Below are 115,343 nucleotides of genomic sequence, written 5' to 3'. Positions count from 1 at the left end.
TATTTACGCGGTATTTTAAGGTTTAGTGCATTCTTTAGTTTGATGTTTTCTATGAACTTCAGCGGCCAGATTCTATTCAGTAATCCGATAACAGGAACAAATCCGAGCACGGCCAATCCCTACACCGCCGGACAGACTGTTGCGGCAAATATCACAGTTTCCGGAATTGGCCGGGGAAGTGGTATATCAGCAAGTAATGCGAATGACAGATATAACGCCTCAGGTTGGAACAGTACCTTGTTGGATGCCAATGATTATTTTGAGTTCACTCTGACGCCCAATCCTGGTTTTAAAATAAATTTCAGTGGTTTTGCTTATACTGCACAGTCTTCCGGCACTGGTCCTGTATCGTTTGCAATCCGCTCAAGCTTAGATAGTTTTACATCGGACTTAGGTACGCCCTCAGCGGCTGGTGGAACTATTAGTTTAAGCGCTCCCATATTTCAGAATATTACAGCGGCTCTTACCTTTAGGGTTTACGGATGGGGAGCTTCTGCTGGTGGTGGTACATTTAGTATTAATGATTTTGCATTTAACGGAACCGTTTTATCGACCGTAAAGAAGCCGGAGCCCAGTGGTTTTCCTTCATCCTTCAGCTGTTCAGCCAGCAACAGCAACTCTATTCAGCTATCATGGGCAGATGCAGCAGGTACCATACCGCCGGATGGATATCTGGTAAAATGGAGTAGTACGTCATATTCAGTCATCACAGATCCGGTTGACGGTAATCCTGTTGCTAATGGCGCGGGCGTCCAAAATGTAAGTCAGGGCATCCAAAATTTTTTATCGTCTTCTCTCGCACCAGCCACCACCTACTATTTTAAAATATGGTCTTACACAAATTCTGGAAGCGACATTGATTATAAACTTATTGGTGAACCGCAGGCGAGTTGTACAACACTGTCACCACCTTGTAATTATAGTGAAGATTTTGCAAGCATCCCCACTACACCAAACCCCGACCAATACCTTTCCCGGTCATGGACAGGAAGTGGAGGAACCTGGAGTGCGGTAAATGCCAGAACTGATCAGATGCTCAACGGCAAAGCGATTACTTATAACGGAAATGGCAGCCTAGCGGGTCCAACATCATCAAACGGTGTAGGAAATTTCAGTTTCAACTTCGTGAAAGCTTTTGCTAATTCAAATTCTCGAACTATACAAGTCTGGGTTAATGGAATGCAAGTAGGATCGGACATTACCGTAAATCCTTCGAGTGATAATGTTCAGAATTATGCTATCGATGTAAATCTGCCCGGAAATATTCAGTTTGAACTTAGAACAATTGGTGCTCAGATAAAAATTGATGATGTCACCTGGACTTGTTTCACCGGTACCCCGCAGCCTAATATCACCATACAGGGAAATTCAATCACCATCCCGAATGGTGACTCGACGCCCACGACAGCTGACGGCACTGATTTCGGAACAATGATAGGAGGAACCGATATTGAAAGAACTTTTGAAATCCGAAATGCAGGTTCCGCCACATTAAATCTGACCAATCCCGCCGTAACCGTGCTCAGCGGAGCTCAAGATTTTACTGTTTCCGCACAACCCGCGTCCGCCAGTGTGAACGCTTTTTCCAATACCTCCTTCAAAGTAAAATTCAACAGTACCGTGCCCGGAACCCACACGGAAACTGTGCAAATCGCCAGTGACGATCCGGATACACCACTTTATACATTTCAGGTAAAAGCAGTTGTGACCCAGCCGGTAATAAACATTGATAAAACTTCCCTGAGTGGATTTGCGTATGCTTTTGCACAGGGTCCATCTGCGCTGCAGAGTTTTAAGGTGAACGGAAACAATCTTGCGGCTGCCATCACCGTCTCTGCATCGGCTAACTGGGAAATTTCGACCAACCAAGCCTATGACAATAACAATGTGGCGCCGTGGACGACGGTGGTTCTGAGCAAAAACCAGAGCGGTGCCGTAACTGACAAAACTATATATGTCCGTCTAAAAGACGGTTTACCTGTAGGCACCTATACCGGAACGGTGACACTGAGCTCAACGTCCGCGGTGGACAAAACTGTTTCTCTCACGGGCTCCGTAACGCCAGGCCTGGCAAAGATAAAAGTGTTGGGCAACGGATCTTCAATCGCTAATGGCAGCAGCATGCCGAGCGGGCTGAATAATACGCTCTTCGCAACGCAGAATATCGGCAACAGCCAGACAAAATCCTTCGAAATATTAAATCTGGGCGGTGCGCCGCTTACTATAAATTCAGTTTCGATCTCGGGGGCGGACGCAACTGCGTTTTCTGTCGCAGGAGCACCGCCACCTAATACTGTTTTAAGTCAGAATCAGTCTGTATCGTTCAGTATTATTTTTAAACCCACCTCGATTGGGACAAAAGATGCCACTGTGACAATTACCAACAATGATCAGGCTTCGAACCCGTTTACTTTTGCCCTCCGCGGCGGCGCTGTGTATTGCAGTTCACCCGGTGAAATCATTATTGCGCAGCAGGATTTTGAAACGTTACCTTCTGACAATGAATTGATTTTCACTAAAGAAAACATTGGTGCCATTCCGCCCGGCACCTCTTCCGATTTTTCTTCCGGCAAAAGTGGAAGCAATGACGCGCCGAAAGTCAATAATCTGTTCTCGCATGGTTCACGCGGTTACCGGATCCAAGGGGCTGATCCCGTGGGTGAAACAGCTTCAGGGATCAGGTTTACTTTCGGTCCGGTGAATACTTCTGCGTACACTGACGTTTCGGTAAGTCTAAAAGTTGCAGGCTTTTCTCTTGGAAGTAAAAGCAACGGAATGGACAGCAAGAATCAGGATCCGGGGCCGGATATTTTAGATGCAGACAAAATCGATTTTGTCTTGGTTGAAATCAGTCCCGACGGGGGAGCTAACTGGTATCCTCAGGCAAAAATCGTCTCCAATGATATGAATGTAGCGTGGAGTTTTAACAGTGAGAGAACCGGTGACGCAATGCGTCTTTATCAAAGCAATCAGAACCTGACCTATTTTAAATCTTCCGAAGCCGGAACGAAATGCAGTGCGTTGGAAATCACGGGAATTCCTCAGGTAAATTCTTTGCTGGTACGGGTTACCGCACAGAATAATGCCGTCAATGAATCCTGGATTATTGATGACATCCGCATTACCAGTTCGGGATTAAAACCTAAAGTGTGGAATGGAGCATCATGGTTGCCTTCAGCTCCTCAGCCAACAGACAGGGCAGTAATCAATGGTATTTTTGAAACTGCAGCGAACGCCGATCTACAGGTTTGCCAGTGCGAAATAAACAGTAGCGGCAAACTGATTGTGAAAGAAAATACATCGTTTACTGTCACCGATTTCATTATAAATGACGGCGAAATCATCGTGGAAAGTGGTGCGGGTCTCGTGCAATTAAATGATGGCGGTGTAAACAGTGGTACAGGAACATTTACGGCGGAAAGAAAAATCAATCTTTCCGTGCCGATTCCGCCACAAACGGACCGAAACCAGTACAACTTCGTCATATCACCGGTCGAGGGCGTGAACCTAAAAAACGGGATTTACAGTGGTATCACTCCTCCTCACGTGCTCTATCATAACCAATCAAATAACCATTTCTATGAATCCACTGGAGCCTATATCCCCGGACGGGCACTGGCTGTGAAAGAGCCTGTTTATTCTCAGGTTGCCAATTCGGTTACAGAAGTGAAAGCAGTCTTTAAGGGTGTGCCGGTAAACGGGATTTCTGTGGGAGGAACGCCGTTAATTTTCAATGCGGTGAACAGTGCGCCCGGGGTTACTTTTCCGTCTGCTATGGTGCGAGGGTATAATCTGATAGGAAATCCGTACCCATCCAATATTGACTTGGTGGCATTCTACAATTTAAATGGTGGTGATTCCAGTGGTTTGAGTTCAACCTTTTATTTTTGGGACAGCACAGCCAATAACAGGTACGCTCAGGAAGGTTCGGGTTATGACGGATTGGCTTACGCACAATTTAATGCAGTAAGTCTTACGCCCACAAAAGCCCAGGGTGATCCGGGTACATCGACGCAGCTTTTTCCCACACGTTACGTACCGATGGCGCAGGGATTTATGGCACGGGTATACCCAGCGTCTAAAACACTGGTCTTCAGTAACAGTATCCGTACGGCAAATAGCGGAATAGGATTTTTCGGTAAGTCTGCCCCGGAAATGAACCGTTTCTGGCTCAATATGGTTTCACCGGGCGGACTTTCTTCAAACATAGCCGTGGTCTATTTTGAGGAGGGCAATAACGGCTTTGCTGCGGACGATTCACCCGTGATGGGCGGTTCAGAGGTTGTTTACACTTTCGCGGGGACCGAAAAAGTATCTATTAATGGACGACGTGAATTTTCGGATGCCGACGCGGTGCTGCTGGGTAGTACGCACTTTGCCGAGGGGCAGTATAAGCTTGTACTTGATAAAACGGAAGGCATCTTTGCAAACGGCCAGCACATCTTTTTAAAAGATACTGTGACCGGAAGCCTCACCAATCTTTCAGAAAATCCTTATGTATTTGATGCAGAAAAAGGTGAAACTGAAGGAAGATTCCAGATTGTTTACCGTGAAGAGCGGGTACTGACGGCAGAAAGTGAAGATTCAGGTTTATTGGTTTACCGTGATGGTGAATGTTATTGGTTAAAATCAATTAAGGAAGTTTCGGAAGTCTTTATCTACGACCTGAGCGGTAGACTCACAGGACATCTAAAGCCCAACTCCCGCAGTGTCAGAATAGATACGCAAGAACTTCTTAAAGGTATCTATATTCTTAAAATAGTTCGCAACGGCGAAATAATTTCACGAAAGATTGTAAAATAATTTAGGGCGATTATAATAAATTCAGACCAATTCTTTTCAGGGCAATATTTTATGCAGTAGTGCTTAAAGCGCAAGTCCTGGACTATCCTATATGTTTAATATTAACTGGAATTTGAGAAGCTTTAAATATCACAAAAAGCGGCCTTGAACAACAGGGTTGTTTTTATAATACCACATCCAAATGATGCCTTTGTTAACAATAATTTAATATTCAATCAAAAAATATGTCCTATAATATCAATTTGAGAAATTAATAACGATGAATAAAAATTGTTATCAAATATAAAACACATGTTATTTTTACGTAATTCTCAATAATTAGTTAAATTATTACACAAAAAGCTATATTATGCAATTCATAGGACGATTTATTTAATAATTTGGTTCGTGAAATAACATTTATTATCTTTGCACTCGCTTAGCGGATTAGGGGGCTTCTTTGCTAAGTAAACACAAAACATTAAAGAACTTTACGATTATGGCAGTTTTACCTGAGTGAAATACTCGGGCAGGAAAAGGCTTGTCGGGTTTTGAAAAAATGTTTTGTGTGTAAAGAAAACATTAAACCAAAACATGATGAGAAACATTTTTACTGTTTGTGCCCTTCCGCGTGCACACAAATTAGCGATTATGCTCATAATCCTAATTCTATCTTCAACTAATTTTTATGGACAGTACACCTTAGCAAAATGGTACAGTGCTGACTTTTCACCTGCTGTTTCCTACAGTCAGGTTCAGGCGGAATTAATCAAAGCTAATAATGTTACGATCAATGAAGTCTTTGAAAATCCAGACTCTCACTTTTACAAAACTGACAAATGGCCCACTCCGCAGCAGTCTTTCACTGCAGATAAATATGTCGAATTTAAGATTTCTGCAAAGGCTGGCTACAAAATTAATGTGGACAGTTTTAATTTTGAGGGCCGCGCAAATGGTGCGGATGGGCAAAAATTAAAAGTAAGGTACTCTAAAGAAAGTGATTTTTCTAATGCTAAGGATCTTACTGATGAAGCTACTTCCGGGACTTTTAAAAATTACAATTTAAGATTTCCCGTTAACACCGTAGTGAACCAGAACGAAACTTTATACGTTCGGCTTTATATTTATAATACGAATCAGTTCTTCTATATCCGTCATAATCAAAGTGGTAGCATAGGCCCGGAATTTAAAGGTACAATTTCATATCAGAATATTTTGAAGCCGTCAGCGCAGGATGACAGAACGGGAACCGTGAAAAATGTTTCCGTGAATGTAGATGTGCTGGCTAATGATGATTATTTTTTCTCAGGCCCACTTACAGCGATTACCGTTTCAGGCGCACCGAAGAATGGAACCGCGAGAGCAAACGGAACTTCAGACATCATCTATACCCCAAATACAGGCTTCACCGGTTACGACAGTTTCGCATACACCCTTACCAATTCCGAGGGTGTTTCAAACATCGCAAAAGTTTCAGTACAGGTAGTGGCGCCTGGCGTGGGAACAGCGACGCCTATTGTACGGTGGAATAAAAAAGATCTGTCTTCAAAAAATTATACAGCGGCAGTGCAGGGCAGTACAATACTTTTAATGGGCTCTAATGCCACCTTTACTTCTGAGAGCGATGATAGTAATGGCTTGAGATTTAATTACAACGGTACTCATACCAACCCTAGAGAATTCAACGGTTCATATAATACTTCAAAATATTTTCAATTGAGCTTAAGTGCAACTGATACTCAATCAATAGCCCATTTAAATGCTTTTGTGATGAAGTATAGAAGTACAGGAGATGGGAAAATAACTGTAAAGTATTCTAAAAATTCTGATTTTAGCGGAAAGGTCGGCACTTTAATAGATAACGGGGCTTACTCTAGTAACTGGACTGATAAAAAAGCTGATTTTCCATCCGGCTCAGTACTTTTTCCAGGTGAATCTCTGTACATAAGAGTATACGTATATAATACAGATCAGTCTACCTTCTTCATCAAGTTTGAGGAGAATGGTGAAGTAGGACCTGCGATTTTGGGAACCGTCGCCAAGATGGCACCGGAATCCTGCACTGTAGGTTCTGCATCAGATTCGCCTACAGTCTGTGTAAATTCTGCAATTACTCCTATAACACATTCCACAAGTGGAGCAACAGGTATTGGTAGCGCATCAGGTCTTCCAGCAGGTGTTACTGCTGTTTGGAAAGATAATAAAATCACGATCAGCGGTACACCAACAGTGTCAGGAACTTTCAATTACAGTATTCCTCTGCTGTCCTCTTGCGGTGACGTGCAAGCAACGGGAACTATCACTGTAGTTCCAGCAACGGTCGCAGGTACAGTATCTTCCAATATTCCGGAAATCTGTGTGGGTCCAAACGCTGCATTTAAATTTGCGATTCTTAAATTACAGGATAATGTAGGAAATGTCCTGCGGTGGGAATATTCATTTGATAATTTTGCCGGAGGGCCTGTTGTAAATGTTAATTCATACGCAACGGAAATTACAGCAGAATTTACTGAGATTAAATCCTATTATTACCGTGCAGTAGTACAGAATGGTTCATGTGCAGTTGAATATTCAAATGTTGTCAGAATAGACGTTGTCGGTGCAGTAGGCTTGCCTGGTACCATTGCCGGAAACGATACATTATGTGCGGGACAGACAGCTGTTTACAGCATTGCAGCAGTGCCCAATGCAACAAGCTATCAGTGGTTTGTAGACATTGCTAAAGGTTGGGAAATTATAAGCGGACAGGGTACTACTACTGTTACTGTAAAAGCAGGAAATGGCAGCGGTAATATTGCGGTAGATGCTAAAAACAGCTGCAGTACCGGTTTTGCATATGACGGACAGGGGTACAGGTACATCACCGTAAAAGAGATTCTTCAACCTTCAGTACTTATTTCCAGCCCAAATACCACCATCTGCCAGGGCACGAAAGTGACTTTCACTGCGTCTCCTGTTAACGGTGGCAGCACACCTGCGTACCAGTGGTTTGTGAACGGTGTGGCAGTTGCGGGCCAAACGGCAGCAACTTTCGAAACCAAAGAACTGAAAAACGGGGATAAGGTCAGCGTGAAACTTACTCCTTCCCCGCAGCAGTGCGTCTCGCTGGAACCTGTGGTTTCAAATGTTCTTACAATGGCTGAGGAAACAAGCGTTTACGAAAACGGTAAATGGAGCAAAGAGATCCCGACCGCTGAAAATCAACTTTCGGCTGAAATTCGCGAAGCTTATTCTACAGCAAACGGTGCGGTATCTGCGTGTTCGGTACACCTTGTAGGTTCCGCAATTGTTACTGTGGTACCAAAGAATCCTTTAATTGTTTATAATAATATTAATCTTGACGCGGGTACGAAACTAACCGTTGAAAGTGACGCCAATCTAATTCAGGTGAATGATAGTGCACCCGCAAATACCGGAAATATTACGGTTTTACGCGATTTGAAAATTAAGCCTAAAAGTGCCGAATACAATTACTTCGGTTCTCCGGTGACCTTTGCAGCGGGACAGAGCATGAAAACAATATATCCGGGCATCACTTATGTTCTTTATCACAACGAAGCCAATAACTACTTCTACAATTCTTCAGGTGCTAACGTGCCGGGTCGCGGTCTTGCCGTGAAAGAGCCGTTATTCACAGCTGAAACTCCGAATGGGGCGTACGATATTACTGCTACCTTTATCGGTGTACCACAAAACGGAATTATAAATTTCGGTTTGGCAAACAGCAATACTGCAACTAGCAGCCATCTGGGATACAACCTTGTGGGTAATCCATATCCTTCCAACATCGATCTGCAGGCTCTGTACGAGCTCAACAAAGGTGAAATCGCTGCAGAACCGGCGATCAGTACAAGCTTTTATTTTTGGGACAGCACAGCAAACAATGTGTATGTACAGCAAGGTTCAAGCTACGGTGGCCAGGCTTATGGTGTGTTCAATGCGAAATCGGGCAGTACAGGTATGGGTATTCCGGCTGCCGGACCTAAAGAAGGTCTTACGTCACGTAAAGTACCGAAAAGCGAAATAACGGTTGGCCAGGGCTTTATGGTAAAAGCACTGAAGAAGAATGCGACACTTCAATTCAATAACTCCATCCGTACCGACAAAAACAGTGGTGTGAAATTCATTGGTGCCCGGGCAGAAGAAGCTGTTGATGACCGTTATTGGCTGTCTGTTACTACGCCGGGCAATCTCAGCAGCACCCTGGCTGTTGTATATTTCGATGGCGGAACTGACGCAGTCGGTGCCGAAGATTCGGAAGCGAGAGGCGGATCTGACGAAGTTTTCAGTCATGTATCCGGTAAGAATATCGCTATTAACGGTAAAAGTACATTTGCTGACACTGATGTGGTGGCGATCGGAACAAGACATTTCGCCGCAGGCCTTCACACAATTGCCCTTGAAAAAGCAGAAGGTATCTTCGCCTCGGGCCAGCAGATTTACCTAAAAGATAAAATTACCGGTGCGGTGACGAATTTAAGCCAGGGCAACTATACTTTTGAAGCTCAGGCGGGTGAAAGTACCGGACGTTTCGAACTGGTATATAAACCGGGCGGCGTGCTCGCAACAGATGCTTCAGCAAAAGAGGAAGTGCAGGTATACCGTGCCGCCGACAACTTCGTAGTGAAAGCGCCGAAACGTATTACCTCACTTGAGATTTACGACATGTCGGGAAGGCTGGTTCGTGCATTTAAGCCCAATTCTGCAGAAGCTGTTGTGAATGGAAGCGAGCTTGCAAACGGTGTTTACCTGATGAACATCAAACAAGGTGAGGAGCAAACGGTGAAAAAAATCGTAAAATAATGGTGTAACTTATTAAAGTCCTGGTTTCATTTGAACCGGGACTTTTTTTTAGTCGTGAATATAATGTCAAATGGATTACCCACTCATATTTCTAGCGGACTGATTTATTAAATTCCCGGGGCGAAGCGCAACGATCTGAACTAGAAAAAAAATGTAATGGGTTTGTTTAATGTTTTATAGCCGTTTAAGGTTGGGAATTTCATTTAATATAGCACGTTAGCATAATGTCTATTTTACCACTCTCAGCTTCACTCGCAGCGTAGCTTTCTTTTAAAGCTGATGAACTGCAAAAACCTGATTTCCAGTACAAATTATCATGGTATATGTTTTATTACTTATATTTGCACCAACACACAAATGATGATTATCAATCGAACTTAAACACACGAAATGAATAATCATTTACTCTCCTGGTCCCGCATGATGAACCTGTGCATGTGCGCAGTTTGCGGTAAGTCTTCACTCAACGCCAATCACCTGATCGGTCGTGCTTAATTTTCATTACAAAACACAAATACCGTATAAGAAAGCCTCTGCTGCACCGATCCGTCGGTCAAAGCGGAATCTTCCTGTTCAACGATAATACACAATGAAAAATTTTTATTCGATAATATTCATATTTTCTTTTTTTATAATGCAGGCGCAAACGTACTGCACACCTGGAACAAGAAATGTCGATCCTATCACGATGGTGAAGTTAGTCGGCGAATTAGCGCCTGGACTTAATCACTCGACTGGAGGTGGAAATTTGTCTTATTATTTTCACAACGACGTTGTTGTTCCTACTGTATATCCTGGCGGGACCTATACGTTTGTCCTTGCAGCGAACGGTAATGGGAGACATTTCGCAGTAGTTTGGATTGATTTTAATAATGATGGGGACTTTACAGACACTGGAGAATTTGTAGGACGATGGGTAGGATCTGTAAGTAGCTCATCAGCTCCGAATACAGTTTCTTTTAATGTTTCAATTCCAAGTGCTTCTGCCCAGGGAACATATCGGATGCGTGTTTTGTGGCAGTATAATCTAAGCACGAATAACGATTATTATAATAATAGTCCCTGTACCGGTGATGCTTGGGGACAGACGCGTGATTATCGGGTTAAAGTTGCGGCGGCGTGTTCGGGCGCACCCGCGGGCGGAACAACAGTCTTAAGCTCTTCCACCGGAACACCCTCATCTACATTCACTGCAACCGTTACAGGTGACACGAACGCCACCGGTCTAAGTTACCAGTGGCAATATGCATCAAGTACAGGCGCGCCATGGATTGATATTGTGGGTGCAACGGGCGCCAGTGCAGTCATCACCGCCATATCTTCTCCAGGTGTTTCTTACTATCGCAGAAGGATTACTTGCTCAGGTCAAAATTCGTACTCGTCGGTTGTGACTTATACCACGCTATACTGTCGTCCTGATATAGGAACTGCAGAGGCTGGGACTAACTATATAAAAATGGTAAAGTTTCTCGGTACTATGCACGATACGGAACAAACTTCTACGTTTTCTACAAATCCTAAGGGTTACCAGGATTTCACAGGCAGCTCAAATAAAAGCATACAGGCCCAGGGTAACGGCGTCAATTTATATGTTGAAAATGCGTTTCGTGGAATGGTACGCGCGTGGGTTGACTGGAACCGGGATGGAAGCTTCGATGTCGCTACGGAGGAAGTATATACGTCAGCTGGTACGAGTATAATTTCCACAACATTTGGATTTATTATTCCGGCCGGCGCCAATCCGGGCAACTATGTTATTCGTTTACGGATGAACAGTAGTGACGGAAGTACTTCTATTGGTCCTTGTGGGAATATTAACTATTCGGGCGAGACCGAAGATTATTCATTTACTGTCGTTGCAAACTGCTTCGCTACCATAACTTCAGTTTCAAATCAGATAAGGACAGGACCCGGCACTGTAACATTTGAGGCAGTACCATCCGCATCTTCAACCAAGGTGCATTGGTACAGTTCCCTTACCGGTGGTACTCCACTGGCGGAAACAAATGTCGTAAGCGGTAAATCGGCATATACAACGACAGTGAATAGCACCACTGTGTTTTACGTTGCCGCCTGGAACGGTAGCTGCGAATCTTTGATACGCACTCCTGTCCGTGCTGTAGTGAGGCCGGTTCCTGAGATCACATTTACACCGGCTGCACCCACTTCATGCGGCAGTAATTCGACCGTAAAGATTTCTGCGAGCGGCCAGGATGAAACAGTGTACTTTGTCGAGGAATATTTTGAGAATGGCTTAGGAAAGTTTACTCAGGAAATATTAAGACCAAATACAACTACTATCGATAATAAAACAAAATGGCAAACCCGGCAAAGTATATTTAAGCCAAATGAGAAAGTGTGGTTTCCTGCGATTGCTTCCGGTACTGCCGGCAACAGCTTTGCAATGGCAACATCAGACGTGGGTGCTGATGCTAATAATAATAGTTATACGATTAGTAATGCACTCGTTTCGCCAACAGTAAATACGCTCGGTTATTCAAGTCTCACACTTTCATTCAGGATGTATTTTTCAAAATACTCAAATGACGACGTGGCGGATGCCTCCGATTACGTAGCCCTAGAAGTAAATACTGGCGGAAGTACATGGAACGAAGTTATAAGATATACAAAAGATGTGGGGTTCGGTACTCAGTTTGAGCTCAAAACAATTGATATGTCCTCCTATCAGAGCTCAAATTTAAAATTCAGATTTCGCTACTACGCTGCGTGGAAAGATGGCGTAGCAATCGATGACATTGAATTTTTTGGAGTGAAGCCACTTACAACCACCTTTGCATGGACAACGAGTGCCCCGATTGATGTTTATACAGATGCAGCAGCAACGATTCCATATAACAATGCTCCTACCACAACGGTATATATGAATCCTTCGATGAATCAGAAAGAAACTACTGCCAACTGGACAATCAATGCTACTGCATCACTTAGCAATGGAACCACCGCGACGGGCAGCGTCATAATAGAAAATAAGAACAAAGTCTGGAATGCTGCCACTGACAAGTGGAATTCAAACACATGGAAACCTGTCGGCGTGGTACCTACCAGCGCAGACTGTGTGTATATAAAGACGCCGGTTAGGATTGAACCTTTTACCCAGGCATTCGCAAAAGAGGTTTATGTTGAAAATACCGGCAAACTAAAGATTGAAGGTGAAGGTTCATTAAGCATTAAAGATGCATTGGTTAATAAGGGAATCGCCGAAAACGTTGTCATAGAATCCGATGCCAGCCTCATCCAGGTAAACGAGGGCAATACCGTCAATGTCGGAAACATTACCGCCAAACGTACGGTGAATGTTTCCGCCGGGCGGCAACAGTACAATTACCTCATTTCACCGCTCGAAGGGCAGTTCTTAAAAACTGTTTATCCCGGAATTGAATACGTGCTGTACCACAATGAAGCCAACAATTTCTTCTATAATTCCACCGGTGCGTATATCAAAGGTCGTGCACTGGCAGTGAAAGAACCAAAATTGAGTGCTTTACCGGACCAAAAGGCGACTTCGGTGACCGCTACTTTTACTGGCTATCCAACCAACGGTGCATTTACGTATAACCTTGTAAACTCCAATCCCTCGAATATAAACCGCGGCTATAATCTTGTGGGTAATCCATATCCGTCTAATATGGATTTAAGCCAGTTTTATCATATCAATAGCGCGAGTGGCAACATCAGCAATTCTTTTAACTTGTGGGACAACCGCGCGAACAGCCAGACCGTGCAGTTGGGAGACAAGTATGAAGGGCAGGCCTATGCCGTTTTTCACGCGACCACGCCGCCGGGTGAAGGAACCGGAACGCTGGCTACCGGCGATAAAGATATGGCTGGTACAGTACGTCCTACGCGCTATATAAAAATGGGCCAGGGCTTTATGGTAAAGACACGGGTAAATAATCAGGCACTTATATTTAACAATACCGTGCGGACAGATAAAGACGGTTCCGCGTACTTTGGACGTACTCCCGGGGATTCCGTAAACTTTGACAGATTCTGGCTTAATATGATCACGCCAACCAGTCTGCGTTCTGATATGGCTGTAGTGTATTTTGTAGGTGGAACCAATGGTTTCAGCAGTGATGACGCGGCCTCGCTGGGCGGATCAGACGAACTGTATTCACGGGTGGATGACAGGAAAGTAAATATCAACGGACGCAGTATATTTACCGATGAGGATGTGGTGCCTCTCGGTACACGCCATTTCACGACAGGCGAGTACCGCATCGAACTGGCGGGTACGGATGGTATTTTCAGCTCTGCGCAGCCTGTTTATCTCAAAGATAAATTGACAAGCGCTATCACCAACCTAAGCGAATCCGCCTACAGCTTTGCGGCTGAAGCAGGCGAAAGTACCGGCAGATTTGAAATTGTTTATAAACCGGGTGGCACGCTCGCAACGGATGCAGGCCTGAAAGAATCGGTTGTCGTATACCGCGACAAAAATGATTTCCATATCAGATCTGACAAAAGAAATATCACCGGACTTCAACTGTTCGACAGCAGCGGCAGGCTTGTATATTCGGCGAAGCCAAATGCTGCTGAAACTTTAATAGATGCAAACCCGTTGCCTAATGGGGTGTATTTTCTGAGGATTGAGCGCGGTTTTGACGTGGTGAGTAAGAAAATTATCCGATAAAAAAAACTTAACCGCGAAGTTCTATACCGTCCGGGTTTTTGCACCTGGATGGTTTTTTTTATGATTTAATTGCTTAGATTCATCTGCTTGTTGTATTGCGGTCACAAGCTTTGGAATTGCCTCCTAGACGATTTGGAATTTATCTTTTAACAGGTTGGAACGCGTCTAAAAATTCCGCGCGTTTGCAAGGTCTCCTTCATTTAAGTTTTTGAATCCATCTTCACGCAATTCGCCGCATCTACTGCTGTTCAACATATCGTAAATCTGAGTTGTAAGTTAATTTTTTCTCTTTCCCTACCCGTGCCGAAAGGAAAATTTTGCTAATTTTACTTAGTATTTATACATTTTCGCCTTAATTATTTTCTCAGGAAACTCTTTTATTCCTACATCCAGACAGGTTCGGCTTAAATCCATCATTAAGCCATTGTAACAGTATTGAAAGTCCATTAATTTATTAGACTTTTATTGGACTTATATTGGACCTATATTAGAGCTGGGTCGAGTATGCCCTGAGTTTGACCTGTCCATGGAATAACTATACAGATTAATATATAAATCCTGATTGTGCTATACTAACAGCACTGTCTTAACTATACAACTGTATTTACAGCGATAAGATTTTGGTTGTAGCTCTTCCATCTTTTGGTTAGTTGCCCTGATTTTAGATATCCCTTTTTACGTCCTTAAGTTTAACCGTATTTCGACGGGAAAGAAAACTGGCTTGGGTCTTACAGAATTTAATTTGAAGTTTCCCTCTGGCAGGGGTTCACTGAGCGTCCTTGCGTACAGTTGTTTTATTTATTCACCAGAGTTCCAGGCTGGCGAATGGGCTTCCGCTCTTACAACTTTATATATCTGTAGGCAAATAAGTCTCTTCCTCTTTCCTCAATTTTCAGTGCAAAGCGAGCACGAAAACTATCGCTAATTATTTATAAGTAGCGGAAACCAATTAGAACATTAATACGATAATAGGTGATTTAACATCTTTTAACCTCTTTTGCATCGCTATATTTGAGTGCGCACTTAGGGGCATCTTTCGGAGCGCGAAACACAAACACACAATGATGAAAAAATTTTATTTCCTGCTCGTGCAGATAGCTTTGCTGTTGTGCATTTTTCTGGGCGCCCCATTACTTTTATCGCAAACAACTACTAGCGTCGCAGGTCTCAGACAGGCACCAAATAAAATTGATGAGAAACGCTTCAGTAAATCCTCACCACAGAATGGCAGATCCGCAGAACTAAGAAAAAATCTTGCCACTTATAAAGGTAAGATACCGGCCGGAATACAAAAAAAGACAGCCGAAACTGCAACTATTTTAAGTGCTAAATCCTTTTCAGAAAACATTCATACCGTTGCTAATAGAAGTAGATTGAAAAGTATCGACAGCGGACGGAATATTACAGCACGAATTACAGCTATCGACATTCCAGACACCCCTCGGATAAAAACTGACCTGTTTAAAGATACGCTCAGTAACCAACCTTCCCCAATAGCATTAATGAAAGGGCAAGTGGAGGACTTACCTAGACGGGATGCCTCTTCTAAACATTTCAAAAACGCAGACGGCAGTTATACCGCACTTATCGGAGTGACGCCTCTACACTATAAAAAGGCGGGGAAATGGGAAGACATCGATACTAAAATTACTAAAACAACTTCCGGTGAATATTCTTATGCGAATACGACCAATTTAATGGAATCCTATTTTGGCAGTTCAGCCCACCAGGGAATATTGTCTAAGACAAAAGAAGGTGCCGTGAAAGAATTTCTGAATACCAAAATGTATTGGGAGGTGAACGGCAAAGAAGTGGGAACTGTTTACAGTGCAAACTCCCAAATTTCTGTAAAAGGTAATGGAGCGTATTACAACAATATGTACGGCGATATCTCCGCTGAATTTTTAATTGAAACCGGGAAGAGAAAACTGAATTATATTATTCCACACAAAGAAGCGTTGGGGAATGTTCCTTTGAATGCAAGCTTTTTAGTATTTTCAGAGGATTTGGTTTTACCAAATGGTTGGACACACAGCATTACAGCACGAGGAATTACAATTGCAGATGCAAGCGGAAAGGTGGTTTACCTTTATAGTAATCCCGTTTCTTTGGATATGACAAAAACTAACGAAGAAGAAAACACGATTTTTGAAACCTTCCTGAATAGCGGTATTTTAACAATAAAAACAAAAGTAAAAGCAACTTGGATACTAAATAATGAACGACAGTTTCCCGTTAGCATTGACCCAACGGTTATTGTAGAGCCAGACAATACTCCGTGGCATACCGGGGAAACGCGTTTTAATGGTACTGAAAATTCAGGTGACTTGTTTGTTGGAAAAGTCAATAATTTTAACAATAACATTGCGGGCTTCGCAAGATTCAACTTAAGTACAATCCCTATCGGAGCGACCGTAAATTCAGTTATTGGATATATAAATCGATTCGGGCAAACTGGTACAATTAACGCCGCTTCGACGTGGCAGTTCAGAAATTCTGGTGATCCGCTTACAACTTTTGGTATTTATGCTACTATGACCACTCCCCTGTCTACATCTGTGGGTAATCTCGGAACTAATGGTCTCAAAAGTAACAGCTTCAATGCAACAGGTATCGCATATGTTCAAAACGCTATTGCAAATGGTTTTGTGGCAGTTGGCGTTTATCCTACGGGAACCTGGAATACTACCTCATACGTTGGCTTTGACGGATACGCATATACGACTTGTCCTAGTCTATTAATTGACTATACACCTTCTTCATGTTCCGCTCCGACAAATTTAAACGTAGATACCATCACTTCGACTACAGCACGATTTACATGGAACGCGCCAAGTTCTGTACCGGAAAATGGATATGATTATTATTATAATACGACAGGAGTTGCCCCAATTGCATCAACAACACCAAGCGGATCTGTTGGAGCAGGTGTAACAACAGTGACACCAACTCCGCCTCTTAGTCCTAACACTGCTTATCACTTTTGGGTAAGATCAAATTGCAGTACTTCTTCGAAAAGCGTTTGGGCTCCCGGCGGCTATTTCAATACGAATCCGTCTCAAGCTTGTTTCCAGGGCGATGGGCAAATCAGAGGAACGGTGGAAAACGGTTTAGGTGTACGAACCTCAGCTACTCAACGAATCGCCGATGATTTCATCGTACCTGCAGGAGAAACTTTTAGTTTAAGCCATATTTCCTTAGAAGCTTTATCATCAACTGCAATAACAAATGTAACCATCAGAGTCAGAGCGAATAACAATGGCTCGCCGGGTGCGGTTTTAGACACGGTGTGGAATAATGCGGCACCCACGGCTTCGAACCAATATACCACTTTTTTCAGTACTTTAAATGTTTATCACCTTAATTTTACTTTACCAACAGTATTTACTTATCCCGCCGGAACTTACTGGTTAGAGGTGACAATGACAAACAGTGGTGATAATGCAAATATTTATTGGCGCGCAACTTCTACCGGAACAACGGGAGCAGTTGCTCAATTTAGTCCTAACAATGGTGTAACGTGGGCGCAAAATACTAACGGATATGATATGGTTTTCTTTGTTGCAGGAACATGTACGACGTGTACACCTGTAACCGTTTCTGCAAGTAAAACTTTGGTCTGCGCAAATGAAGCTATAACCCTTACTGCCAACAGCAGCGATCCAAGTTATTCTTACCATTGGTATCTGGGTTGGGATGAAACGACGCAAACCTATCAAACGGACTTAGGTACGGGTGCTACAAAAAATCAAACGGTAACTCAGTCAACAACGTATTGGGTTGTGGCAACCAGTCCAACCGGATGTAGAAAATACACTTATGTTACCGTCGCAGTCACACCTGCACCTACGTTGATAGTTATGGATCCGGTGAACGCCATCACTTGTTCGAATGAAGCGAGCCAGATCAGTGTGGTAAGTGGTGGTATTATCCCGGAAACAATCTTAAATGAAACTTTTGATCCGATAACAAATCCATGGATTACCAGCACAACTATAACAGGTACCGATACAGATGCCGCACAATGGCATATATACAATGATGGCGATACAGATTGGGGCGGTAATGAAGTATTTCACAGCAATGATAACAGTTCTTTTGTGATGGTGGATAGTAATCTCTCAGGATATTTCAATGATGAAATGGAAACCAGCCTTATTTCGCCACCGTTGAGTTTCTTAGATTATAACTCTGCGAGTACAAATATCACATTTACCTTTTATCATTATTTTAGACAGTTTACCAGTAGTGATGCATATGTTGAAATTACAACCGATGGTGTGAACTGGAAACAACTCAGACACTATACTACCTTGGTGGGAGCAAGGAATAACTTTGCATTGGAAACCATTAATTTGAATGCTTACAAAGGCTTACCTTATGTGCAGGTTCGGTTTAGATATCACGCATTTAATGATTGGTATTGGGCAGTTGACAACATCAATATTACCGGTACCAATCCTTTGCCAACTACTGTTACATGGTCACCTACAACCGGTTTGTGGAGAGATGCAGCGAAAACGGTTGCGTATAATGGCACTCAAGCAACGACGCTTTATGCATCTCCTGCTTCTACAACCACATACACCGTCTCTGCCAAAACCGCAGCCGGCTGTCCATCCACACAAACCGTAGTAGTGACAAAAGGTGATACCGACTGGAGCGGAACCACCACAAACTGGAATACGGCATCCAATTGGGAAGGAAACACCGTTCCCACTGCAGACCACTGCGTAAATATTCCGAGCAGTACTGTTAAGCCGGTAATTTCTGTCAGTACTGAGGCCCACGCCAAAAATCTTACCATACAGCCCGGCGGTTCTCTCGATATCGAAGGGAACCTTACGGTGCAGGATTTTGTTAAAAACCTTGGTGACAAGCGGGCGCTGATATTATCTTCCGATGCTAATCTACTGCAGCTAAATACAACCGCAGCCAATTCCGGAGAAATTACAGCACATCGGGAAATCACCATCAAAGACAACAACCAGTACAACTACCTTATTTCACCTTTGGTTGATTCAAACCTTAAAACAAACATCTACGAAAACAAGACGACCGGTGTTTTAAGTTCGTCTCAGTTCACGCTTTACCATAATGAAGTGAATAATAAATTCTATGCGTCCTCAGGTGCTTATATTAGAGGTCGGGGTCTCGCTGTGAAAGAGCCTTCAGCCTCGGTAGTTCCACCCGGCGGAAAGATTTATGCTCATTTCACAGGGGTTCCAATGAATGGGGACTTTACCTACACGCTGGCGAATTCTGGTACTCCTACTACAGGCTATAACCTGATTGGTAATCCCTATCCGTCAAATATTGATATTAAAAAACTATACGATGATTCTCCAGGCCAGATAAGCGAAAACTTTGAGTTCTGGGATAATCTTGCCAATGCAATTACCGTTCAGCAGGGTTCTGAATATAAAGGGGCAGCCTATGCAATTTTTAATGCCGCTACGGGTACGTACGGAGTGGGTAATCCGGCGCCTGGCAATAAGGACGTAGATCCGGATAATCCCGCGAGTCCGGCTGGCTCTAAAATTCCGAACCATATTGTAAAAGTAGGTCAGGGATTCATGGTGAGAGCGATAGGTGCCGGGGTTCTGAATTTTAAAAATACACAGCGAACCAAAGATCAGACAGATTCTAATTTTTACGGAAGAAAGCAGACCGTTATTACAGATGACAGGTACTGGTTGCAGCTAACGACACCATCAGATATGGTCATTAGCAATGCAATCGTATATTTTGATAGTGGTAATAATGAATTTTCAAAAGATGACAGTAAGGAAACCGGCACCTCTGATGCATTATTCACCTACGCGGGAACAGAGAAGGTAGTGATTAATGGTCGGAATAAATTTAACATTGATGATATTTTAGATATTGGAACTCGAAATTACACAGCGGGAATTAATAAAATTGCGCTCGGCAGAAAAGAAGGTATTTTTGCCACCAGCCAGCCCATTTACCTCAAAGACAACCAGACCGGCGCCATCACCAACCTAAGCGAGGGCGCCTACACCTTTATGGCGCAGGGGGGGGAGAGTACGGGAAGGTTCGAGATCGTTTACAAGCCTGGTGGCGTGCTGGCTACCGATGCAGCGGTGAAAGAAGATGTCGTGGTGTACCGTGACGGACAGGATTTTGTAGTAAAGGCGCAGAGAGATCCTGTCTCCTCAGTTGAGATTTTTGATGCCGCTGGGCGAATGGTTCGCCGTGTGGAACCCAACAGCACTGTTGAGCGCCTCGATTTTTCTGCGATAGTAAACGGCACCTACATTCTTAAGATTGACCAGAAAAGTAAAATTACCGTTAAGAAAGTCATTAAATAAAAATTGCCGTAAACTTTACAATATTAATATCTTTGCACAAACAATAATAATGATGAGGTTTATTTACCTGTACTTTATATTTTTCGCGATCCTAGTACCTGCCCAGCAGAGTACAAACCGGTTTGAACAGGAGGAGTATAATTCTGACGTAATGGAGGACGCGAAACCAGAAGAGGCACTGCCTGACGTTGCGGCGAGTAGTCCCGGTGATCCAGCTGATCCTACACCAATTGACGATTACCTCCCTTTGCTTGTCATCGCCGGCATCGGGCTTATTGCCTGGAAAGTCCGCAAACGTGGAGTAACACTTTGATTGATCTGAAAATATAATTTGTGTGACAGTCGCATTTGAGCTCATTTAGCCAAACGGGCAGTTTTTAAAACTTCACTTACGTTTAAATCAACTTTTGAATTCTCACACGACACAACAGGGTAACTAGTTTTCTGTATTCTGTGCGATATCTAATATTTTTAATGGATTACTATCAGCATTATCTACTAGCTTAGGTATATTACAAAGCTTTCGGAAAACTTGGCCTAAATATTTCCATATTTGCCGGAAAAAGTTAAATTAGCGGCTCGATAATGTGTAAATTTGCAGTAAGCGATTGGTCGCGCTGGTCGCCTGCTTTTCTTTCTCAAAAATAATATTCCAAACACACATGAGTTTTCGCAAGAATCTGAAGAAAAAAATATACAGCGGAGACAACTTTATGAATATCTCGGATGTGCGCTATCTGCCGCGTTGGGTAATTCTCGCAATCGACCTTTTTTTCATTTCATGCGCCATTTTTTTCTCCTGTTATCTTATTGAGAGACTGAGCTTCAATTCAACCAGGGTTTTTAATAACCGTTTATACGTATACGCTCTGATCATGGGCATCAGCGTGTTTTTCATGTATATTTTCCGTACGTATTCGGGGATTATCAGACATTCAACTTTTATTGACCTTTTTAAACTTTTCCTCGCTACTTTCTGCACGACGGTGGCGGTTGGGTTCATCAGTTTTACCTACTATTTTCTCACCGGCGAACGGATGATCTACATGTCGGTACCGTTTTTGGCCATATTTTTTGCGACATCGTTCATGCTGCTGTTTTTGCTGAGATTATTCGTAAAAGAATTTTTTCACCTGGTACGAGAAGTTCGCCGCAGCACGCTCAGAAAGCGCATTCTGGTCGTAGGGATCGATGAACAGTCAGTAGCAGTGGCACGCGCGATTCTGGACAATCCCTCGTTGCCCTATTACGTAGCCGGCTTTATCACACAGCGGCACGATTACCACAGCGCAAAACTTCTTGGGCGACCTATTTTAAACCGTGACAAATTGGAAAGAAACAGCAAGGATGATTTGCTGATTGACGGCGTGCTGCTCATCAAGGAAATGATGAGCAAGGAGGAGATGAACTCTTGGGTGAATCTTTTCCTGGAAAAAGACCTGCAGGTTCTGAAGGCGCCCTCTGTACAGAAATTGCGCACCAGTGACATGGAAGGATCGATACGGTCACTGCAGATCGAGGATTTGCTGAACCGCAAGCCGATACGCATTGAGAACGATGAACTAAGGACCCGTCATTTCGACAAAGCGGTTTTGATCACGGGTGGAGCCGGCTCTATCGGCAGTGAAATTGTACGTCAGGTCGCTGCGCTGGAACCAAAACTGATTGTTGTGCTTGATCAGGCCGAAACTCCGTTGTATGAAATCGAGATCGAGATGCGCAGCAAATTCCCGTTGATACAGTTTAAATTTGTGCTCGCTGATATTTCGAACCGTCACAGAATTGAGCCACTTTTCCAGAAGTATAATTTTTCGATGGTCTATCACGCCGCGGCCTACAAGCACGTGCCACTGATCGAAGAAAATCCGCACGAAGCCATACTTGTCAATATTCTCGGGACTAAAAATCTCGCAACGCTCGCTTGCCAGTACAAAGCAAACCATTTTGTAATGGTTTCTACCGATAAGGCCGTTAAACCAACAAACGTGATGGGCGCCTCAAAACGTGCGGCAGAACTCTTTGTGCAGGCGCTGCAAAACACCCCGGCTAACGAGACAAAGTTTATCACCACGCGTTTTGGAAATGTTTTGGGGTCAAACGGTTCCGTTATTCCACATTTCAAAAAGCAAATAGAAGCAGGTGGTCCTATTACCATCACGCACCCCGATATTGTGCGCTATTTCATGACGATTCCGGAGGCGTGCGATCTTGTGCTGCAGGCTGGAACCATGGGTCATGGAGGTGAAATATTTGTTTTCGATATGGGCGAACCGGTGAAAATTCTCGATCTTGCCACCCGCATGATCAAGCTTTCGGGCTATGAGCCTCACATTGATATCAAGATAATCTACACAGGCCTGAGACCTGGCGAAAAGCTTTATGAAGAACTTCTGAGCGATGACGCGACCACCTTGCCGACACACCACGAAAAAATCCTGATTTCCAAGGATCCCGACATGCTCTTTGACGAAATTGAGAGCCTTACAAACCAGATAATCCGTGCAGCGCTGCGCCGGGAGAAGGTGGAGGTAGTGCAATTGCTGAAAAGCATCGTGCCTGAATTCAAGAGCAACAATTCAATTTACGAGGTCTTGGATAAGTAAAGTAGAATCGTATATTTGTAAAATTCAAATTTTTAAATGTCTATAATGAATAAAAATCTGTTTATTCTTTTCATATCCGCAATATTCACGCTTAGCTCATGTAAGACGGCTGAAAAGCCAAACGAGCTGAAATATATGCAGAATGCAGAGGCAATCGCAGAAGCTGCGGCCAACAATAATCCGGTGACTATTCAGAAAGGCGATGAACTCTCGATATTTGTTTCCGCCAAAAACATGGAGGCAGTTCGGCCTTTCAATCAAAACTATTATAATATCCAAACACCCACTTCGGTAGCTACCAATAATTCTGAAAAGGAATATCTTGTTAATTCTGAAGGCGATATTGATTTCCCCGTAATCGGAAAAATTGCAGCAGGTGGAAAGACGCTCGAAGCTTTCAGGGAAGATATTACTACACACATAAAAACGTATGTAAAAGACCCCACGGTGACAGTGCGTCTGACGAATTTCCGTGTAACGGTTCTGGGTGAAGTAAACCGCCCGGGTCAGTTTAAAATATCAGATGCTGAAACCACGCTGCTGAATGCGCTGGGTTTAGCAGGAGACCTTACTGTTTACGGAAAACGCGATAACATATTGGTAGTACGAAATAACGACGGTAAACTTTCTAAGGAGTATATCAATCTTCTTGATGCGGGTTTTGTGAACTCCCCGTATTATAATTTAAAGCAGGGCGACGTGATTTATGTATCGCCGAACCAGACCAAGGAAAAGCTTTCGCGTCAGGACCCCAACACTAATTTATACCTCGCTATTGCAGGCACTGTAATCGGTTTAGCAGGTATTTTTATCACTATTTTTAAGAACTAATTTTTTAACCGGCGATTAATGAGTCAGAACGTAAATACTGAAGTTTCGACTTCAGGAGATGTGGATATAAATGAATTGGTTAAACCCTATGTACGCCGGTGGTGGTGGTTTGCACTTTCTGTGTTAGCTGTTTTGTGCCTTGCATTTTTTTACCTGAAGATCACCGCACCAAGTTATAAAATCAACTCGTCTGTTTTAATTAAAGATGCCAAAAAATCACCCGGAAGCCTTGGGATGCTTTCTGATATTTCGGGTTTTGGAAACATGGGTACCAGCAGTATCGAAAATGAGCTGGAGGTATTCAAGTCGAAAAAACTGATGACGGATGTTGTCGAAGCACTCGGCATCCAAACTACGCTTAAATCTGAAAAAAACTTCCGAAAAACTGAGCTGTATGGTGAAACCGCGCCAATCATTATACAGGTCGTGAATGAAAAGGAATATGAAGACCCTATTAAAGATGAAGTACATCTTAAAATTTCAGGCGATAAAATAGAACTTTCTTCTGAAGATTTCCCTGCGAACATAAGCACCACTTATAATAAAACGATCAGCCTTCCTTACGCCAATATTATTATCCGTAAAAACCCAAAAGTTAACCTTCAGAAAACGAAGGATCTTGGCGACCTATCATTTTCATATACAACACGTGACCAAAAAGTAACTGAGTTGCAGAAAGCACTTGAAGTTGACCTGGCCGACAAAGACGGGACGATCATTACGCTGGCCATGAAAAGCGAAAATCGGGAGAAAGGTAAAAATATCATTAACGGTCTTGTAGTGTCATACAATAATGATGCGATGGAAGACAAGAACTCCGAATCACGAAAGACAAAGGACTTTATTGATGAGCGTATCTCTCTGATAGCCGATGAGCTGGGCGAAGTAGAATCTCAGAAAGAGAATTTCAAAAGGGCCAATAACATAACTGATATCCCGATAGAAACGCAGATCAATCTTGGAAAATCTGCACAGCTGCGCCAGCAATCGCTGGAAACTGCGACACAGCTCAGCCTGACAAATGATTTATTGGCCTATATGCAGAAAGCAGGGGCAAACCAGACGTTGCCACAGGGCATTGGACTGACGAATCCGGCTGCTGCCGCGAGTATCAACGCCTATAATCAACTCGTACTTGAGCGAAACACCCTGCAGGAATCTGCAACACCACAAAACCCCGTGGTTGCTGACCTTACGAAACAAATAAATAATTTGCGCAGCTCTGTACTTGATAACTTATCGAAACACAGGGTAGCACTGCAGATTGCACTTTCAGACGTGCAGGGTGAAGAAAACCGCATTACTTCTAAAATTTCGAAAGTACCGGCACAGGAAAAAATGTTCCGCAGCATAGAGCGCCAGCAACAACTAAAGGAAAACCTTTATCTTCTATTGCTCGAAAAGCGTGAAGAAACCGCTATCAATCTGGCTATTACGGCGCCGAAGGCAAGAATTGTAGATTATGCTTATGCTTCAGACAAACCGGTTTCACCAAAGAAAATGTTTGTGATGCTGGCGGCCCTGGTATTTGGTTTGGCAATACCTTTCGCCTTTATTTATCTGCGCGAACTGTTTAATACCAAAATCCATTCAAAACACGATCTTGAAAAACTTACCACGGCGCCTGTCATCGGAGAAGTTCCGAGTGTGGAACGTGGCGGAAGCGACATCGTGAAAGTGAACGACCTTTCGCCAATGGCTGAGGCATTCCGTATTTTGCTGACCAATTTGAACTTTATGCTGCCAAAAACGGGTAATGGAAAAGTGATTTTCGTTTCATCAACGATAAAAGGTGAGGGTAAGACATTCATCTCAGTCAATTTGGCACTTACACTGGCTTCACCTAAGCATAAAGTTATCGTGATCGGTGCAGACATCAGAAACCCGCAGCTTCAGCGCTACGATACGAGCAAAAAAGGCTCTGACGGTCTTACGGAGTTTTTATACAATGAGCATGAAACTACGGCGGACATTGTACATACTTCGCCGTTCAATCAACATCTCGATATTATTTACTCAGGAAGTATACCGCCGAATCCTGCTGAGTTACTTTCAAACGGGCGTTATCAGCTTTTAATTTCACAGTTGCAGCAGGTGTACGATTTTATAATTGTAGATACCGCACCGCTGATGCTAGTGACAGATACGCTGCTGTCGGCTGATATGGCTGATGCCACCGTATATGTTACCAGATCCGGATATACTGAGAAAGCACTGATTGAATTTGCCAACAAGCAGATCACTTCGTCTAAGATCAAGAATGCTGCATTTGTAGTGAATGACGTATCGAAAGAACATTTCGGGTATGGCAACAAGTACGGATACGGCTATAGCAACGAGCAGAGAACTTTCTGGCAGAGACTGAAAGATAAGTTTTAACCGGCGTACGGCTCCCGCACATCACAGATCCCAGTTGGTCGCATGGTTTACAATAATAAAGTTTTACTGAAAGGTTTTTTCTGGAGCGGACTCGACAAAGGGGGTTTTGTTGTGCTCCAGCTTATTATGGAACTGGTGCTGGCGAGGCTTCTGTTACCAAAAGATTACGGTGTCATAGGAATCGTGCTGGTGTTCATTTCACTCGCAATCACACTGTCGGAAGGCGGTTTTTCCAATGCACTGATCCATAAACAGGATCGTACAGAAACCGATTTTTCCACGGTATTCTATATTAATATTGGGATAGCAGCATTTCTTTACCTCGTCATCTTTGTTACCGCACCTTATATCGAAGCCGTTTTTGGCATTGCAGACCTCGCACTTATCCTGCGTATTGTCTCCTTAAGTATAATTTTTAATGCTTCCATCCTGGTACATAAGGCAAAACTGAGTATTGCGATGGATTTTAAGCTTCAGGCAAAACTATCGGTTCTGGCTGTTGCAGTATCCGGATGTTTAGGGATTGTGCTGGCTTACCGCGGCTGGGGCGTCTGGGCACTCGTCTGGCAGAATCTCTCGATGGCTCTGCTGAACGCCTTGTTCTTTTGGGTGGGCTATCGTTGGTTACCCCAAAATGTGTTTTCTTTTGAAGCTTTGAAGAAATTGTTTTCGTTTGGCTCCAAAATAATGCTGTCCGCCGTGATTCAGGCCTTTTATTTCAATGCGTATCCGCTTTTTATCGGACGTGTCCTCGGTACGGGAAATCTTGGTTTATATTCGAAAAGTACTCAGTTCACCCAAATGCCATCAAATGTGATGACGACAATTGCGCAACGTGTATTATTTCCGTTTTTTGCAACGCATCAGAATGATGACCAGAAAATTTTTGAACTTAATCAGCTCTACACTACAATTTGCTGTATCATCTTTTTTCCATTCTTTTTCATCATGGCAACTGTAGCAGAACCTTTGGTATTGCTGCTTTTCTCCGAAACATGGATCAAGATGGCACCACTTTTCATTTTGCTGTGCCTGGCCTATAGTTTTTATCCGCTGATCGTCAATAATATGATGATGTTTCAGATCAAGAATAAAACCGGTTTGTTTTTGAAAATTGAAATCCTGACCAAGATTATCGGTGTAGCTATTTTAGTGTTGACCTTAAAGCACGGAATCATCGCAGTAGGATACGGGTTGCTGGTGCAGCAGCTCATACAGTTCCTCATTACCTCTTATTTTGTACAAACGGTCTTGCGCAAAGATATTTTGGCTCAACTTCGTGTAATCTTACCGTTCGCGGTATTTGCAGTTTTGCTCTTTTTAGGTGTTCGAAGTGCAGGTTTAATGCTTGAGTTAGGTTTTTTATCCAAGCTTTTTTCAGGCATAATAATCTCCGTTATCGCATACGGACTGTTTTATCTGATGTTTTACAGAAGCGTTTTTCATCAACTTATTTCAATGATTAAAAAATAACTACGTTGGCTTACCTGATACTTATTTTCTTTCTGCATTTCTTTATCGGACAGTTCATTGAATTGTCGCGGAATAAGTGGGTAGCCTATATCTTCAATACGATTCTTCTGGCGACCGTATTCTTCTTTGTACTGGGTGTGCGTGATACGGCGGATAAGATCTTTTTCGAATGGTTTTATGATAACGATTGGGAAAAGATCGATCCTATGTTTATATTCCTGAGCCGTGTGATGAATTCTTTCGGATATGATTATCATGCCTTCTATCAGTTACATCTGGTGATTTACACTTTAAGTTTTTATTTTTTTATTTCACGATATACCAAGAATATCTTTTACGTATTTCTGGTTTTCTTTGTTCTGTATTATGTGCCTTATGTAAACCAGATTCGCTACTATCTCGGCTTTCCTTTCTTCCTGTTGTCAATACATTACATCGTGGGTAACCGCAAACTGGTTTGGGGCATTGTATTCGGGGCACTGGCAATATTGTCACATTCCGCAATTACTTTACTGTATGGCTTTCTGTTGATGTATTATCTGGTTCCCGGCAAAAAGTTTTTCCGTGTTGCGCTGCTCAGTTCCGGCGTTGCATTTCTTTTGGTAATGGTGCTTTTCCAGATGGGTATTGTGCAGCAAATTGAACATTTTGGTGATTACTTCGACAAAGAAATGACCAGCTCCGTTTTGGGAGGCGTATTCAACTCCTTGCCGTATTTTATGTATATTTTTTATCTATATTTTCTTGATATCAAATACCGCAGGAAAAATCCGGACTTTGCAGAAGATAAGAAATACCTTCTTTTAAGCAAGTTTTCGTTTTTCACTATTGTGTTTATTCCTGCATCTTTTTTCGTGCAGGTGCTGGGACACCGGTATGTTTTTCCGTTCCTTATCGTTTGGATGATTTATTTTCTGTATATGATCCGAGATGAGGCGCCGCGCCGCAAGTTTGTTCATTTCTTCGTTGCCGGTCTTGTACATCTTTTTGTAGGGTATATGATGTATGTCCTACCACACAGTATCTTGGGAGAGTCTTTCTACGAACAGGAATTAATCAGGGCTTTAAAATCGGTTAAATACATTAAATCTTTATCATTCTGATGTCGCACCGCACTATTTCATTCATCATTGTAACTTACAAGTCACAGCGGGACCTTCCGGGTGCTTTTGATTCTATTTGTCAGTTTTTAGATATTGATAAAGAAAGTCTCGAAGTGATCGTGGTTGATAATAGTCCCGAACCGGAAGCTGCTGAAACCCGCACAATCACAGAGAATCATCCGCTTGCGGGGATAGTCAGCCTTAAATACATCAGAAACACTAAAAATCTTGGTTACGGACAAGGTAATAATGTCGGGATTGAGGCTTCGCGGGGAGATCTCATTTGCATTATGAATCCCGATGTCTGTTTTCGTGAACCTTTGCTGAAAGATGTGTTAAAACATTTCCAAGATAATAAACTGGGACTGTTAGGTTTTAAACAATTGGGCGGAATGAACTATTCTTTTTATATCAAACCCGAATACCGTAATTCCATATATGGTTTTACCACGAAAATCCTGAACAGATTAGACCTATTTTTTCCGAAATACTGCTACCTTTCAGGTGCATTCTTTTTTGTAGATAAGTCAAAATTCAAAGAAGTGGGGATGTTTGATGAGAATATCTTCATGTATTTTGAAGAACCAGATATCGCAAACCGGCTGCAAAATGGGGGCTATAAAATCAGATTTAACAGCGGAAAATCTTATTTACATTTAGTGGAAGACCGCGTTTCATGGCAGGGAACAAGCTTTCACCGTGAAATGGAGTCGCTGATCTACTACCGTGAAAAATATAAAATAAACACACACAAATATTATAATATGATGAAAAATGAGGTGAAAATAAAATCGCTTGTTGCAAGCCTTCTCGGAGATAAGGTCAGAAGTCATAAATTTGTGCAGGAACGGCAGATGATCGAAGACTTTGAAGGACCAAGCAAACAGGTTAGCAAATGATGAATAAAATTATAGCAGTTGGTACCACTACCCAAAATAACAAATGGGTAAACGGCCAGTCGATGATGTTTCAGCTGTTTGTTGATCATTTACCACAACACCGTATAAAGCCTGTTATTGTAGATTTCGGACTTTCAATTTCTAAAAATTCAAACCAAACCCGCGTGTCGGGCAAAGCAAGTTTGGTAAAAGTGCTCGATAACATCACGGTGGTAGCAAAGTTTGTGAAAGCGCTTGCACTTCATCCGAAAGCACCGGTTTATATTAACACCTCGCAGACCAGCGTAGGCTTCATGCGGGATTTTGTTCTTATTAATCTCGCATCACGTGCTGGTCGCAAGATAATTGCACACCAGTTTGGAGCTAACTATGAGCAGTATTACTCCGAACAAACCCCCGCGCGGCAAAAACTTATAAACAAAACATTGTTAAAGACAGCCAGAGTTATTGTAGAAGGCGATTTTACGAAAGAGCAGTTTTCATTTCTTCCCGGATATGAAGACAAGGTGGCTATAGTTCCGAATGGATTGCCTGAAAAGATAGATTCTTCTAGCATTTTACCGAAACAGATTTCAGCTAAAGAACCGGTCGAAATGTTTTATATAAGCAATATGATTGAATCCAAGGGGTTTTGGGATGTACTTAAAGCCTTTGAGATTTTGGTTGACGAAAGAAAACGCAATGTAAAAATTGCTTTTTCCGGTAAATTTTACGGCGCAACCGAAGATAAAACATACCAAACGCCTGAAGACGCTAAAAAAGCCTTTTTAGACAGGACGGAAAAATACCGAAAATCCGGACTTTTAACATATCATGCTAACGGTCTTTACGGATCAGACAAAGCTGAAGCCTTTATTAAAGCAAATTTTTTTCTGCTTCCGAGCTACTATATAAATGAGGGGCAACCTGCGTCGGTTCTGGAAGCTCTTGCTTACGGATGCGTCCCAATCACTACCAGATATCGTGTAATTCCGATGATGGTAAATGAACAGAATGGTGCATTTGTTAATCCCCAATCGCCCATAGAAATTGCAGATGCAGTGGAAATGTTCATGGATAACCCTCAAAAGTATCAGCAGCATTCTGAAGCTGCGATTCGCGATTACAAAGAAAAATTTACCGCTGAAAGATATATTGAGAAACTTTTAACCTATTTTTAAATATAAAATATGGAGATCAAAGATAAAACGCTGCTTATTACCGGCGGTACCGGCTCATTTGGGACCGCTGTCCTAAGAAAATTTATAGATACAGATCATTTCAGGGAAATCCGGATCTTTTCGAGAGACGAAAAAAAGCAGGATGATATGCGAAACCAGTTCAACAGTGACAAACTGAAATTCTATATTGGTGATGTGCGGGATTTTAGCAGTGTGGAGCCAGCGACCCGAAATGTTGATTATATTTTTCATGCGGCAGCGCTAAAACAGGTTCCAAGCTGTGAATTTTTCCCGATGCAGGCCGTAAAGACAAATGTAGAAGGAACACAGAACGTGATAGAAGCTGCGGTACGGAATAAGGTGAAGAAAGTGATCTGTCTAAGTACCGATAAAGCGGCTTATCCTATAAATGCTATGGGTATTTCCAAAGCGATGATGGAAAAGGTGGCTGTAGCTGCATCGCGCAGCGCAGGTGAAACGGTGGTTTGTCTTACCCGCTATGGAAATGTAATGGGTTCCAGGGGTTCCGTTATTCCTCTGTTCATCAAGCAGATAAAAAGTGGGCAGCCGATCACCATCACAGATCCCGGTATGACCCGGTTCCTGATGTCCCTCGAAGAAGCGGTAAACTTGGTTCTATTTGCATTTGAACATGGAAATCCCGGAGATTTGTTCGTCAATAAAGCGCCGGCCGGCCGAATTGGTGATCTTGCGAAAGCACTTCTTGAAATGTTTAAGGCAAACAATCAGATAAAAATCATAGGCACGCGGCACGGAGAAAAATTGTATGAAACGCTTTGCACCAGAGAAGAGATGCAGAAAGCCGAAGACATGGGAGATTTCTACAGGATACCTGCCGATAACCGTGATCTCAATTATGCAAAATATTTCTCTGAGGGAGAAAATGAAACAGCTTTCATCGAAGATTATCATTCTCACAATACCCAGCGTGAGGATGTAGAAGGTATGAAACAGCTTTTCCTTAAATTACCCATTATCCGCAAGGAAATTTTAGGTGAAAACGTAGAGCAATACCCGGACTAAGAAGCAGAAAAATATCCGCGAACTTTAAATATGATTATAGGAAGGGGTTTAATAGCCAGCATATTCGCACAGTACGACGAAGATGATTTATTGATCTTCGCCTCGGGTGTGTCAAACTCTCTTGAGGTGCGTGCTGCGGAGTTTGAGCGGGAGAAATCGCTACTTATAAATTCGCTGAATTCGTACTCGGATAAAAAAATTATTTACTTCTCCACCTGCAGCATCTGTGATCCGTCGAAACAGGAAAGTCCCTACGTTTTGCATAAGCTCGCCATGGAAAAACTTATTGACGGGCACGCGGAACGTTCTATCATTCTCCGTATCGGAAATGTGGTAGGGCATGGGGGAAATCCGAACACGCTGTTTAATTTTCTTTCAAACTGTATCCGAAATGACCTGCATTTTACTTTACATTCCAAAGCAGGCAGAATCCTGATAGACGCTGCGCATATCGCCTCTTTTTTTGATGAAGTCAACTCACAGAATAGCAAAGCGCTGATCAGTGTCTCGTATCCGTATCAGTTTTCGCTGTTTGAAATTGTGAACGCTTTAGAGCAGTTTTATGGGAAAAAGGCCAATTTTACTTCAAAAGAGGAGGGCGACAGATATGATATCGAGTTTTCTGACGAAGTGATTTCGTATTTTAAAGACATTTCTCCCGCAGATTATCTCCAGGGGTTGGTACAGAGATATGCGCCTGCACATTAAGGAATAATTGGGCTGGTACTCAATTTTTGGGAAGTAACTGATTTTTTCAGAATCTTATTCTTTTCTACACCAAAATCTATCAGGTTAGTTGAATTATCCTTTGATCCTTCCAGTACTATCCGCAGCGTATCAATACTCTCCGCGGCACCCATGGTTTTATTGCCGGTAATGCGGTTATTCGCAGAATTCCCCGAAATATTTATAATATTCTGCTTCCTGTTCTGCAGGTTGTTTACCGCGAAGAAATTTCCGGTCACTTCATTCCCCTCAGCATTATTCAATACAACATTGTTGAAGTGTTGCTCGAAATAATTGTTATGAATGAAATTATTTGTCGCGCCATTTATTACGATACCGTCGCCGATCTTGTAAGCAGAGGCATCATCCTCATTCCGGGCCGGCGGCAGCATATGGGTGATGTTGTTCTCAATCATATTATTATTGATGAAATTCGCATATGAATTACCTTCGATAATGATACCTGAGGAATTGTTGCGTATTTCACTGTTATTTACATAAGTGCTTGTAGAAGTTTTACCAATCTGTATGCCCACACGGTTGTTTTTAATGAAGCTATTGGTGATGAAGTTATAATAACTTGAAGAAACCTCTATTCCCGCCCACAGAAATCCATCGATCGTACAGTTGTCAATCCGGTTTCGAAGTCCTAGAATCTTAATACCCACACTTCGTGGATTGTTAAGCGTAAGATTTTTCCACTCAAATGGGTTTTTGCCGTAATCCGGGCCGTAGATTGTCAGATTACGGATTGAATTGTAATGATTGTAAATGTCAGTTTCGCTTTTATTATCTTCCAAAACAATCGCTTCATGCTGAGTTGATTTTACCTGAATTACCGTAGTTCCTGGTGCTTCGCCTTCCAGGCTTATGTATTTATTGAGATTGATAGGCTTAGTAATGCTGTATGTACCAGCCGGGATTTTCAAGGTGGCATGCTGCTTTCGGGCAGAATATTTATTTTTGATTTGGCTTAGGGCGGCTGCGAACTGCGCATCTGCACTTCCGCCTGGAAAATCCTTTAAATTAACAGCTTGTGCTGAGGTAAATCCATACCAAAACAACGCTATAACAGTAAGTATATATTTCATAAGAAAATCAATTTTTTATGTGAAATATACCTAAAAATTTATTATTAATCATACTTTTGTGAGAACTATGAAAAAACTGAAATTAGCGACAATATTAGGTACACGTCCGGAGATAATCAGGCTGGCAGAGTGCATCAAAAAATGTGATATCTATTTCGAACATATACTAGTTCACACAGGTCAGAATTATGATTATGAACTCAATGAACTTTTTTTCGAGGACTTGGGTCTCCGCAAACCGGATTATTTTCTGAATGTGGCGGGCGAGCATTTGGGTGAAACGATAGGAAATGTAATTGCGAAGTCTTACGAGATCTTATCGAAAGAGGTGCCGGATGCGCTTTTAGTCTTAGGTGATACCAACAGTGTTCTAAGTACCATTGCTGCAAAAAGGCTAAAGATCCCAATCTTTCATATGGAAGCCGGAAACAGGTGCTTTGACCAGAATGTTCCGGAAGAAATCAACAGAAAGATTTCTGACCATATTTCTGACATCAATCTCACTTATACTGAAAATTCGCGCAGATATTTGCTGAGCGAAGGATTTCGGAAAGATCACGTTTTCGTTACGGGTTCACCGCTGCGCGAAGTTTTGGATAAATATGCTTCAAATATTGAGTCGAGTTCTGTGATGGAAAAATTGGGCCTCAGCGAAAACCAATATATTGTAGTGAGTGCACACCGCGAAGAAAATATAGATTTGGCTGACCATTTTAAACTTTTGTCTCAGTCTCTGAATACGATCGCTGAAAAATATGGAATGCCTGTTATATTTTCAACACATCCGCGCACAAAGAAAAGAATTGAAAAAGACGCCATAAAGTTTCATCCGTTGATACAGAATGTTCCGCCACTTGGTTTTTTTGATTATGTTAAACTTCAGCAAAAGTCGTTTATTGTCCTTTCAGACAGCGGTACTATTAGCGAAGAATCTGCAATGATGGGCTTTCCTGCAGTAAGTATCCGTACCAGTACGGAAAGACCTGAGGCTGTAGATGCCGGAAGCATTGTTTTAGGCGGTATTTCAGCGGAGCAGATGATTAATGCAATTGAAGTTGCAAGAGGATTGTTTGATGATGATATTGTGCTTCCGTTCGAATATGAGGTGACAAATTCCTCAACCCGAGTGATCAAGGCGATCCAAAGTTATACAGCAATCATTAATAAGGTAACCTGGGACAAGAAATGAAAAAAGTGCTTGTAATTGGAATTAAAGGTATGGCCGGCCATATGCTTTTTACGCGTTTGCCAGCAATCGGTAATTATGACGTTCACGGAATTGCCCGGAATGTTTCACCGCAGCCAAAAATATATAATGTGGATGTAAGTGACACGGTTGCACTTGAAAAGATAGTTCGCGAAAATACCTTTGATTATATCATCAACTGTATCGGAATCTTAAATAAAGACGCAGAAGATTATCCGGATAAAGCAATCTGGTTCAATAGTTTTTTTCCGCACTTTTTGGAAAGACTTACCGCAGGAACAGCAACGAAAGTAATACATATCAGCACGGACTGTGTCTTTAATGGTAAGCGTGGCGGTTACACTGAAAATGATGTTAAGGATGGAATAGGTTTTTATGCGCAGTCAAAAGCGCTTGGTGAACTTGATAATCCGAAGGATCTCACAATCCGGACGTCCATAATCGGACCGGAGATCAATGATAAAGGTATCGGGCTATTCCATTGGTTCATGTCCCAACCCGCAAATGCAGAACTCAAAGGATTTTCAGCTGCGTACTGGTCTGGTCTCACAACATTGGAGCTATCCAATGCAATCCACGAAGCGATTACTCAAAATTTATCAGGGCTGATTGAAGTAGCACCACGCGAAAAGATAGACAAATACTCCCTGCTTCAGTTGTTTAATGAAATATTCAGAGGTGGCGAGATGAAAATCATTTCAGACAGTTCTTATTCTGTAGATAAAAGTCTTACTTCTATCAGGACCGATTTCCGTTACTCGGCACCTGATTACAGACAAATGCTTAATGATTTGCGCCGATGGATAGATGCTAACCCGATCTATAAATATTAATGAAGATATTGGTGATCAGTCAGTACTTCTGGCCGGAAAATTTTAAGATCAATGACCTTTGCTTAGGTCTGCGGGAGAAGGGGCATGATGTAGAAGTACTTACCGGTATCCCAAATTACCCCAGCGGACAGTTCGCTGAAGGATATGATTTTTTTAGGAATAATGATGAGGTCTGGAATGGAATAAAAATTCATCGCGCACGCTTGGTGGCGCGGGGAAGCGGTGCGCTTAAACTCATCCTGAATTACTTGTCATTCGCTTTTTTTGCCTCGGCCAAAGGCCGGAAACTCCCGAAAGAATTTGATTGCATCCTGGTATATGAGCCATCTCCCATCACCGTAGGTATACCCGCGGTCTTCATTGGCAGGAAGCAAAAAATACCCATCCTTTTTTGGGTTCAGGATCTTTGGCCTGAAAGTCTCTCGGCTGCAGGTAATATTCATAATAAAACTTTGCTCAAAACTTTTGATGTGATTACTAAATGGATTTACAAAAATTCAACAAAAGTGCTGGTTCAGTCAGAGGGGTTCAGAAGCTATATCCAGGCTCAAGGAGTAGCGAATGAGAAGATTATTTTCTATCCGAATTCCACCGAAAACTTTTATGTCCCTACGGCAGCGGACCCCGTACTTAAAAGTAAATTACCCGATGGATTTCTTATAACTTTCGCGGGAAATTTTGGTGAAAGCCAGTCTCTCCACACCATTCTTCACGCCGCGCTGGAGCTGAAAAACCAGGGTTTTGATGAGATCAAGTTCGTTTTTTTAGGCGATGGACGAATGAAAACTACAATGGTAGATTTCATAAATAATAATGGTCTGGAAGATACTGTACACTTACTGGGAGCTTATCCCGCCGAGGAGATGCCTAAATATTTTGGTTGTTCAGACGTTCTGATATCTTCTTTAAAGAAAGACCGGATCTTTTCACTAACTATACCTTCTAAAATCCAGTCTTATTTAGCCAGTGGAAAACCTATTTTGGCATCCATGGATGGGGAAGGTGCAAGGATAATCGAGGAAGCGCAGGCGGGACTTTCCTCGCCGGCAGAAGATGTGAAATCACTAACATCAAATATCATCGAACTATATAAACTGTCAGATATTGAGCGTCGACAAATGGCAAATAACGCACGCTGCTATTTTGAGCAGCATTTCGAACGAAATACGCTTCTTGATAAACTCATAGAAATCTTTCACCGGGAGGTGGCTAAATTTAATAAAAATTGAAAGTTATAATAATTACCCAGGAAGATTCTTTCGCGGTGCCCGAAAATATTCAGCGGATCATTTCGCTTGATTTTGTCATCGTACAGAAAATTGTGAATATTGACTCGTCATTTAGTCTGGTCAACCAGAAGAAGCTTTTTGTGGAGGGATTTGGCGTAGCGCAGGCCGCAAAAATGGGCTTTAAAGTGGTTAGCAACAAAGTTACCAATCTACTGGATTCTGCTTTGTCTTATAAATTGCCTGTCAAACCCAAAAGTCTGGAAAGTGTCGCCCGTAAAAACAGTATTGAATACGAGGTAATTACCAATCCGAATGATGAAAATTTCCTGGCTAATCTGGAAAATTTAAAACCGGACATCATTGTGTCTTACTCCGCTCCTGTGGTGTTCCGGAAGAAATTGCTCAACGTGGCGCCCCTTGGATGCATAAATCTGCATTGCTCCTTTTTACCTCATTTTGCAGGGGTTATGCCAAGCTTCTGGACTCTGTACAAAAAGCAGAAATCTACAGGTGTCACCGTGCATTATATGGATTCAAAAATAGATAACGGTAAGATTTTAGGTCAGAAAGAAGTTCCGATTTCGAAAGATGAAACCATATTTTCATTGATTTTAAAAACGAAAAAGATTGGTGGTGAGGTGATGTGCGAAGTCCTTGAAAAACTACATACGGGAACTATTATTGCGCAGGAAAACAATCCGGGGGAAGGTTCGTATTTTTCATGGCCGAAAGTGGAAGATTTCAAAGATTTTAAAAACCAGGGAGGCAGATTGATATGAAAAAGTACGCTGTTTTAGGGATGGATGTGGAAGAATGGTACCATCTCGATTATTTCCTTGATAAAGAATGTGATACCTCTCAAAGTACACTAGATGGACTTCAGATCTATCTGGATATTCTGGGAAAATATAATATTAAGACTACTTTTTTCGTAGTGGGCGAAATCGTAGAAAAACTCGCGCCTGCACTAAAGAAGATCGTCGCGGACGGACATGAAATCGCTTTGCACTCCTATCATCACCGCCGACCGCTGCTGATGACCGCTGAAGAGTTCGAAGAAGATACTATAAAATCTGTCGCAGCATTCAAGGAGCATTTAAACTATGATGTAAAAGGATTCCGTGCGCCCTGTTTCAGTTTAGACCGTGAAAGGCTCGAAATTTTGCGCAAACTTGGATTGACTTATGACGCGAGCAAGATCAACTTCAATAATCATGAGTTGTATGGCGATCTTGATGTAGCTGATTTTGAACAGCTTGCTGATGATATTTACCGTATTGACGGCTTTTATGAATTTGAAACCACTACCGTAAATGTCCGCAATAAAAATATTCCGGTATCTGGAGGCGGCTATATCAGGATATTACCGTGGATGCTGACAAAATATTTGATGTCTAAATTGCTTAATGCGCAGAAAAATTATTTTTTCTATATTCACCCCTTTGAATTTTCAAGAAATTATAATATTAAAGAACCTGAAGGAACAGGTTTATTGACGAAATTTAGATTCAGACGTGGTAGAAAATCGGTTGAGACCAAAATACACCGGCTAATAAAAATTTTACAACGGAATGATTACCAGTTTGTTCGCTTTGAAGATCTGGTGGAAAAGCATAACAGTGCTATATGAGGATATTAATTACAGGTGCATCAGGATTTGTCGGCAGAAATTTAAAACATCTTTTTGAGCAGGAAGGTGTGGAGATTCGTACGCTTTCCGTTCGGGAAGCGGGTTGGCAACTGGATGACACTTGTGATGCACTTGTACATCTTGCCGGAATCGAGAAAGATTCAGGTACAGTAGATTCGGAAGAAGAGTACTTCAAAGTCAACGCTTATCTTACGGAAGAAGTTTTCAAGGCGTTTCTGAAGTCAGACATCAGGGATTTTATCTTCATAAGCAGCATTAAAGCAGTCGTAGACAGTTCAGATCATATTGTAACCGAACAGACGCCTGCAAAACCGGTAACGCCGTATGGCAAATCAAAGCTCTTGGCCGAAGAACTGTTGTCGAAAATATCACTGCCGGCTGGAAAAAGATTATTTATTTTAAGACCTTGCCTTATTCACGGACCGGGTGATACGGGCAATCTGAAGACACTTTACAAGATCGCTGAGAAAGGCATTCCTTATCCATTTGCTGCAATAGAGAACCGGCGTTCTTATCTTGCAATTGATAATTTACGGTCTGTCATTCAGCAACTTATTCAAAATCCTGATTTGTCATCCTCAACATTTAATGTAAGCGATGACGAACCTATTTCTACGGCGTCGCTTGTAGATTTAATGTATAAGACACTGCACAAAAGTCCGCGTTCACTGAATATTCCTGCAGGCCTGATAAAAAGCATCACTAAGGTTTTTTCGGCCGTAGGTTTAGACCTGGTGGAGGAAAAGATTGGGAAACTCACTTCAAATCTTGAAGTTTCCAACGCAAAAATAAAATCCGCCCTCGGTATCGACAAACTGCCTCTTTCAGCTGAAGAAGGTCTTATCAAAACCATTAAAAGCTTTAAGAAATAATGGAGTATATCATCGTGACCATCTTGCTTGTTCTTTTGATGTTGGCTTATTTCAAGATCGCCGATAAATACAATATCATTGATAAACCCAACCATCGCAGCGCGCATTCAGAAGTGACGATCCGTGGTGGCGGTATCGTATTTCCGGCGGCCTTTCTGCTGTTCTTTGCAACGGTGCTTTCCGCACGGTGGGTTGGCCATCCTGAATATGTGCAGCTTTTTGGTACATATGATTACAGGCTTTTCGGCACCGGATTATTGCTTATTTGTGCCATCAGTTTTATTGATGACATTCTGGATCTGTCCACCCGCATCAGAATTATCTTTCATATTGCATCTGTCACTTTTCTGCTGTTCTTTGTAGATGCCTTTGTGGTGCTGCCACTTTGGGCAATTCCAATGGTGTATATTCTGATCATAGGCATCCTTAATGCTTACAACTTTGTGGACGGAATCAACGGGATTACAGGTCTTTACAGTTTGGGAGTCCTGGCTGCGCTTTTCTATGTGAACGAAAATGTAGTCGATTTTGTGACTCCGGCATTTATTATCTATCCGGCCATTGCGTGCCTCGTTTTTCTTTTCTTCAATTTCCGCAAAAAAGCCCGCTGCTTTATGGGTGACATCGGCAGCATGGGTATCGCATTCTGGATTACTGCGTTGCTGGCACTGTTAATCATAAAAACCAGTGATTTCAAATGGATCCTGTTTCTGGCAGTTTATGGTGTAGAAGTGATCGCTACAATTCTGGAAAGACTTAAACTGAGAGAAAATATTTTCAAAGCGCACCGCCGGCATCTTTATCAGCTTTATGCAAACGAAAAAAAAGTTTCACACCTTGCGGTAAGTGGCGTTTATGCCTCTGTTCAGGTTCTGATCAATATCTTTGTCATCGGGTCACAATCCACTAGCGCCGTCCTGGCTGTATGGATATTGCTGCCTCTGGTTGCGATCTATTTTTATTTAAAATATTCAGTTAAAAAGCAGATTACCGTGCTTTAATTTAAATTACAGATACGGTAGATTTTTTAATTTTTCGGATGCCAAAACTCAATTTTAATCTTATATTTATACGGGAAGTACAATCCCAATGATTTTTAATGGTTGAGAATAAGAAAATAGCCATCCTGGGCTACGGACATATAGGGAAGAAACATGCCGAAATGGTACTGCAGGTTGAAGGTTGTGAGCTGATAGCGCTTATTGACCCTAAATTTGCCACAGAATCTATTCTTAATTTGCCGGATGTACCCACATTTCTCAGCCTTGAAGATTTTTTGAAAAGCGGCCTGTCGGCTGATATCGTCGCCGTTTGTACACCAAACGGTCTTCATTTCGAGCAGGCAAAAGAGCTGATCGAAAATGGTTGCCATGTAATCATCGAAAAGCCAATTGCGTTGTGTTCAGAGGAAGCACTCCAACTTCAAAAACTCGCTGCTGAATATAACGTGCATGTTTTTCCGGTGATGCAAAACCGTTTTTCGCCGCCTGCAGTGTGGCTGAAAGAGATCATGAATGCAAATGTTCTGGGCAAAATTTACATGGTACAGGTTTCGTGTTTTTGGAACAGGAACGAGCATTATTATGCCAAAGGTTCGTGGCGCGGAACGAAAAATCTCGATGGTGGAACATTATACACACAGTTTTCGCATTATCTGGATATCATGTACTGGCTTTTTGGCGATATCTCAAATATTAAGTCAAAGTTTGCAGATTTCAATCACGAAGATCTTACAGAATTTGAAGACAGCGGAATCATTACCTTCGATTTCGTGTCGGGTGGAATGGGAAGTTTTACTTTTTCAACTTCTACATACCATGAAAATCTCGAAAGTTCACTTACCGTGCTGGCCGAGTTTGGCTCCATAAAGATTGGTGGGCAGTATATGAATGAGGTTCAGAAATGCCTGATCCGTGATTACGAAGCGCCAATACTGCCCGAAACCAGTGGTGCGAATGACTATGGTACTTTCAAAGGGTCGGCACAGAATCACCATCATTTATACCAGAATGTTATCGAGTTTTTGCGCGATGGGAAGACAATTCAAACCACAACTGACGACAGCGTGAAAGTCTTGAAAATCATTGAAAAAATATACGCCTCAACCGAATGATATGAAAATAACAGAAACACCTCTTAAAGACTGCTATATTATAGAACCAACCGTGATAGAAGACGAACGCGGCTACTTTTATGAAAAATTCAACGAAGCTAAATTTGAACAGCTCACCGGTCTCAACGGACATTTTGTGCAGGACAATATTTCAAAGTCGTCGCACGGCGTGCTGCGCGGCATTCACTTACAGAAGGGCCAACATGCACAGGCAAAGCTCGTATCGTGCCTTGAAGGTAAGGTTTACGATGTGGCGGTAGATTTAAGGAAAGATTCGGCTACGTTTGGGAAATGGTTCGGGCTTGAACTAACACCCGAAAACAAGATGCAGCTGTATGTGCCGCGCGGCTTTGGCCATGGATTTTCAGTGTTGAGTGATACCGCAATTTTTAGCTACAAATGCGATAATTTTTATAACAAAGACTCGGAAGGTAGCGTGATCTGGAACGACCCCGATCTGAACATCGACTGGAAACTGGCACCTGAAGATATCCTCCTGTCTGAAAAAGACCGGACTCTGCCTGCATTTTCATCCCAGAATTTTTAAAACAACATTCCGAAATTCATTCATTAAATGAAAACCATTATCATCACCGGCGGTGCCGGATTCATAGGTTCGCACGTCGTTCGAGAGTTCGTGAAGAACAATCCCGACAAAAAAATCATCAACCTCGATGCTTTGACCTACGCCGGAAACCTTGAAAATTTAAAAGACATCGAAAACGAACCCAATTACGTTTTCGAAAAAGCCGATATCACAAAAGTTGACGAACTTCGAACTGTTTTCGAAAGACACAATCCGGAGGCTGTGTTGCATCTCGCAGCAGAAAGCCATGTGGACCGAAGCATCACAGATCCAAACGCGTTCATCAATACCAACGTAAACGGAACCGCGAACCTGCTCAATCTTTGCCGCGAATTCTGGACCTTAAATCCGGACCACCAGCACGGAAATTTCCCTGATGAAACGCGTAAAAATCTGTTTTATCACGTTTCGACGGATGAGGTGTACGGAAGTTTGGGCGAAACAGGTTTCTTTTTAGAAACTACCGCTTACGATCCACAATCGCCGTATTCAGCGAGTAAAGCGGCGTCCGACCATTTGGTGCGCGCTTATGGAAACACGTACGGAATGCCGTTTATCGTATCGAACTGTTCTAATAATTATGGTCCGAATCACTTTCCGGAAAAACTGATTCCGCTTTGTATTTCAAACATATTAAACGGAAAACCGCTGCCAATCTATGGTGACGGAAAATATACCCGCGACTGGCTTTTTGTAATTGATCACGCCAAAGCCATCCATCAGATCTTCTTTGAGGCAAAAACCGGCGAAACCTACAATATCGGTGGCTTTAATGAATGGCAGAATATTGATTTGGTGAAAGAACTCATCAAGCAGATGGATGAAAAACTCGGCAACCCTGCCGGTCATTCAGAAAAGCTGATTACCTACGTGAAAGACAGACCAGGACACGATAAGCGCTATGCAATCGATGCATCCAAACTTAACAAAGAACTCGGCTGGTTTCCGTCTGTAACATTTGAACAGGGTCTTGCAAAAACAATTGACTGGTTCTTAGAAAACAACGAATGGTTGGAGAATGTGACTTCGGGAGATTATCAGAAATATTACGATCAACAATACAACTAATGAAAGGAATTATCCTCGCCGGCGGCTCCGGCACCAGACTATATCCGTTAACCATCGCGGTCAGCAAGCAACTCATGCCGGTTTATGACAAACCGATGATTTACTATCCGCTTTCTACTTTGCTTCTGGCAGGTATCAAAGATATCCTGATTATCACCACACCGCATGACCAGGAAGGTTTTATAAAACTTTTGGGCGACGGTTCGGCAATCGGTTGCAATATTCAGTACAAAGTGCAACCGAGCCCGGACGGACTGGCACAGGCTTTTATCTTGGGTGAAGAATTCATCGGTGATGATTCTGTGGCGCTTGTCTTGGGCGATAATATCTTTTACGGTGCGGGTTTGCCGAAGTTGTTGGCGTCAAAAACCAACGTTGTAGGCGGTTGCGTTTTCGCGTATCAGGTTTCAGATCCTGAAAGATATGGAGTGGTGGAATTTGACGAGAATTTCAAAGCGGTGTCAATTGAGGAAAAACCGGCAGAACCAAAATCGAATTATGCTGTTCCCGGACTTTATTTTTACGATAATTCCGTGGTTGAAATCGCGAAAAATCTTGAACCTTCACCACGTGGGGAACTCGAGATTACGGATGTTAACAGAATTTATCTGGAAAAAGGGCAGCTGGAAGTTGGCGTTATGTCGCGCGGAACCGCATGGCTCGATACCGGAACATTCGATTCGCTGCACGAAGCTTCAGAATTTGTGAAAGTTCTGGAGAAAAGACAGGGCTTCAAGATCTCCTGTATTGAAGAGATCGCTTACAGCAAAGGTTTAATTAATAAAGAACAGTTGTTCGAGTCTGCCAAGAAATACGGTAAAAGCGGCTACGGCGACTATCTGAAAGCGCTGGTATAAATGCTTTATAATTAAATAATTATGAAGACTTTGGGTGGTGACCTAAAGTCTTTTTTTTATTCCTAAATTTGCACCCATCAAAATTGCTGGTCCCGCCAGTATGCATTCTATAAATTATGAGAACGAAATCAACAGGAAAAAAGAAAATAAACATCGTCACACTGGGCTGCTCCAAAAACGTGTACGATTCCGAAGTGCTGATGGGCCAGCTCCAGGCGAACGGAAAAGAAGTGGTGCACGAAGACCGCGGCGACATTGTGGTGATTAACACCTGCGGATTTATAGATAATGCCAAGGAAGAATCTATCAACACGATCCTTGATTTTGTTGAAGCCAAAAACCGCGGCGAAGTAGAAAAAGTTTTCGTTACGGGATGTCTTTCAGAGCGTTACAAACCGGATTTGGTGCGTGAAATTCCGGATGTTGACCAGTATTTCGGCACGCGTGATCTTCCGATTTTACTTAAACATTTAGGTGCAGATTATAAGCATGAATTGGTCGGCGAAAGGCTTACTACCACGCCGAAACATTACGCCTACCTTAAGATTGCCGAAGGTTGTGACCGCCCGTGCTCGTTCTGTGCGATCCCGCTGATGCGAGGAAAGAACATCTCAACACCGATTGAAAATCTTGTCATTGAAGCCGAAAAACTGGCTAAAAAAGGCGTGAAAGAATTGATTTTAATCGCGCAGGACCTGACGTATTACGGGCTTGACATCTATAAAAAACGTGCACTCGGAGATTTGCTTCTGAGATTAGTGAAAGTAGAAGGAATCGAGTGGATCAGGCTTCATTATGCTTTCCCAACGGGTTTTCCGGAAGATGTACTGGAAATCATTAAAAATGAACCAAAAGTCTGTAACTATATCGATATTCCGCTGCAGCATATCAATTCAGATATCCTGAAAGCAATGAAACGTGGAACTTCACATGAAAAGACGAATGCGCTTTTAGATAAATTCCGCGAGAAAGTGCCGGATATGGCGATCAGAACAACACTTATCGTTGGTTTTCCGGGTGAGACTGAAGAACGTTTCCAGGAACTGAAAGAGTGGGTCAGAACACAGCGTTTCGACCGTTTAGGCTGTTTTACCTACTCGCATGAAGAAAATACCACAGCTTACGAACTGGTGGATGATGTGCCGCAGGAAGTGAAAGAAGCGCGTGTAGAAGAGATCATGGAGCTGCAATCTCAGATTTCATGGCAGAAGAACCAGGAAAAGGTAGGGAAGACATTCCGCTGTATTTTCGACCGTAAAGAAGGAAACTATTTTGTAGGCCGAACTGAATTCGATTCTCCGGATGTTGATAATACAGTACTCGTCTCAGCGGAAAATACCTATTTAAGTATTGGTGAATTTGCCAATATCAAGATTACATCTGCTGAAGAGTTTGATCTTTACGGCGAGGTTGTTGGCTAATTGGGGTGCAGAATTGTCATTATTTGCGCAAAATTTTCGTTTAAATACAAAATTTTCACACAATAACTCCGGAGAATATCCGGAGTTATTTTTATTTACGTAAGGGTTTGATCTTTAAGTAGTTAATTGATGATTTTCGCTTAACTATGCGCTTAACTGTTAATTTTGTTAACATTTAACACATGGTTTTAACATAAATTAAGAAAGACTGTGGTTTCCCGTCAATAAACGGTTTAGAAGGTTTCTTAACAAAATTTTAAGAAATGCTTAACGGACTTTAACCTATCAATTGTTGCAAAAGTGGTTTAAGGAATAAATTTGCAGAGTCAAAACCAATAAAAATAATTCAACATGATGAAAAGAGGATTACTCCTAATCATAGCGATGATTTCAACACTTGGTATTTATTCTTTCAACAAGTATAATGCCAATGATGCCAAAACAAGTTTTGCATCGTTCTACCACGATAAGTTTAACGGTAGGAAAACAGCAAGCGGAGAAATTTTCAATAACAGAAAGCTTACCGCCGCGCACAGAACGCTCCCTTTCGGAACCATTGTAGAAGTTACAAACCTCCGTACGGGCAAAAGCATCGAAGTAAAGATCAACGACCGTGGGCCGTTTCATTCTTCCAGAGCTTTAGATCTTTCAAAAGCAGCGTTCGATTCAATAGGCAACACCTCCAGAGGCACCATGCCGGTTGAATATGAAATAGTCGACTAAATTTACCCAAGTTTAAAATCAAAAGCCGGTTCCGTAATTTACGAAACCGGCTTTTGACGTTTTATACGGCGATTATTTCGCTTTGATATTGATTTCTGACACGGCAAGCTTGGTAAGGTCAGAATCACAGGTTTTTTCCTCTGAAAGGGTCTCTTTAAGGAGTTGCAGCGCTTCTTTCTCGCCCAATAGCTTCGCATATGTCGCCATTGTACCGTAAGACGCTATTTCGTAGTGTTCCACCTTCTGTGCCGCGGCAATGATGGCTGCATCGCGCACCGCGCCTGGTTCAGTCTCTTTCATGATGCTTTCGGCCTCTTTTATCAGTCCGTCCATCGCATCACACTTTTCTGCTTTAGCTTTTTCGCCAAGTGCTTTAAAAGCGCCTTCAAGCCGCGTGATCTGGTTTTCAGTTTCAGTTAGATGTTTGTTAATGGATTCCTGAAGCTTCGGGGAAGTAGCGTTTTTAGCCATTTTGGGTAAAGCTTTCGTGAGTGCTTTTTCAGCCCAATAAAGGTCTTTTAGACCATCCACTAAGAATTCACGTAAGCTGTCAGCAGCATCACTTGCAGGTTTTACCTGCGAACTTGCAGTCTTTGCCATAATAGTATTTTTTTTAAATTAATGTTGTCTGATAAACAAATCTGGTGCCACTATCCTCTGATAATGAATCTGATACGACCGTTAGAGGTCAAAATATCTTGCGACGGTAACAAACTTTTTAAGCATAAAAAAGTTTGCTGTTTGACGCAGAAAAAAACACTCCAAAAAATAGAGTGCTTTTTATATTTAAATGAATACAGTTAATCTCCCGTTTCAGAATGCGGTGCGTCCACGGGTTTTGATTGGGAGGAACCTTTCTGCCGCAGGTATATGGACATTACCACAATTCCAAAAATCGAAAGAAATTCGCTTTGCCAGTTCTGGAAAGATTCAAACCATAACCTCGAGCCCAAAAGATATTCACTCAGTTTTTCAGGCGGATTTCCCAACAGAACATTCTCGGTATTGGCGTCTTTAATACTTCCATACACATGAAGTGCAAAAGACAGTATAAAAAGGATCATTAGTGAAATCGTGAGCGAATTCTCGTACAGTTTCAGCCAAATTCCACCTTTTCTTACCGGCCACGGTGCATCTTTTCGGTTTGGTGAAGGTTCGCGGTCAACTTCGTTTTCCCCATCCAGTTTTTTCGATTCTGATGATCCTTTCTGGCGGAGAAATATTGTGAACCAAACATAAAGCGCCATCTGCAGGAATTCACTTTCCCAATTCTCAAACGTGGCTTCAATGAAATGTCCCGAAGCTAAATATTGCGTGAAAGTCTCCGGCGAGCCTCCCCAATCTGCGATTTCTTTGTTATGCTCCTGAAAACCAAAGTACATTTGACCGGCCATCGCAAATACGAAAAGTGCAAAAAACACGATGGCCAGGCTATTTTGCCAGATGAATTTTTTCATCACAATTTTTGTTCGAAATAATCCGTCAGTTGATGGTTTGCGTAGCGCCGTTGACGGAATTTAGCTTTAGACTTTCACGCTTGAAGACCTCTTTACGCAAATTGGTGCTTGAAAAACGGTGATTCCGTTCGTTATAATAAAGTTTGATGTTTTTCTTTTCACAAAAATCGCGGCCGGTAAAATCTTTGTCTTTGTACTCCACGCCAATTATACGCACGTCGATTGGGTAGAGTTTCAGAATATCTTCAAGGTCTTTTTCGGTGGTATAAGGAACAATTTCATCCACGTATTTGCAGCCTTTCAGCTGGATATAACGTTCCACAACGGTCTGTGTAGGTTTGTTTTTTTCAGGTCTGTCAATTGTAGGATCGGTTTGAAGACCCACGATGAGATAGTCACACTGTTGCTTAGCTTCCGCAAGCATACGTACATGACCCGCGTGCAGCAGATCAAAACAGCTGAAAGTGATGCCGATTATTTTTTTTGAAGTGTCCATTTTAGTGATTTTTTAATGTTTTTAGTAATAGGCCGATGTGCCGGCAAGTTCATCCTGATGCTTTAAGATTGCAGCCATATATTCTTCATTAGGAATGCGGTTCCCAGCCAGGTCGAAATCAAAGATTCCGGAATTGTGATAGTGTTGCAAATTATCCCAATCGGGTCTGTCGGTCACCGGATACAGGCAGATTCCGTGAAAATCAATGCCTTTTTCATGTGCTATTCGACATTCGTTGGCAATTTCTTCGAGCCACATGCCTCTGCCTTCCCCAAAGTGTCCGGTTTCTGAGAGAAACATCGGTTTGCGGTAGCGTTCGTAAGCCGAAAGCAGCAGTTCATGCAGGGGTGTGCGGTCCGGGTTCGGCCAGCATAAACTTTCGCCTTCACCTTTCCACTGGCAGTTCCAGTAATAATTAAAGCCTAAGATTTCAAGATATTCATCTTTCCCGCCTAATTCCGGACAAAGTCTGCCGCCGATGATATCCATGGCTTCAAACTGATATTCGTTTTTCCGGATCAGGTGTTCAGGCTCATCACCGTTGCAGTGAATCTTTACTAAGGGTTCTACCATCACGATCTTACAGTCTGGTAGGATTTCCTTTAATGCTTCAATTCCTGAAATTGCTGCTCTGCAAAGATGATACTTAATGTCCCAACCGCTATGCACTGCGTAGGGAACTGTTCCACGGTCTTCCCCGGAAAACCAGGAAAGAAAACTGATCTCGTTTACGGGCACCACTAGGAGCGGATCTGATGCATTCTTTCTGTAAAATTCAGCAAATGCACGGCAAAGTCCCACGAAACGAGGTGCAAACTGTGGATGTGTGGGGAAAAGACCGTCCGGATATCCGAAATGAATCAAATCCCAGATGACCTGCATCCCCAGTTTCTGAGCTGCGTTCAAACGTTGTAAAACTTCAGAAAAATCATATTCATACGGCATTTTTTCCACTTGGCTCCAGCAGATTCCTTCGCGAACAGTTTTGATATCAAGCTCCTGCAGCAGGCGGAAATCTTCTTCAACGCGTAAGTCATGCTGGGTTTCTTTAAGCAGATTCACACGAACGCCGTGGCGGTTGATGTGATCAGCACATTCAAAACCTCCGATGAGATAGCTTTTAAAAAGTGGTTCCTGCAACATGATGTTCCAGATTTTTGGTTTCCAGTGAAGAGAATAAATCCAAAGCATTCTTAAATGCCTGATCCATGTTGAAATATTTGTAGTTTGCCAATCTGCCAACAAAGTAAACGTCTGTAAGTTTGTCTGCTTCCTCCTTATATTTTTCGTAGATCAGCTGATTTTTTTCATTAGGTACAGGGTAGTACGGCTCGCCTTCATCCACTGTAAACTCCTTTACAATGCTGGTTTTCTTGGACTTCTGATTTCCGAAATGTTTATATTCAACAATTCTTGTGAATTCTACTTCATTACCCGGATAATTTACGACGCTACATTCCTGGAAATATTCCTGATCCAAATGTTCGGTTACGAAATTTATCGAACGATACTCGAGTTTTTCCAATTCAGTTTTAAACTCAAAAAAGCGGTCAACAGGGCCGGTGTAGAACAATTTTTCATAACCCCGATACTGATCTTTCACATCAAAATAATCTGTATTCAGCAAAACAGTGATATTCGGATGGTCAAGCATCTTTTCAAAGATTTTCGTGTAGCCGCCCTTAGGCAAAGCCTGAAACTCGTCGGAAAAATAGCGGTCGTCATAATTGGTACGCACCGGAATTCTCTCGAGAACCGAGGCGTGAAGTTCTGCAGGATATTTATCCCACTGCTTTTTGGTGTAATGTTTAAACATTTTCTCATAAAGTACTGGACCTACACGGTTCAGAACAGCTTCCTCACCATTTTTAGCAGGAGAAAATTCTACACGGTTTTCGTCAAGCCACTTTTTCATTTCCTCTTCTGAGGTGATGTTGGTGCCGAATAATGTATTTACGGTCGTGATATTTACAGGTATTGGAACTGTTTTGTCATCCACTCTGGCGACCACACGATGTTCCCACGGATACCATTCACCAAATTGATTTATATATTGCCAAACGTCCTGTTCGTTGGTATGGAAAAGATGAGCGCCGTATTTCGAGGTCAGAATGCCATTTTCGTCGTAATAGTCATAACAGTTACCCGCAATGTGATCACGTTTTTCGATTATCAGAACTTTTTTTCCGATGCTGGCGTAACGCTCCGCAAGTGTAGCCCCGGAGATGCCCGCTCCTACGATCAAAATATCTACCTCTGTCATGCGGTTGCTTTTTGGATGATTGAACTCATTTGCGCCGCAGTTGCGTCCCACGATGTTTTTTCCAGAATCTGGCCATACTCAGAAAGATCTCTTTCCGGAGCTTCCGAGATTGCTTTTGCGAAATCTTCTGCATCATCGATCAGTGCGATACAGTTGCTGTAATCGCGCATTACATCGCGAACTTTTGTTGAAATAATCGGTTTATACGCCGACATATATTCCAGTGTTTTGGTAGGGCTGATGTATTTGGTAGAATCATTTAAGGCGAAAGGCATCATCGCCACATCGAAGAAGTGAAGGTACTGTGGTAGTTCTTCGTAACTCTTCATGCCGAGGTAATGGATGTTTTCCGCGCGTGGGAGATCGTGGTCTTCGATTTTGCATAATGGCCCAATCATTACAAATGACGTATCCGGGCATTTTGCGGCAGTTTCTTTAAGCAAGTCAAGGTCAATCCGCTCATCAATCACTCCGTAATAACCCACAATTGGGGTTGGTATATCTTTCAGGTCATCCGGAAGGGAAATTTCTGTACTGTTTTCGCTGGCGAAATGCTCAATATCTACGGAACTTGGGAAACAGAAGACGTTGTGGTGTTTTTGTTTTTTAGATTCATAAAGCGATTTTCCGCCAGTATAGACGATATCTGCAGCTGCCAAAAGTTGTTTTTCCTGCGAAATAAGTTCGGCTGAAGCACCTTTAAACAATGAAAGTTCATCCATACAGTCGTAAACCACGGTTTCAAAGTCCAGATACTCCAACACAGGAACAAAGGCAGGAGAGTAGAACCAACCTACTGGAAAAGTCTGTTTTTTAAGATGTTTTTTTAAGAAAGTACCGATAGATTTGATGCTTTGTACCGGTGGGCGGAAAACGTGAATATTCGGCGTAATCTCCCGGACTTCAAGTGGTGAGTTGCCATTCAGCCTTGTAGGTTGTGGTTCTTCCACAACCAGGATTCTGTAATCTTTAGCCAAACGGCTGATAATGTGTTGAGGTCTCTGGTAAACGAAATCCCAACGGAGATGACAGAATACTATCATGTCATATTCGGGATTCGCTTTTGGTTTAGGTGCGTGCGTTTCCATAATGCTACTGTTTTTTTTAATGTTATTAACCGCCCGCTTAGAGTTTCCTATTTCATCCAAAATTATTCTGAACCTATAGCATTCAGAATCTGGTGGGAACGAAAATATTTAAAGAAATAAGCGGGAATTAATCCAAACTAAATATCCGATGGGAAACAAATACTTCAGTTCGGATTCTTAATTTAAACCGTATCAAACGACGTACCAACATGTTGATAATAACACATAACGTATTATGTATTAACAAATATTTATAATATTGCGTTTATGCGTATATTATAATGCGATTTAGCTGATTTGAACCTTATCCTAAATAAAGGAGCCTGTAAAGGTGGAAAATTTTTAGCGAAAACCCGTTACGGCGTCAATTCCAGAAGAATCGGACAATGATCGGAATGAAAAACCTCTTTTAAGATAACAGAGCGTGATAGTTTTGGCTCCAGGGTTTTCGAAACGAAATGATAATCAAGCCGCCAGCCTTTGTTGCGCTCACGCGAGTTCTGCCGGTAGCTCCACCACGTATAATAGTGGGGTTGATCGTTGAAATACCGGAAAGAGTCGGTCATTTCGCATTCTTCAATGAACTTCGACATCCATTCCCGCTCAATCGGTAAGAATCCGGAGGCGTTTTTCAAACCTTCAGGATTGTGGATATCAATAGGCTTATGGCAAATGTTGAAATCGCCACATATAATAAGGTTTGGAATGGTTTTCTTTAAATTTTTAATGTAAGCTAAAAAATCGTAGCAGAACTCCATCTTGAAATCGAGCCGTTCGATATTGCTGGCCGACGGAACATAGACCGAAATGACCGAAAAATCTTCAAAATCTGCACGCATTATCCTGCCTTCAGAATCATAATGTTCTATGCCACAACCGTATTCTACGTGAATCGGTTCTTGTTTGGAAGCGATTCCTACGCCCGAATAGCCTTTTTTCTGCGCGCAGTGCCAGTAACTTTTGTAGCCCACTTTTTCAAGCGCCTCAATGTCGATCTGGTCGTTGCCTGCCTTGCTTTCCTGAATGCAGACAATATCCGGATCGGCCTGCTGAAGCCAGCCCACAAAATTTTTGGTAAATGCGGCGCGGATGCCGTTTACATTGTAGGAAATGATTTTCATGTTGGTTTTTATTGAGCTACAAAAATAACGATTGAAGTTTGCTCTGGTAGTATCTGGCCACAAAAAAGGCGGAAAAAATCATTGATTTTTTCCGCCTCGCAACCCAAATTAAATAAACTATGAAAAAAACTATTTGGGTTCTAAGATACTGATGGGGATGATCATCTCTTCAAGCGAGATCCCGCCATGCTGATAGGTTTCCTTATAATAATTCACAAAGTGGTTGTAATTCTTCGGATAGGCCAAAAACGTATTGTTCTTCGCGAAAATATATTTTGAACTCAGGTTTCCTTTCGGTAAAAACAGTTTTTCAGGGTTCGAAATGGCCCAGACATCGTTGTTTTCGTACGTAAGGCTACGCCCGGTTTTGTAACGGATGTTGGTAGATGTTTCGCGGTCACCGACTACTTTGCTCGGTTTTTTGACGTAAATCGTGCCGTGATCCGTGGTGATGGCGAGTTTAAAACCATTTTCAGCAGCCTGTTTTATAAGTTTAATCAGCGACGAATTCTCGAACCAGTTGTACGTAAGTGAACGGAAGGTTTTGTCATCACGGATCAGTTGATTTACGATTACGTTGTCGGTTTTGGCATGTGAAAGTATATCGATAAAGTTGTAAACAATTACAAGTAAATCGTTGTTTTTGTGCTGATTAAAATCGTCTAAGATCTTACGTTCAAAATCCGCATTCAGAATTTTAAGGTACTTCATAGACTTGCCCGAAAGGCCTAAGCGTTTCATCTGGTCTTCCAGGAAGTCGCGTTCATGCTCATTTTTGTTGCCTTCTTCGTTGTCATTAAACCAAAACTGCGGAAATCTTTTTTCAATTTCTGAAGGCAAAAGTCCGGCAAAGAAGGAGTTTCGCGCATACTGCGTAGCTGTCGGCAGAATGCTGAAATAGTAATCCTCAGATGTTTTGTTGTAAAATTTAGTAAAAAGAGGTTCGATGACTTTCCACTGGTCGTAGCGCAGATTGTCGATCATCAGCAGAAGCACCTTGTCTTTTTCGACTTCAGGTTTTATTTTGTCCTTGAAGAGCGTATGGCTCATTATCGGCTTATCATTGCTCTGAAGCCATTCTTCGTAGTTGTTTTCAATGAATTTTGAAAACTGGATGTTGGCTTCCTCTTTTTGAGATTGCAGCAAATCTGCAAATTCATTATCGAAAACCTTGTCGAATTTCACTTCCCAGTTCAGGATTTTCTTGTAATACTCCGCCCAATCCTGAAATGTTTTCATGTAAGACAGTTCCATAGAAAGGTTGCGGAATTCCTGCTGATACTCCAGAATGGTTTTTTGTTCAACAAGAGTGTCTTCCTGCAGGTTTTTCTTCAGTGAAAGCAAAACCTGGTTTGGATTTACAGGTTTCAGGATATAATCTGCAATCTGCGAACCGATGGCCTGCTCCATAATTTGTTCTTCCTCATTTTTCGTTACCATCACAATCTTTATTGCCGAATCGATGTTTTTAATCATCGGTATGGCTTCCAGACCCGCAATTCCGGGCATGTTCTCATCGAGCAGTGCGAGCTGAAAATTTTCTTTTTCGATCATTTCCAGCGCTTCGTTTACATTGTTTACGGGTGAAACTTTGTATCCTTTATTTTCGAGAAAGACAATATGAGGCTTTAGTAAATCTACTTCATCATCAATCCATATCAATTTTGCCATAAAGTTGTTTAAATTTTTTTTATTAATTACTTAAAGTATTTGATAATTTACTTTAAAGTTTTCAAAAATACAAACAAAGATTCCCAAGTTTAATTTAAAAGCAGTTAAAATTCCGTTAAATAAATAGCTCATATTCCGGCCGCTCGCAAAACTGAATTCTGCATTATTATCAGTATTTTTGAAGCCGCTATCAGGCGGATAATCAAGCTGAAAATATGACGAATAAACTCAAGATAATCAACGATCCGGTTTACGGATTTATTAAAATTCCTTATGAAATTTTGTATGATGTAATAGAGCATCCTTTTTTTCAGCGCTTACGCAGGATTTCACAAACCGGCTTATTAAATCTCATTTTTCCAGGCGCAACCCACACGCGTTTCCATCACGCATTGGGCGCGATGCATTTGATGTTTACCGCTATCGAAACGCTGAAACTGAAAGGCGTGGAGATTTCCAAAACTGAAGAAAAATCGGCGATGCTGGCTATTCTGCTGCATGATATCGGGCACGGACCGTTTTCGCACGCGCTTGAAAATATGCTGATGGACAGTTGGCATCACGAAAAACTATCGCTGTTGCTGATGGATAAACTGAATTCTGAGTTTAATGGCGAACTTTCAATGGCAATTGAAATGTTTAAAGGTAAATATCACCGGAAATTCTTCAATCAGTTGATTTCCTCGCAGCTCGATGTTGACAGGCTCGACTATCTGAAGCGCGACAGTTTCTATACCGGCGTTTCTGAAGGCAATGTGAATACGCAGCGCATTATTTCGATGATGAATGTGGCTGATGACGAGTTGGTCATCGATGCAAAAGGGATTTATTCGATCGAAAATTTCCTTACAGCCCGGATGTTCATGTACTGGCAGGTTTATTATCACAAAACCTCGGCGTTGGCGGAGCATCTTTTGGTTAAGATTTTATCGCGCGCAAAAGCTTTGGTTCAGCAGGGTATAGATTTGTCAGCCTCAGAAAACCTAAATTATTTTCTACACCGAAACCAGTCTGCAGAGGCAACAGACGAGGATATCGCGCGCTTTACAGAACTTGACGATACTGATATTATCCAGGCGATGAAGAACTGGACGCGGCATGATGATCTGCTGCTGAGCTATCTGTGCAAATGCGTGATCGGCCGCAGTTTTCCGCGCACCATTATTTCTTCACAGCGTTTTTCCGAAAATTTCATCAAAGATAAAATTGAACGGACAAACGCCGTTTTCAATACTGAAAAGGGCGCGCAACTGGTTGACCAGATCTCAATAAGCCTGCTTCCGTACAACACTGAGCGTCAACCGATTTATTTGCTGCAAAAAGACGGCAGTAAGATAACTTTGGAAAAATCAGAAAACCAGATCCTCTCATCAGCGATCAATGAGCTGAACACCAAGTATATTCTTGCCTTTCCAAGAGAAATTTAGGCGTGCGTGCCGGCGTTAAAAAATATTGGCAATAATTGGGATTTTCCTATCTTTGCACGATATGGAGTTTACCGCATCGCAGATTGCAGCATTCATTGACGGAAAGATCATTGGCGACGAAAATGCCATCATTACGGGTGTTTCGCCAATTGAAAGCTGTGAGCCCGGCCACCTTTCGTTTATTGCACAAGAGCGGTTTTCCGGTTTTATAAAAAGTGCAAAATGCTCGGTACTTATCGTATCAGAGCGCCTTCTTACTGAGACAAATTACCCGGTTACCATCATTGCTGTAGAAGATGCGTATCTGTCTTTTCAGGTACTGATGAACCTGTACAAAGAGATGCAGGGTCGCAGAAGTGGCATAGAGCAGGGTGCAGTTTTTCACGAAACTTCCAGTGTAGGTGAAAATGTCTATGTTGGTGCCTTCACCTGTGTTTCTGAAAACGTGAAAATCGGTGATGAGAGCCAAATTTACCCACATGTATACATTGGTAAGAATGTAAAAATCGGCAAAAACTGTATCATCTACAGTGGCGTAAGGATTTACGATTACTGCGTGGTAGGTGATGACTGTGTGATCCATTCAAATACCGTTATCGGTTCAGACGGCTTTGGTTTCCAACCTACCAAAGACGGTTACCAAAAAATTCCACAACTTGGCAATGTAGTCTTGGGTGACCATGTGGAAATTGGTTCAAACTGCAGTATTGACCGCGGAACCATCGGCTCCACAATTATTGGCAAAGGCACCAAGATAGACAACCTTATCCAGATCGCGCATAATGTGAAGATCGGTGAAAATAATGTGATTGCAGCTCAGGCCGGCATTGCAGGCTCTACCATCATCGGAGACTGGAACCAGATTGGTGGCCAGGTCGGTGTTGTAGGTCATATCCAGATTGGTAACCAGGTAAAGATCCAGGCACAGAGCGGTGTGAATTCCAGCGCAAAAGACGGCGAAGTGCTTTATGGATCGCCAGCGATCAACGCCAGCGAATACAGACGAAACTACGTGCATTTCCGCAACTTTACAGAGATTGTGAAACGCATCAGCAAACTTGAAGAAAATTCAAAAAATATTGACGACCGTGAGTGATAAACAAAAAACGCTAAAACAGGAAGTTTCGCTTTGCGGAATCGGGCTCCATACAGGTAGAGAAGTTACCCTTACCATAAAACCGGCGAAAGAAAATACCGGCTTTGTATTTGTACGTACCGATCTTGAAGGAAAACCGCAGGTTGAAGCCGATGTAAATTACGTTACCACCACCGAACGTGGCACTACACTTGAGAAACTTGGCGTACGCATTCATACCTGTGAACACCTGCTGGCTGCACTGGTAGGTTGTGATATCGATAATGCATTCCTTGAGATGAACAGCGCTGAACCTCCGATCATGGATGGTTCTGCTAAATTTTTCGTGGAAGCCATCGAAAAAGCGGGCGTCGAGGAACAGAAAATGGACCGCGAGTATCTGATAGTGAAAGAAGTCTTGAATTATGTAGATCCGGTTACTGGCTCGGAAATTACAATTATACCATCCGAAACCTATGAGGTGACGACGATGGTAGATTTCGGAACAAAGGTTTTGGGGACGCAGAATGCGACACTTAAAGATATTTCAGAATTTAAAGAAGAAATTTCTTCCGCACGAACCTTCAGTTTCCTCCACGAACTCGAAATGTTGCTGGATGCAGGTCTCATCAAAGGTGGCGACATCTCCAACGCGATTGTTTACGTAGATAAAGAACTGACTCCGGAAACGGGCGAAAAACTTAAAAAAGCCTTCGGAAAAGACGACATCGCGATTCGTCCGAACGGAATTTTAGATAACCTGACATTAAATTACCCCAACGAAGCTGCCCGTCACAAATTACTCGATGTAATCGGTGATTTGGCGCTTGTAGGAGTTAAGATTAAAGGTAAAGTGATTGCAAACAAGCCCGGGCACTTTGTGAACACGCAGTTTGCAAAAAAACTGAACCGCCAGTGGAAACTCCAGAAAAAGAAAAATGTACCTGATATCGACATCAGCAAAGAACCGGTTTACGATATCAACGGAATCATGCGCCTGATGCCTCACCGTCCGCCATTCTTATTGATTGACAAGGTGTTGGAGCTTTCAGATTCGCATGTGGTCGGCCTTAAGAATGTCACGATGAACGAACCGTTCTTCGTTGGTCATTTTCCTAAAGAGCCTGTGATGCCCGGTGTTTTGCAGGTGGAAGCACTTGCACAAACGGGTGGTATTCTGGTTCTTGCCAGCGTTCCGGATCCTGAGAATTATTCAACCTACTTCATTAAGATCGATAAGGTAAAATTCAAGAAGAAAGTAGTGCCGGGCGATACGATGGTCTTTAAGATTGAACTCATTTCGCCAATCCGACGCGGAATTGTACACATGCAGGGCTATGGCTACGTGGGAGACAGCATCGTGGTAGAAGCTGAATTAATGGCTCAGGTGGCTAAAAATAAAGTGGACTAAATGGTACATCAGTTAGCCGCCGTAGACAAACGCGCACAGATCAAGAAAAACGTAATCGTAGAACCGTTTACCACGATTGCGGGCGATGTAGAGATCGGCGAAGGCACCTGGATCGGGCCGAATGTGACGATTATGGACGGTGCAAGGATTGGTAAAAACTGCCGGATTTTTCCCGGAACCGTGATCTCAGCTATCCCGCAGGACCTGAAATTTGACGGTGAAGATACGCAGGTAATCATCGGTGATAATACGACAATCCGCGAATGTGTCACAGTAAACCGTGGCACGAAAGCGCTCGGCTATACAAAACTTGGCCGCGACTGTCTCATCATGGCCACTTCGCACATTGCGCACGACTGTGTAATCGGGAACGGTGTAATCATCGTAAACGGCTGCGGAATCGCGGGTCATGTAGAAATTGGTGATTATACCGTGATGGGAGGGCTTTCAGCAGTTCATCAGTTCGGAAAAATTGGTAAACATGTGATGATTTCGGGTGGAACGCTTGTGCGAAAAGATATTCCGCCTTATGTGAAAGTTGCGCGCGAACCGATGACCTATGCCGGAATCAATTCCGTAGGCTTACGCAGACGTGGTTTTACCAACGATAAAATATTCGAAATCCAGAAAATATACCGCGCCATTTTTCAGATGAAAATGAATGTGTCGCAGGCGAGCAGCTATATTGAGAAAGAAATGCTTCCAACCGTGGAACGCGATGAAATTCTGGAATTTATCAGAAATTCACCCCGCGGAATCGTGAAAGGATACGGAACGGGTAAGGAGTAGAAGGGTTCACAGTTCAATCTTTTAAACTAAATCAGACTCCAACTGCCGACAAATTAAAACATTAAAAAATTATATTTAAAAATAAATGGCGACAAGCAACGATATCAAAAAAGGAATGTGCATCGAGTTCAGCAATGATATTTTTAAAATCATTGAATTCCTTCACGTAAAACCGGGTAAAGGACCTGCATTCGTGAGAACCAAAATGAAATCGGTAACCAACGGAAAAGTGCTTGAAAATACTTTTTCTGCCGGTCATAAAATAGATGAGGTGAAAGTGATCACCCGAAAATTCCAGTATCTGTATGATGACGAAAACGGTTTCCACTTCATGAATAATGACGATTTTTCTCAGATTTATCTTAATAAAGACATGATCGAGAATTCACAGTTCATGAAGCCGGGCGAAGAGGTGACAATCATCCTTAAAGAAGCTGATGAATCGCCACTTTCTGCTGAAATCCCGCCAACAGTGTATCTTGATGTTATCGAAGCTGATCCGGGAGTGAAAGGCAACACCGCAACCAACGCGCTGAAAAACGCGATCGTGGAAACAGGTGCACGCATCATGGTACCGCTTTTCATCGAAGCTGGAGACAAGATCAAAGTAAACACAGAAGAAGGCTCTTACCTCGAAAGAGTAAAATAACCTGCCCGAACTAACCCATAGAACCTGAAAAATGACTTTCAATCAGCCTCAAACATTAAAATCAATTACAGACCTCGTTGGTGCGCGCTACGTGGGAGAGGCAGATTTTGCGGTTTTCGGCACCAATGAGATTCACAGGGTTCGCGCGGGTGATATCGTATTCGTCAATCATCCGAAATATTACGACAAAGCCCTTAACTCTGCGGCTACGGTAATCTTGATCGATCGTGAGGTGGCTTGTCCGCAGGGAAAAGCTTTGATCATTTCTGATGATCCGTTTCGTGATTTTAATCTGATCAATACGCATTTTACCCGGATTTACAACTTTGCCGAACAGCTTCACGATATTGAAGTCGGCGATGACAGCCAAATTCATCCAAGTGTGGTGATTGGAAATGATGTAAAAATCGGAAAGAACTGTATTATTTTTCCAAATGTGGTCCTAGGCGACCGAACGGTGATTGGTGATAATGTCATCATCCAAAGCGGGACCGTTTTAGGCGGCGACGCTTTCTATTACAGAAAACTTAACGGCAATTTCGACAGACTTATATCCGTCGGAAATGTAGTGATTGAGGATAATGTTGAAATTGGAAACAACTGCACAATTGACCGTGGTGTGACCGATTCTACGGTGATTGGCGAAGGTTCTGTTTTAGACAACCAAATACAGATCGGCCACGACACCATTATCGGGAAAAAGGTGCTTATCGCATCGCAAACCGGTATCGCGGGCTGCTGCATCATCGAAGATGAGGTGACAATCTGGGGGCAGGTAGGTATGGCATCCGGCGTGCGCGTGGAAAAAGGAACTGTGCTTTTGGCAAAATGTGGCGTAAACCGCGATCTGAAAAAAGGAACCTATTTCGGCCCGATCGCAGAAGAATTCAAGCAGTATCTTAGAAAGGAGGTAAAACTCAAGAATTTATAAAATGAAAAAACTAACACTCCTTTTCTTGATTGGTTCATTTTCAATGCTTTTTTCTCAGAGAAAGGAGCTTGATGCAAAGCTCGTCACCTGGGAAAATGATACTGTGAATGTGAAGCTGAGGGTAGTAACCAATATGTTCTGGCCGGATCTACTCAATGAACTATCACTTAATGAGAAGCTCACAAAAATCAACGCCACTGGGAAAACCGAGAAAGTGCGCGCCACTACTGTGAAAAGTCTTCTTTTTACTGATTTTAAGAATAATGAGAGAAGATTCGAGAACATACTGCCCGGTAGAAGCAGGCTTTACGAAGTTATTTACGATGGCAAGATAAAATGGTACCGCGACTACTATCCGCACGGGTATGATGGTTCTGTGCAGATGACCGATATTTTCGTAAATGAAGAAGGTAAAAGAGAGAATGTAGGACTTTTTAACAGTATGAAGAAAAAACTCGCCATCATTACCGCGGCACAACCATCGCTGGCACCGGACATCGAACAAATGAAAGTTGACAGGGAGGGCGTACTGAGTATTCTGAAGAAGTATGAAGAGTTGTAACTTTGTAGTGTTCAGGAAGTATAATTGAATTAATTAAAAATATAAAAAACATAAACATGTCAGTATTAGTAAACAAAGATTCTAAAGTAGTTGTACAGGGTTTTACCGGTAACGAAGGAACTTTCCATGCACAGCAGATGATTGAGTACGGAACCAACGTAGTAGGTGGTGTAACCCCTGGAAAAGGCGGTTCTGAGCACCTTGGGAAGCCAGTGTTCAACACTGTGGCAGATGCTGTAGAAAAAGCAGGAGCGAACGTTTCTATTATTTTTGTACCGCCTGCATTTGCTGCTGACGCTATTATGGAAGCTGCAGATTCGGGTATCAAAGTAATCGTGTGTATCACAGAGGGTATTCCGGTGGAAGATATGGTGAAGGTGAAAGCATACATCGCAGACCGCGAAACACGCCTCATCGGGCCAAACTGCCCGGGTATCATCACTTCTGATGAAGCCAAGATCGGTATCATGCCAGGATTTGTTTTCAAAAAAGGTAAAGTAGGTATCGTTTCGAAATCGGGAACTTTAACTTACGAAGCAGCTGATCAGGTTGTGAAAGCCGGCTTCGGTGTTTCTACAGCGATCGGAATCGGTGGTGACCCAATCATCGGAACTACGACAAAAGAAGCATTGGAACTTTTCATCAACGATCCGGAAACTGAGGCCGTAGTAATGATTGGTGAAATCGGTGGAAACCTGGAGGCGGAAGCTGCAAGATGGTACAAAGAAAGCGGTTCTACGAAGCCTGTTGTAGGTTTCATCGCAGGTCAGACTGCGCCAAAAGGCCGTACAATGGGCCACGCAGGTGCTATCGTAGGTGGTGATGAAGATACTGCACAGGCGAAAATGGCCATCATGCGCGAAAACGGGATTAACGTAGTAGATTCTCCGGCGGAGATCGGTTCTACCGTTGCCAAGGTTTTAGGCTAAAAACACACAAACACAAATATGAAAAAACTACTAATCAGTTCAGCACTCTGCGCAGCTACTTTTGTGGCCGCGCAGATTGATTTACGCAGCACGCGTTTCGGCCTCACAGCCGGCGGTACGTATTCGCGGGTGACCAACGCGCACAATCCTTCGGGTCCTATTTATTCGGGTTTTGGAGGAGTCTTGGCACTTATTCCGGTAGACAGCAGTGACCAGTTTTACCTACAGCCCGGCATTGAATATCTGGGTGCCGGCGAAACAGGTAAGGACAAAGATGCAGAAGCTTATCCGGGCTATGACGCGGTATATGCTAATAACTACATCAGTGTACCGGTCTATTTTAAGGCCTATCTTTCTGAAGCTGAAACCGAATTTTTTGCGATGGCCGGTCCGAAATTTAATTTTCTGATGAGCCAAAATATCAAGAATGCACCACAACGCTATACCGTAGAAGGTGAGGGCGAGGTGAACGGAAAAGCTTCGTCTTTCAATTTTGCGCTGGGCATTGGAGTTGGATTTTCGCTAAAGCGTCAGTTTGAAATCACCAGCCGTTACGATTTCGGACTCAGCAATACCTACAAAGGTCTGATGAGCGAAAACGGCAGCGACCCGAATATTTCGAAACGCAAGACCGAGCAGGTCTTCAGCCTTGGTCTGAGTTATATTTTTCAGTAAATAAAAACTTAAATATTTACAAAAATCCCATCAATTGAGTTTGATGGGATTTTTTACGGCCACTAAATTTTTCTGCAGTTATCTATTTTTTTTCTGCATTGTAATATTTATCGAAAAGAAGAGAGTAAATGTTACTCAAGTTTTTTTTATCCACCGGAGATCTTTCAATTGCAGGAAGATAATTAAAGAAAACCACCGAACTTTTTTGCGCATCATAAATCATCGCGTAGGTAGAAGTTGTGGCTTTTATAGGAACGGGTGTATATATACCCATCGTTAGAATTCCTACTCCAATTCCTTTCACAATCTGATTGCCGTAATTGTTCTTTCTTCGCGCAAAACCGGAATTAATTACAAAGAGGGCAAACCGCTGATTTTCGCTTTTAACCACCGAGTCCATTAAAGCTGTCGTTTTCACAGCTTCTAATTTATTGACTTTCCGGATTTCACTCACGGTCTTAAGCAAGTCATTTTCCAGACGCATTTTAAGTTTCTGCTCGGTAACATCTAATCTTTTGCTGACCTTCGGGTGGCCTGAATTTTTTATGATTGAATCTAAAATCACCGTAGAAACGTGGGATAGCGAATCATTCAGTTTAGCCTGATTTCCTTTTTCAATAAGATTGATGAACGAAATTGGTTCGTGGTATGAAATATTTTTAACTTCTGCAGGACTGACGTCCTTGTCTGTAAGAAGCGTGGTAGCACATGAGTTTAACAATAAAACGCCCAGCGCAATTAGGAAATATTTTTTCATAAAGAATTAAATGTGTGAAGCTGCCAATTCAGCCAAATTACAGAAAATAATTCCATCAATCGAAAAAAAAATACCTGCGTGATTAAAATCATTTAGCTCCTGATCCACTTCCATATCTCCTTCGCGCTCGCTTTGTTTCCGTACATCAGAATACCGACGCGGTAAATTTTCGCGGCAATATAGATCATGAGCAGCGTCGAAACTACCAGTAATATCATTGAAAGTGCGATCTGCCACGCCGGTACGCCAAACGGAATACGCGCGATCATCGCCACCGGCGACGTGAAAGGAATTATCGAAAGCCAGAAACCCAGCGGCCCTTCCGGATTGTTCATAATCGTGAAACTGCCGTACATGCCGAGCATGAGCGGCACGATGGCAAACAGCGTAAACTGCTGCGTCTCGGTTTCATTGTCCACCGCCGAACCAATTGCCGCATACATCGAGCTGTAAAAGATGTAGCCCAACAGGAAAAACACGATGAAAACGAAGATAATCAGCGCAAAATTCATGTCAAGAAGGATATGCGAGATCTCACCCGCAACCTGTTTAAAATCGAATTTTTCCATCGCCGCCGCAGATTCGGCACCTACTGGGAGGTCTTTCTGCATAGTGGCAAAGCCTGTATTCAGCGTTATCGCACCTAAAACCGACATGGTAATCCAAATGCTGAACTGTGTAAGTGCGACCAGTGTCACACCGAGGATTTTGCCCATCATCAGTTCAAAAGGCTTCACCGATGAGATGATGATTTCTACCACGCGGTTGTTTTTTTCCTCGAGAACGCTGCGCATCACACGCACACCGTAGATGATGATGAACATGAAGACGGCGTACATCAATACCATGCTGAGGCCGGAACGCACACCAAAATCGAGGTCGGTATCTGCCTGTTTCTTATCTACCACATTTTCGGTTTTCAGCGCGAAACTTTTGTCGAGATTCACGATCTGATCCTGCGAAATGCCGAGCGTCTTTATTTTTTCCTGTTTGATGACTTCCGTTAAATCTTTCGTCACACGCTGTTTCGTATCCATGCCGATTTTCTTGTTGAGCAGCAGTTTGGTGTTGTTCTGCAGGTTTTCAAAATCATTCTCCTGCAGCTCGGGAATGATCAGCAACCCTTCGATTCCTTCCATATCTTTCAGCGTGGAACTGAGTGCCCGCTCATTCTCCTTAGGTACGAAAACATATTTTACAGACTCGTCGCTTTTAAGTTTAGATACGAAAAGGCCACTTTTATCGATGACGTTGAAGGTGCTTGAACTTTCGTTAGCTTTGAACATAAATGCGATCAGCACACCAAAACCAATCATGAGCACCGGCGCCAGCAGCGTCAGGATGATGAAGGATTTTTTCTTGACCTGCGTAAGATATTCGCGTTTTGTGATGAGGAAAATATTTTTCATTTCAAATTTCAATAATTATTAAATGCTTGCCGCTCTTTCTTTTACTCCGATTCCGCCAAATGCAATCAGCCATCCGCTACCTCCTTGCTACGGCATTGATGAAAACTTCGTTCATGCTCGGAATTTTCTCATCAAACGTGCGGATTTTTCCGATTTTCATCAGTTCATTCAAAAGCAAATTCTGCTCATTACCGGTTTTAAGGTCGAATGAAACAAGGTTGTTGCGCTCCGTGAAATTGTTCACTTCAAATTGAGACTTAAAAATTTCAAGATCTTCCATATTCACTTCGCTCAGCGTTACGCCGAATATATTTTTCTTAAACTGTTCACGCACATCGAAGACTTTACCGTCAAGTACTTTCTTCGCATGGTCGATCAATGCCACAGAATCGCACATTTCTTCCACACTTTCCATGCGGTGCGTGGAAAGGATGATCGTGGTGCCATTATTTTTCAGGTTGAGTATTTCGTCTTTGATCAGATTCGCATTCACCGGGTCAAAACCTGAGAAAGGTTCGTCCAGAATCAAAAGTTTCGGGCGGTGCAGCACAGTCACTACAAACTGTATCTTCTGTGCCATCCCTTTTGAGAGTTCGCTCAGTTTTTTCTTCCACCACTGGTCAATCTGCAGTTGTTCGAACCAGTATTTTGCCTGGTTCAGCGCATCATTTTTGCTCATTCCTTTCAGTTCGCCAAAGTAAAGGATCTGGTCGCCCACCGACATGTTTTTGTAGAGTCCACGCTCTTCGGGCATATACCCGATCTGGCGGATGTGATCAGGATTCAGCCTCTGGCCGTTTATGAAAACCTCGCCGGAGTCTGCCTGCGTTATCTGGTTGATGATGCGGATAAAAGTAGTTTTGCCGGCACCGTTGGGACCAAGAAGACCGTAGATACTGGCTTCCGGAACCTCGATTGAGAAATCTTCTAATGCCAGTTTCTTACCGGCGTTGTATGTCTTGGTGACGTGATTTGCTCTAAGCATTTAAAAAATGTTTTAATGATTAGTAAGTGTTCTCCCCTGAAAGTTACAGTAATTCAGGAGCCGGGTACCTGCTTTCCGCTGTATCTTTTTCTCCTCGTTCCTCGTCAAAAAAGGATGCCGCTGCAATCAGGGCTAGGGATTTCCGCGGCAAATAAAATACAGTACTTAATAAGAAAACTCTTTGTAGAAGTCAGCGGCTTCAGCGATGACCCCATCCATTTCCCCGAGCGTGAAAACCTCCAGGAATTTCCGGCGGAAATCTTTGAAATGCGGGATACCGCGGAAATAATTGCTGTAATGTTGGCGCATTTCGATCAGTCCGAGTCTTTCACCTTTCCATTCTGCGCTCCACTCGGCGTGCTGACGCACGGCGAGCAGACGGTCTGTAATCGTGGGTTCGGGTAAAATCTCTCCGGTTTCGAAAAAGTGTTTGATCTCATTGAATATCCACGGATAACCGATGGCACCGCGACCGATCATGATGCCGTCACAATCGTATTTTTGTTTGTATTCCAGCGCTTTTTGTGGAGAATCTACATCGCCGTTGCCAAAAATAGGAATCTCAATATTCGGGTTGTTCTTAACAGCGTGAATGTAATTCCAATCGGCTTCACCTTTATACATTTGTGCTCTGGTTCGCGCGTGAATCGTTAGCGCTTTTACACCCGCATCCTGCAGCTTTTCAGCTACTTCCATGATATTGATACCTTCTGTATCCCATCCAAGCCGCGTTTTTACGGTAACGGGAAGGTGTGTGGAATTCACCACGGCTTTCGTAAGTTTTATCATCAGGTCGATGTCTTTCAAAACGCCGGCGCCGGCGCCTTTGCAAACTACCTTTTTTACCGGGCAGCCAAAGTTGATGTCTACCAGGTCGGGTTCTACGGTTTCCACTATTTTCGCGGAAAGCGCCATCGCTTCTTCATCACCACCGAAAATCTGGATGCCGACAGGTCTTTCGTAATCGAAAATATCGAGTTTTTTGCGGCTTTTCATCGCATCGCGAATGAGACCTTCGGAAGAAATGAATTCGGAATACATCAGATCAGCACCGTGCATTTTGCAAAGCCGGCGGAACGGCGGGTCTGAAACATCTTCCATTGGTGCGAGCAATAACGGAAATTCCGGCAGCTCTATATTCCCGATTTTTATCATGGTGCAAAGATACCAAATATGCGGAAACTCTCCGGCAGAACGTAAAGTACGGCAGAACGTAAACGGAGTACTTTCGATCCAAAACGGAATGTGGAATTAGAGACGGTCTGCGGCCCCGATGGAAGCGGCATCCCCGCCGCGGCGGGATACAGCGGACAGCGGGAAATGTCCGCCCAAAAAAGATCAGTCGAAATCGTGGTAGGTGTCATCCTTAGAGTTCCTAAAGACGAACCACATGCCGATGGTGAGGCCCACCACGCCCGCCGCGGCGGTCATCAGCGCACGCTCGAGCCTGTCGGCCTGGTCATTTCCCAAATAGTTCATGAGGAAAAGGACGATGAAAGTGATGGCCGCGATCAGCCAGTATTTTTTACTTTTAATATCCATTTTTTATCGGATTTTGTAGGAAATCATGAGGCCGCCACGGTAGGGTACCAGTTCTCCGCTGCGGTTGTATTCTCGGTCAGGATCGGTATCGTAGCGCACACCCATTGTTTTGTGAAAACCTTTGTAGAAACTTTGGGCAGTACCACCGCCAAGAAAGGCGTCAATATTCCACTTGTCACTGATCTGCCACTGATAGCCGGCTACGGCGCCGAGAAAAAATGTGTAACCATCCTGGTACAGTTCAGAAGTGACGTAAATCGGTGCATCTGGCTCGTACTGGAAAGGTCCGTCCGACCAGTAGTTGTATTTCTGCATCTTGTAGCGCGCTGCGGTGATGTTCGCACCTACGTAAAAGTGCTTAAATGCCTCGGAAAAATAGTGCCGCACATCAAAACCCAGCATGTATATCTGCGCATATTTTCCAAGGAAGGATTTCCACGGTGAAATGAAAATCTCAGGCTGAAGGGTGGTTTTTTCACCTACCTGGAATTCTGCCGCGGCATTGAGCATCCCGATGGGTAAAAAAACGGCATTTGCTTTCACGTAGACCTGATTGTCGGTACTCTCCGGGGTTGTTTGCGCGGGCAGGATGGCGCATGCTATCAGGCTCAGCACAAGGATTATTTTTTTCAAAATGGGTTCGGTCAATTTAATGTTTGAAGAAGTTGTTGGGCACGCGTGGCGTCTTTGCCCTGTGTTTCTGATAGATGAACGGATGATTCCGCATAGGTCTTTGCGTTATCTTTCTGACCTGTCTTGGCATAAAGTTTTGCCAGAACATACGTGTTTTCAGGTGTTTCAGCCAGCATCACCGATTTTTCTGCCCATTCCTGTGCTTTGCGAAGCGACGCGGGGTTATCGACGTGTTCACTGAAAATAAAAGCAGCCTGCAGCAGTTCGTCCTGCGAGAAATTTTCTGATTTTGAATAGTATTTCAATGCCGCTTTCTCGTACTCCGCGAAATGACCCGCATTTGCATACATGATCACTTTTGTGCGGTAAAGCGCCGTTTCGGCCTCTTCAGTTCCTACTAGCGGAATTGCTCCTTTGTAAAAAACATCGTCATCAATCAGTCCTGTCTTTGTATTTACTGCTTTTTCGAGCAGGTTTGAAATCTTTATATTGGTGTCAAACTGCTTATAGACATCCTCTGAGATGAAAGCTACGATCTCGCTTTTTCTCGTCTGGAAGGTGCTGTAATTTTTATCTGAAACCGCTTTGGTAAAATAAAGCAGCATTCCGACTTCTTCCTGAGTGAGTGGTTGGTTTTTCTTAACGTCAAAATAACGCTCCGAGGCTTTTTGCGCCAAAGGAAAATTGCTCTGTGCGTAAAGCTGCATCATGTTCAGTAAAAATTCGGGCGAAAATTCACCTTTTTCAAAAAGTTCTTTGATGGAAGATGTGGCGTATTTCGGATTGTTTGCTTCCTTCGCAAAAGCCAGGAAAGCCTCCTCACCCATATAACCGATGGTCTGTTTCACCACTTCGCCGTCACCATTGAGGAAAAGATAAGACGGGTAAGAACGTACACCGTACTGCTGCGCAATCCCGATGCCTTCACCTTTTTCCATGTCGATCTTAGCATTGATAAAGTTGGCATTGTAGTAATCGCGAACGGCCGGCAAAGGAAAGATATTTTTCTCCATCATCTTGCACGGGCCGCACCACACCGCAAATGCGTCTAAGAATACCAATTTCTTTTCTTTTTTGGCTTTCGCCAGAATCTCTTTGAAGTTACCTTTTTCAAAATTTATGCTTTCCTGCGCGTAAAAGTTGGCGGAAACGAGGAGTATGATGAATAATAATAGGTTTCTGATCACGATAAAAAAAATTTAGGCGAAGTTAAAATATAATTACGACGGGAAAAAACTTTTAGGGTTTTACGCGCTTTTAAATACTGTTAAAATATTCAAAGTCGCTTGTATTAAAAAAAAATCCTTTCGATGGCGAAAGGATTTGGTTGGTTTATTCGGGTTTATAACTGTCTTTCAGTGTCGCGGTACGGCTGAAAACCAGGTTTTCGGCTGTTGAATCTCGGTCTTTCGTGAAGTATCCGATTCTCTGAAACTGATAGGGCGCGCCGGTTTCGGCCTCTGCAAGAGATGGTTCGGCAAAACCTTTTACAATTTTTAAACTTTCCGGATTCAGGAACTCCATGAAATCAGCTTCTTTTTCTGCATCGGGCTGCGGCGTTGTAAAGAGTCGGTCGTAGATTCTTACTTCCACAGGCAGTGCGTGCTGAGCAGAAACCCAGTGCAGTGTTCCTTTCACTTTTCGCAAGCTCTCTTCAGTTCCGCTCCCTGAGCGACTTTTCGGGTCGTACGCGGCGTAGATTGTGGTTATTTCGCCATTCTCATCTTTGTCAACGCTTTCTGCTTTAATGATATACGCCGATTTTAAACGTACTTCACCACCAATTTTAAGTCTGAAAAATTTGTTTCCTGCTTCTTCTTTGAAATCTTCGCGTTCAATATAAAGTTCGCGTGAAAAAGGAATTTGGCGCGATCCTGCATTTTCGTCTTCCGGATTGTTCTCAGTCTCCAACCATTCTTCTCCGTTTTCAGGATAGTTTGTGATGATGAGTTTCACCGGATCTACCACCGCCATCACACGTGTTGCGGTTTTGTTTAAAGTTTCACGTACAAAAAACTCAAGAAGTTGGATATCAATGAGGTTTTCACGTTTGGCAACGCCTACACGGTCAATGAAATTTTTTATGGCCACCGGCGGATAACCGAGTCTACGCATGCCCGAAATAGTCGGCATCCGCGGATCATCCCACCCGGTAACGGCATTTTCAGCCACCAAACGCTGCAGTTTTCTTTTCGAAGTAATCATGTATGACACGTTCATCCTCGCGAATTCGCGCTGCTTGTTCCGTACTTTGTTATCATCATAAACCTGGTCAAGATACCAGTCGTAGAGAGGTCGGTGGTTTTCGAATTCCAGCGAACACAGTGAATGAGAGATTTGCTCGATATAATCAGACTGCCCGTGCGCCCAGTCGTACATTGGATAGATCTTCCATTTGTCACCCGTACGGTGGTGCGGACGCCGAAGGATGCGGTACATAACAGGGTCGCGCATGTTCATGTTGGGTGAACACATATCTATTTTCGCACGGAGAGACATGGCCCCTTCAGGAAACTCGCCGGCTTTCATCTTAGAAAAAAGTTCTAAACTTTCTTCTACCGGACGGTTTCTGTAAGGAGACTCGATGCCGTCTTCAAATGGGCTTTTACGCTGCGCAGTAATTTCCTCTGAAGTTTGCTCATCTACGTATGCTTTTCCGTCCTTTATCATCTGTACGGCCCAATCGTGGAGCTGTTCAAAATAATCGGATGCGTATAATTCTTTGTCATAAGTAAAGCCCAGCCACTTGATGTCGGCTTTTATGGCATCTACAAATTCCTGTTCTTCTTTTTCAGGATTGGTGTCATCAAACCGAAGATTCACAGGCGCTCCGTATTTTTCACCCAAACCAAAGTTGATGCAAATCGCTTTGGTGTGGCCAATGTGCAGGTAGCCATTGGGCTCCGGCGGAAAACGAAAGCGCAGTTGGTCTTTAGAAAAACCGTTGGCTAAATCTTCCTCGATGATATGCTCAATAAAGTTGAGCGGTTTTTTTTCTTCGTCCATTTTAGAATTCTAATACACGCAAATTTACGGATTTTAGGCTATACCTCTAAATGTAAATGTGCTGCAGTTGTTTTCCTATTGAATTATTTTTAATTGTTTAAGAATGTTATATCTGATTAAATAATATGCATCCAATGCTAAAAATTTTTAATTTTGATTAAAGAGACCTACGCAAAGTGCGTTTCTATAAAAACTAAAAAAAATTAAACCATGAGAACTTTATTATTGGCAGTGATGATGCCAGCTGCACTGTTTTCGCAGACAGAGCCTGAAATTGGGTCTGAAGCTGCCCCGAAAATGAACATTGTGAAGACCAATGTGACTGCTTACGCATTCCGGAACGTTAACCTCACTTATGAACGCATCATCAATAAGCGTTTTTCAGTGTCAGTAGGCTATGGTACCGTGGCAAAAGGAGGAATTCCGTTCAGCAACAGCTTTATCAAGGACACGGAGTTTGAGGATATCGAGATTTCGCAGAGCCATTTTACGATAGAGCCGCGGATCTATTTGGGACAGGGATATGGAAAAGGTTTCTATTTCGCGCCTTACTATCGCCACACCACGTTCGATGCTGAAAATGTAGTACTTGATGTCGATTTTTCCGGTGATACAGTACCGATGTCGATTTCCGGACAGGCTAAGGGAAACAGTGCCGGCCTGATGGTAGGGGCACAGTGGTTTTTAGGAAAAACGGACAGCTGGGTGCTGGATTTTTGGATCGCTGGTGGTCATTATGGTGGTGGAAAAGGAGATTTCCGTGCAAGATCGCCGCGTGCGCTGACGCCTGCTGAACAAGCCGAACTGAAAACCGAAATTGAAGATCTGGACATTCCGTTTGTGGAATATACGGTTGCCACAGATGCAAATGGCGCAAATATCAATGTTGACGGTCCGTGGGCCGGTGTGAGAAGCGGGCTTTCACTTGGGTACCGTTTTTAGAATGTAATTCACTTTTTTTGTTTGAATTCTGCATTATTCTGATGTTGTGACAAACAGTTTAGCCGACGGGATTTGTCCAAAGTTCATCACCTTCAAGGAAAAGCTGTGTTTCAAAATTGTTGGTGAAAAGTCCGCCAGTTCCCAGACCTTGCGGTATTCCAGGATTTTTGGTGAACGTATATTGCGCAATGGCCGCCAAACCGATATTGCTTTCGAGGGCAGACGTGATCCACCAGCCAATTCCCAGGTCTTCGGCAATTGCAATCCACTCATCTGAACCTGCAAAACCGCCCACCAGTGATGGTTTCAGGATGATGAAGTGTGGTTTAACAGTTTCTAATAATGCCTTTTTAGCTTCAAAATCAAAAACGCCGATAAGTTCCTCGTCGAGTGCGATTGGAGTTGGCGAATCTGAGCACAGTTTGCGCATCTGCGCGGTATTCCCGGCTTTTATTGGTTGCTCAATGGAGTGAATTTCCAGTTCAGCCAGTTCGTGCAGAACTTTTTTTGCCTCTTCAGGTGTGAATGCGCCGTTCGCATCTACCCGAAGTTCGAGCTGTTGCGGTGGAAAGTCTTGGCGAAGTTGTTTGAGGATTTTTTTTTCGGAAGACCAATCGGTGCCAATCTTTAATTTTAAACAATCAAAACCTGCTGAAAGTTTTTCCTGAATTTGCTTCTGCATGAACTCCACATCACCCATCCAGATCAGACCGTTGATCTTTATGAAAGCTTCACCCTGAGTAAAATCACTTGGAAAATAAAGTTTTCCACCATGTTTTAGATTTAAGATCGCCTGCTCATATCCAAACCAAATCGACGGAAATTCGCGGAGTTCCTTCGCAAGGGTTTTGGTATCTGCATCGATATTTTGGCAAAGCCACGCGAGTTTTTCTTCGTATTCGGGCACATCATCCGCACTCAGACCGCGAAAAAGTCCGCACTCACCGGTTCCTGTTCTGTGACCGTCCGTAACTTTCAGAATGAAAGTTTCTTTGATATGTAAAACACCCCGCGACGTACCACCGGGTCTTTTAAAGTTCAGAACAAATGAGAAAAAACTTGCCTCCATTTATTGCTGAGCGGCATTTTGCATGAATTCTTCGGCCTTCATCACCATTTTAGAGCTGCCGCAGAAAAACGGTACACGCTGGTGAAGCTCGGTCGGCTGAATCTCGAGGATGCGCTGGAAGCCATCGGTACATTTTCCGCCCGCCTGCTCGGCAAGGAAAGCCATCGGATTGCATTCATACAAAAGCCTGAGTTTTCCGTTCGGGGATTGCGATGTAGAAGGGTAAATGTAAATGCCGCCTTTGATCATATTCCGGTGGAAATCTGAAACCAAGGAGCCGATATAACGTGAAGTATAAGGTCTGTCTTCTTCCTCGCGCTGGCAATATTTAATATAATTTTTCACACCCTGCGGAAATTTGATGTAATTCCCTTCATTGATGGAGTAAATTTTTCCTGTTTCCGGGAATTTCATATTCGGATGAGACAAATAATAAGTGCCAAGACTTGGATCAAGTGTAAAACCGTTCACGCCATTTCCGGTGGTGTAAACAATCATCGTTGAGGAGCCATAAACCACGTATCCTGCGGCAGCCTGATTAACGCCTTTTTGAAGGAAATCTTCCAGCGCAACCGGTGTTCCGGGCTCGGTGACACGTCGGTAAATCGAAAAAATAGTTCCTACTGAGACATTAACGTCAATGTTTGAAGAACCGTCGAGGGGATCGATCAACACGACATATTTACTTAAGTGGGCATTTGAACCACAACGCACATCGATGAAATCATCGCTTTCCTCCGATGCGATCCCGCAGACTACTTCACGCTGAGAAAGCGCTTCAATGAAGATCTCATTCGCCAAAACATCTAGCTTCTGCTGTTCTTCGCCCTGTATGTTTTCATTGCCAGACTGTCCGATGATGTTTGCAATTCCGGCCTTGTTTACTTCGCGGTTCACCACTTTGGAAGCAAGCCGGATCGCACTCAGTAAGCGGGAGAGTTCACCCGTGGAATATTGAAAATCTTCCTGTTTGTCGATAATAAATTCCCCGAGGGTCTGAAAATTCTGTTCTGGCATTTTTTTTCTTTTTGTTATGTTTCAAATTTCGGAAAAATTCTTTGATTTTTAGCCATGTTTGCGGCTTCAGCGAAGAATAAAACCGCCGGCGTACATTATATATTTTTAAAGTTTTGAAAGAATAAAGATATATTCTGTCATCAACCCTTCTTTTTCGTATGTCGGCGCAAATTGATAATTTTGACCCCGGTATTTGCGGTGTGAAAACTAGTGTTAAACATCGGACGTACACATAATCTATTATTAAATGAAAGTTTACAAGTTTGGTGGAGCTTCAGTGAAAGATGCTGAAAGCGTTAAAAATGTGGGGAGTGTACTGAAATCACAGGGATTTGAGCAGTGTGTGCTTGTAGTATCTGCGATGGGAAAAACAACGAATGCACTTGAAAAAGTGGTAGAACTGTATTTTGCTAAACAGGATTTCGCGACTGAACTTTCAAAGATTAAAGAAAATCATACAGCTATTTCGCAAAGGCTCTTCGACGAAAGTCATGAGATATTCGCTAAAATGACCGCCGTTTTCGACGAGGTAGAAGAGTTTTTAGGCCGGAACAAGTCGCCCAACTTCAGTTTTGTCTATGACCAGGTGGTGAGTAGTGGCGAAATTGTTTCCTCAAAAATACTCAGCGCTTACCTGAATGATCAAGGTTTTGATAATCAATGGCTTGATGCCCGAGAGCTCATTAAAACCGACAGCACCTATCGCGAAGGTGTGATAAGCTGGGATGACACCCAAAGAAATATTTCAAGACTGAATCAATCGCAAAGCTATGTGACACAGGGTTTTATAGGTTCTGAAGATGACAATTTTACCGTCACTCTCGGTCGTGAAGGTTCCGATTATTCAGCAGCCATTTTTGCCTATTGTATGAATGCTGAAACGGTAACGATCTGGAAAGATGTGCCCGGCGTGATGACCGGCGATCCCCGAAAATTTGAAAATGTCTCGCTCCTTCCGAATATTTCTTATGAAGAAGCAATCGAGATGGCGTATTATGGCGCGTCGGTAATTCACCCCAAAACTTTGCAGCCATTACAGCAAAAGAACATTCCGTTTTACGTGAAATCTTTTCTTCAGCCTGAAATGCCGGGAACAAAGGTGGGAGAAACCGATCAGAACTGCTATATCGAGTCATTTATATTAAAAGAAAACCAGCATCTGATGCGCATCGCGACGCGCGATTTCTCCTTCATTGCGGAAGATCACATGAGCCAGATTTTTTCAATGCTCGCGAAGTTTAAAATTAAAGTCTCGCTAATGCAGAATTCGGCCATTTCGCTTGCGCTCTGCCTGGAAGATAAATATGAAAAAATCAGCGATCTGGAACGTGAACTTTCGCAGCATTTCAGTACGGAAACAGTGAAAAATGTTTCACTTTTTACGGTTCGGAACGCCGATTTGCAAAAATTGCATACTTTCTATAATGGTAAGACCATCCTCTTAGAGCAAATCTCAAAAAAAACTGTACAGCTAATAACCAACTGATAACCAGATAATAACTATGAGTCTCATCACTGAAAACGACCTGATCGCCGCGGCAGGCCTGAACCGTCTTGGTTTTCTGAAGAATCCGGTGGCATCGGCCATCATGCGGCTTACAAAAATATCGGAGGTAAATAAGCTTTATGATATCTTAAAAGACAAGAAAGGCAAAGATTTTTTTGATGCATTCGTCCGCGAGCGTGGATTGAAATATATCGTGTTCGAGGAAGATTTGGAGAAAATCCCTAAAACAGGACCTTTCATTTTGGTATCGAATCATCCGCTTGGCGCTATTGACGGTATTCTGATGACTAAAGTCTTAACCGAAATCAGGCCCGATTTCAAAGTGATGGGCAATTTCCTCCTCGAAAAGATTAAACCCATGGAACCTTACGTGATTCCTGTAAATCCTTTTGAAAGCAGAAAGGAAGTGCGCAGCAGTGCGGCCGGAATGCGCGAAACACTTAAACATCTCCAAAACGGCGGCTGCGTCGGCATCTTCCCCGCCGGTGAGGTTTCGAACAAGAATAATGACTTTAATGAAATACATGACCGTGCGTGGGAAAAACCGGCTCTTAAACTTATAAAAGCGGCGAAAGTGCCCGTGGTTCCGATGTATTTCCACGCCAAGAACAGTCGTCTTTTCTACCAACTCGCAAAACTGCATCCGGAACTTCAGACTTTAATGTTGCCGGCCGAAATGATGCACAAACGCGAAAAACCAATACGCATCCGCGTCGGGAAACCCGTGCCGACGCGTGCGCTTGAAGATCACGATACGATCGAGGAAATGGGCGAATTTCTGCAGAACAAAATATACATGCTGAAATCGTATTACGAAAAGCGGAAATCTATTGCTGAACAGCTCAAATTACCCAATCTGAAACTGAATTTCCCGATCATGAAGGAGGAAAATGTAGTTCAGAATATCATTGATGAGACGCCGCAGGATGACATTGAGAAAGAAATCGCATTACTTGGCGACAAAATGCTCTTCCGCAACGGGAATTACGAACTCTATTTTACTACATACGGCGAAATTCCGTCCATTATGCGTGAAATAGGCCGGCAGCGCGAACTCACTTTCCGCAAGATAGGTGAGGGGAGCAATCTTCCGTTCGATCTGGACCGCTATGATGAATACTACCACCATCTGTTCCTGTGGGATGCCAACGCCCGAAAACTCGTGGGCGCCTACCGCATGGCGCTGGGCAGCGAGGTGATGAAAAAACACGGCATCGAAGGATTCTATACGAGTTCTTTGTTTGAGTTTGACCAGGAACTGAGACCGTTTTTCCGCAAAGTGATAGAGATGGGCCGTGCCTACATCTCGTCTGAGTATCAGCAGAAGCCCTTGCCGCTATTCCTTTTGTGGCGCGGCATCGTGCACGTATGTCTTAGAAATCCGGAACACAAATTCCTGATGGGCGGTGTGAGTATCTCCAATAAATTCTCGGAATTTTCAAAATCGCTGATGATCGAGTTTATGCGTTCGCACTATTACGATTCTGCAGTGGCGCAGTATATCCACCCTAAAAAGGAATTCAAAGTAAAACTGAAAGACCGCGACAAACATCTGTTCTTCGACGAAATGGAGTCTGACCTTAACAAGCTCGACAAAATTATCGATGATCTGGAACCCGAAATGCGGATGCCGGTTTTGATTAAAAAATACATCAAGCAGAACGCAAAAGTGATTTCTTTTAACGTAGATCCTAGCTTTAATGACGCGATCGACGGGCTGATGTATATCCGAATCAGTGATCTCCCCGAGAGTACAATAAAGCCGGTACTCGAAGAAATGAGCGAGCAAATGCGCAAAGAAGAAAATAATGCGGCTGAGAATCAATAGGTTTTTGCTTTGCATTAAAATTTTACCGGAATAAATTTGGAGCCAATAGCGTAAATGCTTACTTTTGCACCACTTTACTACGGTAATGAAGGCGGTTTCTTAGCTCAGTTGGTAGAGCAATGGATTGAAAATCCATGTGTCCCTGGTTCGATTCCTGGAGAAACCACTCTTAAATCAGTCACTTACAATTTTGTAGGTGACTTTTTTTATGCCCTTGCACGTTCTTTGCACGATTTTAAAAAATTATCAAACATTTCAGTAGTTTTGTTTTAACACCGACTGCAACTTTAAAAATATTTCTTCTGCTAAAATTTCAGAATCTCGCAATGCACCATCTCTAACAACAGATAAGAAGCCGACCTTACAGTAGTTTTCTACCTCTTGAAAAGTATCGTCGGACAATCTATATGGCTTGTGATGGTATCTTCCGAATTTGGAGTCTTCCTGAGTGATTTTCGGATACAATAGTATGCTCTTGCTCGACTTCCAATGGAGATTGTAGGCAAACATCTGTTTCAGGTCATCATCTGCAGGATTGTTGCTATCTACAATTTTCCATTTTGTATCTATGACAAAGGTTTCTTTGTTATTTCTAATTACAATGTCGGGACGGATGGTCTTGTTTTCCCAAAATTTATCCTGTGACTGTGCACTGATTTCATACAGATTTGAGTCATGATGTTTCTGTAAAATACGGTAGATGTATTCCTCCCATAATTTATTCATATCAAACAGTAAGGTTAACATCTGATCCTGACCTGAATTTAAGTTTGGAGAATAATTCAGAATCAACATCTTCGAAATGTCTAGGGATTTGGAATATGTCTTGGATTTACGGTCCAATTTAAGGTCCTGAAATTGTTTGGCTGTAAATTCCCTAACCGTGAAATCATTAAACTCATAAAGTAATCTTTTAACCCTGTCTTTTAGTCTATTGCTCAGCAACGTATCGACGATCTTCAAAGCTTGAAAGATGATTTGATGGATTTGATGGTCTTTATCATAAACCTGATGCTCACAATAGAACCGTTCTTTGTGAATTAAGTTTTTCTGAATATCTCTTGAGAAAACTAATTTTCCTTTCAATGTTAATTGATTATTCTCAACCCTACGGTATTTCTTAATCAACCCTTTCTTCACCAACTGTTCTACTTCACGGATGAAGAGTTCAAAATAAACTTCAAGAATAGAATTGTTCTTTCTTTTCAGTCCTGTTTCGGATACCGTATCAACTTGGATGTGTTTACATACCCTCAGCATATTAAGTAATACACTTTGCCACAATTGTTTATTGGGGTGATCTGAGTTATCCGCTTTGGGGAGGATTTCGATTGTTAACCCACCAACCTGGATTACCCCCACATAACTGTTAAATTGCACACCCCTGTAGATCGGTGTAAAATATTTGTTCCCGTTTTTCTCATTAAATTTCACGAGAGAGTTTAAATGATTCTCTGAAAAACCATCTTCACCAATTTTTAATTTTTGGTATTCAAAAACCTGTATGAAGTTTTTAGAACTCATTAAGCAGGAATAGAAATGGGTTGGTAAATTGAAATGAAATCTGAGGGATTCATCAACTCAATATCCGAAAACTCATATATTTTCTTGTCGGTAAGGAAATCAACATCATCGTACCCCTTGAAGTTGGCAAGGATCTTTTTGTTCTCATGCGCAGTTGATGCGGTCACGAAACGGTCACCCAACACCAAACCGATTTTCCCGAAATCACCGTAGAAATACTCTTCCAACAATGGGATAATTTTGTTCTTGAAGGTATATTTTAAATCAGGTAAAGTGTTAACTGAAATAAAATATGAATGTCCAATTTGATGATCTTTATCCACCAACAGTTCGATCCGTTTATTGATGGTTTCAAGCAGAGAAATTAAATTGATATTGGTTTCGGGTATTGTACCCTCATGCTCATGTGCTGTCAGAAGAACCTGAGGATCCGACTTCATTTCGGTAAAAGAAAATCTCCTTCTTAATGCGGTGTCCAATGCTTCAACACTACGGTCTGCAGTATTCATTGTTCCGATAAGATAAAGGTTGGGCGGTACACCAAAGTTTTCTTTGCTGTAAGGAAGTATGACTTCAATGGATTCTTTGCTTCCCAATCTCTTGTCATCTTCAATGAGGGTAATCAGTTCTCCAAAGATTGCAGAAATATTACCACGGTTGATTTCATCCATAATGAGCACATAACGGTCAAGAGTTTTGGTCGTTATTGTATCATCTGAATAGGAATTTAGTTTATCGATAATTGAAGGATAATAAATACCTACACCGTGATTAGTGTGGTTTCTTTCCCCATAAAAGAGTTCTTTCATCGTTTTAAAGCTTAACGTGTGTGCGGTTCCTCCGCTCGCTTTCCTGAACCTTAAGTTTTTTTCGTTAAAAGATATAATTGTAAAGTCGCTTCCCTTTGTTTTTAACGGGAATTTGATATTATTGTCCTCCTCCCATTCATCTTTAAGTTTTTCCAAAGCGTTTTCGAAAGATATATGATTGGTTTTTGTGGATTGGGAGTTTAACCAATTGTCCTGTGCTTTAGAAGCAATCTTCGTGAATATCCCATCCTCTACCTCATAAATTACTTTATGATCTATAGTTTTAGGTTTAATCCCTTCAATAAAATCCTCATACCCCAAACTCTGATGAAAAGTGGTGAATCTGATTTGTTTTAACTCGTAATAATGATCGTAAAGCTTTAGGATATCTTCACGATCCTCCTGTGTATTACCAAATTGTCGATCTTCAATGATTTCTACCGCGAGTTTTTTAGTGGAGTAGGTCTTTCCCGACCCAGGACACCCGAACAAGATTTGGTTAAGTGGATGGTTCATTACTGATGTTTCTAACTGTGAAATTTTAATAAGTTCGTCGTATTGTTCTTGGGTTGCTGAAAAATTTGTTCCCTGATTCCCCCCTTTCAATGAAGACAGAATTGAATTTTCTTTGATCTGATTAGATAAGATCGGGTTCTTAACAAGATTGTGGGTGATTTTTATTTGAACTCGGTCTTCGTTGGGATTGTGCTGTGTTTTGTAAAAACTAAGTTCCTCTTCATTTTCAACTATTTTACCTACATCTGATGTTACTTCCCCCAAACCGTAAACTCCCGATTCACCACCTGTAAGCCATAATATTATCTTGTCACCAATTTTTATTTTGTCCTTGTGAGCGGCTACCTTCCAACTTGTAATGGACGTATTTGTTAATGCACCAACAACATCGTAATAGTCGGGATTTCCTTGGAAAATCCAATGGTTGGTTTGATTGCTTGATGCTAAAGTAAGTAACTCCTCTTTCAGAATTTTAAAATGCGGTAGAATAGAATTGATATGCTCAATCGTCATGGTTTTCAAACTATCCCAATCCTTGAGATCCTTGAAGGTAAACTCCTTTACAATGCTGTTGTTTTTTCTGAAATTGTAATACCACTTTCGTAAAGGATCGTTTTCTAAAACACCGACAGTATCAATTTTTACAACCAACTTGGTTCCTGATTCAATACTTAGTGTTATTGCAAGTTTCTTGTAATCTAAATCGCTTTGAGTTGGATAAAGTTTGGCCCAATGGTACCATTCAAAAATGTTGGCTTGATTGGTTGGTTTCCGAGTTATTTTAACCGCTCCATTAGGGAACATTTCATCTTTAACCAAGGTAGACCAAAAATATACCTTATCATATATTTTTTTTAGATCTGCGTAGGTGTGATTATCCTCAGGGGTCTTTAATTTACCTGAATGCACTTTCAGTAATTCAAAGTCGTTTGCAGTAAAAAAATCCATGCTTAATTGGTTTTTGGAATATAGATCCCTCCTTTGCCATCGAGGATTTTATAACTCAAATCTTTTTTAAAATTGTTCTTAGAGACTTGTTGTAACTCGCGGTATAACCTTTTAAATTCATCTGAGTTTTTATCAAGCTTTGTGAAAAATTTAGATAACGCATTTTGGGTTTCGCCACCTGATCCCGATGAATCATAATTGGCGATGGTAGTATCTTTGTATCCTAAAAATTTACTTGGAGCAAACAGTTCTTCTTCAGGCCAATAATACCAATGAAAAAACTGTGAGTATTTACGAAATGTTTGGGAATTGTCTCCATTATCTATTTCCTGAAATGCTCTGAAATTTTTTATAATATCGTCCCAAGTTTCTACTTTTGGTTTCTTATACAGTGTATTTACAGGTGGTAAATAGGAAAATTGTTCGGACGTAGTAATGTGAAGGAATTTATTTGAGGTCAAGAATTCAGAGTCTGTTAAATCTTCCCACCTATTATCAATGTAAACTTTCGCTTCAATAACTTTCCCACCAATGCCATCGGTATATGTTACGATAGCGACATCATTTTCATTTATATCATCGAGGACATCTAGATAATATACAATTTCCCCTTTTGTGTATTCTAAATCATCATGATCGAACGGAACGGAGTTCTCAATTTCAATAGATCTGCCGTTGCTGTCTAATTTATAAAATTCATAATAGAATTTAAAATCTTGTTTTTCCATATCAGTGTTTTTCTTATGTTTTTTATTTCCTTTTATTTTCTTAAGAGTTCTCCACTATCTTAATCTCCTCCTCAGTCAAACCATACAGTTCATAAACCATCTGATCAATCTCTTTGTCGGTAGCATCTATTTGGGATTTTATCTCCAACACCTTTTTCTTCTCCGTTTCGAAATAATCTTCCCACTCGGATTTTTGTGAAAGGGAAAGGGTTACTTTTTGTTTGGCGAGTTCTTTCAGGAAATCTGCGTAAGACAATTGATCCCAACTTTGGAGTTTCTTCGGTAAGGTTTCAAGTGAGAATTCCCGCTGAAGGTTTCTTTGGAATTTTCCTGAGATTTCTTGTAGATCCTTGTTTATGTCCAAGATTTTATTCACTATTACCTCTAAACAATCTATATTTTCTGCTAATGGGATTACTCTTAATTGTTCAGGTTTGATATTCACATCATAAAAATGGTAGGAAAACCAATAGTTGATTAATTTAGAATTGAGTATACCAAGTATTGGCTTTAAGGAGATGTTATTTGGATCTTTAATTAGAATGTTTGATAAACCATCACTACTTACATACTGATCCTCATCAAGAACAGAGACAATTCGCTGTTTCATTTTGGGGTTTCTAATTCTTTGAATAAGAATTTTAGGATTATCATAAATGTATTGGGGTCGCGGTCGATGTAACCATTTGCCGAATTTAATGTACTCATTATTCCACTTAACGATATATTTCCCTATATCTCCACCATTCAACAATCTGCGATGAAACTCTGTATCTTGAGTTAAACTATTATAAGGTCTATCTGCGTTCTTGGCTCCGTACGCTGACATTCCACGCCATATTTCTGTTACACTACCCAATGTGTTTTTAATGTTATTAAGTTTTTCAATTATAGATGACGTCGGTTTAAAATTTAATATAAAATCGTCGCCCTTATTTGTAATCACTGCCACAAATTCATCCATTAAGTTTTTCCCAATGCGTATGAATGCATAGTTGGATGGAATTCTGTTGTGTATAATAAAAATTGATGTATCCACTACGGCATCGGAGAAAATATTATAAAGTGATTCCGAACATTTATAAAGACTATAATTATTAAAAATTAAATTCCTTAATTTCTTAAAATAACTCAAGTTTATCCAAGTGTCAGGTGTAATGAAACCTAAAAAACCATTACATTTCAAAAGAGTTAAAGATTTCTCGATAAAAAACTTATATAATTCAAAAGGACCTTCCGTACTTTTATAATAGGTCGAAAAAAAATCTTTTCCATCGGTAATATTTACTCCATACGGCGGATTCCCAATCACCACATCAAAACCACCTTTAGCAAAAACCTGAGGAAATTCATCTTCCCATTTAAATGCTTTATTTCCTGCGATCTCAGGATCATCAATCAGCGAGTTTCCGCATTTAATGTTATCATTCAGGCTGTTCAACTTTCGGTTCGGTTCTGCGGTGCGAAGCCATAAGGAAAGTTTGGCGATCTCAACACTTTCTTCGTTCAGATCCACGCCAAACAAGTTATTCTCGAGGATACTTTCCGAATGGTAACTGAATGAGATGGAAGATCCTGTAAGTTTGGATTCCAATTCATCAATGTACTGATGTTCTTCAATCAGGAAATTCAGTGCTTCATTCAGAAACGCACCACTTCCACATGCAGGATCTACAATGGTAATATGCAGTAACCATTCACGATAATCATCGAGTTTCTTTAGAAGGTTTTCTTTGGTCTTCTGCTGACGTTTTTTGTCGGTGAAGTAATCTTCTTCAATGATCCCAAAGTCGGTCTTCTTTTCTTCACACAGTTTCCCAACCGTATTTTCTACGATATATTTAGTGATGTACTTCGGAGTATAGAATACACCGTCTTTTTTCCTTTTGGTTTTCGATTTGTCTACTTCCTTTCCTTCTAATTGGGATTTAATTTCATCGATTTCATTCAGGGAATTTTCAAAGATATGTCCCAATATATTTACATCGACCTCACTTGCAAAATCATATTCCGAAAGTTTCAGGGAGTGTTTATAAAGCAGTTGGTCATCAATCTTAACATGGTCTAAAATCTCATCGGCTTTGAAGAGTCCACCATTATAAGCGAATACATCGTGGTGCTTTCCCTTGTAACCTGTGTTTAGATAACCGAAGTATTTTTTATAGCGGTTGTATAACGGGACGCACTCATCAAGTTCATTAAGTTTGTTCCACTGTTCAAGAATCTGTCTTACAGAGTTGGGAGGTAATAAACCACGGTCTTCCCCAAAGAACAGAAACAGTAAGCGGTCGAGTAGCTTTTGTGTTTTCTTAAAGAGTTCAAGTTGGTCGGAATCAGGATTAAGTTCCACCAGATTTTGGAAAAGTTCCCGCTTGAAAAGCGAGTAATCTTTATAAAGTTTTTTAGTGATCGTATCTTCCTGACTCAGGGATTCATCTTTGATTTTCTTCGGAATATTGTTTTTGATATTCTCGTAAGATAGAAGAAGGTAGAGCAGATTGAAATCATCCAGTTTAAGGTCGAATAAGTTGAATTCTACGAAGGTAACTGAGTCATCGATATAAAACCTTAGCTTTTCAAAGTTGGAGGTGATAACGTACACACAACCCGTTTGGTTGTTTTTATAATTAAATGCCTGCTGTTCTACTTTTCCAAGATCGGTTGTATTCGTTCCTTTCAGTTCGATCACCCCAACCACATTTTCTTCAATGAGAATTCCACCATCTGCTTTTTTAGCATCCTTAATGTTGCGTAGTTCAGTCGTAAGGTTGAAACCAACTGTTGGATTCAGGGTATAACCGAAGATATCCACAAACAGATCCCGTAGAAAACCTTCCTGATACTGTTCTTCTTTCGAATTTCGGATATTCTCCTGAATATTAGGGTTGTGAAAATGGTTCTGAAAGTCAATCCATTTATTCTGTAAGGTTTGTGAGTCCTGTGTTTTGAGGTATTTCTTAATTATCGTCTTCTGAAACATATAGGCATTTAGATTTCTAAAAGTAAGTAATTCACTTCCGCTATGCAAGATGACAGATAAAATAGAAGTTTGATGTTGAAGCCCAAATACTTTTGTGTTTCCTTAGCGTACTGTTTAAAGCCAAATCACCAGACTTTTTTACGCAAATACACGCGCCGTATAATGTTCAGAATTTCATAGGTTTTGTTCGGGTCTTGTTCGGGTCTTGTTCGGGTTTTGTTCGGAAAAGAACCATATCTTCCGAACAAGACCCGAACTGTTCCGAAGCCATACCCAAAGGAGACCTGATTAAGTTATGTAGATTGAAGGAATTTACCTTAAATCCGCTCCAGCTCGTCCGCTGAAATTTGCGTCTTGAAAGTACCGTAATTCACGGTGACTTTCTGGTTTTTCTCGATTTTTTCGATGGTTCCGACGCTCGTACTTCCGGCAATCCGCACTCGTTGCCCGATTTTCAGCCATACCGCGCGCTCTTTCACCCGCTTGTCTTCGAGTTTTTCGTGGGTTTCGGCAATTTTTTCCTGTACGTTTTCCTTTTTCAGCTGCTGCGTAATTTTGCGTTTTACGATCTGCATTTTCTTGCTTTCGTCTTTGTCGGAACCTAACTTGCGGAATTTTTCCTGTTCCAGAATTTTCACAAAATCTTTCACCACATCCTTGCGCGATTTCCCTTTGACGTAAGCGTCGATAAATCCTTCGATCTTGCCGCCAAACTGCAGTTTGCGGTGTTCCTCTTCGTATAGTTTCTGGAAATTGAAGAGTTTCTGCTGCAGCTGTTCGTTCAGTTTTTCAAGGTTTTCCTTCTTGTTTTGAGTTGATTCTTTCTGTTCGGTAAGGTTGGATTTAAGTTTTTCAACTTCAAATTTTTCCTGCTGAAGCTTCACGATCGTCTTATCCAAATTTACGATGTCGTGTTCCACCTTTTTCTTGGCGGAATTGATAATAAAATTCGGAATCTTATTTTTTTGAGCCACTTCAAAAGTGAATGAACTTCCGGCTTGCCCCACTTCAAGTTTGTAGAGTGGTTCCAGCGTTTTTTCGTCGAATAACATCGCGGCGTTCTGAGCATTCGGGAGTTGTTCTACCACCAATTTGATGTTGGTATAATGCGTGGTGATAATGGCGAAACTTTTCTTTTTGTAGAAATGTTCGAGGAAACTTTCAGCCAACGCGCCACCCAGTTCCGGGTCTGATCCCGTGCCGAATTCGTCGATGAGCAGAAGTGTGTTCTCATCAGCCTCGCGAATGATGTGTGACATCTTCTTGAGTCGCGATGAATACGTGGAAAGATGGTTTTCGATCGATTGATTGTCGCCGATGTCGGTCATGATCCGGTCAAAGAAAAACATCTCGGATTTAGGATGAACCGGTACCAAAATCCCGCTCTGAATCATGAGTTGAAGCAATCCTGCCGTTTTTAAAGTAATTGACTTTCCGCCTGCATTCGGCCCCGAAATACACAGAATACGGTTATGTTCGGTGAGCGTAAAGGTCTGCGGATAGATTTCTTTGTTTTCCGCGCGGTTTCGCAACAGCAGCAGCGGATGGTAGGCATTCACGTACCGCAGCGTTTTGTGATGGTTGATTTTCGGCAAAATGCCACCGATTTTTTTCGCAAATTTTGCTTTCGCGCGCGTAAGGTCGAGATCGAAGATATACGTTTGATAATCTGATAGTTCAGGCTGAAATTCTGCGATTTCGGCGGTGAGTCTGCGCAGGATTTTATCTACCTCTTTCTTTTCCTCTTCAAGGTTTTCGCGAAGTTTGAAATGATGCTTCACCACAGATTCCGGTTGGATATAGGTGATTGAGCCGGTTTTTGAAACGCCCAGAATTCGGCCTGGAACCCGTTTTTTGTATCCGGATTTTACCGCTAAGACGCGGATGTCCTCAATGATGCTTTCGCGGATGTCTTCAAGGAAATCTGTGGAAGAGAGCGCAGTCAGTGCTCTGTTAAAATTTTCCTGGATGGTTTTTCGCGCATGGGAGATTTCTGTGCGAAGTATCCTGAGTTCGGGTGACGCTTCGCTTTTTACCTCGCCAAAACGGTTGAAAACCGCATCGATCTTTACCACAATCTCTTTCCTGAAATCTAGTTTTTTGACGTCATTGCTTAAGTTCAGGAACAATTGGCCGTAGGTGGGCAGAAATTTCTGGAGTTTACCGATCTGTTCCGTTAGGCTTTTAATCTTGATAAATGAAGCGTTATCGAGCCTGTAGTTCTCGATTGCCATCACCTTAAGTTCTGCTTCTATATCTTCGTACTCGCTGAATGGAATCGCGTTATCGCTTTCAAAACTTGAAACAAATTCTGATACTTTATTTAAAGCAATTTCGGCCTCCTCAAGCGAGATTGGCCGAAGTTCCTCAATTTTCTGGGCAGTTTTGGGTGAGAACGCGAACGGCGAGATTTCCGCCAGCAGTTCAGGGAACTCGAGTTCCTCTAATTGGTCTTTGGTTATATGCACAGTACAAATTTAATGAGATTTTTACAGATGAGGTGATGTTGGTTGCTAGTCCGTAATTTAGTAAAGGCGAAGTTTTATTTGGTGGCTTTCGTTGAAAAGTTTTGAACTTTCCTTTCGAAACTCAGTTTTCAAACTATACCTTATTTTTGCAGTATTCAAAACCAATTTGTGCGTTCAGCCGCAACCATTCAATTTAAATCTTTAAAAAATGACCTGGACAGAAATCCTCGCTCCAATAAAAAACAGTGCTTATTTCGAGAATCTGTGGCAAAACGTGAAAAGAGAATACTCAAATTCAAAATGTTTCCCACCTAAATATCAGATTTTCCGCGCGCTCGAACTTACGCCGTTTGAAGAGGTGAAAGTGGTAATCCTTGGTCAGGATCCTTATCATAATGATTTTCAGGCGAATGGATTGTGTTTTTCGGTTTCTGAACAGGTTTCTGCGCCGCCATCACTTAAAAATATTTTTACCGAATTAAAATACGATCTCGGAATCACGCGAACAAGAACCGAACTTGAAGATTGGGCAAAACAGGGCGTTCTGCTGCTCAACGCTACACTTACGGTAAAGGCGCACTCCCCGAATTCACATAAAGATTTAGGCTGGGAAATATTTACCAATCATATCATTAAAGAAATATCAGACCGCAAAGCGGACGTGGTTTTCGTTTTATGGGGCGCATTTGCCCAAAAAAAAGCCTCGCTGATTGACGAGGCTAAACATTTGGTGATAAAATCTGCGCATCCGTCGCCCTTTTCCGTTTATCGCGGATTTTATGGAAGCAGACCTTTCTCTAAGATCAATACGTATCTTGAATCCCGCGATAAGAAACCTATCGCGTGGTAGTGCGTTGGGTGGTCTGATCTCCACCGCTGCCTTTGGTTATTTTAAGTCCGATCTTGTATTTGCCCGCAAGATCCTTAAATCCTTTTGAAGACGTGGTTTGTGGAGTTACACTGACCAGCGAAACTGTGTTTCCGTTGAAGTCCTGCGTTTTTGAATATCCTTTTTTAGCGTCACTCATCGTACTGATCTGCATAGTGACCGGCCTTGTGTAAAGACCCATCATTTCCACTTCTGCAACGGCGACGCCGGCCCAGATACAATTTACACCTTCAGGGCAGCGGCTGTCTTCCACCATCCGTTTGAAGGTTACATTCATCTCGTATTCTTTGATGAACCTTTTTTCGCCTTCGTTGAGGTAGATTACGCCGGTCATATCAGTTGCTGTTTCGGTTTGTTCTTTTCTAGAGATTTCCACCGCTTCATTATCCGGAGGAAGACCTACGGACATTTCGGGTTCCGTGCTTTTCTGCGGTACACGGTTTACAGTGGCTGTTTCAGGCACTATATTGCTTTCTTCCTGTGTCATTTTGTTTTGGCAGGCAGCTATCGTTAGAACGCTGATTCCTGTAATTAATAGTCTGTGGATCATGGTGGTAGGTTTTAAAACATATCGAAGATTACTACCAAAAACATTGCCAACCCGACGATGAAGTTAAAACCAGTCCCGTATATAAAGCCAATCAGGGCACCTTTTGTAGAGTTCCAGGCTTTCTTTTTGTCCTTGGCGTCGTGTAAAAGTTCGCCAACAAAAACACCAAGAAACATCCCAATCAGAAACCCGAATGGAACCGGGATAAAAAACATTCCGGCAAAGGTACCGATTACCGATCCGATACTGCCCCAACGTGTGCCGCCATATTTACGCGTGGTGCGTGCGGGTATCACATAGTTCAGAATTATTGACACCAGCGTGAGTGCGGAGAAAATCCAGACGTAAGCCATCGGCAAGGGTGCGTCTGTGCCGAATTTATAAATCAGCAAACCGCACAGACTCAGCAATAAACCGGGCAAAACCGGCAAGAAGGTTCCCAGCAAACCCAGCACGAGGAGTACGAGACTGGCGACATTAATCAGTGTATAATCCATGGTAAGTTTTGTTAAAAGTAGGCATTAATCGTCTAAACACAAACGGATTTCTTATTTTTGCTGTAATGAATGACGAACTGACAAATACTAGAAATTTTTTACAGGCGATAAGTGACGCTATTCATTTTTTTATCCAAGACAATGTTCCAAGTAATTGGGCGACACTGGTTCAGATTCTAGCTAAATTTGTTGTTTTTGCAGGGTTGATTTATTTAGTTGATTTGGTGGTTAAACTGATAATCAACAGTGTTTTTAAGTTGTTGTACGACAACGATAAACACCCGGTGATGAAATCTATTTATGTGGCGAAAATCACCAATTCTTTTGCACACATTATTGCAGTATTATTTGCCAGTTTCTCCGTTGATTCCTTTTTTTATGGCCGCCATCCGAAAAGTTTTATCTTTTTGGAAAGGATGATTGGTCTAGCCATTGTTTTCGTCGTTGCTGGAATGCTGTACCGCAGTTTAAGTGCATTCCGGAATTACTTTATCATTCAGCAGGATTTCTATAAAATCATCGCCCTCAACGCTGTTTCACAAACCGTGAAAATATTTGGAATTTTTGTAGCATCAGTTGTAGCAATCAGTGTTATTTTTGGGATCAGCGGTTCTGCGATTCTGGGAAGTCTGGGAGCTATTACCGCAGTTTTGGTGCTGGTTTTCCGGGATACCATTTTGGGTTTTATCACAGGAATTCATGTTGCCACTTCAAAAAATCTGAAAGTCGGCGACTGGATCGGAATCCCAAAATATAATCTGGAAGGAAATATTTTGGATATCAACCTTTTAACAACAAAAATTCAGAATTTCGATAAAACGATCTCTACCATTCCAACTTATGATTTGCTGACGACCGAAATTAAGAACATCCAGGTGATGTCTGAAAGTAATACGCGCCGTATAAAGCGTTCGATTATTTTTAATATTAATTCCTTTAAGTTTATTGATGTTGAGGAACTCGAGAAATTATTAAAGATTAACCTGATCACAGATTATCTGCTCGAAAAAAAGACTGAGATGACCGAAGCTCGCCAAAATATGCCGAACGCTGAACTGGTGATCAACGGCCGCCAGCTGACCAATATCGGTGTTTTCCGGGAGTATGTTTTTAACTATCTGAAAAACAGTCCGCATATCGATCAGTCGGGCACGCTGATGGTTCGTCAGCTCGAAAATACTCCGCATGGTATGCCGCTCGAGATTTACTGTTTTACGAACGATTCTACCTGGGTGACGTATGAAGGCATTCAGGCTGATATTTTCGATCACCTGTTGGTGGCTTCAAAAGAGTTTGATCTTGAAATCATTCAGATCGCAAAAATTTCTTAAAAAATGACAAAGCTTAGTGTAAATATCAATAAAATAGCCACGATACGCAATGCGCGCGGTGGCGAATTGCCTAGCGTTACCGAAGCTGCTGTGAAGCTGCAGGAGTTTGGCGCACAGGGAATTACAGTTCACCCACGTCCGGACGAACGCCATATCACGCGAAAGGATGTTTATGACCTAAAACCTTTGGTTCATACTGAATTTAATATCGAAGGAAATCCGCACCGTCCGTTCATTGATTTGGTTTTAGCAATAAAACCGGAGCAGGTCACTTTGGTCCCCGACGCAGAAGACGCCATCACTTCAAATGCAGGTTGGGACTGCCGTGTTCATAAAGGTTTTCTTCAAAATGTAATCGCCGAATTCAAGGCGGCGGGAATCCGTACTTCCATTTTTCTCGACCCCGATCCGGAAATGGTATTGCACGCACAGGAAACAGGAGCTGACCGAATCGAACTTTATACCGAGGCGTATGCGAGAATGTACCTAAATGACCCGGAAGCCGCTGTTTTACCGTATGTGGAAACTGCGCGCGAAGCCGAACGCCTGGGCCTCGGAGTGAATGCCGGACATGATCTTAGCCTTGAGAATTTAAAATATTTTGCGCAGAATATCCCAAACCTTCTTGAAGTTTCAATCGGTCACGCATTGATTTCAGAAGCGCTCTACATGGGACTGGAAAATACCGTTCAGGCTTATCTGAAGAGACTTGCCGTTTGGTAAGGTATCTGGACGTCCTTAAATAATTAAAACTAATGTATGCAAATTCTACATTCGAAAATCTACGGTGAAGATAAGGCCGGAATTCCGCTTTTGGTGTTTCACGGGTTGTTTGGAATGCTCGACAACTGGGGAAGTTTCGGAAAGGAAATGGGCGAGTATTTTCCGGTTCATCTGATCGATCTGAGAAACCACGGCAAGAGTTTTCATTCGGAAGAGATGACGCATGAATCTTTGAGTAATGACATTCTGCATTATATGGAATATCATAATTTCCAGAAAGTCAATTTATTAGGTCATTCCTTAGGTGGAAAGGCGGTGATGCAGTTCGCGATCAATTTTCCCGTGAAAGTAGCCAAACTCATCGTGGTAGACATTACGCCGAAAGCGTATCCACCGCATCATCAGGGTATTATCAAAGCGCTGCAAAGTGTAGATTTTAATAAAGTAGAATCCCGCAAAGATGTGGAAGAAGTTCTGCAACAGTATATACCGCAGAAATCGGTGATTCAGTTTTTGACGAAAAATCTTTACTGGACGGACGACAAAACGCTTAACTGGAGGTTTAACCTTAAAACATTGGCCGAAAAATACAGTGAATTTGTTTCAAATGCGATTAAATTCGGCGTGTTCGCCGGCGACACACTTTTCATCGCCGGAGCGGAGTCTAACTATATCCTGCCACAGGATGAGTTTCAGATCAAGCAGCAGTTTCCGAACTCGTCTATCGTAAAGATCGAAAATGCTGGGCATTGGGTACAGGCGGAAAATCCGAAAGACTTCGCTGAAGTGGTGAAGGATTTTATTTTTGACCAAAAAATTTAGCATTTGCCACCAATTTTAAAAACTTACACCTTAAGATGGTTTTAGTCACTGGTGCTACCGGAATTCTTGGCAGAGTAATCGTTCTGGAACTTCTCCGGCGCGGAAAAGCTGTACGTGCCGCAAAACGGACCACCAGCAACCTTCAGGAAGTGCGCGAATCGCTCCGTTTTTACGCAGAAAACAGTGACGAACTTTTTTCCCGGATTGACTGGGTCGACGTAGATTTCAATGATTTATTCGGCTTGGAGGAGGTTTTAGAAGGCATTACTGAAGTGTATCACTGCGCTGCTACCGTAAGTTTTGATCCGAATCTTTCAAAACAAATGTTCAAAACGAATATTGACGGTACCAAAAATCTGTTGACAGCCTGTGAGAACTCATCCGTAAAAAAGTTCTGTTTCGTTAGTTCTGTCGCAGTACTCGACGGTGTGAATGAGCAGGGTGAAACCGACGAAACCTGCGATTATAATACGAAACTCGATCATTCCACTTATGCAGTTTCAAAGCACTTTTCCGAAATGGAAGTTTGGCGCGCCGAGGCCGAAGGTCTTTCAACTGTGATTGTAAATCCGGGCGTTATCATTGGTTCCGGAAATTGGGATTCAAGCAGTGGTTTACTGTTTAAAAATCTGCTGCGCGGCGTCACTTTTGCGGGCGGAGCCTCCTACATCGATGTTCGGGACGTGGCTAAAATTTCGGTTGAACTGATGGAAAGGGAAATTTACGGCGAAAGGTTCATCTTGGTGTCCGAAAACAGGCGTTTTCATGAAGTTGGAACCTACGTTCGGCGAAAGTTTGGAAAGGATGCTCCGAAAGTTATCCAACGTCCTTTACTTAAAATAGTTCAGGTGTTTGCGATCCTTTTTGGCTGGTTTTTCCCGGCCTTGAGGATGGTAAATAAAGTGAGTATCGACACGGTGGACGGTTTATCCAATATTTCAAATAAGAAAATTCGGCAAACGCTTGGTTATGATTTCATTCCGGTGACCGAAAGCTTAGATTTTCATCTCGAAAATTATATATCAGACCTCAAAAAATAAACAGAGTACATGAATTTTGCTTCATTTATAAATACAAATACAGAAAAGTTCCGCACCAGACCTGCCATTGGCTTTAAGAAAAAAGAGGAGTGGAAGGAACTCAACTGGCTGGACTTCCGCCGCGTGATCTTTAAGACAGCGAACGCACTGCGTACTGCCGGGATCGCAGAAAATGACAAAGTCGCGATCTATTCTGATAACTCTGCGGAATGGATAGTCTTTGATCTTGCTTTGATGTCACTCGGCGCTGTATCAGTACCGATTTATTCCACAAATAACGGTGAACAGGCTGAATATATCATTAAAGATTCCGAATCTAAAATGATCCTGGTAGGCAATCAGGAGCAATACGCCGCCGCGTTTGAAATTTTACTTAAAGACAGCACGCTGGAGCAGATTATAGTGGCAAAAAAATCAGTTTGGATTAAAAAAGACCGCAGCCACTATTTTCAGGATTTCATCAAAGATGGCGCTGAAAATATTGATATAACGGAGAAAAATGATGATGATCTCGCCACGATTATCTACACATCCGGCACCACAGGCGTGCCGAAAGGTGTGATGCTGACGCACGGCAACTTCCACAATGCGATCAAGGCACATTTTGATTTTTTTAAATTTAAAAATTTCGAAAATGAAACGTCACTCGCTTTCCTGCCCTTGACGCATGTCTTCGAACGCAGCTGGACACTTTTATCGCTGTACGGCGGCGCGAAGGTTTATTTCCTTGAAAATACAAAACTTATCGCCCATGCACTCACGGAGGTTCGGCCTACGATGATGTGTGCGGTGCCGCGTTTCTACCAGAAAATTTACGCGGGCGTGAACGAGATGGTGCAAAACGGTTCATCTTCAAAGCGTAAGATCTTTAATTGGGCCATAAAGACCGGAACTGAAACCGCTGAGCGGAAACGACTCGGATACTCAATTCCTCTTTCATCAAAATTAAAGAATAAAGTAGCAGACGCGCTGGTTTTCAATAAGATCAAAAACAAGATGGGTGGTCGACTTTGGTTCATGCCTTGCGGTGGCGCATCAGTTTCACCGGAGGTGACGAGGTTCTTTGATGCCATCGGTGTACATATGACCGTGGGTTACGGACTTACCGAAACTACCGCGACGCTTACAGCATTTCCTTTTGAGCACTACGAACATGGAAGTGCGGGGATTCCGCTTGGCGATACCCGGATTAAAATTGGCGAGAACGACGAGATTTTAGCAAAAGGAAGCGGTATCATGAAAGGCTACTACAATCTTCCGGACGAAACCGCAGCTGTTTTTACCGATGACGGTTGGTTCAGAACTGGCGATGCCGGAAAATTTGACGCGAACGGAAACCTTATCATCACAGACCGTATAAAAGATCTTATGAAGACCTCAAACGGCAAATATGTGACGCCACAACCCATTGAAAACCTGTTGTCTAACAGCAATTATATTTCTCAGGCAATGATTGTTGCGGAGGGAAAACCATTCGTTACAGCACTCATCATTCCGAATTTCGAAGCTTTAAAAGAGCAAATCGCACGGATGAATCTGCCTTTCACTAGTTGGCCTGAACTGGTAAACTCCGAAAAGATCAAAGAATTCTACCGCGAGAAACTGGAGGAAATCCAGAAAGGACTCTCAGGATTTGAAAAGGTGAAAAAATTTGTCATCATGCCGGCCGAATTTGAGGTGAATTCAGGGGAAATCACACCGACGCTGAAAGTGAAACGCAATGTAGTGCTTCAGAAATATGAGCAACTGATTGACCGCATGTATGAGCATTAATTTTTTGTTTTTGAATTAAATTAAGCTGAAAATCAAACCCTGTTAACGCCACCAAACATTAAAAATGACAGACTTTATCCCGAATAAAACATACAATCTACACAATGCGGTTTCCGTTCAAACCTGCCCGTCTAATATTGCGCTGATAAAATATTGGGGGAAATATGAAGGTCAGATTCCGGCCAACCCCAGTATCAGTTATACGCTCAACAACTGCCGTACCAATACCGAAATGGAATTTTTCGCTGACGAAAAATTTTCGGTACAAACATTTTTAGGAGGTAATGAAGAGCTGAAATTTGCCTCGAAGATTGAAAAATTCTTTCAGTCGATTGAAAAATACCTGCCCTGGATCTTAAGTGGAAAATATATCATCCGAACCGAAAATACCTTTCCACACAGCTCGGGCATTGCAAGTTCAGCCTCTGGTTTTGGCGCCATTGCAAAATGTCTGATGGATCTGGACGAAAAGTTCTCAGCTGCCGAAACACACAACTTCAGACTGAAAAAAGCCAGTTTTCTCGCCAGACTTGGCAGTGGCAGCGCGTGCAGAAGCCTTTATGACGGCCTTGTGGTTTGGGGCGAAACATCTGAAGTGGCGCAAAGTTCGGATTTCTTTGCTGTGCAGTATCCAGGTGAAGATGTGCATTCGGTTTTCCGCAATTTCAATGACTGGGTTCTACTGATTCACGAAGGCGAGAAATCTGTGAGCTCCACGGTAGGCCACGGATTGATGAATACGAATCCGTATGCTGAATCGCGGTTTGCAGAGGCACATACTAACTTCAAGATATTAAAGACCATCCTAAAGGAAGGCGATCTGCACGGTTTCATTAAACTTGTGGAGCACGAAGCGCTGACGCTTCACGCGATGATGATGATGAGTGATCCAGCGTTTATCCTGATGAAAAACGGTACGCTAAACGTAATAAATGCCATCTGGAAATTCCGTGAAGAAACCGGTTTGCCGCTGTTTTTCACGCTGGACGCGGGTGCGAATGTTCATCTTCTTTTCCCTTCAAACGGCACGGAAGAAGAAATCAAAACATTTATTATACGTGAACTTTTGCCGCACACGCAGAATGGCGGCGTAGTAAAGGATGTGATGAATTTTTAAAATGTAAATTGACGCTGAATAAAAGCTAAATCGGACAGATTTAGCTTTTTTATTTTCCGAAAAACAGTTCCGCGAAATAATAAGTAAGACGAATAAGGCTTATTTTTTTGCAGCGAATTTGCTCATTGTGTGCAATACGAAAACACCGATGATTCCGATGACAGCTGCCGCAAAAGAAAGGATGAATTTAGCGTTTTCCTCATGCCATAAACCAAGGTCCCAATCCATCGAATAGATATTGAACCCGATAAAAATTACGAACAGTGCGAGGAATATTTTATAGTAAAGATGCATTTCTGTGGTATTAAAAATTAACGTACATACTGAAGAGCTGCGCAAAATTCGCTGTGAAAAGTTTGATGGCGATGGCCAACAGCACGATTCCGAAGACTTTCTGCAAAACCTGAAGCGTACCTTCGCCAAGTTTTCTCTCGATCCAGTTTGCTGATTTCAGCACCAAATATACGAAAAGTGTATTGAGCACAATGCCGCAAATGATATTGATATCGTGAAATTCTGCGCGCAGCGAGAGGGTGGTGGTCAGCGTTCCGGCACCGGCGATCAGTGGAAATGCGATGGGTACGATGGAAGCAGACTTTGCTTCCTGGTTTTTGTGGATTTCGATACCTAAAATCATCTCGAGTGCGATAATGAAAATAACAATCGCACCTGCGATTGCAAATGAATTCACATCTACGCCAATAAACTTCAAAATTTTATTTCCGATAAACAGGAACGCGATCATCAGAAACATTGAGGCAAGTGCGGCCTTTTCTGATTCTATATGTCCAAACTTTTTCTTTAAACTGACAATAATCGGTACAGAGCCGACAATATCGATCACTGCAAAAAGAACCATCGTAGCGGTAAGCGTTTCTTTAAAGGAGAAAAATTCAAACATCTGGAATTATTAATTTCTCAAAAATATAAAAATATTTTGATTAGAATGCAATTTTTTGAAACAGCGCAGCGATGTCTTCCCAAAGTTTAGTAAGACTTTCCTGCGTCTGCAGCGGCGAGTACTTTTCGATTTTTACTTTTTCCGAGATCAGGCGGTATTCCTCTGCAGCACTTTGTCCGAATTTCTCCGCCAGTATTTTTCGGAAATCGGTCTCATTTGCAGCATTAAATTTCTCTTTGATCTTCAAAACCATATCCTGATAGGTTTCAAAGAACTTTGCAGATTCATTATTTTTTGAGAGGAATTTTAAATATTCAATACCATCGGAAAAGTTGTATTGAAGGTTGCGTTTGATGATTTCTTCTGTTTCTGCAACAGTCATTATCGGTTTGTAGGCTTCCACTAACGCGGGTTTGCGCTGATTCCATTTCCGGCGGAACAGTAGGAAGAGCGATACAGCCGCAACCAGGATTCCAAGATTAAGGAATACAATTTTCCAGTCGATTTTTTTCGGATTTTTTACTTTAAGGTTTTGGGTCTGCAGCACTGGCGTGTTCACAGTTTCGAGAACGTTGTTTGTGTAATCATTCACCCGCTCAAGTGTACTTTTTGCGTCGAGCACCTGCTGATGCGTTTTCACGTCCAATGCAAGACTTTGCGGGCCAAGTTCAACATAGTTCTGGTCTTCAGGATTGAAATAGGAGAAATTCTCGAGCAGGACGTTAATAGGGCCGGGTTTTTTCGGAATGACTACATAATCCGCGGTTATTGTTCCAAAGAGTTTGTCCTCTTCGGCACGTGTATTTGATGTAATTGTAGGCTTATAAAAAACGTAATTCTCAGACGACAACAACTTCGGCATACGCACGGAGCGCAGATTTCCGGCCCCGCTAAGTTTTACCGTCACATTTACGGGTTGATCTATTTCCGGAACTGTAGCCGGGTCGTTCTTCACAAGTGAAACTTCGAAATTTCCCACCGCGTTCTTAAAATTTGCGGGCATCCCGGCGGGCAATTTCTTTACGTTCAGACGGACACTATTTGAAACAATTTTTTCTTTTGTGCTGCGCGCAATTGAAGCTGTAGCCGGAGTGATGTCTATGGATCCGCTTTCGGACGGAAATATCAGGAAGACGGCCAAAACCTGTGATGCGAGGCCCGAGCGTGTTTCTATTTCCGGTTTATTTAAACTCACTGGCTGGATTTGGACATTTTTCTGCTGGGGAAACTGTATGTTCCGTACCTTCCGAAAACTGCCATAATCACGGCTGTAGGCGCGGAGAACAGCAACAGTCGGTTCATTTTTGTACACTGAACGGTCGCGGATTTCCATATTAAGATAGACGTTCTCGTCAATTACAGGATCCGGGGCGGCAGCTATTTTTTCACTTTCGCGAACGGTCATTTCAAAGGGCTCCGTCTTGTAAATTTTGCCGTTTACCGTTACCAGAACTGAACCGATCTTTATCTTACCGGCCTGCTTCGGGCTCAACACAAACTGATAGACCATCTGGTTGATGATCTCACCTTTGCGCGCATCGAGTACCACGGTATTCTGCTCGGAAGCGGTACCGACAATATCAAATTTTGAAAGGTCAGGAAGGCGGAGCGGGGTTTCCTGCTGCATATTTTCGCCACTTATCTGCAGCATAATGCTAAGGTTAAACCGTTGGTTAACACGTGTTTCCTTCACTTCTGTAACCTCCAGTGTAACCTGTCCCCGAATGTGCAGGGCAGCTAGAAAAAATAGTATGAAGTAAAATTTTAATTTCATCACCAGTCCTTTTCGTTGCTTTGCGGCATCGAATAGGAGTTTTTGTTTAAGATCCGCTTGGCGGTTTCTCGTTCTTTGTTTTCTACGCGGTTAAATATTGAGTTTTCGAGGTCCTTTGGCATTTTGCCTGAGTTGTCGTTTTTATTTTGATTAGGATCATCTCCTTCACCTTCACCCTTATTTTTCTGCCCGCTTCCGTTTTGGTTCTGCGGAGTATTGCCAGGATTTTGTCCCTGATTTTGATCCTCGTTTTGATCATTTCCGCCACCACCGGATTTGTTTTTTTGGTCTTTTTGCTGCTGCTTCTCTTTTTCTTTCAGCATCGCAATCTCATAATTTTTGCGGATCGTTTCATTGTAAGGATCCTGTTTCAGCGCCTGTTTATAATAATCAGCCGCACTGCGGGAGTCGTTGCTCTGCATATGCGCATTACCCAAATTGTAAAGTGACGCCGCTTTGTCAGCCAGATTTGTGGCCAGCTCATTTGCTTTCACGTACTCAGCCTTCGCCTCTTCGTATTTTTTCTGTTTGTAAAGTGCATTGCCGAGATTGTAATGAGCCGTAAAATCTTTAGCATTATTTTTTATGGCACTCATGTACTTTCCCGATGCACCTTCGAAATCGCTCTTGTCGAACATTTTGTTGCCTTCATGAACCAATGTGTTATAGTTCTCCTGTGCAAACACAAAATTGCCCGCAAAAGCAGTGAAAATCAGCATGAAAAGGTACTTTGACATCATTGTTGCAAAATTATCCGTTTAATTGTTAATAGAATAATGTTATCTGTTAAATTTGGGTTAAAAGCTTGCCCTTAATGCGCAGAGTTTGTTAAATATTAAGATCCTGGCGCGGATTCAACAAATAAATTATCGAAAAGAAGAAGATTGATAAGCCGAGAAAGTATTGATAATAGTGCACTGCATTCTGTGATTTGACCATCGTGCTGCCCGCTCCGCCGGCTTTAGCAAGTGCATCGTCGATCTGTACCACCGCACTTTCCATATTGTTTCCGTCAATATAGCTGCCACCGGTGTCCGCCGCTAAATTGATAAGTGCGTTTGACTGTCTTTTTGAAATAACAGTCTGACCTGAAAGACCGCTTTTGTAACCCATCAACTGACCGAAAACATATTCCGGGATGGGTGCGCCTTCTTCAGTCCCTATGCCCACCGAAACAATGGTAATGCCTTCTTTCTTAGCGAGCCTGGCGGCTGCTTTGTCATTGCCCTCGTTATCTTCGCCGTCACTCAGCAAAACCACTTTTCGCGATCCTTTAGCAATATTCTTAAATTTTATCGCCGCGGTCTGCATGGCCCTTAAGAAATCTGTTCCCTGAATTTTCACCACATTCGTATCAATTCCTCCTATGTAAGTTTCAGCGGCTGTGAAGTCGGTTGTCAGAGGCATTATGGATGCTGCCTCTCCGGCAAATACTACGATTCCCACCTTATCATTGGTCATGCGCTGCATGGTATTCACGATGATATTCTTCGCCTGCGAAAGTCGATTTTCCTCGACATCCTGGGCATTCATTGAATTTGAAACATCCAGCATGAAGATCACGTTGTTCATTTTCTGGTTGGTTTCCACTTCTTCTGAGCCGCCCAGCAAATCCACGATACTTAAGATAAGAAAAAGTGAAGCGAGCAGATACAAAAAGGGGAAAAACTTAGCGAAACCGCTGCGTTTACGGAAAAGTTCTTCCCGGAACCGGGTTTCTGCAAATATATTCTGGCGGTGCTGTTTCCACCTTTTAAAACGGAATGCAAGGTACCCGAGCAGCGGCAGCAGCAACAGCAAAAGTAAATACCAATAATTGCCAAGATATAAATTCATATCCGTTTACTCTAGTTTAAAAATTTAAACAAAACCCAACGCAGCAGTGCGTCCAACAGCAGTGTTGCCAGCGCAATCCACAAAAATAACCTGAAATATTCTTCATAATTATAAAGTTTTGCGTTGAGCAACTCCGATTTTTCAAGCTGGTCTATTTCAGCATATATCTCAGAAAGTCTGTCATTTGATGTGGCGCGGAAGTATTTGCCGCCCGTGGTTTGTGCAATTTCCCGCAGTACGGGCTCATCAATCTTCACTTCGACTTCATTGAAGACCAAATCCCCAAAAATATCGGTGTGTGTCGGCATCAGCGCGTATCCATTAGTACCAATCCCGATTGAATAGACCTTGATGTCATTGCTTTTGGCCAACTGTGCTCCCACCTGTGCGGGCATCGCGTTTTCGATCGTATTCACACCGTCAGTCATCAAAATGATGATTTTCGATTTCGCTTTGCTGTGGCGAAGGTGTGTCGCCGCTACCGAAAGACCTTCACCGATCGCGGTTCCGGGCTGCAGCTCGAGCGGATTCAGGTTATCAAGTTCTTCCAACAGCACGGCGTGATCCGACGTGAGCGGAACTTTTGTAAAAGCTTCGCCGGAGTAAGTGACCAATCCGATCCGGTCAACCGGCCGGTTTTCAACGAATTTTTTCGCGATATTCTGTAAGGCGGTAAGACGGTCGGGTTCCAGATCGCGCGCCAGCATACTCAAAGAAACATCGATGGACAGCATGATGTCTATCCCTTTCGTGTCATCGGTGTTTTGGGAAATCGTAAATGTGCGCGGCCGCGCCATTGCAATGATGAGGGCCAAAAGGATGACGTATTTGGTGAATTTAAGAAAAGACAGAATGAAGACTATTCCACGGTTTTCGGTCATGTTCTGTGTGGTCGGAAGTTTAATGCCTTCAATTTTCTTTGAACTGATATCACGCACCAGCAGAGGGATCAGTGCTACAAACAGCAGCAAAAACCACGGACTGAAAAATTCAAAATTGAGTAAATCCAACTTCATTACACGCCTGTTCTAAGTTGTTCAACTTCCAGATCTTTTGATGATCTTTTCACAAATCCGCGCATATCACTGAAATCTTTTTGCATTGTATCCTGATCCGGAAAAGTTTTGGCAAATTTTACCAAATCTCCACGAAGAAATACTTCTTCTACTATTTTTTCATTTTCGGGCGAGATGGTGTTGTTCATTTTCATTACATCGATCAAATCGTCCGTCAGCAGCACATCTGCAGGGATTTTATACTGTTTTGTAATGAAGTTTCGGGTGATATCGATCAATTCCACATAAAACGAACGGTAATCGCCAGTTTCGATATATTTTTTCTTCTTCAGATTGTCCAGTTCACGCAGCGTCTGATTAGTCATCACCACCGGTGAATTTTTTCTTCGGCGCACATAGCGTACGATCATATAAATAATGAAGATCAGCGCTAGAACAATCAAAGCAGACAGAATATACCATTTATAAAGTTCCCAATAATCCTGCGCACCCAGCTTCACTTCTTTGTTCTTCATGATGTCGCTGATCTGGTCACCTTTTTGCGCAGTATTGATGACTTCCACTTCATAAGGAACAGTGTGGTAAAGTCGGCCGCCGATGGTGAAATCGAGTGCTGGTATCGTAAATTTCCCCTCTTCAAACACTGCAAATTCAATCACTCTTTCATATAAATCGGCCTGTTTGGTGATGCTGTCTTTCACTTCTTCAAAATGAAAAGGCAGCAGTTCGTTTTTGGGCGCAGAAACGACGCCCTTGCCCTGAAGATCTGATACGGTAACCTGAAAAACGGCAACTTCACCCAATGCCAGCGTGCGTTTCTCAAGTTTGGAACCTAAAGTCTGACCAAAAACGGAAACGCCTGTGAGCAACGTAAAAATTAAATAAAAACCTTTCAAAATATTTTGATTAATGATAGAGCGGTTCATCGCTTCCGGAAATATTCGTACAAAAATTTGGTGTAGTCTTCACCCGTGTTGATGTTCATGAAGCCCGCGGAAGAATTTTCGAAATCTTCCTTTAATATTTTTAAATTCTGCTTTTGTTTCTCAGCAAATTCATAACGCCAACGTGCATTGGAAGTATTTGCCCAGATCTGCCGCCCTGTCTCCGCATCGCGGAAAAGTACGTAGCCCACATCCGGGATGCCTGAATCCTTATCGTCCGCAATTCTCATCGCAAGCAGCTGATGCTTTTTTGCAGCCACGCGCAGAATTTTGGTGTCATACTGATCGTGAAAATCTGAAAACATAAAAACAAGTGACTTTTTCTTGAAAACACTCATCATATATTGCAATGAGCCGTTCACGTCGGTCGCCGCAGGTACATAATCAGCAGACAAAATATTACTGATGATCGCGAGGATGTGCTTGCGGCCTTTCTGTGGCGGAATCACCTTATAGACTTTATCTGCAAATAAAATAAGGCCAACTTTATCATTATTTCCTGCGGCGGAAAAGCCCACACTGGCAGCGATTTCAGCTACAAATTCACGTTTCAGCTGCGTGCGCGTGCCATAATCCATTGATGAAGAAATGTCCACGAGGAGCATCATCGTGAGTTCGCGTTCTTCCTCCATTACTTTTACGAATGGTTCACGAAAACGCGCAGTTTTGTTCCAGTCGATCCGGCGGATTTCGTCACCAAACTGGTATGGACGCACTTCCGAGAAAGTCATTCCCTGACCTTTGAAAGCGCTGTGATATTGACCCATCAGCGTCGATTCAGACTTCTTTTTAGTCCGAATCTCGATTTGCTTTACCTTCCTGATGATATCTTTTATCTGCACGCCAAAGTTTTATTTAATGCCATTTTTAATACGTCTTATGGCGCCTGCACTTTGCCTAAAATCTGATTCACGATCTCATCTGCCGTTATTTCCTCCGCTTCCGCTTCAAAACTAAGTCCGATGCGGTGACGCAGCACGTCTTTGGCAATTTCTTTTACGTCTTCCGGCAGCACAAAAGCCCGGTTTCTGAGGAAAGCAACTGCACGAGCTGCAATTGCTAAATTGATTGAAGCACGCGGCGAAGCGCCGAAACTGATGTAATTTTTCAGCTCTGATAAACCATATTTTTCGGGTGTCCGCGTCGCAAAAACCATGTCAAGAATGTATTTTTCAATCTTTTCATCCAGATATATCTGGTTGATCAAACTTTTGGCATCTACCACATTCTGCATAGAGATGACGGGTTTTATCTCCGGTTGGTGGCTGGTGGCAACCATCTTCATAATTTTCCGTTCATCTTCAAAATCCGGATAGCTGATCGTACATTTAAGCATGAAACGGTCGCTTTGTGCTTCAGGTAAAAGGTACGTACCTTCCTGATCGATAGGGTTTTGCGTGGCGAGAACGAGGAAGGGTTTTGGTAGCGGCATTGTCTCATCGCCAATGGTCACCTGTTTTTCCTGCATCGCTTCCAGCAAAGCCGACTGTACTTTTGAAGGTGCACGGTTGATCTCATCTGCCAGCACGAAATTGGCGAAAATGGGTCCGCGTTTTATGGTGAAATCGTTTTCTTTAATGTTGTACATCATTGTACCTACCACGTCGGCCGGTAGAAGGTCAGGCGTAAACTGAATTCTGGAGAATTCACCCTGAACAGCATCGGCAAGCGTCTTGATCGCCAAGGTTTTTGCCAAGCCGGGCACACCTTCCAAAAGAACGTGTCCGTTGCCCAAAAGACCGATCAGCAGACGGTCTACCATATATTCCTGACCAATAATTGCTTTGTTGATTTCCTGCTTCAGTAATGTGAAAAAATAGTTCTGTTCACGAACTTTTTCGGTAAGTTGTCTGATGTCTTCAGCCTGATGTTGTTCTGACATGTGTTTTGAATTAATAAACCGGTAAATTTCCAAATAAACGCGTCATCAGTCAACATAATTAGTGCCAAGATTAAGTTAAAGTTTGTTAACACATCGCCCGAGATGATTATAAATAGCGCTAAAGTCACCAAAATTTATCGCAAGTAAAAAATTTATTTGAAAAAGCTGCCGCTGATTCCTCTCTTTTGTCATTCTCAGTTTATTACTCTAATTTTGAACGATTAAATACGTATCTAATGAATTATCATTTTCAGGCACATCGGCAGGTTCGGAAAAATCTTTTGCAGATACTTGAAGAAACTTCACATAAAGATCTGATGCTGATACCCGATGGATTCAATAACAATATCTACTGGAATATCGCACATACCGTTGCAACGCAGCAGTTGCTCTGCTACTATCTGAGCGGAAACCCATTCCGGATTGATAAATATTGGATCGAAACTTACAAGAAAGGCACCCTTCCAAACTTAAATGTGGAACAGTCTGAGGTAGTGGATCTTGGATTTTTGCTTACGGAAACATCGAAGATTTTGATGAAGGATTATGATGACGATTTCTTTGCAGATTATACACCTTACACCACAAGTTTCGGGCTGGACCTTAAAAATATACAGGACGCGATCATTTTCAATAACATGCACGAATCTTTGCATTACGGGTATGCGATGGCACAGAAGCGCGCAATCCTGGGCGAGCAGTATTGATCTGTAACCGAATCATTTAACATTTAAATTAAAACAAATTGAACTACGAGAATAAAAATAACAACCCCGAATCTCAAAGACCTGAAGGCAGTAAAAAAGACGATTTCATTTTTGGTCTGCGGCCTGTGATGGAAGCGATCGACGCGGGAAAAACCGTAGATAAAATCTTCCTTCAGAACGCGCTTCAGGGTGAAATCTACCAGGAACTTAAAAATCTGCTTTCCAAACACGGCATCCGCCCAAACTATGTTCCTGTAGAGAAACTTAACCGTTTCACACGCAAAAATCATCAGGGTGTGGTGGCGTTTATTTCTGATGTGCCTTTTGAAAAGATTGAAGATGTATTGCCGCGCCTTTTTGAGGAAGGAAAAACACCGTTCCTGCTTATTCTTGACCGCCTTACCGACGTGAGGAACTTTGGCGCCATCTGCCGTACAGCCGAATGTGTGGGTGTCCACGCCGTAATTTTGCCGGAAAAAGGAGCCGCACCAATCAATTCAGATGCGATAAAAACAAGTGCAGGCGCAATCTACAATCTGAAAATTTGTAAGGAAAAAAATCTTGCACATACAGTCGATTTCCTGCAACAGTCGGGTGTACAGGTTTTTTCAGCAACTGAGAAGGCAAACAAACTCATTTACGACGTGAATTTCACTGAGCCATGCGCGGTGGTGATGGGCAATGAGGAAACAGGTATTTCAAAAGAAGTTCTGCATCATTCTGATGAGAAAATCAAACTGCCGATTGAAGGTAAAACACAGTCGCTGAACGTATCTGTGGCGTGCGGCGCTATTTTGTACGAAGCGGTGCGGCAAAAAATGACAGCGGTTTCGGGCTAGAAATTGGCATCTTTTTCTCTTTAAATTTTTAAATTAAATTAAAAAGAGCAGATATGCGCAAAAGCACAGCATTGAAAAGCGACATACGAAGCTACGTTCTGGAGGTGATCGCCGGCAAGATAAAGAAACTTGAAAATTTTCTGGAATTCACACAGGATGCAAGCCGCGATATAAAAAAGACACCCAAATACGATTCTATTCGCGAGGAGATACAGGAGGAGATTTACCAAATGCAAAGACAGCTTGGTTCACTGCACGACCTGAACCGCAATATGCTGAAAGTTCTGAATAAACCTACCGAAACCGTGCAACTGGGTTCGATGGTTTTCACGAACAAGGCAAGATTTTATATTTCGGTTTCACTTGGCGAATTCTTTTACGAAGGAGACCGTTTCTATGCAATTTCAGAGGAAAGCCCGATGGCAAAGATCATGTTTGGTAAAAGCGCGGGTGATTCTTTTGTGTTGAATAACATCAGCCAGACCATTGAGCACGTTATGTAAGCTCTTAAAAAAACCTATTAAATGGATAAAGCAACAGTTCTAAAAGCGATCATTGAACAAAGGAAAAGTACTTTTCCAAGGGATTACACGGCTGAGGAAATCGATGATCAAATACTGCACGAAATCCTGAAATCTGCGGAATTCGCACCCAACCACAAAAGAACCAAGCCGTGGCGGTTTAAAGTTTTTAAAGGCGAAGAAAAGCGTGCTTTGGGTGAAAAGATGGCTGAAATCTATAAAGCAACCGTTGCTCCCCAAAATTTTCTCGAAAAAAAATACGTCAGCATCACTGAAAAAGCCGCTAAAGCTGATGCAGTCATCAGTATTTCAGTTAACTTCAGCGGTCTGGTGCCGGAGTGGGAAGAGATTGCTGCCACTGCGATGGCTGTGCAGAACATGTACCTTACGGCATCAGTTCATGATGTAGGTTGTTATTGGAGTAGTCCGGGTCTCATTAATCATCTCGGTGAATTCCTGGGCCTTGACGAAAACCAAAAATGCTATGGACTTTTCTTCTTAGGTAAAATTTAATGATGTAACAGAATAAAAAAGTTTCCGACAGATTTTAGAACATTAAAAACAACTCAATGGAAACTTACGGCTATACAAATCCCGAACACGGGCACAATCCTCAACCAAACAATTATTACCGCTCAGAAAAGAAGTTGGCAGCGGGACTTCTCGGAATTTTGCTCGGTGCATTTGGTGCAAACAAATTTTTTCTTGGCTATACTACGGAAGGAATCATACAAATCGTGCTGAATATCGTAACATGTGGGCTCGCGACACTCATTCCTTTTATTGAAGGTATTGTGTACCTAACGATGACCGATGAACAGTTTGACCGCACCTATGTGCACAACAAAAAAGGATGGTTTTAAGACAAAGCAAAAAAAGGAATCAGTTGATTCCTTTTTTTTTATTGATTATTGAGAAGCACGGCGGCTTCTTTTGCTGCATAAGTGAAGATCATATCAGCGCCGGCGCGTTTTATACACGTCAGACTCTCCAGGATCGCACGGTCATTGTCTAGCCAGCCGTTTTGTGCGGCTGCTTTCAGCATGGCATATTCGCCGCTTACATTATATACTGCAATCGGTAAATCAATCGCTTCGCGAACTTTTGCCACGATATCAAGGTAAGGCATGCCGGGTTTGATCATAATGATGTCGGCACCTTCTGCTACGTCTTTGTACACTTCATCGAGCGCTTCACGGGAGTTGTGGAAGTCCATCTGATACGTTTTTTTGTCAGTTGGAATGTCCGCAAAATCTTTTGGTGCAGAATCCAGCGCACTGCGGAAGGGACCGTAGAACGAACTCGCATATTTTGCGGCGTAACTCAGGATTCCCACGTCAGTATGTCCGTTTTCTTCCAAACCTTCGCGCATCGCTGCTACGCGTCCGTCCATCATGTCGCTGGGAGCCAGAATGTCGGCGCCGGCGTCAGCCAAAGATATAGACATCGTTACTAGAGCGTCATTCGTCGCGTCATTGTCTACCTTTCCGTTGGTTATGATGCCGTCATGGCCATAAATCGAGTAAGGGTCCAGCGCCACATCAGGCATTACCACCATATCCGGAACCGCGTCTTTTATTGCTTTAATGGTTCTTTGCATCAACCCATCAGGGTTCCAGGATTCAGTGCCTTTATTGTCTTTAAGGTTTTCCGGCACTTTCATGTACAGATTTACGGCTTTTATGCCCAATGAAAACAGTTCGCGGCATTCCTGAACAGTAAGGTCTATCGAGCGACGGAAAATTCCTGGCATCGACGCTATTGCTTCTTTGGTATTTTCGCCTTCCATCACGAAAACGGGCATCACGAGATCATTTGTGGTAAGTACCGTTTGCTGCACCAGCGCGCGTATGGACGCAGATGTGCGGAGTCTACGGTTTCGTGAATATAGGATCATTTTTCTTTTGGAATAGTATTTGAACTATGCGCTGCAAATTTAAAGATAGTTTTATAAAAAAACTATTGTGAGTAAATTCCAAATTCTTACATTTGTAAGGATATTCTCTTAAATATAAAGTTATATACGGTGAAAAAATTACTGTTTTCGATATTTTTAATCGGTTCGCTTACCGCTTTTTCGGGTCATGTTTCCGCGCAGTCGGCAGCCCGGGAGCCTTTGGCAGCATCACAAAAGTCTGATGACGGCTTGATGGTTGCCTACCCGAATCCGGCACGTGATTTCATAGTGGTGAAGTCTAAAGATCCTTTACTTAAAATAAAATCGGTTACGTTTTATTCCATTCTTGGAATGCAGGTTGCTGAATATGCTGTGAATATGAACTCCGGAGAGATCAGGCTCGATAGGTTAAAACCCGGAAAGTACCTGATGCGCTACATCATGAGCGACAATACGCAGAAGGTGACGCAAATAGTAAAACAATAATCTCCCTGAACTTTCAGGGATTTTTTTTGCATTCGCCACCGGAATATTAGCTGTACAAAAACTTTTAAATTTGTATTATGGAAAGCCGAGAAAAAATTGTGATCATCGGCGGCGGTTTCGCCGGCCTGCAACTCGCAAGAATGCTAAATAACAAAAACAAGAAGGTGATTGTAATCGATAAGGTGAATCACCACATGTTTCAGCCGCTGTTTTATCAGGTGGCCTGTGGGCGAATCGAGCCAAGCAACATATCCTTTCCTTTCAGAAAAATATTTCAGCGCTCGCGCAACATCCAATACAGGATGATGGAGGTAAACCAAATCTTACCTTCCCAAAACAAAATAGTTTCTCCGGATTGCGAGATTACCTATGATAAACTGATTCTGGCTACAGGCTGCAAGACCAATTTCTTCGGAAATGATAAGATGGAGACGTTAACATTTGGTATGAAGAATACGCAGGAAGCCATCGCCATACGAAATCACGTGCTGCTTACATTTGAAAAAATCATCATGCAGAAATCACGCACTGATGATGGCAACTGGAATATCGTGATCGTAGGCAGTGGACCTACAGGTGTGGAGCTGGCCGGCGCATTTGCCGAAATGAAGCGCGAGATCCTTCCACGCGACTATCCGCACATGAATTTCAGTAACCTGAATGTGATTCTTGTAAGTTCTACGCCCACCTCACTGAGCACGATGAGTGAAGAATCTCAGGTGATGAGTGAAAAATACCTTAAAGAACTGGGCGTAATCTTCATGAGCGAAGAGTTCGTGACTGACTATGATGGCGACAAAGTATATATGCAGAGCGGAAAGTCGATCCCATCCAATAATGTGATCTGGGCTGCTGGCGTAACGGGAAATATCATTGATGGGCTTGACCCTAAAACCGTGGTGCGAAACCGCTATAAAACCGACCGATACAACCGTGTATTAGGATACGATAATATATTTGCGATTGGTGATATCGCTTACATGGAAACGCCCAAATACCCGGCCGCACATCCTCAGGTAGCAAACGTGGCGATCAATCAGGGGAAAAATCTGGGCCGGAATCTGCTCAGGAAATCACAGAATCAGTGGGAAGAATTTGAATATACAGACCGCGGCAGCATGGCCACGATAGGAAAACACCGCGCGGTAGTGGATTTGCCGAATTTTAAATTCCAGGGCTTGCTGGCCTGGTATTTTTGGATGTTCCTGCATCTGATGCTCATCCTCTCCGTTCGGAATAAGGTCGCAATATTTTTCAACTGGATGTGGAGTTATTTTAACAAGGATTCGTCGCTGCGGCTTATCATCATCCCCAACAAAAAGAATGAAACTGAACAATGAGAATTGACATTATAAGCGTTTTACCGGAGCTCATGGAAAGTCCGTTTAAAACTTCGATCCTGAAACGGGCTGTTGATAAAGGATTGGTTGAAATCCACTTTCACAATCTCCGGAACTATGGATTGGGAAAATACCGCCAGATAGACGATGCGCCTTACGGTGGTTCAGCTGGCATGGTGATGATGATAGAACCGCTGGATAACTGCATCTCAGAACTAAAGTCTCAGCGCAATTATGATGAGGTGATCTACCTTACACCGGACGGGCAAACATTAAATCAAAAAATCGCAAACAAACTTTCTACATTGGAGAATCTGATCTTTCTGTGTGGTCATTACAAAGGGATTGACCAGCGTGTGCGTGATCTCCACATTACCAAAGAAATCTCGATTGGCGATTATGTCCTTACCGGTGGAGAACTGGCCGCCTGTGTGCTGGCCGATTCCGTGATCCGGCTTCTTCCTGGCGTGCTGAATGACGAGCAAAGCGCGCTGACAGACAGCTTTCAGGATGATTTGCTTTCACCGCCGGTATACACACGGCCTGCGAGCTACAAAGGTCTTGATGTGCCCGAAGTGCTGCTCAGTGGTAACTTCAGCAAAATAGAAGACTGGCTGCATGATGAGGCGATAAAAATCACCCGCGAACGTCGGCCTGATCTGCTGCAATAATCCACTCATAACCAATTATTATTCGTAATTTTACATTGCAAAAGTAAAGGTATGCACGCAGATGGAATATGACAGATCGAAGGAGATTTTCGCATTTTATAATGTCGAAAATTTATTGCTGCCGGACGCGCCTCCTGTTCACAGCGCGGACCCTACAATTTCAGGATTACGAAATTGGGACGACCGCAAATACCGCCAAAAACTTAATAAGATAGCTCACGTTGCTGAATTGATTTCGGCTTCCGAAGGTGTCTTGCCAATGTTGTTCGGAGTTGCGGAAATTCAGGGTGAGAAAGCACTTACTGATATTCTTGAATTGCCTTTTTTTAAAGCTTTCCGCGCTGTACACTTCCCTTCCGCAGATACACGTGGAATAGATGTGGCATTGCTTTACGATCCCGAAAAAGTAGAAATTCTGTCTTCCAAGACTATTCGGTTGACGGAAGAATCAGGGCAGGTCTTTGACACGCGGGATATCCTGCATGTGCGACTCGGGTTTTGTAACGAAATTTTTAACGCGTACGTCGTTCATTTTCCTTCGAGGAAGGATAAAGATGCAAATTTTGGTTTGCGCGAAAACCTTGTAAGACGTTTAGCCGCCGACATCGCACAAAACAGCAATTCCGAAGCAGTGATTTTGATGGGTGATTTTAATTGTAATCCGGATGACAAGATGCTTCTCCCAATATTTAAAAACAATTCTGGAAAACAAATTTTCAACCCTTTTGCCGATCTGTATACAAACGGAATATACTCTACGTTTCACAATAAGAGCGGCCAAACGTTTGATCAAATCATGTTGTCTGAACACTTTCAGCAATCAGACTTTCCGCTTAAATTTACCGCCGCTAAAGTTTTCTCTCACGAGAAGTTGAGAAGCAGCAACCGGAAATTGGCTCAGCGGCCGGCAAGGACGTATGCGGGAAAACGATATCTGGGCGGATACAGCGATCATTTTCCTGTAATAACGGTATTAAATTAAACTTAAAAAAATATATAGAACACTACGATATGAAAAGTGCAATAAACTCGAGTTACCACTTAGACCCTGTGGATAAAGAAATTATTTATATGCTGATGGATAATGCCAAGACTTCTCTGGCCCACATCTCCAAAAATGTGGGGATCTCTACCACGGCCGTACATCAGCGCATCAAAAAACTCGAGCAGGCGGGCGTTATAGAAAACTCCATTTCATTCCTGAACCCTCGAAAAATAGGGTATAACGTTGTTTCATATATTGGTGTCTATCTTGAGCAGCCCAGCCATTATCATGATGCGGTGAAAGCATTGAAAGAAGTAAACGAAGTGGTAGAAGCGCATTATACGACGGGGAATTATACGATTTTTCTTAAAGTGCTGTGCCGTGATAATGATCATCTGATGCAAATTTTGAACAAGCTGCAGAAACTGAAAGGCGTTACCAGAACCGAAACCTTTATCTCCCTCGAACAAAGTATTAACAGACAACTGAAAGTTTAAAAGCTATGAATATCACTGCATTTTTAGATTCTACATACCTGAAAACACCGTCTCAGGCGGGCATCAGCGAAGAAGAGACGCGCCAAAAAGTTTATCGACTTACCGATGAAGCCATTCAAAACGGTTTTTATGAGGTGATGATCCGGCCCGATTTTGTAAAAGAGATTAAAGATTATCTCGTTTCTAAAGGTTCGGCCGTGAAAGTTGGAACTGTAATGGGTTTTCATGAAGGTACTGCAAGTACTGCAGAAAAACTCGTGGAAGCTGAAAAAGCCATCACGGACGGTGCAGATGAACTCGATTTCGTAATCAACTACGAAGCCTACAAAGCCGGACAGAAAGACCTTGTGAAAAACGAATTTGTCTCAGGGACCAAACTTTCGGTTGACAACGGGAAAGTGGTGAAATGGATTATAGAAATTGCAGCGCTTACCGACGAACAGATTGTAGCGATCACAAAAGATATCCGCGAATGGGCGGAAGCAAATTTTGAGGAAAACCAACTTCCGGACATCTTTGTGAAATCATCTACAGGTTTTTATCTTACCGAAGACGGCAAGCCGAACGGTGCTACTTTTGAAGGAATTGAACTGATGATACAGAACGCCGGAAAACTTTCGGTTAAGGCTGCCGGTGGCGTAAAGTCGCCCGAAGATGCCCAAAAAATGATTTCGATGGGTGTGAAAAGAATCGGAACTTCTTCTGCGCTTTCATTGGTTTCTGACCAGGAAATTAAGGACGGATATTAATTAATTTAAATACATTAAGTACAATCAGGAAATCGTGCGCCTTGCACGGTTTTTTATTTTTATACGCTATTTTTGCAGGCCATGGCAAAGAAATCTTCAGCGCGAAAGACGAAAAGGAAAATTCATAAGAAACGAAAGCGCCACTGGCTTTTGCGGCGGGAGGTCCTGCTTTTAATTTTAATAGCAGCGCTGATCGGAACTGGTTTTTACCTTAAACAAACGCTCACCTTCTATTATGCGATGTATTTTGATAAATTCGAGCATAAGTCCCTGAGCAATACCGAAGCCGAAGAGCAGCGCATCAACAGAATCATTACCGGTTACAATGACAAGACTTTTGGCATTGATATGTCCCATTATCAGCGCAAAGAAGATATTGCCTGGGACAGTTTGAGTATCGCCAACCGCGCAATTCCTATAGAATTTGTAATCTTAAGAGCCACAATGGGCAACCGAAGTGCAGACAAACATTTCGAGGAGTTCTGGCAGCTCGCCAAAAAGCATAAACTGATCCGTGGTGCATACCATTTTTACCGCGCAGATGAAGACCCGGTGCGTCAGGCCAACAATTTCCTTGAAAATGTGAAGCTTGAGGAAGGAGATTTGCCGCCGGTTTTGGACATCGAAAAAATACCACGGCGAAAATCGAACGCAAAGCTCATCGAAGATCTGAAAATTTGGTGCCGGATTATCGAGGAAGCGTACGGCGTGAAACCCATCATTTATACCTATTACCATTATCACAAAGATTTCCTGCAGGGCGAATTTGATGATTATCCGCTCTGGCTCGCCAATTACAACGATGTGCCGCAGCCTACACCTACCGGTAATTGGGATATGTGGCAGTTTACGGAGAACGGAATCGTTTATGGAATCAACACAAAAGTAGACGTGAATGTGTACAACGGCAGTCTTTGGTCGCTCAAAAGGCTGACGATTGATTAATCACCAAGGTGAAGTTCAGCGGGACTTTTCCGCACGACAATCCTTTTAAGCTTGCAGACAAACCTAGGCGGCCTGTTGACCGCCTTTCTGCGTTCCTCATTATCCGCTTAAATATTAGTATTTTTGCAGTCTCAAATTTACGCTCAATCTAAACCTTCCAAATGAACTACGTTTCCGCCGAAAATCTCACCAAATCTTATGGCCTCAAAGTATTGTTTAAAGACATTGCCTTTAATGTAAATGAAGGCGATAAAATTGCGATCGTAGCCAAAAACGGCAGTGGAAAATCTACCTTGCTCAAGATTTTGATGGGCAAAGAGATTGCAGATTCGGGCAATGTGGTGATCAATAAAGATATTCAGGTTGTTTTATTCGATCAGGAAATTGAGTTCGATTCCGCACTTTCGGTGGAGGAGTTCATGATGACACTTGATTCGCCGCCTATCATGGCTGTAAAGAATTACCACCACGCGCTGCATACCGAAGATCCAGATGACATGGACAAAGCCCTGGCCGAGATGGAGATGCACAAAGCCTGGGACCTTGAAAATGAGATGAAGCAGATTCTCACGCAGCTAAAAATCACAGATTTGGAGGCGAAGATGGGAACGCTTTCCGGCGGACAGATAAAAAGGGTTGCACTTGCAAAACTTTTGACGGAAACCCGCGCAGAACACCGTCACATCCTTTTAATTATGGATGAACCCACGAACCACCTTGATGTAGAGATGGTTGAATGGCTCGAAAATTACCTTTCGAAAGCGAAAATCACGCTGCTGCTCGTAACGCACGATCGTTATTTTCTTGATTCTGTGTGTGATATCATCTGGGAAATGGAGGATAACAATCTCTACGTACACCACGGCAGTTACGCGACGTACCTTGAAAACAAGATCATCCGCGAAGAAAATTTAAATTCGACAATCGATAAGGCACAAAATCTTTACCGCAAAGAA

Annotated in this window: 95 protein-coding genes and 1 tRNA gene (2 of these 96 cut by a window edge); 60 read left to right on the top strand and 36 right to left on the bottom strand. The window is 42.5% G+C overall.

Translation table 11 applies throughout. The annotated features are described in order from the left end of the window. The 14 genes from H9628_RS09815 to H9628_RS09750 form a co-directional block, all read left to right on the top strand. Positions 1–4,803: the 3' portion of a choice-of-anchor D domain-containing protein gene (locus H9628_RS09815; RefSeq protein ID WP_251833974.1), read on the top strand. 9 nt of this gene lie to the left of the window's left edge; the window shows 4,803 of its 4,812 coding nt (coding positions 10–4,812); the start codon falls outside the window, past its left edge; the stop codon is at positions 4,801–4,803. Between the two features lie 630 nt (positions 4,804–5,433). Next, complete coding sequence (locus H9628_RS09810) at positions 5,434–9,585, top strand: Ig-like domain-containing protein (protein WP_251833973.1); 4,152 nt, start codon at positions 5,434–5,436, stop codon at positions 9,583–9,585. 634 nt (positions 9,586–10,219) lie between these two features. Next, complete coding sequence (locus H9628_RS09805) at positions 10,220–14,239, top strand: GEVED domain-containing protein (RefSeq protein WP_251833972.1); 4,020 nt, start codon at positions 10,220–10,222, stop codon at positions 14,237–14,239. 1,061 nt (positions 14,240–15,300) lie between these two features. Then, positions 15,301–20,574 carry a T9SS type A sorting domain-containing protein gene (locus tag H9628_RS09800; protein WP_251833971.1) on the top strand — a complete coding sequence of 1,758 codons (5,274 nt, stop codon included), beginning with the start codon at positions 15,301–15,303 and terminating at the stop codon, positions 20,572–20,574. 49 nt (positions 20,575–20,623) lie between these two features. Next, positions 20,624–20,887, top strand: coding sequence for a hypothetical protein (locus H9628_RS09795; protein ID WP_251833970.1), 264 nt, complete (start codon positions 20,624–20,626; stop codon positions 20,885–20,887). A 349-nt stretch (positions 20,888–21,236) separates the two neighbouring features. Beyond that, positions 21,237–23,177 carry a polysaccharide biosynthesis protein gene (locus H9628_RS09790; RefSeq protein WP_251833969.1) on the top strand — a complete coding sequence of 647 codons (1,941 nt, stop codon included), beginning with the start codon at positions 21,237–21,239 and terminating at the stop codon, positions 23,175–23,177. A 45-nt stretch (positions 23,178–23,222) separates the two neighbouring features. Further along, positions 23,223–24,008: a polysaccharide biosynthesis/export family protein gene (locus tag H9628_RS09785; protein WP_251833968.1), complete on the top strand. Its 786-nt coding sequence runs from the start codon at positions 23,223–23,225 to the stop codon at positions 24,006–24,008. A gap of 18 nt (positions 24,009–24,026) precedes the next feature. Continuing rightward, entirely contained in the window at positions 24,027–26,387 is a 2,361-nt protein-coding gene (locus H9628_RS09780) for a GumC family protein (RefSeq protein WP_251833967.1), read from the top strand. A 42-nt stretch (positions 26,388–26,429) separates the two neighbouring features. Then, a complete protein-coding gene (locus H9628_RS09775; protein WP_251833966.1) occupies positions 26,430–27,860 on the top strand; it encodes a lipopolysaccharide biosynthesis protein in 1,431 nt (476 codons plus the stop codon). 5 nt (positions 27,861–27,865) lie between these two features. Further along, positions 27,866–28,963 carry an EpsG family protein gene (locus tag H9628_RS09770; RefSeq protein ID WP_251833965.1) on the top strand — a complete coding sequence of 366 codons (1,098 nt, stop codon included), beginning with the start codon at positions 27,866–27,868 and terminating at the stop codon, positions 28,961–28,963. Continuing rightward, positions 28,963–29,862: a glycosyltransferase gene (locus H9628_RS09765; protein WP_251833964.1), complete on the top strand. Its 900-nt coding sequence runs from the start codon at positions 28,963–28,965 to the stop codon at positions 29,860–29,862. The genes H9628_RS09770 and H9628_RS09765 overlap by 1 nt, the downstream gene beginning before the upstream one ends. After that, on the top strand, positions 29,859–31,022 hold the full coding sequence (locus H9628_RS09760; RefSeq protein WP_251833963.1) for a glycosyltransferase family 4 protein: 1,164 nt from the start codon (positions 29,859–29,861) through the stop codon (positions 31,020–31,022). Before H9628_RS09765 ends, H9628_RS09760 begins: the two co-directional genes overlap by 4 nt. A gap of 9 nt (positions 31,023–31,031) precedes the next feature. After that, the gene (locus H9628_RS09755; RefSeq protein WP_251833962.1) at positions 31,032–32,066 is read left to right on the top strand and encodes a polysaccharide biosynthesis protein; all 1,035 of its coding nucleotides are present in this window, start codon (positions 31,032–31,034) and stop codon (positions 32,064–32,066) included. Between the two features lie 30 nt (positions 32,067–32,096). Beyond that, on the top strand, positions 32,097–32,774 hold the full coding sequence (locus H9628_RS09750) for a Rossmann-fold NAD(P)-binding domain-containing protein (protein WP_251833961.1): 678 nt from the start codon (positions 32,097–32,099) through the stop codon (positions 32,772–32,774). On the opposite strand, the gene H9628_RS09745 is transcribed toward H9628_RS09750, so the two are convergent. Then, positions 32,771–33,883 (bottom strand): glycosyl hydrolase family 28-related protein, encoded by a 1,113-nt coding sequence (locus H9628_RS09745; RefSeq protein WP_251833960.1) that lies wholly within the window; start codon positions 33,881–33,883, stop codon positions 32,771–32,773. The two genes, H9628_RS09750 and H9628_RS09745, sit on opposite strands and share 4 nt — an antisense overlap. 67 nt (positions 33,884–33,950) lie before the next feature. On the opposite strand from H9628_RS09745, the gene wecB reads away from it, so the two are divergent. From wecB to H9628_RS09680, 13 genes are all read left to right on the top strand, one after another. Then, complete coding sequence (wecB, locus tag H9628_RS09740; RefSeq protein ID WP_251833959.1) at positions 33,951–35,072, top strand: non-hydrolyzing UDP-N-acetylglucosamine 2-epimerase; 1,122 nt, start codon at positions 33,951–33,953, stop codon at positions 35,070–35,072. Next, a complete protein-coding gene (locus H9628_RS09735; protein ID WP_251833958.1) occupies positions 35,069–35,923 on the top strand; it encodes a dTDP-4-dehydrorhamnose reductase family protein in 855 nt (284 codons plus the stop codon). Before wecB ends, H9628_RS09735 begins: the two co-directional genes overlap by 4 nt. Continuing rightward, positions 35,923–37,152: a glycosyltransferase family 4 protein gene (locus H9628_RS09730; protein ID WP_251833957.1), complete on the top strand. Its 1,230-nt coding sequence runs from the start codon at positions 35,923–35,925 to the stop codon at positions 37,150–37,152. Before H9628_RS09735 ends, H9628_RS09730 begins: the two co-directional genes overlap by 1 nt. Continuing rightward, complete coding sequence (locus H9628_RS09725; protein WP_251833956.1) at positions 37,149–37,931, top strand: methionyl-tRNA formyltransferase; 783 nt, start codon at positions 37,149–37,151, stop codon at positions 37,929–37,931. Before H9628_RS09730 ends, H9628_RS09725 begins: the two co-directional genes overlap by 4 nt. Beyond that, positions 37,928–38,782 (top strand): polysaccharide deacetylase family protein, encoded by an 855-nt coding sequence (locus tag H9628_RS09720; RefSeq protein ID WP_251833955.1) that lies wholly within the window; start codon positions 37,928–37,930, stop codon positions 38,780–38,782. The genes H9628_RS09725 and H9628_RS09720 overlap by 4 nt, the downstream gene beginning before the upstream one ends. Continuing rightward, positions 38,779–39,675, top strand: coding sequence for an NAD-dependent epimerase/dehydratase family protein (locus tag H9628_RS09715; protein ID WP_251833954.1), 897 nt, complete (start codon positions 38,779–38,781; stop codon positions 39,673–39,675). The genes H9628_RS09720 and H9628_RS09715 overlap by 4 nt, the downstream gene beginning before the upstream one ends. Continuing rightward, complete coding sequence (locus H9628_RS09710; RefSeq protein WP_251833953.1) at positions 39,675–40,676, top strand: MraY family glycosyltransferase; 1,002 nt, start codon at positions 39,675–39,677, stop codon at positions 40,674–40,676. The genes H9628_RS09715 and H9628_RS09710 overlap by 1 nt, the downstream gene beginning before the upstream one ends. Positions 40,677–40,774: 98 nt before the next feature. Continuing rightward, positions 40,775–41,788, top strand: coding sequence for a Gfo/Idh/MocA family protein (locus tag H9628_RS09705; RefSeq protein ID WP_251833952.1), 1,014 nt, complete (start codon positions 40,775–40,777; stop codon positions 41,786–41,788). Between the two features lies 1 nt (position 41,789). Then, positions 41,790–42,335: a dTDP-4-dehydrorhamnose 3,5-epimerase gene (gene rfbC, locus H9628_RS09700; RefSeq protein ID WP_251833951.1), complete on the top strand. Its 546-nt coding sequence runs from the start codon at positions 41,790–41,792 to the stop codon at positions 42,333–42,335. Between the two features lie 27 nt (positions 42,336–42,362). After that, positions 42,363–43,442: a dTDP-glucose 4,6-dehydratase gene (gene rfbB, locus H9628_RS09695; RefSeq protein WP_251833950.1), complete on the top strand. Its 1,080-nt coding sequence runs from the start codon at positions 42,363–42,365 to the stop codon at positions 43,440–43,442. Further along, entirely contained in the window at positions 43,442–44,299 is an 858-nt protein-coding gene (rfbA, locus tag H9628_RS09690; RefSeq protein ID WP_251833949.1) for a glucose-1-phosphate thymidylyltransferase RfbA, read from the top strand. The genes rfbB and rfbA overlap by 1 nt, the downstream gene beginning before the upstream one ends. A gap of 116 nt (positions 44,300–44,415) precedes the next feature. After that, a complete protein-coding gene (gene rimO / locus H9628_RS09685; protein ID WP_251833948.1) occupies positions 44,416–45,720 on the top strand; it encodes a 30S ribosomal protein S12 methylthiotransferase RimO in 1,305 nt (434 codons plus the stop codon). Between the two features lie 351 nt (positions 45,721–46,071). Continuing rightward, complete coding sequence (locus H9628_RS09680; protein WP_251833947.1) at positions 46,072–46,443, top strand: septal ring lytic transglycosylase RlpA family protein; 372 nt, start codon at positions 46,072–46,074, stop codon at positions 46,441–46,443. 72 nt (positions 46,444–46,515) lie between these two features. Here H9628_RS09680 and H9628_RS09675 read toward each other — a convergent pair whose 3' ends face one another. The 8 genes from H9628_RS09675 to porX all read right to left on the bottom strand — a co-directional run bounded on the left by H9628_RS09675 (position 46,516) and on the right by porX (position 54,539). Continuing rightward, on the bottom strand, positions 46,516–47,043 hold the full coding sequence (locus tag H9628_RS09675; RefSeq protein WP_251833946.1) for a YciE/YciF ferroxidase family protein: 528 nt from the start codon (positions 47,041–47,043) through the stop codon (positions 46,516–46,518). A 200-nt stretch (positions 47,044–47,243) separates the two neighbouring features. Next, on the bottom strand, positions 47,244–47,900 hold the full coding sequence (locus tag H9628_RS09670) for a DUF6766 family protein (RefSeq protein WP_251833945.1): 657 nt from the start codon (positions 47,898–47,900) through the stop codon (positions 47,244–47,246). Positions 47,901–47,925: 25 nt separating this feature from the next. Continuing rightward, positions 47,926–48,396, bottom strand: a complete 471-nt coding sequence (locus H9628_RS09665) for an adenylyltransferase/cytidyltransferase family protein (RefSeq protein ID WP_251833944.1) — start codon at positions 48,394–48,396, stop codon at positions 47,926–47,928. Positions 48,397–48,417: 21 nt separating this feature from the next. Then, a complete protein-coding gene (locus tag H9628_RS09660) occupies positions 48,418–49,587 on the bottom strand; it encodes a glycoside hydrolase family protein (RefSeq protein WP_251833943.1) in 1,170 nt (389 codons plus the stop codon). Then, complete coding sequence (gene glf, locus H9628_RS09655) at positions 49,517–50,659, bottom strand: UDP-galactopyranose mutase (protein ID WP_251833942.1); 1,143 nt, start codon at positions 50,657–50,659, stop codon at positions 49,517–49,519. Before glf ends, H9628_RS09660 begins: the two co-directional genes overlap by 71 nt. After that, positions 50,656–51,747: a glycosyltransferase gene (locus H9628_RS09650; RefSeq protein WP_251833941.1), complete on the bottom strand. Its 1,092-nt coding sequence runs from the start codon at positions 51,745–51,747 to the stop codon at positions 50,656–50,658. Before H9628_RS09650 ends, glf begins: the two co-directional genes overlap by 4 nt. Positions 51,748–52,103: 356 nt before the next feature. Further along, positions 52,104–52,868 carry an exodeoxyribonuclease III gene (locus H9628_RS09645; protein WP_251833940.1) on the bottom strand — a complete coding sequence of 255 codons (765 nt, stop codon included), beginning with the start codon at positions 52,866–52,868 and terminating at the stop codon, positions 52,104–52,106. 129 nt (positions 52,869–52,997) lie between these two features. Next, the gene (porX, locus tag H9628_RS09640) at positions 52,998–54,539 is read right to left on the bottom strand and encodes a T9SS response regulator signal transducer PorX (protein ID WP_251833939.1); all 1,542 of its coding nucleotides are present in this window, start codon (positions 54,537–54,539) and stop codon (positions 52,998–53,000) included. A gap of 215 nt (positions 54,540–54,754) precedes the next feature. On the opposite strand from porX, the gene H9628_RS09635 reads away from it, so the two are divergent. The 9 genes from H9628_RS09635 to H9628_RS09595 all read left to right on the top strand — a co-directional run bounded on the left by H9628_RS09635 (position 54,755) and on the right by H9628_RS09595 (position 62,987). Continuing rightward, positions 54,755–55,966, top strand: coding sequence for an HD domain-containing protein (locus tag H9628_RS09635; RefSeq protein WP_251833938.1), 1,212 nt, complete (start codon positions 54,755–54,757; stop codon positions 55,964–55,966). Positions 55,967–56,027: 61 nt separating this feature from the next. Further along, positions 56,028–57,062 (top strand): UDP-3-O-(3-hydroxymyristoyl)glucosamine N-acyltransferase, encoded by a 1,035-nt coding sequence (lpxD, locus tag H9628_RS09630; protein WP_251833937.1) that lies wholly within the window; start codon positions 56,028–56,030, stop codon positions 57,060–57,062. Continuing rightward, complete coding sequence (locus H9628_RS09625) at positions 57,055–58,452, top strand: bifunctional UDP-3-O-[3-hydroxymyristoyl] N-acetylglucosamine deacetylase/3-hydroxyacyl-ACP dehydratase (RefSeq protein WP_251833936.1); 1,398 nt, start codon at positions 57,055–57,057, stop codon at positions 58,450–58,452. The genes lpxD and H9628_RS09625 overlap by 8 nt, the downstream gene beginning before the upstream one ends. Beyond that, a complete protein-coding gene (gene lpxA / locus H9628_RS09620) occupies positions 58,453–59,241 on the top strand; it encodes an acyl-ACP--UDP-N-acetylglucosamine O-acyltransferase (protein WP_251833935.1) in 789 nt (262 codons plus the stop codon). Positions 59,242–59,326: 85 nt separating this feature from the next. Further along, positions 59,327–59,890 carry an elongation factor P gene (efp, locus tag H9628_RS09615; RefSeq protein WP_251833934.1) on the top strand — a complete coding sequence of 188 codons (564 nt, stop codon included), beginning with the start codon at positions 59,327–59,329 and terminating at the stop codon, positions 59,888–59,890. A 31-nt stretch (positions 59,891–59,921) separates the two neighbouring features. Beyond that, positions 59,922–60,821, top strand: a complete 900-nt coding sequence (locus H9628_RS09610; RefSeq protein ID WP_251833933.1) for an LpxD N-terminal domain-containing protein — start codon at positions 59,922–59,924, stop codon at positions 60,819–60,821. A 1-nt stretch (position 60,822) separates the two neighbouring features. Then, entirely contained in the window at positions 60,823–61,383 is a 561-nt protein-coding gene (locus tag H9628_RS09605; RefSeq protein ID WP_251833932.1) for a hypothetical protein, read from the top strand. 56 nt (positions 61,384–61,439) lie between these two features. Continuing rightward, complete coding sequence (gene sucD, locus H9628_RS09600) at positions 61,440–62,312, top strand: succinate--CoA ligase subunit alpha (protein WP_251833931.1); 873 nt, start codon at positions 61,440–61,442, stop codon at positions 62,310–62,312. Positions 62,313–62,330: 18 nt separating this feature from the next. After that, positions 62,331–62,987 carry a porin family protein gene (locus H9628_RS09595; protein ID WP_251833930.1) on the top strand — a complete coding sequence of 219 codons (657 nt, stop codon included), beginning with the start codon at positions 62,331–62,333 and terminating at the stop codon, positions 62,985–62,987. An 82-nt stretch (positions 62,988–63,069) separates the two neighbouring features. Here the strand turns inward: H9628_RS09595 and H9628_RS09590 are convergent, their stop codons facing one another. The 8 genes from H9628_RS09590 to H9628_RS09555 form a co-directional block, all read right to left on the bottom strand. Next, complete coding sequence (locus H9628_RS09590) at positions 63,070–63,744, bottom strand: hypothetical protein (protein WP_251833929.1); 675 nt, start codon at positions 63,742–63,744, stop codon at positions 63,070–63,072. 92 nt (positions 63,745–63,836) lie between these two features. Then, positions 63,837–65,153 (bottom strand): ABC transporter permease, encoded by a 1,317-nt coding sequence (locus H9628_RS09585; RefSeq protein WP_251833928.1) that lies wholly within the window; start codon positions 65,151–65,153, stop codon positions 63,837–63,839. A gap of 76 nt (positions 65,154–65,229) precedes the next feature. Further along, complete coding sequence (locus tag H9628_RS09580) at positions 65,230–66,138, bottom strand: ABC transporter ATP-binding protein (protein ID WP_251833927.1); 909 nt, start codon at positions 66,136–66,138, stop codon at positions 65,230–65,232. A gap of 165 nt (positions 66,139–66,303) precedes the next feature. Then, positions 66,304–67,293 carry a tRNA dihydrouridine synthase DusB gene (dusB, locus tag H9628_RS09575; RefSeq protein ID WP_251833926.1) on the bottom strand — a complete coding sequence of 330 codons (990 nt, stop codon included), beginning with the start codon at positions 67,291–67,293 and terminating at the stop codon, positions 66,304–66,306. A gap of 183 nt (positions 67,294–67,476) precedes the next feature. Continuing rightward, positions 67,477–67,680 carry a hypothetical protein gene (locus H9628_RS09570; RefSeq protein WP_251833925.1) on the bottom strand — a complete coding sequence of 68 codons (204 nt, stop codon included), beginning with the start codon at positions 67,678–67,680 and terminating at the stop codon, positions 67,477–67,479. A gap of 3 nt (positions 67,681–67,683) precedes the next feature. Continuing rightward, positions 67,684–68,313 carry a DUF3575 domain-containing protein gene (locus H9628_RS09565; RefSeq protein ID WP_251833924.1) on the bottom strand — a complete coding sequence of 210 codons (630 nt, stop codon included), beginning with the start codon at positions 68,311–68,313 and terminating at the stop codon, positions 67,684–67,686. A gap of 11 nt (positions 68,314–68,324) precedes the next feature. Then, positions 68,325–69,500: a thioredoxin family protein gene (locus H9628_RS09560; RefSeq protein WP_251833923.1), complete on the bottom strand. Its 1,176-nt coding sequence runs from the start codon at positions 69,498–69,500 to the stop codon at positions 68,325–68,327. A 145-nt stretch (positions 69,501–69,645) separates the two neighbouring features. Beyond that, a complete protein-coding gene (locus tag H9628_RS09555) occupies positions 69,646–71,319 on the bottom strand; it encodes a glutamine--tRNA ligase/YqeY domain fusion protein (protein ID WP_251833922.1) in 1,674 nt (557 codons plus the stop codon). Positions 71,320–71,529: 210 nt separating this feature from the next. Here H9628_RS09555 and H9628_RS09550 point away from each other — a divergent pair, with 210 nt between their 5' ends. Further along, a complete protein-coding gene (locus H9628_RS09550) occupies positions 71,530–72,261 on the top strand; it encodes a DUF3575 domain-containing protein (protein ID WP_251833921.1) in 732 nt (243 codons plus the stop codon). A 58-nt stretch (positions 72,262–72,319) separates the two neighbouring features. Here H9628_RS09550 and H9628_RS09545 read toward each other — a convergent pair whose 3' ends face one another. Beyond that, complete coding sequence (locus H9628_RS09545; RefSeq protein ID WP_251833920.1) at positions 72,320–73,330, bottom strand: o-succinylbenzoate synthase; 1,011 nt, start codon at positions 73,328–73,330, stop codon at positions 72,320–72,322. Beyond that, positions 73,331–74,347: a class 1 fructose-bisphosphatase gene (gene fbp, locus H9628_RS09540; protein WP_251833919.1), complete on the bottom strand. Its 1,017-nt coding sequence runs from the start codon at positions 74,345–74,347 to the stop codon at positions 73,331–73,333. It lies immediately after the preceding gene. A 247-nt stretch (positions 74,348–74,594) separates the two neighbouring features. Between fbp and H9628_RS09535 the strand changes: the two genes are divergently transcribed. The 3 genes from H9628_RS09535 (at position 74,595) to H9628_RS09525 (ending at position 77,848) form a co-directional block, all read left to right on the top strand. Beyond that, a complete protein-coding gene (locus H9628_RS09535; RefSeq protein WP_251833918.1) occupies positions 74,595–75,833 on the top strand; it encodes an aspartate kinase in 1,239 nt (412 codons plus the stop codon). A 16-nt stretch (positions 75,834–75,849) separates the two neighbouring features. Then, positions 75,850–77,682 carry a lysophospholipid acyltransferase family protein gene (locus H9628_RS09530; RefSeq protein ID WP_251833917.1) on the top strand — a complete coding sequence of 611 codons (1,833 nt, stop codon included), beginning with the start codon at positions 75,850–75,852 and terminating at the stop codon, positions 77,680–77,682. 93 nt (positions 77,683–77,775) lie between these two features. Beyond that, positions 77,776–77,848: transfer RNA gene (locus H9628_RS09525), tRNA-Phe, on the top strand. Positions 77,849–77,937: 89 nt separating this feature from the next. Here the strand turns inward: H9628_RS09525 and H9628_RS09520 are convergent. From H9628_RS09520 to H9628_RS09500, 5 genes are all read right to left on the bottom strand, one after another. Further along, complete coding sequence (locus H9628_RS09520; protein ID WP_251833916.1) at positions 77,938–79,206, bottom strand: McrC family protein; 1,269 nt, start codon at positions 79,204–79,206, stop codon at positions 77,938–77,940. Continuing rightward, complete coding sequence (locus H9628_RS09515) at positions 79,206–81,479, bottom strand: AAA family ATPase (protein ID WP_251833915.1); 2,274 nt, start codon at positions 81,477–81,479, stop codon at positions 79,206–79,208. The genes H9628_RS09520 and H9628_RS09515 overlap by 1 nt, the downstream gene beginning before the upstream one ends. A gap of 2 nt (positions 81,480–81,481) precedes the next feature. Further along, on the bottom strand, positions 81,482–82,207 hold the full coding sequence (locus H9628_RS09510) for a hypothetical protein (protein ID WP_251833914.1): 726 nt from the start codon (positions 82,205–82,207) through the stop codon (positions 81,482–81,484). A 40-nt stretch (positions 82,208–82,247) separates the two neighbouring features. Beyond that, positions 82,248–85,187, bottom strand: coding sequence for an Eco57I restriction-modification methylase domain-containing protein (locus H9628_RS09505; protein ID WP_251833913.1), 2,940 nt, complete (start codon positions 85,185–85,187; stop codon positions 82,248–82,250). A 317-nt stretch (positions 85,188–85,504) separates the two neighbouring features. Further along, complete coding sequence (locus H9628_RS09500; protein WP_251833912.1) at positions 85,505–87,655, bottom strand: endonuclease MutS2; 2,151 nt, start codon at positions 87,653–87,655, stop codon at positions 85,505–85,507. A gap of 208 nt (positions 87,656–87,863) precedes the next feature. Between H9628_RS09500 and H9628_RS09495 the strand changes: the two genes are divergently transcribed. Then, a complete protein-coding gene (locus H9628_RS09495; protein ID WP_251833911.1) occupies positions 87,864–88,505 on the top strand; it encodes a uracil-DNA glycosylase in 642 nt (213 codons plus the stop codon). On the opposite strand, the gene H9628_RS09490 is transcribed toward H9628_RS09495, so the two are convergent. Both H9628_RS09490 and H9628_RS09485 read right to left on the bottom strand, forming a co-directional pair. After that, a complete protein-coding gene (locus H9628_RS09490; RefSeq protein WP_251833910.1) occupies positions 88,492–89,094 on the bottom strand; it encodes a hypothetical protein in 603 nt (200 codons plus the stop codon). The two genes, H9628_RS09495 and H9628_RS09490, sit on opposite strands and share 14 nt — an antisense overlap. An 11-nt stretch (positions 89,095–89,105) precedes the next feature. Further along, the gene (locus tag H9628_RS09485) at positions 89,106–89,591 is read right to left on the bottom strand and encodes a DUF456 domain-containing protein (RefSeq protein WP_251833909.1); all 486 of its coding nucleotides are present in this window, start codon (positions 89,589–89,591) and stop codon (positions 89,106–89,108) included. A gap of 65 nt (positions 89,592–89,656) precedes the next feature. Between H9628_RS09485 and H9628_RS09480 the strand changes: the two genes are divergently transcribed. The 6 genes from H9628_RS09480 (at position 89,657) to H9628_RS09455 (ending at position 96,397) form a co-directional block, all read left to right on the top strand. Further along, entirely contained in the window at positions 89,657–90,922 is a 1,266-nt protein-coding gene (locus H9628_RS09480; RefSeq protein WP_251833908.1) for a mechanosensitive ion channel family protein, read from the top strand. Positions 90,923–90,925: 3 nt separating this feature from the next. Next, the gene (locus H9628_RS09475) at positions 90,926–91,645 is read left to right on the top strand and encodes a pyridoxine 5'-phosphate synthase (RefSeq protein ID WP_251833907.1); all 720 of its coding nucleotides are present in this window, start codon (positions 90,926–90,928) and stop codon (positions 91,643–91,645) included. 36 nt (positions 91,646–91,681) lie between these two features. Next, positions 91,682–92,467, top strand: coding sequence for an alpha/beta fold hydrolase (locus H9628_RS09470; RefSeq protein ID WP_251833906.1), 786 nt, complete (start codon positions 91,682–91,684; stop codon positions 92,465–92,467). A 35-nt stretch (positions 92,468–92,502) separates the two neighbouring features. After that, complete coding sequence (locus tag H9628_RS09465; protein ID WP_251833905.1) at positions 92,503–93,507, top strand: SDR family oxidoreductase; 1,005 nt, start codon at positions 92,503–92,505, stop codon at positions 93,505–93,507. 9 nt (positions 93,508–93,516) lie between these two features. Next, the gene (locus tag H9628_RS09460; protein ID WP_251833904.1) at positions 93,517–95,280 is read left to right on the top strand and encodes an AMP-dependent synthetase/ligase; all 1,764 of its coding nucleotides are present in this window, start codon (positions 93,517–93,519) and stop codon (positions 95,278–95,280) included. A 64-nt stretch (positions 95,281–95,344) separates the two neighbouring features. Beyond that, on the top strand, positions 95,345–96,397 hold the full coding sequence (locus tag H9628_RS09455; protein ID WP_251833903.1) for a diphosphomevalonate/mevalonate 3,5-bisphosphate decarboxylase family protein: 1,053 nt from the start codon (positions 95,345–95,347) through the stop codon (positions 96,395–96,397). 99 nt (positions 96,398–96,496) lie between these two features. Here the strand turns inward: H9628_RS09455 and H9628_RS09450 are convergent, their stop codons facing one another. The 9 genes from H9628_RS09450 to H9628_RS09410 all read right to left on the bottom strand — a co-directional run bounded on the left by H9628_RS09450 (position 96,497) and on the right by H9628_RS09410 (position 104,750). Then, the gene (locus H9628_RS09450; RefSeq protein WP_251833902.1) at positions 96,497–96,691 is read right to left on the bottom strand and encodes a hypothetical protein; all 195 of its coding nucleotides are present in this window, start codon (positions 96,689–96,691) and stop codon (positions 96,497–96,499) included. A 10-nt stretch (positions 96,692–96,701) separates the two neighbouring features. After that, positions 96,702–97,298: a MarC family protein gene (locus tag H9628_RS09445; protein ID WP_251833901.1), complete on the bottom strand. Its 597-nt coding sequence runs from the start codon at positions 97,296–97,298 to the stop codon at positions 96,702–96,704. Positions 97,299–97,338: 40 nt separating this feature from the next. Next, positions 97,339–99,072: a BatD family protein gene (locus H9628_RS09440; RefSeq protein ID WP_251833900.1), complete on the bottom strand. Its 1,734-nt coding sequence runs from the start codon at positions 99,070–99,072 to the stop codon at positions 97,339–97,341. Next, positions 99,072–99,812: a tetratricopeptide repeat protein gene (locus H9628_RS09435; protein WP_251833899.1), complete on the bottom strand. Its 741-nt coding sequence runs from the start codon at positions 99,810–99,812 to the stop codon at positions 99,072–99,074. The genes H9628_RS09440 and H9628_RS09435 overlap by 1 nt, the downstream gene beginning before the upstream one ends. 88 nt (positions 99,813–99,900) lie before the next feature. Then, positions 99,901–100,908 (bottom strand): vWA domain-containing protein, encoded by a 1,008-nt coding sequence (locus H9628_RS09430; protein WP_251833898.1) that lies wholly within the window; start codon positions 100,906–100,908, stop codon positions 99,901–99,903. A gap of 11 nt (positions 100,909–100,919) precedes the next feature. Then, positions 100,920–101,924: a VWA domain-containing protein gene (locus H9628_RS09425; RefSeq protein WP_251833897.1), complete on the bottom strand. Its 1,005-nt coding sequence runs from the start codon at positions 101,922–101,924 to the stop codon at positions 100,920–100,922. Beyond that, positions 101,924–102,850, bottom strand: a complete 927-nt coding sequence (locus tag H9628_RS09420; RefSeq protein ID WP_394368181.1) for a hypothetical protein — start codon at positions 102,848–102,850, stop codon at positions 101,924–101,926. The genes H9628_RS09425 and H9628_RS09420 overlap by 1 nt, the downstream gene beginning before the upstream one ends. Further along, positions 102,847–103,710: a DUF58 domain-containing protein gene (locus H9628_RS09415; protein WP_251833895.1), complete on the bottom strand. Its 864-nt coding sequence runs from the start codon at positions 103,708–103,710 to the stop codon at positions 102,847–102,849. Before H9628_RS09415 ends, H9628_RS09420 begins: the two co-directional genes overlap by 4 nt. A 35-nt stretch (positions 103,711–103,745) precedes the next feature. Continuing rightward, positions 103,746–104,750, bottom strand: coding sequence for an AAA family ATPase (locus H9628_RS09410; RefSeq protein WP_251833894.1), 1,005 nt, complete (start codon positions 104,748–104,750; stop codon positions 103,746–103,748). Positions 104,751–104,986: 236 nt separating this feature from the next. Between H9628_RS09410 and H9628_RS09405 the strand changes: the two genes are divergently transcribed. The 5 genes from H9628_RS09405 to H9628_RS09385 are packed head-to-tail and all read left to right on the top strand — an operon-like array spanning position 104,987 to position 107,680. Continuing rightward, positions 104,987–105,457 carry a DinB family protein gene (locus tag H9628_RS09405; RefSeq protein WP_251833893.1) on the top strand — a complete coding sequence of 157 codons (471 nt, stop codon included), beginning with the start codon at positions 104,987–104,989 and terminating at the stop codon, positions 105,455–105,457. 38 nt (positions 105,458–105,495) lie between these two features. After that, complete coding sequence (gene rlmB / locus H9628_RS09400; RefSeq protein ID WP_262891802.1) at positions 105,496–106,296, top strand: 23S rRNA (guanosine(2251)-2'-O)-methyltransferase RlmB; 801 nt, start codon at positions 105,496–105,498, stop codon at positions 106,294–106,296. Between the two features lie 53 nt (positions 106,297–106,349). Further along, positions 106,350–106,799 carry a hypothetical protein gene (locus tag H9628_RS09395; protein WP_251833892.1) on the top strand — a complete coding sequence of 150 codons (450 nt, stop codon included), beginning with the start codon at positions 106,350–106,352 and terminating at the stop codon, positions 106,797–106,799. Positions 106,800–106,820: 21 nt separating this feature from the next. Beyond that, positions 106,821–107,330, top strand: a complete 510-nt coding sequence (locus H9628_RS09390; protein ID WP_251833891.1) for a nitroreductase family protein — start codon at positions 106,821–106,823, stop codon at positions 107,328–107,330. Positions 107,331–107,386: 56 nt separating this feature from the next. Next, entirely contained in the window at positions 107,387–107,680 is a 294-nt protein-coding gene (locus tag H9628_RS09385) for a TM2 domain-containing protein (protein ID WP_251833890.1), read from the top strand. Between the two features lie 38 nt (positions 107,681–107,718). Here the strand turns inward: H9628_RS09385 and hemB are convergent, their stop codons facing one another. Next, the gene (gene hemB / locus H9628_RS09380) at positions 107,719–108,714 is read right to left on the bottom strand and encodes a porphobilinogen synthase (protein WP_251833889.1); all 996 of its coding nucleotides are present in this window, start codon (positions 108,712–108,714) and stop codon (positions 107,719–107,721) included. A 129-nt stretch (positions 108,715–108,843) separates the two neighbouring features. On the opposite strand from hemB, the gene H9628_RS09375 reads away from it, so the two are divergent. From H9628_RS09375 to H9628_RS09340, 8 genes are all read left to right on the top strand, one after another. Next, complete coding sequence (locus H9628_RS09375) at positions 108,844–109,200, top strand: T9SS type A sorting domain-containing protein (protein ID WP_251833888.1); 357 nt, start codon at positions 108,844–108,846, stop codon at positions 109,198–109,200. Positions 109,201–109,277: 77 nt separating this feature from the next. Beyond that, positions 109,278–110,540, top strand: a complete 1,263-nt coding sequence (locus H9628_RS09370) for an NAD(P)/FAD-dependent oxidoreductase (protein ID WP_251833887.1) — start codon at positions 109,278–109,280, stop codon at positions 110,538–110,540. After that, complete coding sequence (gene trmD / locus H9628_RS09365) at positions 110,537–111,211, top strand: tRNA (guanosine(37)-N1)-methyltransferase TrmD (RefSeq protein WP_251833886.1); 675 nt, start codon at positions 110,537–110,539, stop codon at positions 111,209–111,211. The genes H9628_RS09370 and trmD overlap by 4 nt, the downstream gene beginning before the upstream one ends. A gap of 61 nt (positions 111,212–111,272) precedes the next feature. Continuing rightward, on the top strand, positions 111,273–112,193 hold the full coding sequence (locus tag H9628_RS09360) for an endonuclease/exonuclease/phosphatase family protein (RefSeq protein ID WP_251833885.1): 921 nt from the start codon (positions 111,273–111,275) through the stop codon (positions 112,191–112,193). A 29-nt stretch (positions 112,194–112,222) separates the two neighbouring features. After that, positions 112,223–112,693 carry an Lrp/AsnC ligand binding domain-containing protein gene (locus H9628_RS09355; protein WP_251833884.1) on the top strand — a complete coding sequence of 157 codons (471 nt, stop codon included), beginning with the start codon at positions 112,223–112,225 and terminating at the stop codon, positions 112,691–112,693. Positions 112,694–112,698: 5 nt separating this feature from the next. Then, positions 112,699–113,442, top strand: a complete 744-nt coding sequence (deoC, locus tag H9628_RS09350) for a deoxyribose-phosphate aldolase (protein WP_251833883.1) — start codon at positions 112,699–112,701, stop codon at positions 113,440–113,442. Positions 113,443–113,523: 81 nt separating this feature from the next. Then, the gene (locus tag H9628_RS09345) at positions 113,524–114,387 is read left to right on the top strand and encodes a glycoside hydrolase family 25 protein (protein WP_251833882.1); all 864 of its coding nucleotides are present in this window, start codon (positions 113,524–113,526) and stop codon (positions 114,385–114,387) included. Positions 114,388–114,548: 161 nt separating this feature from the next. Beyond that, positions 114,549–115,343, top strand: the 5' portion of a protein-coding gene (locus H9628_RS09340) for an ABC-F family ATP-binding cassette domain-containing protein (protein WP_251833881.1). Its footprint extends 1,086 nt past the window's final position; 795 of the gene's 1,881 nt are visible here — the first part of the coding sequence; its start codon is at positions 114,549–114,551; the stop codon falls past the right edge of the window.

Source organism: Kaistella pullorum (assembly GCF_014837035.1).
GTDB classification, from domain to species: domain Bacteria; phylum Bacteroidota; class Bacteroidia; order Flavobacteriales; family Weeksellaceae; genus Kaistella; species Kaistella rhinocerotis.
This window is presented reverse-complemented; position numbering and strand designations above follow the sequence as displayed.

Bases quoted from the DNA above. Each gene is read 5' to 3' on its own strand.
- H9628_RS09810 (WP_251833973.1), top strand. From the start codon at position 5,434: ATGCTCATAATCCTAATTCTATCTTCAACTAATTTTTATGGACAGTAC.
- H9628_RS09805 (WP_251833972.1), top strand. From the start codon at position 10,220: ATGCAGGCGCAAACGTACTGCACACCTGGAACAAGAAATGTCGATCCT.
- H9628_RS09800 (WP_251833971.1), top strand. From the start codon at position 15,301: ATGATGAAAAAATTTTATTTCCTGCTCGTGCAGATAGCTTTGCTGTTG.
- H9628_RS09795 (WP_251833970.1), top strand. From the start codon at position 20,624: ATGATGAGGTTTATTTACCTGTACTTTATATTTTTCGCGATCCTAGTA.
- H9628_RS09790 (WP_251833969.1), top strand. From the start codon at position 21,237: ATGAGTTTTCGCAAGAATCTGAAGAAAAAAATATACAGCGGAGACAAC.
- H9628_RS09785 (WP_251833968.1), top strand. From the start codon at position 23,223: ATGAATAAAAATCTGTTTATTCTTTTCATATCCGCAATATTCACGCTT.
- H9628_RS09780 (WP_251833967.1), top strand. From the start codon at position 24,027: ATGAGTCAGAACGTAAATACTGAAGTTTCGACTTCAGGAGATGTGGAT.
- H9628_RS09775 (WP_251833966.1), top strand. From the start codon at position 26,430: ATGGTTTACAATAATAAAGTTTTACTGAAAGGTTTTTTCTGGAGCGGA.
- H9628_RS09765 (WP_251833964.1), top strand. From the start codon at position 28,963: ATGTCGCACCGCACTATTTCATTCATCATTGTAACTTACAAGTCACAG.
- H9628_RS09760 (WP_251833963.1), top strand. From the start codon at position 29,859: ATGATGAATAAAATTATAGCAGTTGGTACCACTACCCAAAATAACAAA.
- H9628_RS09755 (WP_251833962.1), top strand. From the start codon at position 31,032: ATGGAGATCAAAGATAAAACGCTGCTTATTACCGGCGGTACCGGCTCA.
- H9628_RS09750 (WP_251833961.1), top strand. From the start codon at position 32,097: ATGATTATAGGAAGGGGTTTAATAGCCAGCATATTCGCACAGTACGAC.
- H9628_RS09745 (WP_251833960.1), bottom strand. From the start codon at position 33,883: ATGAAATATATACTTACTGTTATAGCGTTGTTTTGGTATGGATTTACC.
- wecB (WP_251833959.1), top strand. From the start codon at position 33,951: ATGAAAAAACTGAAATTAGCGACAATATTAGGTACACGTCCGGAGATA.
- H9628_RS09735 (WP_251833958.1), top strand. From the start codon at position 35,069: ATGAAAAAAGTGCTTGTAATTGGAATTAAAGGTATGGCCGGCCATATG.
- H9628_RS09730 (WP_251833957.1), top strand. From the start codon at position 35,923: ATGAAGATATTGGTGATCAGTCAGTACTTCTGGCCGGAAAATTTTAAG.
- H9628_RS09720 (WP_251833955.1), top strand. From the start codon at position 37,928: ATGAAAAAGTACGCTGTTTTAGGGATGGATGTGGAAGAATGGTACCAT.
- H9628_RS09715 (WP_251833954.1), top strand. From the start codon at position 38,779: ATGAGGATATTAATTACAGGTGCATCAGGATTTGTCGGCAGAAATTTA.
- H9628_RS09710 (WP_251833953.1), top strand. From the start codon at position 39,675: ATGGAGTATATCATCGTGACCATCTTGCTTGTTCTTTTGATGTTGGCT.
- H9628_RS09705 (WP_251833952.1), top strand. From the start codon at position 40,775: ATGGTTGAGAATAAGAAAATAGCCATCCTGGGCTACGGACATATAGGG.
- rfbC (WP_251833951.1), top strand. From the start codon at position 41,790: ATGAAAATAACAGAAACACCTCTTAAAGACTGCTATATTATAGAACCA.
- rfbB (WP_251833950.1), top strand. From the start codon at position 42,363: ATGAAAACCATTATCATCACCGGCGGTGCCGGATTCATAGGTTCGCAC.
- rfbA (WP_251833949.1), top strand. From the start codon at position 43,442: ATGAAAGGAATTATCCTCGCCGGCGGCTCCGGCACCAGACTATATCCG.
- rimO (WP_251833948.1), top strand. From the start codon at position 44,416: ATGAGAACGAAATCAACAGGAAAAAAGAAAATAAACATCGTCACACTG.
- H9628_RS09680 (WP_251833947.1), top strand. From the start codon at position 46,072: ATGATGAAAAGAGGATTACTCCTAATCATAGCGATGATTTCAACACTT.
- H9628_RS09675 (WP_251833946.1), bottom strand. From the start codon at position 47,043: ATGGCAAAGACTGCAAGTTCGCAGGTAAAACCTGCAAGTGATGCTGCT.
- H9628_RS09670 (WP_251833945.1), bottom strand. From the start codon at position 47,900: ATGAAAAAATTCATCTGGCAAAATAGCCTGGCCATCGTGTTTTTTGCA.
- H9628_RS09665 (WP_251833944.1), bottom strand. From the start codon at position 48,396: ATGGACACTTCAAAAAAAATAATCGGCATCACTTTCAGCTGTTTTGAT.
- H9628_RS09660 (WP_251833943.1), bottom strand. From the start codon at position 49,587: ATGCTTTGGATTTATTCTCTTCACTGGAAACCAAAAATCTGGAACATC.
- glf (WP_251833942.1), bottom strand. From the start codon at position 50,659: ATGACAGAGGTAGATATTTTGATCGTAGGAGCGGGCATCTCCGGGGCT.
- H9628_RS09650 (WP_251833941.1), bottom strand. From the start codon at position 51,747: ATGGAAACGCACGCACCTAAACCAAAAGCGAATCCCGAATATGACATG.
- H9628_RS09645 (WP_251833940.1), bottom strand. From the start codon at position 52,868: ATGAAAATCATTTCCTACAATGTAAACGGCATCCGCGCCGCATTTACC.
- porX (WP_251833939.1), bottom strand. From the start codon at position 54,539: ATGGCAAAATTGATATGGATTGATGATGAAGTAGATTTACTAAAGCCT.
- H9628_RS09635 (WP_251833938.1), top strand. From the start codon at position 54,755: ATGACGAATAAACTCAAGATAATCAACGATCCGGTTTACGGATTTATT.
- lpxD (WP_251833937.1), top strand. From the start codon at position 56,028: ATGGAGTTTACCGCATCGCAGATTGCAGCATTCATTGACGGAAAGATC.
- lpxA (WP_251833935.1), top strand. From the start codon at position 58,453: ATGGTACATCAGTTAGCCGCCGTAGACAAACGCGCACAGATCAAGAAA.
- efp (WP_251833934.1), top strand. From the start codon at position 59,327: ATGGCGACAAGCAACGATATCAAAAAAGGAATGTGCATCGAGTTCAGC.
- H9628_RS09610 (WP_251833933.1), top strand. From the start codon at position 59,922: ATGACTTTCAATCAGCCTCAAACATTAAAATCAATTACAGACCTCGTT.
- H9628_RS09605 (WP_251833932.1), top strand. From the start codon at position 60,823: ATGAAAAAACTAACACTCCTTTTCTTGATTGGTTCATTTTCAATGCTT.
- sucD (WP_251833931.1), top strand. From the start codon at position 61,440: ATGTCAGTATTAGTAAACAAAGATTCTAAAGTAGTTGTACAGGGTTTT.
- H9628_RS09595 (WP_251833930.1), top strand. From the start codon at position 62,331: ATGAAAAAACTACTAATCAGTTCAGCACTCTGCGCAGCTACTTTTGTG.
- H9628_RS09590 (WP_251833929.1), bottom strand. From the start codon at position 63,744: ATGAAAAAATATTTCCTAATTGCGCTGGGCGTTTTATTGTTAAACTCA.
- H9628_RS09585 (WP_251833928.1), bottom strand. From the start codon at position 65,153: ATGAAAAATATTTTCCTCATCACAAAACGCGAATATCTTACGCAGGTC.
- H9628_RS09580 (WP_251833927.1), bottom strand. From the start codon at position 66,138: ATGCTTAGAGCAAATCACGTCACCAAGACATACAACGCCGGTAAGAAA.
- dusB (WP_251833926.1), bottom strand. From the start codon at position 67,293: ATGATAAAAATCGGGAATATAGAGCTGCCGGAATTTCCGTTATTGCTC.
- H9628_RS09570 (WP_251833925.1), bottom strand. From the start codon at position 67,680: ATGGATATTAAAAGTAAAAAATACTGGCTGATCGCGGCCATCACTTTC.
- H9628_RS09555 (WP_251833922.1), bottom strand. From the start codon at position 71,319: ATGGACGAAGAAAAAAAACCGCTCAACTTTATTGAGCATATCATCGAG.
- H9628_RS09550 (WP_251833921.1), top strand. From the start codon at position 71,530: ATGAGAACTTTATTATTGGCAGTGATGATGCCAGCTGCACTGTTTTCG.
- H9628_RS09545 (WP_251833920.1), bottom strand. From the start codon at position 73,330: ATGGAGGCAAGTTTTTTCTCATTTGTTCTGAACTTTAAAAGACCCGGT.
- fbp (WP_251833919.1), bottom strand. From the start codon at position 74,347: ATGCCAGAACAGAATTTTCAGACCCTCGGGGAATTTATTATCGACAAA.
- H9628_RS09535 (WP_251833918.1), top strand. From the start codon at position 74,595: ATGAAAGTTTACAAGTTTGGTGGAGCTTCAGTGAAAGATGCTGAAAGC.
- H9628_RS09530 (WP_251833917.1), top strand. From the start codon at position 75,850: ATGAGTCTCATCACTGAAAACGACCTGATCGCCGCGGCAGGCCTGAAC.
- H9628_RS09520 (WP_251833916.1), bottom strand. From the start codon at position 79,206: ATGAGTTCTAAAAACTTCATACAGGTTTTTGAATACCAAAAATTAAAA.
- H9628_RS09515 (WP_251833915.1), bottom strand. From the start codon at position 81,479: ATGGATTTTTTTACTGCAAACGACTTTGAATTACTGAAAGTGCATTCA.
- H9628_RS09510 (WP_251833914.1), bottom strand. From the start codon at position 82,207: ATGGAAAAACAAGATTTTAAATTCTATTATGAATTTTATAAATTAGAC.
- H9628_RS09505 (WP_251833913.1), bottom strand. From the start codon at position 85,187: ATGTTTCAGAAGACGATAATTAAGAAATACCTCAAAACACAGGACTCA.
- H9628_RS09495 (WP_251833911.1), top strand. From the start codon at position 87,864: ATGACCTGGACAGAAATCCTCGCTCCAATAAAAAACAGTGCTTATTTC.
- H9628_RS09490 (WP_251833910.1), bottom strand. From the start codon at position 89,094: ATGATCCACAGACTATTAATTACAGGAATCAGCGTTCTAACGATAGCT.
- H9628_RS09485 (WP_251833909.1), bottom strand. From the start codon at position 89,591: ATGGATTATACACTGATTAATGTCGCCAGTCTCGTACTCCTCGTGCTG.
- H9628_RS09480 (WP_251833908.1), top strand. From the start codon at position 89,657: ATGAATGACGAACTGACAAATACTAGAAATTTTTTACAGGCGATAAGT.
- H9628_RS09475 (WP_251833907.1), top strand. From the start codon at position 90,926: ATGACAAAGCTTAGTGTAAATATCAATAAAATAGCCACGATACGCAAT.
- H9628_RS09470 (WP_251833906.1), top strand. From the start codon at position 91,682: ATGCAAATTCTACATTCGAAAATCTACGGTGAAGATAAGGCCGGAATT.
- H9628_RS09465 (WP_251833905.1), top strand. From the start codon at position 92,503: ATGGTTTTAGTCACTGGTGCTACCGGAATTCTTGGCAGAGTAATCGTT.
- H9628_RS09460 (WP_251833904.1), top strand. From the start codon at position 93,517: ATGAATTTTGCTTCATTTATAAATACAAATACAGAAAAGTTCCGCACC.
- H9628_RS09455 (WP_251833903.1), top strand. From the start codon at position 95,345: ATGACAGACTTTATCCCGAATAAAACATACAATCTACACAATGCGGTT.
- H9628_RS09450 (WP_251833902.1), bottom strand. From the start codon at position 96,691: ATGCATCTTTACTATAAAATATTCCTCGCACTGTTCGTAATTTTTATC.
- H9628_RS09445 (WP_251833901.1), bottom strand. From the start codon at position 97,298: ATGTTTGAATTTTTCTCCTTTAAAGAAACGCTTACCGCTACGATGGTT.
- H9628_RS09440 (WP_251833900.1), bottom strand. From the start codon at position 99,072: ATGAAATTAAAATTTTACTTCATACTATTTTTTCTAGCTGCCCTGCAC.
- H9628_RS09435 (WP_251833899.1), bottom strand. From the start codon at position 99,812: ATGATGTCAAAGTACCTTTTCATGCTGATTTTCACTGCTTTTGCGGGC.
- H9628_RS09430 (WP_251833898.1), bottom strand. From the start codon at position 100,908: ATGAATTTATATCTTGGCAATTATTGGTATTTACTTTTGCTGTTGCTG.
- H9628_RS09425 (WP_251833897.1), bottom strand. From the start codon at position 101,924: ATGAAGTTGGATTTACTCAATTTTGAATTTTTCAGTCCGTGGTTTTTG.
- H9628_RS09420 (WP_394368181.1), bottom strand. From the start codon at position 102,850: ATGAACCGCTCTATCATTAATCAAAATATTTTGAAAGGTTTTTATTTA.
- H9628_RS09410 (WP_251833894.1), bottom strand. From the start codon at position 104,750: ATGTCAGAACAACATCAGGCTGAAGACATCAGACAACTTACCGAAAAA.
- H9628_RS09405 (WP_251833893.1), top strand. From the start codon at position 104,987: ATGAATTATCATTTTCAGGCACATCGGCAGGTTCGGAAAAATCTTTTG.
- H9628_RS09395 (WP_251833892.1), top strand. From the start codon at position 106,350: ATGCGCAAAAGCACAGCATTGAAAAGCGACATACGAAGCTACGTTCTG.
- H9628_RS09390 (WP_251833891.1), top strand. From the start codon at position 106,821: ATGGATAAAGCAACAGTTCTAAAAGCGATCATTGAACAAAGGAAAAGT.
- H9628_RS09385 (WP_251833890.1), top strand. From the start codon at position 107,387: ATGGAAACTTACGGCTATACAAATCCCGAACACGGGCACAATCCTCAA.
- hemB (WP_251833889.1), bottom strand. From the start codon at position 108,714: ATGATCCTATATTCACGAAACCGTAGACTCCGCACATCTGCGTCCATA.
- H9628_RS09370 (WP_251833887.1), top strand. From the start codon at position 109,278: ATGGAAAGCCGAGAAAAAATTGTGATCATCGGCGGCGGTTTCGCCGGC.
- trmD (WP_251833886.1), top strand. From the start codon at position 110,537: ATGAGAATTGACATTATAAGCGTTTTACCGGAGCTCATGGAAAGTCCG.
- H9628_RS09360 (WP_251833885.1), top strand. From the start codon at position 111,273: ATGGAATATGACAGATCGAAGGAGATTTTCGCATTTTATAATGTCGAA.
- H9628_RS09355 (WP_251833884.1), top strand. From the start codon at position 112,223: ATGAAAAGTGCAATAAACTCGAGTTACCACTTAGACCCTGTGGATAAA.
- deoC (WP_251833883.1), top strand. From the start codon at position 112,699: ATGAATATCACTGCATTTTTAGATTCTACATACCTGAAAACACCGTCT.
- H9628_RS09345 (WP_251833882.1), top strand. From the start codon at position 113,524: ATGGCAAAGAAATCTTCAGCGCGAAAGACGAAAAGGAAAATTCATAAG.